Below are 83,147 nucleotides of genomic sequence, written 5' to 3'. Positions count from 1 at the left end.
TACTGCAGGGGGGACCCTGTGGGAGAGTAGGACGCCGCCGAACTATTATTGACGGGAAACCCCCGCACCCTCTGGGTGCGGGGGTTTTCTGCGTTTCGGGGGCCTTTCTCCCGGGAGCGTGCATTACTCCGGACTCACCAGTTTCGTGTCGTACGCCAGAATCACCGCCTGCACCCGGTCCCTCGCCCCCGTCTTCGCGAGAATGCGACCCACGTGCGTCTTCACCGTCGACTCCGCCAGATGCAGCCGGCCCGCGATCTCCGCGTTCGTCCAGCCCTGCCCGATCACCGTCAGGATTTCGCGCTCCCGGTCCGTCAGCGCCGCCAGGCGCGGGTCCCTGGACGGGTCGGCATCCGAACCCGCCCGCGTCGGCAGGTGATCGGCGTACGCGTCGAGGAGGCGGCGGGTCAGGCTCGGGGCCACCACCGCGTCGCCCGTGGCGACCGCGCGGATGCCGGAGAGCAGCTCCTCCGGCAGGGCGTCCTTGATGAGGAAGCCCGAGGCTCCCGCACGCAGGCCCGCGTACGCGTACTCGTCCAGGTCGAACGTGGTGAGGATCAGTACGCGGGTGCGGTCGCCCGATGCCACGATGCGGCGTGTGGCCTCGATGCCGTCGAGGCCCGGCATGCGGATGTCCATCAGGGCGACATCCGGGTGGAGTTCGGCCGTCATGCGGACCGCTTCGCTGCCGTTGCCGGCTTCTCCCACCACCTTCATGTCGTCCTGGCTCTCCAGGAGCATGCGGAAGCCGAAGCGTTGCATCGGCTGGTCGTCGACGATGAGCACGGTCGTCACTGGGCGGATTCCTTGGGGAGATGGAGTTCGACGTGCCAGCCACCCGGTGGGTGCGGCAGCGGGCCTGCCTCAAGTGTCCCGTCGTAGAGCGCCGTTCGCTCGCGCATTCCTGTGAGACCGCGGCCGGAAGATCCGCGAGGGCTGCTGCCTCCCACTCCCGTGTCCGTCACCGTCGCCCGCACCCCTTCTTCGTCGTACGCGACCTCTACGTGGGCCGTGGCTGCCGGTCCTCCGTGCTTGAGGGTGTTCGTGAGGGCCTCCTGCACCACGCGGTAGACCGTGAGTTGTCCGCCTGCCGGGAGTGCGTCCGGGTGGCCGCGCACGGAGCTGCGTACCGGAAGTCCCGCGGCCCGTACCCCGTCGATGAGTTGGTCGAGGTCGGTGAGCGCGGGCTGGGGCGCGAGCGCGGGCGCGCCAGGGGCTTCCTCGCGCAGGACGTCCAGGAGCCGGCGCAGCTCGGTCAGGGCCTGTCGGCTTGTGGTGCCGATGGCCGTGAGGGCCTGGGCGGCGCGCTCGGGGGACTTGGCGGCGGCGTACGAACCGCCGTCCGCGAGGGTCGTGATGACCGAGAGGTTGTGGCCGATGATGTCGTGCATCTCCCGGGCTATGCGCGTGCGTTCGGCGTTGGTGGCGAGCTGTGCCTGCTGGTCGCGTTCGACTTCGAGTTGCCCGGCGCGTTCGACGAGGGCCTGCGTGTAGTCCTGACGGGAGCGCACCGCGATCCCGGCGAGTGCGACGACGGCGAAGGACCAGATCTGCGGGACGATCAGCTCGTCCCAGCTGTCCCGGGGGTAGGAGAAGACGCAGACCGTCATGGGCAGTGCGGTCATCGCGGCCGCACGGCCCAGGGTCTTCAAGGGCAGCCGCAGGGCGATGTTGAAGACGACGATGAACTGGATCAGGGCGGCCTGCAGCCAGGCGCCCGTCCAGTTGCTGGCCACGGTCACCGCCGCCATCACCGCGAGGGCGACCAGCGGGTGGCGGCGGCGCCACAGGAGCGGGGCGGTGAGGCACACACTCATCAGGTAGATCTGCCCCTGGGGCACCTGGGTGTTGGCCGCGGTGCTGCGCCAGCCGCCGGTGGCGTCGGTGAGGGCGGCGATCACGAAGAACGTGGTCACCAGCACGTCCCAGACCAGCGGGCGGCGCCGGTCGAAGGCGCGCACCCGCTGGGAGGAGCGCTGGAGCAGCTGGGTGAGGGGGTGTGGCTCGGTCACGGCCTCATCCTCGTACAGGAGTTGGGCGAGCGCCCGGGAGTTCACGGCGCATGGTCAGACGTCGCGCCGCTTGAGCAGGACCGACGCCGCGGCGATGATCACGGCTGCCCAGAGCGCGAGCGTGAACAGGGCCGTAGCCGGGGCGATGGTGTTCTCCACCCGGGTGAGCGAGCCGAGCGAGGTCGCCGCCTGGGCGGGGAAGTGCCGGATGACGGTGTCCACGGCCGCGAACGGCAGCATCGTCAGGACCTCCGGCAGGATCAGCACGGCGCCCACGAACGCGCCGATGGCGCCGGGCACCGAACGGAACAGGGCGCCGAGGCCCAGCGCGATGAGGCTCAGGAGGGTGATGGCCGCGGCGCTGCTCGCGAGGGCGCCCAGGACGCCGGAGTCCGTCAGGGACAGCTCCTTGTCGGAGCCGGAGAGCCAGATCTGGGCAGTGAGGAACGTGACGACGTTGGTGGCGAAACACATCGTGAAGGCGACGGCCGCGAAGATCCCCGCCTTGGACCACAGGACCGGCAACCGCTTCGGGACGGCGGTGAGGGACGCCCGGATCATGCCCGTCGAGTACTCGCCCGCGGTGACGAGGATGCCGAGGACCGCGAGGCAGATCTGGGAGAGCTGCGTGCCGAAGAGGGTGAAGACGACCGTGTCGATCTCGGCGTCGTCCCCGTCATAGGTGACGCCCATCGTGATGCCGACGGCCAGGACGAGGGCGGCGGCGGTGAGCAGGATGATCCAGGTCGAGCGGAGCGTCCACAGCTTGTGCCATTCGGAGCGCAGAACGCCCTTGGTGCTCAGGCGGTACGCCGACGAGGGCCCGGGGGCCGTCCTGGTGGGGGTGAGAGTGCCGGTGCTCATGCTGCGGCTCCTTCCGGCTGCGGGGTGAGCGATGGGGTGACGTACTCGACCGAGTCCCGCGTCAGGTCCATGAACGCCTGCTCCAACGACGCGGTGTGCGGGGTCAGTTCGAAGAGGGGGATGCCGTTCTGCGCCGCCGTGCGGCCGATGTGTTCGCCGTCCGCGCCGCGTACGTCGAGTACGCCCGGCGCGTCACTGGTGATCTGTACGCCGGGTGCGGCGAGCAGCTCGCCGAGCAGGCCGGCCTCGGGGGTGACGACCTTGACGGAGCCGGTGCCCGACTCTCGTACGAAGGCTTCGACTGTCGTGTCCGCGAGGAGCCTGCCGCGGCCGATGATGATCAGGTGCTCGGCGGTCAACGCCATCTCGCTCATGAGGTGCGAGGAGACCAGGACCGTACGGCCCTCCGCGGCAAGCGACTTGAGGAGGTTGCGGATCCACAGGACGCCCTCGGGGTCGAGGCCGTTGACCGGCTCGTCGAGGATGATCACGGCCGGGTCGCCGAGGAGCGCCGCCGCGATACCGAGGCGCTGGCCCATGCCCAGCGAGAAGCCCTTCACGCGCTTGCGGGCCACCTCGTGGATGCCCACGAGGTCGAGGACCGCCTCGACGCGGCGGCGCGGGATGCCGTGCGTGTGGGCCAGGGCCATCAGGTGGTGGAAGGCGGTGCGGCCCGGATGGACGGACCGTGCCTCGAGCAGCGCGCCCACCTCGTGCAGGGGTGCGGTGTGCGTCGCGTACGTCCGGTCGCCGACGGTGGAGCGGCCGCGGGTCGGGGCGTCGAGGCCGAGGAGCATCCGCATGGTGGTGGACTTGCCCGCGCCGTTGGGGCCGAGGAAGCCGGTGACGGTGCCGGGGTGGACGGTGAAGGACAGGTCCTCCACGACGGTCTTGTCGCCGTAGCGCTTGGTGAGTTCGTATGCCCGAATCATGCTTCTGATGCTCGCGCCCGCGGGGGCGGGGGGCGTCGGACCAGGGGCGGGAGAGGGCGCGTACGGGTAGTACCGGGGTAGGACGGGGACCCTGAGGGGGCCGCCCGGTTCAGCCGGGGAGTTCCGCGTGCGGCCAGCGGGTGCGGGCCTGTTCGCGGGAGCGGAGGAGCGCCAGGGTGGGCAGGCCGCGGTCGGCTCCGGTGGACAGGAGCTCCGGGAGCTGGGGGAGCGGGGCCACGGCGGCCACGTCGTCCAGGACCAGCGTCATTGGTGGGTCGAGCCGACCGGCAGAGGACCGTTCGGCCATGCGCCGGCCGTGCTCGACCACGCTTGAGGCGAGCGCCGTGAGGAGGGGCATCGCTCCCGGCCCCTGGGGCGATTTGGGGTCCTCGATGGCTTCACCCACCACAAAAAGCGTGCCCCCTTCATCGATGAAGGAATCCAAGGTGAGGGCATCAGTTCGGTTCGGGGTGCACGATTCGCGTACGTTCAGGGTGAAGAGGGCGGAGAGTGCGCGTGCGGTCAACTCCTGGGCCATGTCGCGGCGTTCCGGATAGGCGGTGAGCGCGGCTTCCAACTCGCCTGCGGCGCCGGAGCCAGCCTTCTGGTGGGTGCGGAGGATCCTTACGGCGTCCTGGACACCGCTCCCCTGGGCCCAGCGGTGTACGTGCTTGACCGGGCGGCCGTCCACCGCTGCCGCGTGGAGGAAGCTGCGCAGGAGCGTTTCCGCCGTGTCGGCGACCGTGCTGTCCAGTTTGGCGCTCGGCCTTATGGCGGCCAGCAGGGCGGTGGCTCTCTGTGCGGCCACTGCCTTGTCCTCGCAGGCGGTGGTGGGGGACCAGTGCATTCTTGCGGGGGTGTCGCAGAGGTGGTTCGGGTCGTAGACCAGGACGGGGCCGAGCTTCGCTCTGGCGTCCTTGGTCTCCTCCCACAGGGTGGGGTCGGAGGTGAGGACTAGGGCTGCGCCCTCTGCCTCGCGGATTGCCTCCGCTGCGAGGGGTCTGCGGGTTTCCTGGGGGCCCAGTACCAGGGGGGTACGGGGGGTGGGGACCGGCAGCTTCTCCATGCTCGGGGTTTCGGTGCGGGGCTCCTCAGTGGCCCTGGCGCCCTGTTCATCGGTACTCGGCGGTGTGGGCTGTGCCCACCCGTCCCGCCCTGCGGGACGATTGCCCACAGCAGCGGCGACGGGAGCTGTTTCGATCGCCTCCTCGACGGGCTCGGGGACGATCTCCTGTGGGGTCTCGCGCCTTGCCCTTCTTACCGCTCGCCAGCGTGTGACCGTTCCCAGCACGAAGATCGTGAGTACCACCAGCACCATCAGCTGGCCGATCAGCAGGCCCCAGAACAGGCCGTAGCCCGTGAGTTGGGACGCCGGGGTCGCCGGCCACGCGCCCGCGATGTCGTGCGGCTGCTGCACCAGGTGCCGCATCGCCACCGGCGTATTGCCGAAGGTGACGCTCTTGGGCCAGGAGCCGTGCGAGAAGAAGCCCGCGAGGCCCGTCGCCGACCAGACGAGCACCGTCAGGCCGAGCACGAAGGCGAGGCCGCCCACCAGCAGGCCGTCCGGGATGCCCCGCTCGCGTGACTCGCGCCGCCCGCCCCGGTACTCGGAGGGCTCAGACTGCCGGTAGGCCATCCCTCACGCCACCCCGGAACGCGACGACGACGGGCCGTTCATCTGCTGCTCCATGTACGCGGCACGCTCCTCCGCCTCCAGGTCCGCCGCCCGCAGCGCGTCGTCGCCGAGCAGCTGGTCCGCCGACGATTCGGTCATGGCGCGGTCGGTGAAGACCAGGGGGCGTTCGGTCTCGGTGATCAGGTGTTTGACGACCTGGACGTTGCCGTTGACGTCCCATACGGCGATGCCGGGCGTGAGGGTGGGGATGATCTCCACCGCCCAGCGCGGCAGGCCCAGCACCCGGCCCGTCGCTCTCGCCTCGTCCGCCTTCTGGGCGTAGATCGTCCTCGTGGACGCCATCTTCAGGATCGCCGCCGCCTCCTTGGCCGCCGCTCCGTCCACCACGTCGCTCAAGTGGTGGACCACCGCCACGAAGGAAAGGCCGAGGCGGCGGCCGAACTTGAGCAGACGCTGGAAGAGCTGCGCCACGAAGGGCGAGTTGATGATGTGCCAGGCCTCTTCCACCAGGAAGATGCGCTTCTTGCGGTCCGGGCGGATCCAGGTGTGTTCGAGCCAGACGCCCACGATCGCCATCAGGATCGGCATCGCGATCGAGTTGCGGTCGATGTGCGAGAGGTCGAAGACGATCAGCGGGGCGTCCAGGTCGATGCCGACCGTCGTCGGGCCGTCGAACATGCCCCGCAGGTCACCGTCGACCAGGCGGTCCAGGACGAGCGCGACGTCCAGACCCCATGCCCGTACGTCGTCTATGGCGACGTTCATGGCCTCGGCCGACTCCGGCTCCGGGTGGCGCAGTTGTTCCACGATGTCCGTCAGGACCGGCTGGCGCTCCACGATCGTCTCGTTCACGTACGCGTGGGCGACCTTGAGCGCGAAGCCCGAGCGCTCGTCGAGGCCGTGCCCCATCGCGACCTCGATGATGGTGCGGAGCAGCGCGAGCTGCCCGGTGGTCGTGATCGCCGGATCGAGGGGGTTGAGGCGGATGCCCATGTCCAGGGCGGCCGTCGGGTCCAGGCGGATGGGAGTTATTCCCAGCTCCTGGGCGATGAGGTTCCATTCGCCGACGCCGTCCTCGCCCTGCGCGTCGAGCACCACGACCTGCCGGTCCTTGAACCTCAACTGCCGCAGGACGTACGTCTTCTCCAGCGCCGACTTGCCGTTGCCCGACTCGCCGAGCACCAGCCAGTGCGGGGCGGGGAGCTGCTGGCCGTACAGCTGGAACGGGTCGTAGATGTACCCCTTGCCGGAGTACACCTCGCGCCCGATGATCACGCCCGAGTCGCCGAGGCCGGGGGCGGCCGTCGGCAGATACACCGCCTGGGCCTGCCCCGTCGACGTACGCACGGGGAGTCTGGTCGTCTCCACCTTCCCGAACAGGAAGGACGTGAAGGCGTCCGTGAGGATGGTCAGCGGATCCCGCATCTTGGCAGCCCTCAGCTCTAGCGTCGGATGCCGGTCGCGAACGGCAGCGTATTGACGAAGGCCCTGTGGTGCTCGCGGTCGCACCACTCCAGCTTCAGATACGACTTCCCGGCCGAGGCCCGGATGGTGCGCTTGTCGCGCGCGAGGGCTTCGGGGGAACGGGACGAGACGGTGATGTAGCCGACCAGATTGACGCCGGCCGCGCCGCTCGCGAGGTCCTCGCCGCGCTGGTCGAGGCGGGAGTTCGACGCGATGTCGCGCGGGTCGACCGTGCGGTTCAGCTTGGCCTGGCGGCTGGCTTCCGCCTCGTCGTTCGTCTTCTCCGTCAGCATGCGCTCGATGGCGACCTCGGTGGGTTCGAGGTCCATGGTCACCGCGACCGTGCGGATCACGTCCGGGGTGTGGACGAGCAGCGGGGCGAGGAAGTTGACGCCGACGGGCGTCATCGGCCACTCCTTCACCCAGGCCGTGGCGTGGCACCAAGGCGCGCGGGTGGAGGACTCACGGGTCTTGGCCTGGAGGTAGGTGGGCTCCATGGCGTCGAGCTCGGCGGGCCAGGCGTTGCGCTTGGTCATCGCCTGGATGTGGTCGATGGGGTGGTCCGGGTCGTACATGGAGTGCACGAGCGAGGAGAGGCGCCCCTGCCCGAGCGGCTGGCGCACCCGGATGTCGGCTTCCTGGAGCCGTGAGCAGATGTCGGTCAGTTCGCGCGCCATGACGACCGCGAGACCGGCGTCCTTGTCGAGCTTCCTGCCGCCGTGCGGGCGGGTGGCGCGGGCCATCGCCTGGGCCTCGGCGGCCAGGTCGCGGGAGTAGTGCATGCAGGCCACGAGATACGCGCGGTGCTGCTCGCTGCTGGTGGAGACCATCGACTGGAGCTGCTCGTACGACTGCTGCAGCCAGGGCAGCGCCCGGTCGTCGCCTCGTACGCTGACGTCCTTGGCGTGGGCGTCCGGGTCGGCGGGCAGGGTGCGCGCGAGCATTTGCAGCCGCGTCACGAACCCATCGCCATTGGCGACGTGCTTGAGCAGCGTCCCGAAGCGGTCCACGAGGGCCTCCTGGTCCTCGGAGTCCCTCAGCCCCACACCCGGGCCCTCGATCTCGATGGCGGCGGTGACGGTCCGCCGGTCGGCGTGCAGCAGTACGGCGATCTCGTCCGGCCCGAAGGGCGCGGCCAGCCAGTTGATGCGCCCGATGCCGGGCGGCGGGCCCACCTCGACCTCCCGGCCGTCGAAGCGGACGCCCGCCTCGGGAGTGGCGGAGCGGTAGGCGGTGCCGCGCTTCAGGGAGCGCTTGTAGCTGCGGTTGATCTCGAACCACTTGAAGAACGTGCGGCCCTTGTAGGGGACGTAGACCGCGGCGATCGCCAGCATCGGGAAGCCCATGAGCAGCACGATGCGCAGGGAGAGGACGGGGACGAGGAGCCCGCACATCATTCCGACGAAGGCGCCGGCGATGATCAGCGCGATCTCACCGGTCTCCCGGTTCTTGCCGACGATCGCGTTCGGCCGGGCACGGCCGATCAGATATGTGCGGCGGGGCGCGACCGGATGGGACACGTGGGACTGGGTGGTCATGAACGCCCTTCACCTCCCGTGCGGTTGGTACTGCCAGTGGAACCCGTGGAGCCGTTTCCCGAGCCGCGGTTGCGCGCGTGCGGCGTGCTGGTCGCGCTGCTGCGGGGCGGGGGTGCGGCGGAGGGGACAGATCCGCCGCCGTTCGATGAGCCGCCCGAGCCGCCGCCTGCGCTGGGGCGGCTGCTGTGCGCGGCGACGCCGCCGCTCGCCGGGTTCGACGGCCGCGACTGGTTGTTGCCGCCTCCTCCGCCGCCACGGGAGCTGTGGGTCTTGATGCCCTGGGAGACGAGGGACGCGGGGGAGGTGATGACGGCCGCGGCACGGTTCTCGGCGCCCTGGGAGATGCGGTTGTTCCGGGAGCCCGCGATCTCGTCGCCGAAGCCGGGGACGAAGCGGTAGATCATGGCGCTCGCGAAGATGGCGAGCAGGATGATCGAGAGCCCGGAGACGACCGCCGAGAAGGCGTCGGGCCCGTCGTCGGCGGAGAGCGCGCCGGCGAGACCGAGCACGATGACGATGATCGGCTTGACGAGGATCACCGCGATCATGATTCCCGCCCAGCGGCGGACGTGCGTCCACAGGTTCTTGTCGACGAGGCCCGCGTACACGACGGTGCCGAGCAGGGCGCCCACGTAGAGCAGGGCGGCCCGGATGACGAGCTCCAGCCACAGGACACCGGCCGCGAGGATCGACACGAGCGAGACGACGATCAGCATGATCGGGCCGCCACCGATGTCCTCGCCCTTCTTCAGGGCTTCGGAGAACGTCCCGAAGAAGGTGTCCGTCTGGCCGCCGGTGGCCTTCGCGATGACGTCCGTGACGCCGTCGGCCGCGGAGACGACCGTGTAGAGGATCAGCGGCGTGAAGGCGGAGGCGAGGACCGTCAGCCACAGGAAGCCGATGGCTTCGGAGAGCGCGGTGGTGAGGGGGACGCCTCTCACTGCGCGTTTGGCGACGGCGAGGAGCCAGAGGAGGAGGGTGAGGATGGTGGACGCGGCGAAGACGACCGCGTACTGCTTGAGGAAGCTGGGGTTCGTGAAGTCGACCTCGGCGGTCTCCTTCACGGCCTCGGAGAGCTTGTCGACGGTCCAGGACGCGGCGTCGGCGCAGCCCTTTGCCAGGGAGGAGAGGGGGTCGAGGTTGGAGCTCAGGGGGTCGTCGGTGGGGTATTTGCCGTCGCCGCCGGAGCTTTCGCCGTTTTGGCCTTTTTCGCAGTACTTCTTGGCGGGGCCCGCGATCAGCTCACAGGGGTCGTCCTTCGGCTCAGGGGCCGCGAAGGCTCGCGTGGCCAGTAGCACCGTGGCGGTCTGTGCGGCCGCCACGACCCCAGTGATCGTGAGCGCGCGGCGTGGGCTACCGGGCATACGTGAACCCTCCGAACTCCTTGACCGCCTTGCCGATCTCATCGGCTCCGGAGATGGGGTTGTCGCCGTTCACCGGGGTCGGGCCGGACTTCTGGCTGGATGCCAGAACCTTCCAGTCGCCGTCGCTCCACTTCAACTTCATCGTCACGGTGAACCAGCTGCCGGTGACGGGGTTGGTGGTCTTCTCGCCGGTGAGCCCGAACAGCCCGCTGCACCAGACCTCGACGGTGGCGCTGGTGCTTCCGAAGCTCGTGACCTTGGTGCCGACGGGCAGTGTCCGGTTCACGAACGTGCTGCCCGCAGGGGCGGCCCCGTCTTTGTCCAGGCCGATCCTCTTCAGAAAGGCCTGGGAGTAGTCGGAGTCGAACCCGGCCTGGAGCTTCTTCACCGAGTTGGGATCAGCGACGGCCTGCACGATCTGGTGCCGATGAGCCTGATTGAACATCCCGTCAGAACCGAGAGCGGACGCATAGTTCGCGGCAGCGGACTGCGCACCCTGCTCGCTTTTCGCGAACCCGGAAGGGATGCCCGACGTCTTGCCGTTGACGGGCTTCTTTCCAGAGGCGGCGGTGGGGCCCGCCCCAGCGGTCCTCTCGCCCTCCCCGGAGGTGGACTCGTCACCCCCGTCACCACGGTTCGCGAAGGCGATAGCCGCAATCAGCAGCACCACCACACCCACCACCGTCACAAGGCTCCGTGACGAAGAACGGCTGGATCTGCGCGGTCCGCCGTACCCGCCCTGGCCGCCCCCCTCCCCCTCGGGAAGCCGCGTCCGGGTTTCGCCCGAGCCGCCGTAGAGGCCGTCGTTTCGCTCGCCGTCGAGACTCATGCCGCGCACGCCCCCTCAACCTCTCGGTGTACCGCCACGTACGACGGTAGCCGTGCTGGTTCCCGCGCGGGCGCGGTGTGGTGACTCGACATCAGGGAGTTGCAACCTCAGCCGGTGGGCACGACGGATAGGTGGGTCGGAGGGGGACAGGGGGAGGGGAGGGGACAGGAGGGGAACGTGGGACAGGGGACGGGAACGGGGACGTAAGTGGTGGCGGGCTAGACCGCCATGCCGTACACGATGGTGAAGACCGTGCCGAGCGACCCGATGATGAAGACGCCGGTCAGGCCCGCGATGATCAGGCCCTTGCCCTGCTCCGCGCTGAACGTGTCGCGCAGCGCCGTCGCGCCGATGCGCTGTTTCGCCGCGCCCCAGATCGCAATGCCGAGACAGAGGAGGATGGCGATCGCCATCACGACCTCGATCATCACCCGCGCCTCGTTGCCCAGGCTCCCGAAGGGACCCCAGTCGGGGGCGATCCCGCCGATGATGGTGGTGATGTCGCCCTTTTCGGCTGCCATAAGCATGTGTAACTCACCGCCCCTAGTGGGTTGTTCTGTCACCTCTGCCTACCGCAGTACAGAGGACAGCTCATTCTCGCCGACAAATGGGCCAGTGCATGTCGACTTGGCGTCATTCGTTGGCTGAAACGTATGGTCACTCTGTGTATCACGCTGAGTGACGCCGGGCAATGACGGCCCGGCGTGCCCTCTGACCAGGTCTCATTCTGACCGGCTCCGGTGACGGCCACTCACATCATGGGTCATGCAACCCCGTCGAGGCCATCGAGCCCGTCCACGCCGTCCAGACCGTCCAGACCGTCCAGACCGTCCAAGCCGTCGAGGTCGCCGAGGCCGCCGCCGGTCACGACGTACGAGCAGTCGGTGTAGCGGTAGCCGGGCTGGACCTTGCTGCCCTCGGTGTTGTTGCGGACGCTGCCCACGCTGCTCGCGTCGCGCTTGTAGAGGAAGTGGTAGTCGCCGGGGGGCAGGTGGAGCGTCTTCTGCGGGTACCCCTTGCCCGCGAGGCAGGCCTTCTTGCCCTGGGCCTTGCTGGTGTACGTCTTGCAGTTGCCGCACGAGGTGAGCTTGATGCTGCCGGTGGTGGGGCCGGTGTAGAGGACTTCGAGCGGTCCCGGGCCACCGTTCTCGACGACGTACGTGAGTTTCGCGCCGCCAGGTGACTTCGTCGGCGGCAGGCTGCGGCCGGCCGCCGGGCGGGCGGCGGCGATCTCCGCGGCGATGGCGATGTCCTTGGCGCGGTCGCGCTTGCCGTTGCTCTTGTAGGTTCCGGCGAAGTCGTCGAGCGTCTTGGCCGCCTGGGAGAACTTTCCGTCCTTGAACTCGTCCACCCCGCACGCGTACACCCCGGACTCCACGGCGCTCGCGGCGTCGCCGGAGAGGCTGCCACCCGCGTCGCCGGGGAGGGCCTTGGCGGTGGATCCGATGCCGCGCAGCTCCTCGGTGGCCTTGCAGGGGTCGGAGCCCTTCAGGGCCGATGAGCGGGTGTCGATGGCGGCGCGGATGGCGGGCTCGACCTTTCCGGCCTGGTCGGAGTCGGGGAACGTACGCAGCAGCTCACTGAGCTCGCCGCCGCCGCTTCCGGCCGTGGTGGTGTTCCCGAGTCCCTGGCTGCCGCACTCGTACAAGGAGGTGGCCAGGCGGTCGTCGGGCCAGGTGGCGAGGGTGCCGACGCGGTCCTTGCCGAGGGTGTCGGGGAGGGTGCGGAGGTACTTCAGGGGTTGGAGGGCGTCGCAGTACTTGCGCTCGTCGTAAGGGGCGGCGACGGACTTGTAGTACGCGGAGAGGCTGTCCGGGACGCGATCGGCGGCCTTTGATCCCGGGTGGTCGTCGCCCAGGTCGCGGTAGATGGCGAGGGCGGAGCGGTAGTCGTCCTCAGCCGCGTCGAAGGTGCGGCCCTCGGCGGCCGTGACGATCTTGTCCGCCTTGTCGAGCCGGTCGAGCAGCATCTGCTCGACGGCTTCGTCGCGCGCGGCGTCGTACGCGATGACGCCGCCGGCGGGTACGGCGAGGAGGACGAGCCCGAGCCCGACGGCGAGCGGCGCGCGCAGCGGCCACTTCTGGTGCGTACGGAGGGCGCGGCGGGCCCCGTCGGCCGCCGCGAGCAGCAGGAAGGCCACGAATCCGATGAGTACGACGCCGGGGACGCCGTCGACCTCCGCGGGGAGCGCGACGAGGAGCAGCGCCGCGGTCGCGGCCCAGCACAGGGCGGCCAGGAGCCAGCGCTTCAGGAGGACGTAACCGAGGCCGAGGCCGGTGAGATTGAGCAGCCCGGCGGAGAGGGCACGCAGGGCGTCGGGTGCGGGTGCGGGTGCGGGCGGGCCCGCGGGTGGGGCGTAGGTGGGCGGGGTGCCGGGAGGCGGGGGCGAGGGGGGCATGGCGGGCGGGGGCGGTGCCATCGGGGGCGGCGGTCCGAAGTGGCCGCCGGGCGGGGCCTCCGGCGAGGTGCGGGGCGCTTGACCCGGACCGGGGTCCCGGCTTTCGTCCGGCCCACGCCCGGAGGGTGCAGGCGGCGGCGCCGCGCCGGGCTCCGGGCGAAGCTCCCCACCCGGCACCGCGTCGCTGGGCTCCCGCCCGGATCCGGCGCCGTTGGGCCCTTGCCCTTGCCCTTGCCCTTGCCCGTGCCCAGGCCCGTGCTCGTCCCCAGGTTGCATGTTCGGCTCCCCCCAGCCGTCACAACACGACGCTTTGATTTGCGCCCAATTCCCCAACGATCGGCGAAAGTTGGACACCCGTCAACAGCCCGCGCGCCCCCCATCCGCATCGCTCAGCCGCGACGGCCGAGGGCCTTGGCACGGGAGTGGGACCAGCCGGTCAGGAGTACGCGGCCCCGGAGAGCGGCCAGACGGCCCCCGGTCTGGACGCGGGGTTCGAGGCCGACCTGCTGGTGGCCGCCGCGGTCGGCCTGGGTGGCGACGTACTCCACGGCCGCCGCACCTTGAACGACGTACGCGCCACGCTGGACTACCACTTGGCCAAGCTCTTCGGACTCGGTGGCTCGCCTGAGCAGGTGGCGGGGTGAGGGGCGTGCTGTTCAGCCGACCTTGCCCACCGGGCTGATCTCCAGCTTGACCGCGCTCTCGCCGTCGGAGACCGGGAGCGTGCCCGCGGGCCAGTCGAGGGTGACGTGCTTGGTCTCGTTCGGGGGCGTGACCACGAGGCTGGTGATACGGACGCCGGAGCCGCCCGAGTTGTTGTACGGGAACGTGATGTTGAATGCGGCCGACTCGCCGTCCTTCAGGACCCCCGGAACCGCCTGCTCGCCGCTGCGGTTCACCGAGAGGGTGTCGCCCGTGGACGCCGTCAGGTCGACTCCGGCGTAACCCTTGATGGAGCAGTCGCGTCCGCCGCCGTTCGTGAAGACGACGGTGACGACGCCTTCCGTCTTGTCGGTGGTGTTGTCGGTGGCGTTCACCTCGAGCTCGTCGGTACGGCAGATGCCGACCTCGCCGTCGCCGTCGTCGCTGTTGTTACCGGAGCCGGCGGCCGAGTCCTTGTCGCCTCCGCCGCCGGAAGCCCCGTTGGTGCTGCTGCCGGTACCAGTGTCGGCACCGGCGTTCGCGTTGTCGCCGTCCTTGTCCGCTGACGCGGTGGGCTTGGTCGTCGCCTCCGGAGATGCGTTGTCGTCTCCGTTGCAGGCGGTGAGCGAGAGGGCGGCGACGAGGCTGATGACTGCTGCGACGGCCTTGCGGGTGTGCTTCATGGGAGTCCCCCGAGTAGTGCTGATGGGCTGTGGTGACCACAGCTAAGGGGGCGGGTTCCGGCGGGGACAAGGAGCGGCGGATCATCCGGGACGCTGGAATGGTTTCAGGGGTCTGACCTGCGTGAACGCTTCCTGCCTGGAACGGTGGGGTGGGATGCGTTGAGGGGAATTTGGGAACAAGGACTTCACCGTGATCGCGCTCGGTGTCAGGTGGTCCTCCTCGCTCTCGGCGACGAGCTCGGTGGTGGTCCCCCTCCGGCACAGGTGGCGCCTCTACACTGAGCGCGGCGGACTCCCGCGGGGTGAGGGGTGGTTGACGGTGCGTAAGGCGTGGCTGGTCGCGGCCGTCGGGATCGGTGGGGCGATGAGCTTCATCGCCCTGCTCGTCGTGGGGACGTACATGGCCGCCGGGAGCATCGCCGGCGGTGCCGGTCAGGGCAACGTCGGGCTCGCGAAAGGCGCCGTGCCCGCGACCTATCAGCCCCTCGTGCAGAAGTGGGGCAACCTCTGCAAGGCCATCAACCCCGCACTCCTCGCCGCGCAGCTGTACCAGGAGAGCGGATTCAATCCGAAGGCGAAGAGCCCGGCCGCGGCCCAAGGAATAGCGCAATTCATCCCGGGGACCTGGGCCACGCACGGGGTCGACGGTGACGGTGACGGCGATCGCGACGTGTGGGACCCGAAGGACGCCATCCCGTCCGCCGCTTCGTACGACTGCAAACTCGCCAGTTATGTGAAGGACGCCCCGGGAAGCCCCACGGAGAACATGCTCGCCGCGTACAACGCGGGCGCCTACGCCGTCATCAAGTACGGCGGTGTGCCGCCTTACCGCGAGACCCAGAATTACGTGAAGACCATCACGGACCTGGAGAAGAGCTTCGCCCGGCCCACCGGCAGGGTGCAGCCCTCGCAGCAGGCGGCGGGCGCCATCTACTACGCACAGAAGAAGCTCGGCACGCTCTATCTCTGGGGCGGTAATGGCACCGCCGAGCAGAACGGCCGGTTCGACTGTTCCGGTCTGACACTCGCCGCCTATCGAAGTGTCGATATCGATCTGCCGCGTGTCGCCAACGACCAGTACAACGTGGGACCTCACCCGAAACGGGACGAACTGCTCCCGGGTGACCTGGTGTTCTTCTCGGACGACCTCACCAATTCCCGGGCCATCCGGCACGTCGGGATCTATGTGGGCGGGGGCTACATGATCAACGCCCCGCGGCCCGGCGCCGTGATCCGTTTCGACCCGATCGACACCCCGGACTATTTTGGCGCGACTCGTGTCACCGAGGACGGGGCGAAGGCCGTGCCCGACAAGTCAGCGGCCTGACGGGACGCTCGCGCCTTCGGAACGGACCCGTTGTGGAGGCGTGAGCGGCGCGTGATGTGGCTTGAACTCTCCGTCAGTACACTTCTCTGAGCTGCGGTGATGTGTCTCTCTTCGATAACGTCTGCGTGATCATTCAGTGGAGAGTGGAACGTAGTGAAGGGGACCGCGCGTTCCCTTCAGTAGCGAGCGGCATTGACCGGGGGTTGATGGAAGGGCGCACGGCAAGGTGCGTCCGAGGCGAGGAGACAAGGGGCCGCAGCACCATGGCTGGACTCGACACAACAGGGTCGAACCCCGACGTCAGCCTGCTCTACGACATCAACGGCCTGGCTGAGGATTCGCCGGCCTGGCTGACGAGGTCGATCGCATTCGTCGGCGAGTACGGGCTGCTGCTCGCGCTTGTTCTGCTGGTCGTCTGGTGCTGGTGGGGACAGCGAAAGCGTGGAACGCTCGATGACGCCGCTTCCTCTGTCGCCGCTGTTGTCTGGGCGCCCTTGGCGGCCGGGATCGCCGTCCTGGTGAATGTGCCGATCCGTGGTTTTGTGGAGCGGCGTCGGCCTTTCAAGGACCATGACGGCCTTGAGCTCCTTGTGGACGGAAAGACCGACTTCTCCTTCGTGAGCGATCACGCGACGCTCGCGATGGCTCTTGGCGTCGGGCTTTTCGTGGCCAACCGGAAGTTCGGCCTTGTCGGTATCGCTCTTGCCCTGCTCGAAGGCTTCTGCCGGGTCTTTATGGGCGTCCACTATCCGACGGACGTGGTGGGCGGATTCGCGCTCGGAACGGCTGTCGCGCTGCTGCTCTCGCCGCTGGCGATGGCCCTGCTCACCCCTGTGGCCAAGGCTGTTGGGCGGACGGGGCGGGGTTGTTGGCTGGTGTGGGCGAAGCGGGGGTCGGTGCCGGGAGAGGCTGAGGGTGAGGGTGTGGCGGAGCTGGCTCCGCCTGCGACCTCCGGTCCTGATGAGCGGGACCTTGCGGCCTAGCGTCTGCCTTGCGGCGCTTCAGCAGCCACCAGCCTGTGGCGGCCGCCGCGGCGGTGACTCCTGCGGAGGCTGCTGTGAGGGGGCCTGCGGCCGGGTGCTGCTCGTCTGCCGCGGCGTGGGCGGTGGGGGCTGCCAGGGCCAGTAGGGCGGCGGTGGAGGCTGCTGCTGTGGCTATTCGCGGGTTCATACCCCCAGAGCAACCGGGTCCTTGGCAGTGGGCCACCTGAGGGCGTGTCGGGTGGGCTGTTCGGGTTGCGGGGGCGGCCGTCCGGGGTAACGGCCTCCTCGAACGCCGGACGGGCTGAATATCGCCCGGCCGGGCTCGGGGATTCAGAGAGCCTGGGGGAAGTCGAAGAAGCGCTTGGGGTCGTACTGCTTCTTCAGGCGCTTCAAGCGGGACGCCGCCGAACCGTAGTAAGCCTCACGCCAGTTGGTCAGCGTGGGGTCCGCGTAGTTCTGGTACGCCGCCCCGGACGCGTACCGGACCATCGCCCCATGCGCGCTTTTCAGCCAGGCCTGGGCCGGCTTGCCGGATGTGCCGGGGCGCCAGGACGCGATGTACTGCGCCAACATCCGGCTCCGGCGGTGGACGAAGGCCGTGGCCGTCGGGTCGACCCGGTTGATCGCGCCGCCCAGGGCGGTGAGAGCGATGCTGCCCCCGCTCGCGCCCGTCACGTTCTCCACCTGGCCGAGGAGCGTGCGGATCCCGGCCGCCGACAGCGAGCGGTCGAAGAAGTCCGAACTTGCCGCGTACGTCTCGCGGTTGAGGGCGCCCTGCGTGCTCCGGCCCGGTGTCGCGCCCGGCAGGTGGCACTGGGCGTCCGAGGTGAACGACGAGCAGCCCGCGTACACCTCCATCGACTCCTTGTACGAGCGCCGCTTCAGGGACACGCTGCGGGCCGGAGCGCCGATCTTGTCCGCCAGGCGGTCCACCGCGTTCTGGAGTTCGCCGTACGTGCCCAGGGAGAAGCACGCGACCGACACCGTGGGCGTGCCGCCCGGCGTGTTCGCCAGGTGCGCCGAAGACCAGATCTCGTCCGGCTGGTCGGGGCCCCACTCCTGCCACGCCTTGATGACCGCGGCCGCCTTCGACCAGGACCAGGTCATGTATGCCGAGACGCCCTGCGGGGCCGCGTGCGTGCGGAAGCTCAGCTCCGTCACCACGCCGAAGTTTCCGCTCCCCGCGCCCCGCAGCGCCCAGAACAGGTCCTTGTTCTCGCTCCTGCTCGCCGTCAGCTGCTTGCCGTCCGCCGTGATCAGCGTCGCCGACGTCAGGCTGTCGCAGGTCAGGCCGTACGCCCGGGAGACCACTCCGTGGCCGCCGCCCAGCGTCAGGCCGGAGATGCCGACTGTCGGGCAGGACCCCGCCGGGATCGTCACGCCCTTCGCCGCGAGCGAGCGGTAGACGTCGATCAGCTTCGCGCCCGCGCCGACCGTGGCCGTCGAGCCACTGGCGCGGGTCTTGTTCAGCTTCGACACGTCGACGATGAGGCGGCCCGTGCCGGAGGACCAACCGCCGTAGGAATGGCCGCCGTTGCGTATGGAGACCGGGACGTCGTGGGCGCGGGCGTAGGTCAGGGTCGTCCGGATGTCGTCCTGGTTCGCCACGTACGCGACCGCCGTCGGCTTCAGGCTGTCGTAGCGCGTGTTGTAGAGCTGCCGTGCCGCCGCCCACTTCGCCTCGCCCGGCTTGACCAGGGTGCCGTCCAGGTCCTTGGCGAGGGCGGTGAGGTTCGCCGCGGCGGACGCGGCGGCGCTCGACGTGCGGATGGGAGTGCCGGAGCGGGGGCTTCCCGTGCTGCGCGATGCCGGGCCCCCGGCGCCGCCTCCGCCTCCGCCACCGCCCGAGCCGCTGCAGCCCGCCGCCGCGAAGGCCGCCGTGGTCGCCGCCGCCGTGCCGATGAACGTACGTCGTTCCATGACGCCCCTCCCGTTGCTTCCCGGACTACGAGACGGCGTACGGGGCCCATGGGTTCCGCCGAGCGGAAAGGGGAGTTGTGCGTGGTGCGGCGGTCTACCCGTGGGGCGGGGACGTGTGGGACTCCGCGTCCGTCCGGGCCTTGCTGCGCGCTCTGCGGGCGGGGCCGCGCCAGCCGCAACTGCACGTGGCCGCGCAGAAGCGGCCCTGCTCGACCGTTGTCGTGCGGTGGGGTTCGTCCTGTTGCTCCTCGGCCACGGGACCACCGTACCCACGCCGGGTGAACGCTCTTCCGCGTGACCGGGTCAACGTACCGGTCGTTACACGTCACGACAGGGGGCTACAGCACCTCGCGGGAAGGCTTGGGGGTAGTCGGGCGATGGGTCAGCAGCACAGGCGCACAGGCGGGGCGGTCGCCACGGCCGCGGCGGTGGGTCTCATGGCCGTCGCCACGGGCTGTTCGGGAGGCGGAGCCGCGGCGGACGACGGGCGCAGCGCCTCCCAGGACGCCGTCGACGTGGTGCGGGGCTCCGCCGAGGCCCTTGTCCGCGCGGGGAGTTCCAAGGCGCGTACGTCCATGGAGATGGCGAGCGGCGGGACCCGCGTGACCATCCGTGGGAAGGGCGCGTACGACTTCAGGCGGCAGGTGGGGCGGTTCGTGGTGGTGCTGCCGAAGGACCCCGCCGGGAGCGAGGAGCACCGTCCCATCACCGAGCTGATGGCGAGCGGCGCGCTGTACATGAAGAACCGTGGGGCCGGGGTGCCCGCCGACAAGTGGGTGCGGATCGACACGGCGTCGCTCTCGGACGGCAACCTCGTCACGGGCGGCGCGACCGATCCGCTGGCCGCGGCGGAGCTGCTGCGGGGCGTGAGCAAGGCGTCGTACGTGGGGGAGACGGCGGTGGCCGGGGTGAAGGTGCGGCACTACCGGGGGACGGCGGACCTTCCGAGCGCCGCGAAGTCCGCTTCCGAGGGGCAGCGGGAGGCTCTGGAGGCGGCGGCGAAAGGGTTCAGCAAGGGGCGGGTGCCGTTCGACGCGTACGTCGACGAGCAGGGGCGGCTGCGGAAGCTGCGCCAGCACTTCAGTGTCGCGAACGCCGAGGTGGCATCGACCACGCTGCTGTTCGACTTCGGGGTGCGGGTGGATGTGCGGTTGCCGGCGAGCGAGGACATCTTCGCGGGGAAGATCGCCGAGAAGTAGGGTGCACGGCTAGTCGCGCCCGGGGGTGTGGAAATGGTCCGTCCGTGCCATGCGCGGTGTGTAGGCCGCTCCCTACTCTAGGAAGTCGGTACCGGCAGGAAGCAAGGTCAGGAAGAGGTGATGGACGTGGCTCTGGTGCGCGGTACGACTGTTCAGGACCACGTTGCCCTTGCCGAGATCGAGCTCTGCGGCGAACTCATCATCGCGGCGTCCGCCGCGGAGGAGCCGTTGAGTGCCGACCGGATCGACGAGGTCCTGAACGTCTCCACTGACGTGGAGCGACGCCGAACCGAGGACCGCGACTAGATCCCGGGGCCCTGGGGCCCCGGAGCTCCTGAGCGTGGCATGGCCCGGACCCTGCCTCCGCCTGCCCCCGGTAGCTGCCGCGGCTCCGCCACAAACACCGAGCCCGCCGCTTCGCGACGGATGTCTCCCACCCACCCACCCGAGTACCCCGCGGCGCTATCGGGGGGTGGGCGGGGGTGGTCCGGCGTGAGCACCCTGCGGGGCGGTCGGGGTGGGGGGAGGTGATCCGGCGCGAGCACCCTGCGGGGCGGTCGGGGTGGGTGGAGGTGGTCCGGCGTGAGCACCCTGCGGGGCGGTCGGGGTGGGCGGAGGCAGTCCGGCGTGAGCACCCCGCGGGTCGATCGGGGAGGCTGAGGCGGTCCGGCGCGAGCCCCCCCCCGCGGGGGACTCGGGGTGGGCCGAGGCGGTCCGGCGCGCGCGCCCCGCGGGGCGGAAGTGGTCCGGCGTGGAGCGGCGGGCTGGGGGCTGGGGACCCGGCGGGAGCCTACGTTCGCATCATGCGGGCGATTGCCTTTGTGGCCTCTTCGACCTTTGCGTCGATCTCGTCGCCGCCCTTGACCGCCGCGTCCGCCACGCAGTGGCGCAGGTGCTCCTCCAGGAGCTGGAGGGCGAAGGACTGCAGGGCCTTCGTGCCGGCCGATACCTGCGTGAGTATGTCGATGCAGTAGACGTCTTCCTCGACCATGCGCTGGAGGCCGCGGATCTGGCCCTCGATGCGGCGCAGCCGCTTGAGGTGCTCGTCCTTCTGCTTGTGGTAGCCGTGGACTCCCTGGTCGTGGCCGCCGGGCTCGGAGGGCGCTTCGGTGTTCATGGCCACACCTGCGGGCTCGGTGGTCGTCATCGCGTCCTCCTGCTTGGACAGTCACTCTGCTGGGCAGTGATAGGAAAGCCACTGGCTCAACTGGCTTCCTATACCCCTAGTGGGTATAGGATACTCGATTGCTCGGGGGGTGTGCTGATCACTGTGCCTGATGGGCGACACTGGGGTCTGGCCGGTTAGCCGTGGCCGGATGATGCGCCTAGCATCAGCCTGACCGAATCCAAAGCACCCCGAGGACCCCACGTGCGCTTTCGTCTGACCCCCAGGGAGACGAGCTTCTACGACATGTTCGCCGCATCCGCGGACAACATTGTCACGGGCTCGAAGCTCCTGATGGAACTGCTCGGGGCTGACGCCTCCGCCCGAGCCGAGATCGCAGAGCGTATGCGGGCCGCGGAGCACGCTGGAGATGACGCGACACACGCGATCTTCCACCAGCTGAACTCCTCCTTCATCACGCCTTTCGACCGCGAGGACATCTACAACCTGGCGTCCTGCCTGGACGACATCATGGACTTCATGGAGGAGGCCGTCGACCTGGTCGTCCTTTACCAGGTCGAGGAACTCCCCAAGGGCGTCGAGCAGCAGATCGAGGTCCTGTCGCGAGCCGCCGAGCTCACGGCCGAGGCCATGCCGAATCTGCGGACGATGGACAACCTCACGGAGTACTGGATCGAGGTCAACCGTCTGGAGAACCAGGCCGACCAGATTCACCGCAAGCTTCTCGCTCAGCTCTTCAACGGCAAGTACGACGCCATGGAAGTGCTGAAGCTCAAGCAGATCGTCGACGTGCTTGAAGAGGCGGCCGACGCGTTCGAGCACGTCGCCAACACGGTGGAGACCATTGCGGTCAAGGAGTCCTGAGGCCTCTCCATGGACACCTTTGCTTTGATCGTGACCATTGGCGTCGCGCTCGGATTTACGTATACGAATGGCTTTCACGACTCCGCGAACGCCATCGCCACTTCCGTCTCCACCCGTGCGCTGACACCCCGCGCGGCACTCGCGATGGCCGCCGTCATGAACCTCGCCGGTGCCTTTCTGGGTAGCGGCGTCGCCAAGACGGTCAGTAAGGGGCTCATCGAGACGCCGCACGGCAACAAGGGAATGTGGATCCTCTTTGCCGCCCTGGTGGGCGCCATTGTCTGGAACCTCGTCACCTGGTATTTCGGGCTTCCCTCCTCCTCCTCCCACGCGCTCTTCGGCGGAATGGTCGGAGCCGCGCTCGCCGGTGGGATCGGGGTGATCTGGTCGGGCGTGCTCGACAAGGTCGTCATTCCGATGTTCATCTCGCCCGTCGTCGGCCTCGTCGCCGGCTATCTGGTGATGTGCGCGATCATGTGGATGTTCCGCAAGTCCAACCCGCACAAGGCCAAGCGCGGATTCCGCATCGCGCAGACGGTCTCCGCGGCCGGTATGGCGCTCGGACACGGCCTGCAGGACGCGCAGAAGACCATGGGCATCGTGGTGATGGCCCTGGTCATCTCCGATGTGCAGGACGCCGACGCGCCCATTCCGATCTGGGTCAAGATCGCCTGTGCGCTGATGCTGTCGCTCGGTACGTATGCCGGTGGCTGGCGCATCATGCGTACGCTCGGCCGCAAGATCATCGAGCTGGATCCGCCGCAGGGATTCGCCGCCGAGACCACCGGCGCGGGCATCATGTTCACCACCGCGTTCATGTTCCACGCGCCGATCTCCACCACGCACGTGATCACTTCCGCGATCATGGGTGTGGGTGCCACGAAGCGTGTGAATGCCGTGCGCTGGGGCGTCGCCAAGAACATCATCCTGGGCTGGTTCATCACGATGCCCGCGGCCGCCATTGTGGCCGCCGCCAGTTTCTGGCTCGTGAACCTGGCTTTCCTGTAGCGGTACGGGAAAGCGAAGAAAAGCGAAGAAAAGCGAAGAGAACGACGGAAAGGCCCGCCCCCCGGGAGCCAGGGGGCGGGCCTTTCTTGTTGCCCCTGCGGTGGCACCGCCATGCAGCACCGCGGGGAGTCTGTGCTCTACAGGGTTTATCCGAAGCGGCCCGAGATGTAATCCTCGGTCGCCTGCACGGACGGGTTGGAGAAGATCCGCTCCGTCTCGTCGATCTCGACGAGCTTGCCGGGCTGGCCGACCGCCGCGAGGTTGAAGAAGGCCGTACGGTCCGAGACGCGCGCCGCCTGCTGCATGTTGTGCGTCACGATGACGATCGTGAAGCGCTCCTTCAGCTCGCCGATCAGGTCCTCGATGGCGAGCGTCGAGATCGGGTCCAGGGCCGAGCAGGGCTCGTCCATCAGGAGCACCTGGGGCTCCACCGCGATGGCCCGCGCGATGCACAGACGCTGCTGCTGGCCGCCGGAGAGGCCGGAGCCGGGCTTGTTCAGGCGGTCCTTGACCTCGTTCCAGAGGTTGGCGCCCTTGAGGGACTTCTCGACGATGGCGTTCAGCTCGCTCTTCTTGTACGAGCCGTTGAGCCGCAGGCCCGCCGCCACGTTGTCGAAGATCGACATCGTCGGGAACGGGTTGGGGCGCTGGAACACCATGCCGATGGTGCGGCGCACGGCGACCGGGTCGACACCGGGACCGTAGAGGTCCTCGTCGTCCAGGAGCACCTTGCCCTCGACGCGGCCACCGGTGGTGACCTCGTGCATGCGGTTGAGGGTGCGCAGGAAGGTGGACTTGCCGCAGCCGGAGGGGCCGATGAAGGCCGTCACGGAGCGGGGCTCCACGGTCATCGAGATGTCCTCGATGGCCTTGTGGGCACTGTAGTAAGCGGTCAGGCCCGATACGTCGATTCGCTTGGCCATGGGGATCACTGCCTTAAGGGGGTTACGAGAGGGTCGCTGAGTGGCCGCGTCAGCGGCCCGTCTTGGGGGCCTTCCAGCGGGCTACGCCGCGGGCCGCCAGGTTGAGGATCATGATGAAGCCGATGAGGGCGAGCGCCGCTGCCCAGGCGCGGTCGTAACCCGCCTGGTTGCCGGCCCCGTACTGCTGGTAGATGTACAGCGGCAGCGAGGCCTGCGAGCCTTCGAACGGGTTCATGTTGATCATGGGGTTCACCCAGACCAGGAGCAGCACCGGTGCGGTCTCGCCCGCGATACGGGCGACCGCGAGCATGACGCCCGTGGTGATGCCGCCGATCGCGGTGGGCAGGACCACCTTGAGGATGGTCCGCCACTTCGGGATGCCGAGGGCGAGTGACGCCTCCCGCAGCTCGTTCGGGACGAGCTTGAGCATCTCCTCGGTGGAGCGCACGATCACCGGCATCATCAGGATGGCGAGCGCCATGGCGCCTGCCCAGCCGGAGAAGTCGAAGCCCAGGATCAGGATCCAGAAGCTGAGGACGAACAGACCCGCGACGATCGACGGGATGCCGGTCATGACGTCCACGAAGAACGTGACGACCTTGGAGAGCTTCCCGCGCCCGTACTCGACGAGGTAGATCGCGGTGAGCAGGCCGATCGGCACGGCGATCACGGAGGCCAGGAGCACCTGCTCCAGGGTGCCGATGATCGCGTGGTAGATGCCGCCGCCGGGCTCGTCGTCCGCTACGACGCCCATGGAGTGGGTCAGGAAGTAGCCGTTGAAGACGTTCGAGCCGCGCTCGACGGTCTCGTAGATCAGCGAGGCGAGCGGCACGACGGCCAGCAGGAACATGACCCACACCAGCGAGGTGGCGAGGCGGTCCTTGGCCTGGCGTCCGCCCTCGACGGTGACCGCGAGGAGGTACGAGGCGACGAGGAAGAGGATGGCCGCGATCAGGCCCCACTGGATACGGCTGTCGAGGCCGGCCCCCATGCCGATGCCGACGGCGACGGCGACGGATCCGAGGGCGACGACGACCGGCGTCCAGCGCGGGAGGCGGGCGCCCTGCAGGCTCGTGGGCTTGACGATGGTGGCGCTCATGCGTTGGCCCCCGAGTACTCCTTGCGGCGCGCGATGATCAGGCGGGCCGCGCCGTTGACCAGCAGGGTGATGACGAAGAGGACCAGGCCGGATGCGATGAGCGCGTCACGACCGTACTCGGTGGCTTCGTTGAACTTGCTGGCGATGTTCTGCGCGAAGGTGCCGCCGCCGGGGTCGAGCACGGACGCGCTGATGAGGAAGGTCGGGGAGAGCACGGTGGCGACGGCGATCGTCTCGCCGAGCGCACGGCCCAGGCCCAGCATCGAGGCGGAGATGACGCCCGAGCGTGCGAAGGGGAGCACCGACATGCGGATGGTCTCCCAGCGCGTGGCGCCGAGCGCGAGCGCGGCCTCCTCGTGCATCTTCGGGACCTGCAGGAAGACCTCACGGCTGACGTTCGTGATGATCGGCAGGATCATGATGGCGAGCAGGATGCCGACCGTCATCAGGGAGCGCGGGGCGCCGCCCTGGTACTCGAAGATGCCGGTCCAGCCGAAGTAGTCGTCGAGCCAGCTGTAGAGGCCGGTCAGGTTGGGCGCGACCACGAGGGCGCCCCAGAGGCCGTAGACGATCGACGGCACGGCGGCCAGGAGGTCGATCACGAAGGCGATCGGGGTGGCCAGCTTGCGCGGCGCGTAGTGCGAGATGAACAGCGCGATGCCGATGGCCACGGGGACGGCGATCGCCAGGGCGATCACCGAGCTCACCACGGTGCCGAAGACCAGGACCGCGATGCCGAAGAACGGCTTGCCCGCGGTGGTCGTACCGGCCGGGTCCCACTCGAAGGTGGTGAGGAAGTTGCCCGTGTTGTCCGAGAGCGCGAGGGCCGCACGGTAGGTCAGGAAGGCCGCGATGGCGGCCATGATCACGAGCAGCGTGATGCCGGAGCCGCGCGAGAGGCCGAGGAAGATCCGGTCGCCGGGGCGGGTCGCGCTGCGGCGGGGACGCTTCGGGGTGATGGCCGAGGGCTGCACGTCATTGAGGGGTGGAGGTGCGGTCGTACTGCTTGGTATATCCATGGGATTCTCCGGTCTGCGGAGCCGGTCACCGCTTCTTCAGCGGCCGTTGCTCCTGGCGGCGGTGCACCGGACGGTGCGGCCGGCCCTGGATCGCCGGGCCGGCCGCACTCGGTTCAGCTAGCTCAGGCCCGCGACGGCCGTGCGGACCTTGGCGATGATCTCGGCCGGGATCGGCGCGTAGTCGTTCTCCTTGAGGACGTTCTGGCCGTCCTCGCCGGCGATGTAGGTCAGGAAGGACTTGGTCGCCGCGAGGGTCTCCGCCTTGTTGCCCTTCTCGCAGAGGACCTCGTACGTCACGAGGGTGATCGGGTACGCGCCCTCGGCGGTGGGCTTGTAGTTGAGCTCCAGGGCGAGGTCGTTGCCCTTGCCGACGACCTTGGCCTCGGAGATGGCCTTGGAGGCGTTGTCGACGGTGGCCTTCACCGGCTCCTTGGCGTCGGTCTTCAGGTCGACCGTCTTGATGCCGTCGGCGGCGTAGGAGAGCTCGAAGTACGAGATGGCGCCGGCGGTCTGCTTGACCTGGCCCGCGACACCGGAGGAGCCGTTGGCGGACTGGCCGCCCTTGGCCTCCCAGGACTTGCCGGGCTCGTGCGACCAGGCGGAGGGGGCCGCGCCCTTGAGGTACTTGGTGAAGTTGTCCGTGGTGCCGGACTCGTCCGAGCGGTGGAACGCCTGGATCTTGGTGCCGGGGAGCTTGGCGTCCGGGTTCAGCTTCTTGATCGCCTCGTCGTCCCAGGTCTTGATCTTGTCGTCGAAGATCTTGGCGAGGGTCTCGGCGTCCAGGACGAGGTTGTCCACGCCGGGCACGTTGTAGCCGACGGCGATCGGGCCGCCGACCATCGGCAGGTCGATGGCCTGGCTGTTCTTGCAGACCTTCTTCGACGCCGCGATCTCCTCGGGCTTCAGCGCGGAGTCGGAGCCCGCGAAGGCGGTCTGGCCCTGCATGAACGCGGTGATGCCGGCGCCGGAACCCGTCGGGTTGTAGTTCAGCTGAACGTCCTTGCAGGCGGTCGAGTAGACCTTGCGCCAGGCGTCGATCGCGTTCTTCTGCGCGGACGAACCGGAGGCCGCGAGCTGACCCTTGGCGTCATCGCACTTGATGTTGGCGTTGGCGGTGGACTCCTTGCCGGTGCCCCCGCTGCCACCACTCGTGTCGTCGGAGCCGCACGCCGTGAGGGCCAGGGCGCCGGAGACGGCGATGGCGCCGAGGGAGAGGGCGCGGAGCCGGTTCTTGCGCTGAAGCTTCACTTTCGGGTTTTCCTTCCGGGAGCCGCCGGCCCTTTGCTGGCGGCGTGCGAGGTCTTCGTCTTCGTTGCGGTCTTACGGTCCTACGTCGTCTTGTAAGGCTGAAATTAGGCAGGGCAGGTGAAGCGGCCGATGGGCATGAGTGAACGGAGGGTGAACCTCGGAGGGCGGCCTGGTTAGGCGGCGCGCTACGGAAAGTAGCGGATCAGTCACGCGGGGTTCAGTACCCCGAGCAGAGCGTCGACAAGCTGCTGGTCGCGGGGTTGTGTGAGGCGGTTGCGGGCCGCTGTCGGCGAGAGCCAGAGGATGCGGTCGACCTCGTTGTTGGGCGTGAAGTGGCCGTCCGCCACCTCCGCCGCCCAGTAGCTGACCTCTTTGGGGCGCCCCTGGGCGAGGTAGCGGACCGTGGGGAGCCGGGCGCCGGGGGTGCAGCGGTGGCCGGTCTCCTCCTCGACCTCCCGCAGGGCGCCCGCGAGGGGCGTCTCGGACCGCTTCAGCTTGCCCTTGGGGTGCGACCAGTCGTCGTACTTCGGACGGTGGACCAGGCATATCTCCAGGCGGCCGTCGTGCGGGGAGTGGCGCCACAGGACGCAGCCCGCGGCCCGGACGACCTCGTCCCCTTCGAGTGTCATGGGGTGCTCACCGCCTCCGTCTCGCGGAGCCAGGCCTGATGGAACGCGAAGCGGGCCGCCTCCACCTCGTGGCGCTGGTCGGCGTGCAGAACGCCCAGTGCGTACGCCGTCGCCGGGGCGATGCGGGGGGTACGGGCGGCCGAGGCCGCGGCCGACGCGGCGTCCGCGGCCTCGCGGTGGCGGTCCAGGGCCTGGCCTGCTTCCGCGAGGCGCAGGTCACCGCCGGGGCCCGGGGTGAGGACTTCCTGGGCGTACCTGTGCAGGCGCAGGAGGGCGCGGGTCTTCAGCCAGGGGGCGTCCTGGGCCTCGGGGGCCTCGGCCGCCGCGAGGCCGTGCGTCAGGGCTTCCGCGTTGTACGGGTGGCCTGCCTGGCCGAGGGGGAGGGCGGCGACGGCTTCGGCGAGGTTCTCCTCGGCTTTGGCCGCCAGCGGCTTCAGATCCTCCGTCGCCTTGGTCAGCGGGACCTCGCTCGCCAGTACGGCGACGTTGTCCGCCACGGCGTGGAAGCGGGAGGAGCCGAAGGCTTGGAGGGCTGTGGAGTGGGCCCGCGTGCGGGCGAGGGTCAATTGGCGCTCCAGCAGTGCTGCGGCCTTGGCTGCGCCTACGGTCAGGCCCCTTGGAGTCCCGCTCTGTTGCTCCGCACCCGGCGGTGTGGGCTGTGCCCACCCTCCCCCACTCTCGGCTCCGCTCGAGCGGGGGGACCCCCATCGCCTTGCGGAACGCCTGCCCACAGCAGGGACGGCTGCATGATCCGTGGGCATTGGCACCCCCGGCGCCCCCGACAAGCGATGCAGTGCGTCCAGCAGGCGTTCCAAGCGGGTCGCGTACGCGTGTTCGCGGGCCAGAGTGCCGGAGAGCCACGCCAGTTCGGGGCGCAGGCCCGAGGCCCACTCCTGGTCCAGGAGCGGACGGAAGGTGTGCAGGGTGCCGCCGATGCGGCGGGCCGCGCGGCGCAGGGCGCGGGCCGCCTCCAGGGACTCCTCGGCGCCCTGCGCGTCCGTCGACGACTCGCGGTGCAGCCGAAGCGAGCGCAGGAACTCCGTGGCCTGGCCCTGCAGATAGGCCGACAGGACATCGCCTGTCGTCGTCTCATGGTTTAGCTGTGCCACGCCGGCGCCTCCGGGCGTCTATGAGCATCTCCTGTACGTTCCGCAGGGGCTGGCCCTCCGGATCCAGCGCGTGCCGGGTCCAGTTGCCGTCAGCGCCCAGGTGCCAGGAGGCGGTGGTGTCAGACATACCGGTCTCCAGGAGCCGGTTGAGCGTCGCCCGGTGTGCCGGGTCGGTGACCCTGACCAGCGCCTCGATGCGGCGGTCGAGATTGCGGTGCATCATGTCGGCGCTGCCTATCCACACCTCGGGCTCGCCCGCGTTGCCGAAGGCGAAGACGCGGGAGTGCTCCAGGAAGCGGCCGAGCACGGAGCGGACCCGGATCGTCTCCGAGAGCCCGGCGACGCCGGGCCGCACGGCACAGATCCCGCGCACCCACACGTCCACCGGCACACCCGCCTGCGACGCGCGGTAGAGCGAGTCCACGACCGCCTCGTCGACCATCGAGTTGACCTTGATGCGTACGTAGGCGGGGCGGCCCGCGCGGTGGTGCTGGATCTCCTTCTCGATGCGTGAAATGAGCCCGTCACGCAGGGACTTGGGGGCGACCAGGAGACGGCGGTAGGTCTCGCGGCGCGAGTATCCCGAGAGCCTGTTGAAGAGGTCGGACAGGTCGGCGCCCACCTCCTGCTTGGCGGTGAGCAGCCCCAGGTCCTCGTAGAGACGGGCGGTCTTGGGGTGGTAGTTGCCGGTGCCGACGTGGGAGTAGCGGACCAGCGTCTCGCCCTCCTGGCGGACGACGAGCGACAGCTTGCAGTGCGTCTTCAGGCCGACCAGGCCGTAGACGACATGGCAGCCCGCCTCCTCCAGCTTCCGCGCCCACTTGATGTTCGCCTGCTCGTCGAAGCGCGCCTTGATCTCGACCAGGACGAGCACCTGCTTGCCCGACTCGGCGGCGTCGATCAAAGCGTCGACTATCGGGGAGTCGCCCGAGGTGCGGTACAGCGTCTGCTTGATCGCGAGGACGTCCGGGTCGGCTGCCGCCTGCTCCAGGAAGGCCTGCACGGACGTGGAGAACGAGTCGTACGGGTGGTGAAGCAGTACGTCGCGTTCGCGAAGGGCGGCGAAGATGTCCGGCGCGGACGCGGACTCCACCTCGGCGAGGTCGCGGTGCGTGCCCGCGATGAACTTCGGGTACTTCAGCTCGGGCCGGTCCAGGGACGAGATGCCGAAGAGCCCGGTCAGGTCGAGCGGACCCGGCAGCGGATAGACCTCCGCCTCGCTGATCTTCAGCTCGCGTACGAGGAGGTCGAGGACGTTCCTGTCGATGGACTCCTCGACCTCCAGGCGCACCGGCGGCCCGAAGCGGCGCCGCATGAGCTCCTTCTCCAGGGCCTGGAGGAGGTTCTCGGCGTCGTCCTCCTCCACCTCCAGGTCCTCGTTCCGGGTGAGCCGGAACATGTGGTGCTCCTGGATCTCCATGCCCGGGAAGAGCTCCGCGAGGTGCGCGGGTGCGGCGATGACGTCCTCGATGGGGACGTACCGCTGGGGGGAGGCCTCAAGGAAGCGGGAGAGTAGCGGCGGGACCTTCACGCGTGCAAAGTGGGTGTGTCCCGACACCGGGTTGCGCACGACCACGGCGAGGTTGAGCGAGAGCCCCGAGATGTACGGGAAGGGGTGCGCGGGGTCCACGGCCAGCGGGGTCAGGACGGGGAAGATCTGCTGCCGGAAGAGCGTGAAGAGGCGGGACTGCTCCTTCTCGGTCAGCTCGTTCCAGCGGACCAGGTGGATGCCCTCGTCGGCGAGGCCGGGGGCGACGTCCTCCTGGTAGCAGGCGGCGTGCCGGGCCATGAGTTCGCGGGAGCGGTTCCAGATCAGCTCCAGGACCTCGCGGGGCTGCAGGCCCGAGGCCGAACGGGTGGCGACGCCGGTCGCGATGCGCCGCTTCAGGCCTGCCACCCGGACCATGAAGAACTCGTCCAGGTTCGAGGCGAAGATCGCCAGGAAATTGGCCCGTTCGAGGAGCGGGGTGTTCGGGTCCTCGGCGAGTTCGAGCACCCGCTCGTTGAAGGCGAGCCAGCTGCGCTCCCGGTCCAGGAACCGGCCCTGCGGAAGCTCCTGGCCGTCGTGTCCTACCTGGCCGTCCTCGTCGTAGGCGTCGAGATCCGCGTCGATGTCGGGGTCGAGGTCGGAGACCGCGGCGGACAGCGTGTGGGGGCGATGCGCGGCGATGGAGCCTACGGAAGGCTGGGCGTGCTGGACCTGACCTTGGGTGCTGGGCTGGCTCATGGACCCATTCTTCCGCGCGGGGGGCACGATAGGCGCGTCGGAGAGTGCCGGGGTGAGGACGAGCTTCCCGTTCATGGGGGGAGGGTCGGGCACGGCGGGCTGCATTGAGCGAGGGTCGCAAGCCAGTCTGAATCACTGGTTACGGCGACATGACGTGCGGGACATGTGCCGGAGTCCCCCGGACGTCCACACGTCCGGGGGAGGTGCGCAACTCAGGCGGCGCGGCGTCGGAGCACGCGGAACGCGGCGTACGTCGCCGCTGCGGCGAGCGCGAGGAGGATCCCCGTCTCCACGAGCTGGAGCGGCCAGAAGTGGGACGAGGGGTGGAAGTCGTTGTACCAGCCGGTGACTTGGTGCTTGTCGAGGCACTGACTGAATTGGCCTGCGTAGTTCGAGCACACGGACTCCGGCAGCCGTCGGCCGTCGGCGGTGAGCATGCCCTGCTCCACGCCGAAGCCGTTGCCGGGAGGGCCCTGCGCGTACTCGCCCGACGAGGTGACCGTCTCCGTCGCCCACAGGCGGCCCCGGAGCAGCGGCATCGCGATGACCGCGCCCGCGGTGACGGCCAGTGCTGCGGCCATCGCGGGCAGCGTGCGCCGCAGCACCACCGCCGCGAGCGTGCCCACGGCGAGACCGAGGAGGGCGTACGCGACAGCTACCGGGCCCACGGATCCGTAGATCCCGCGCTCGAACCAGGAAGTCCGCGGACCGTTCAGATCCGGCATCGAGCTCCACGCCAGGCGCTGTCCTGCGGCGAGCAGCGTGCCGCAGCCGACCACCACGGTGGCGCACAGGGTGAGCCGGACGGTGAGCCAGCGCACCGGGGATACGGACTGCGTCCAGGCCAGCTTGTACGTGCCGGTCTCCATGTCCCGCCCGATCATCGGGCCGGCGACGAACAGGCCGATCAGGCAGGGCAGGGCGAGGATGGCCACGCCCGAGTAGTCGATGTACCGGCGGAACGAGAAGTCCGCGTCGAAGTACTCGCGGACCGTGGTGTAGCAGTCGGGGGCGATGTCCATCCCGATGGTGCAGCCGGTCGCCCTGAAGGCATCCGCCTCGTGGGAGATGACCAGCATGTTGATGACCAGGAACGCGATGGCGAGCACCAGCAGACCGAGTGTGATCCACAGGGCGGTGCGGTGCTGGCGCAGTGCGGCGCGGTACGGGCCGGGCAGGGTGAGGGTGGTGCTGCGGCTCTGTGCCCGGGGTGCGGGCGCCGTCGTCGACGCGGTCACGTGGTCACCGCCGGTTCGGTCGCGGTCGTGCCCGGTGTCAGGAGTGCGGGCGCCTCGGGGGAGCGCAGATGGGCCAGCAACAGTTCCTCCAGGGAGGGTTCTTCGAGCTCCCAGCCTTCGCCGACCGGGCCTTCGGGCCTTATCAGCGCGGTCAGGCCGCGCCCGGTGGCGCGGGATTCGACGACGGTGTGCGGGGCGAGGTCCTCGACGGGCCGGCGCCCGGTGACCAGGGCGTGCGCGCCGACGAGGTCGTCGATGCCGCCGCCGAGCCGCACCCGGCCCCCGGACACGAGCAGCAAGTGGTCGCAGGCGTCGGCCAGTTCGGCGACGATGTGCGAGGACATCACCACGGTGGTGCCGTGCTCGGCGGCCTCCGCCATCAGCGTCCCCATCAGCTGGTGCCGGGCGAGCGGGTCGAGGTCGGCCATCGGCTCGTCCAGGAGCAGGAGTTCGGCGCGCTTGCCGAGCGCGAGGGCGAGCGCGACGCGGGTGCGCTGACCACCGGAGAGTGTGCGCACGCGCAGCTTGGGGTCCAAGTCCCCTTCGCGTACGACACGTTCGGCGATCTCGGTGTCCCAGCGCCCCGGGTTCAGGTCGGCGCCGAGCCGCAGCGTGTCGGCGATGCTGAGCTGCGGATAGAGCGGCTTGTCCTGGGCGACGTACGCGACGTGCTCGCGCGCGGTGGCCGGGTCGGTGCCGAGGACGGAGAGCGTGCCCTCGGAGGGCCGCATCAGCCCGGCCGCGAGGGCGAGCAGTGTCGACTTGCCCGCGCCGTTGGGTCCCACTACCGCGCAGATCCGTCCGGCGGGCAGCCGGAAGGAGCAGTCGCGCAGGGCGTGGCCCCGCCGCCCGTATCTCTTGGCGAGCGAGGCCGCCTCGATGGCGGTGTCGGTCATGCGTGGTCCCCCTTGGTTGTGCGTTCGGTGCGCTCGGTGTGCCCGGAGCGCGTGAACTGCTCTTCGAGTACGGCGCTGAACAGTGCCGCGACGTCGTCCCTCTCCAGACCGGATGCACGGGCGCGGGCGGCCCACTGGCTCAGCTCGCCGCGCAGCGGGGAGTCGGTGGGCGTGGAGCCCAGTGACTTCCGCACGAAGGTGCCGAGCCCGCGGCGTGCCTCGACCAGGCCCTCGCGTTCCAGCTCGCGGTAGGCCTTCAGGACCGTGTTCGGGTTGATGGCCGTCGCCTCGACGACCTCGCGGGCCGTGGGCAGCTTGTCGCCCGGCTCCAACAGGCCAAGGCGCAGTGCCTGTTGGGTCTGCTGGACGATCTGGAGATAGGTGGCGACGCCGCTGCGCCGGTCGATACGGAACTCGACCATGCCCTTGCACCACCCTTTCACTAATTGAGTAGTGAAAGGGTGGTGCAAGAAAGGGGCGGCGTCAAGTGACGCCGCCCCTCGAGAAGTTGGTTCAGGACTCCGTGCGGTACATCAGGTCCGTCTCGTGCGTGCTGAACCCGAGCCGCTCGTAGACGCTCACCGCGGCCTTGTTGTCCGCGTCCACGTACAGCATCGCGATCGGCAGGCCCGCCGCCGCCAGGTGGTTCAGGCCGATGGTCGTCAGCGCCTTGCCGAGGCCGCCGCCCTGCGCGCCGGAGCGCACCCCGAGGACGTACACCTCGCCGAGGCCCTCGTCCGCGTGCACCTTGGTCCAGTGGAAGCCGACGAGCTCGCCGTCCTTCTCCGCGAGGAAGAAGCCCTCCGGGTCGAACCACGGCTCGGCCTTGCGGTCGTCCAGGTCACGCTGGGTGAGGGAGCCCTGCTCGGGGTGGTGGGCGAAGGCGTCGGCGTTCACCGCGAGCCAGGCCGCGTCGTCCTGGCCGGGGACGAAGGCGCGTACGGAGACGCCCTCGGGGAGGACCGGCTCGGGCAGGTTCAGGTCGCCCAACGACCTGCGCATCTGCCGCAGTTCGCGGAAGAGGGTGAGCCCGAGCACCTGGGCCAGATGGCGCGCGGCCGAGTGTCCGCCGTGCGCCCAGATCCGCAGCCGTCGGCCGGACTCGGCGAGCAGTGCGGTGCCGAGCGCCCTGCCGTGCCCGCGTCCGCGGTGCGCGGGGTGCACGACGAGCTCGGCGGCCGGCGCCTCGATGGGGTCGGTGTCCTCCAGCTGCGCGTACCCGACGAGCTCGTCGCCCAGGCTGAGCAGCAGATGCCGCACTCCCTCCCGCGCTCCGCCCCGCAGTTGCAGCCGCCCCTGCTCGGACACGGCCTGCTGGCCGTCCGAGCGGGCAGCTTCCGCGAGGAGTCCGAGCACGGCGTCGGCCTGGTCGGATGTGAGGGCGGCGACGGTGTCGATCTGCCGCAGGGCGGGAGGCTGCTGCTCGTCAGTCATGGAGTCGAGGGTACGGCGGCGGCCGGTCGAGGAGCAGATCACGGACGTACTCGGCAGCCGCGGGGGAGTGCACGACGGCGCGCGCGCCCATGTCACCGCACCCCGGCCGGCTTCACATCCGTACGCCGTCACGCTTGTCCCAAGTGTCCGCAACGCCCCCCGCACGGCCCCCGGCGGCAACCACCTCGTAACCCGTAACCCCCTGTCGCGCTACGCGCGTTGACTTTAGGCTGCGCACAGCCTCACACCCTCAGTCGTCTCTTACCTCTCCCAGGGGGACACGTGCCAGCTACTCCTCAGTTGCGTCGGCCAAGACGCCGCGCCACCCGTGTGCTCGCCGCCGCGGCCTCTCTCGCCACGCTCGGTGCGCTGGCCGCCGCGCTGCCCGCGAGCGCCGGGCAGGACCACACCGGCGCGGCGGGCAAGAAGCGCACCGTCGACGTGCAGCTGCTGTCCTTCAACGACTTCCACGGCAATCTCCAGCCGCCGGCCGGGTCGTCGGGCCAGGTGAGCGAGAAGCAGCCCGACGGGACCGAGAAGAAGATCGACGCGGGCGGCGCCGAGTACCTCGCCACGTCGCTCCGTACGGCCCGCAAGGGCAACCCCTACAGCGTCACGGCCGCGGCCGGTGACCTGATAGGCGCGAGCCCGCTCCTGTCGGGCCTGTTCCACGACGAGCCGACGGTCGAGGCGATGAACAAGCTCGACCTCGACGTCACCAGCGTCGGGAACCACGAGTTCGACGAGGGGGCCAAGGAGCTGGCCCGTATGCAGAACGGCGGCTGTCACCCCAAGGACGGCTGCTTCGAGAAGGGCAAGAAGTTCAAGGGGGCCGACTACCCCTACCTCGCGGCCAACGTGACCGACGAGAAGACCGGCAAGCCCATCCTCAAGCCGTACTGGGTGTGGAAGAACAAGGGCGTCAAGGTCGGCTTCATCGGTGTGACACTGGAGGGCACGCCCGACATCGTCTCCGCCGAGGGCATCAAGGGCCTGAAGTTCCACGACGAGATCGAGACGGTCAACAAGTACGCCAAGATCCTCGACAAGCAGGGCGTGAAGTCGATCGTCACGCTCCTCCACGAGGGCGGCTCCCCCGCGTCGCAGAGCTACAACTACGACTGTGACTCCCCGGGCGCGGGCGACGGCATCTCGGGCCCGATCACCACCATCGCCAAGGGCATCACGCCGAAGGTCGACGCGCTGGTCACCGGGCACACGCACTCCGCGTACGTCTGCACCATCCCGGACCCGTCGGGCAAGCCCCGCATGGTCACGTCCGCCTCCTCCTACGGGAAGCTCTACACGGACACGACGCTCACGTACGACCGGAAGACCAAGGACATCGTCCGTACGTCGGTGAAGTCCGCGAACCACGTCGTCAGCCGTGAGCAGGCCAAGGCCAAGGACATGACCTCCCTCATCGGGCGCTGGAACAAGCTGGCCGAGCCCGTCGCCAACAAGCCCGTCGGTTTCATCTCCGGCGACATCCCGGGCCGTGGCGCGACCACCCCCGAGGCGCCGCTCGGCGACCTGATCGCGGACGCGCAGCTCGCGCACGGCACGTCGCTCGACCCCGAGACGGATCTGGCGCTGATGAACCCCGGCGGCATCCGCTCCGACCTCGTCCACAAGGCGAGCGGCAGTGAGGGTGACGGCGTCGTGACGTACGGCGAGGGCTTCACCGTGCAGCCGTTCAGCAACACGGTCAATCTCGTCGACCTGACCGGCGCGCAGCTGATCACCGGGCTCAAGCAGCAGGTGAGCGGGGCGAACGAGGCATCTCCGAAGATTCTGCAGATCTCGGACGGCCTGACCTACACGCTGGACATGACGAAGTCCGGTGCCGATCGTGTCGTGACGGATTCGATCAAGCTGGGCGGCAAGGCGATCGATCCCGCCGCCACGTACCGTGTGGCGATGAACTCCTTCCTCGCGGGCGGCGGCGACGGCTTCGCCGAGCTCGGCAAGGGCGCGAAGCCGCTGGTCGGCAGCGACGACCTGAAGGCGTTCAACGACTACCTGACCGCCAACTCCTCGGCGGACAAGCCGATCGCACCGCCCAAGGCGGACCGGATCACCATCGTGAAGTGAATGACGCGTTAACAGACGCGCTCAGAAGGCGGTCTAAATCGGTCGTTACTGGGCGTAAGGCTTGGGGTGGGGTGTGAACGTATGGTGAAATCAGCTGATGCGTTCCCCCCACCGCATAGCCACGCTTCCGCCCGATCACAACCAGGCTAATCCGTCTGATGGTTGGCACGCCGCATCGGTTCCCCCAGAAGCATCAGCAGCACCCGAGACGCGCGCGGAGACCACCGCCCCGCTCAATCCGTACGACGAGCTCGGCGCCCTCGCCGGACCCGGCCCGCTGGAGGACTTCCTCCGCGAGACCGACGACGAGGACGAGGCCGAGGCCGGAGCCCGCAGGGCAGACGCCCCCTGGCAGCCTCCGAACCACCGCCGCGGCAACCGTCGCCGCCGCAACCGCTTCGCCGGGCTCCCGCTCGCCGCGAAAGCCGTCGTCGCCCTCGTGGTCCTCGCCGCCTTCCTCGCGCTCGGTGACCGCTGGGCCCTGCTCTACGCCGAGCACGAGGCCGCGGAGAAGCTCAAGGACTCCATGCACCTGAGCGCCGCGCCCGAGGTCGACATCGAGGGCTTCCCCTTCCTGACCCAGGTCCTCGACAAGCGCGTGGACAAGGTCAAGGTCACCGTCCCGGACGTCGCGGCCGACCGGATCTCGCTCGCCCAGGTCTCCGCCACCGCCGAGGACGTGACGATCACGGGCGACGGACCCACCGACATCAAGGGCGCCCTCATCCGTGAGATGAAGGGCGAGGTGCTGCTCTCCTTCGACGACCTGAACCGTGAACTGGGCGCCTCCCAGGTCACGTTCACCGGCCACGGCAACGACCAGGTCCTCGCGCGCGGCACCCTGCCCGTCGCAGGCCACGACCTGAAGCTGCGCGCCGACGCCCGCATCCAGCGCAACGGCGAGCGCGGCATCTCCACCGACATCGGCAGGATGAGCCTCCAGATCGGCGACCTGGCGACCTACCGGCCCGGCACCCGCGAGTCCGAGGGCCTGCACCTCAGCAAGGACTCCGCGGACCGCCTCGCCAAGGAGACCGCCAAGGCGAAGGCCCTGCTCTCCGTGCCGTCGATCGTCAAGCGGCTCGGGGTGTCCGACTCGATGGTCAGCGGCGCCCTGAAGAGCGACACCAAGCTCCACGACCTCGTCGGATCGCCGCGCTTCATCAACGACGTGATGGGCCTGAACCTCATCGACGTCGCGATGGGCCACCCCGAGCTCCTGAAGAAGCTGGGCCTGGACCCCGCGCTCCTCAAGGGCCTCTCCCAGCTCACCCGCCCCGTACTCGCCGACCGCCTCACGCTCGCCTTCCAGCTGCCGAAGCTGCCGGGCGAGGGGAACGTCTGGCTCCAGGACGTGAGCGTGCAGAAGGACGGCATCCGGGTGCGCCTCAGCGGGACGGGGCTCGGCATCGGCAAGTAGGTCACGCCGTGGCGGGGGGCGGCGTGGGCGCTCCCGGCAGGCTGACCGTCGCCACCGTCCCGCCGCCTTCGGCGGGCCGCAGCGCGACCCGGCCGCCGGACTGGTGCACGGTGCGGGCCACGATGGACAGGCCGAGGCCCGATCCGGGGAGGCTGCGGGCCGACGGCGAACGCCAGAACCGGTCGAAGACGTGCGGGAGCTCGTCGGTGGGGATGCCGGGGCCGTGATCGCGTACGGTCAGCGCGCCGCCCTGCAGGGCCACCTCGACGGTGGAGCCGGGGGGCCCGAACTTCACCGCGTTGTCCAGGATGTTCACGATGGCCCGCTCCAGCGCCGGGGGTTCCGCGCGTACGTACCAGGGGGCGAGGTCCGCGGTGAACGTCAGCTCGGGCCCGCGCAGCCGCGCGCGCTCCAGGGCGGTCTCCACGACCTCGTGCAGGGCGATGACCTGCACCTTGCCGTCCTGCCCGCTGTCCGTGCGCGAAAGCTCCTGCAAGTCCCCGATCAGCGCGGCCAGTTCGGTCATCTGCGCCGTGACGGAGGCGAGCAGGGCCTTGCGGTCGTCGGGCGGGATGGCCCGGCCGGTCTCCTCGCTGCGGGCGAGCAACTCGATGTTCGTACGGAGCGAGGTGAGGGGGGTGCGGAGCTCGTGCCCGGCGTCGGCGATGAGCTGCTGCTGGAGGTCGCGGGACGAGGCGAGCGAGGCGGTCATGGAGTTGAAGGAGCGGGAGAGGCGGGCGATCTCGTCGTCGCCGTCCGCGGGAATCCGCAGATCCAGGTCCTCGGTGCGGGCCACGTGCTCGACGGCCTCGGTGAGCTGATCGACCGGGCGCAGCCCGGTCCGGGCCACCCACAGGCCGGCGGCGCCCGCTCCGATGACGCCGATTCCGGCGACGACGGCGAGGACCAGGACCAGGTTGTTGAGGGTGTCGTCGACTTCGCTCAGGGGCCGGGCGACGGTGACGGCCAGGGGCTGCCTGTCCAGGGGATAGGTGAGCACCCGGTACTTCGCGCCGTTCGCCGCGGTGGCGGTGTGGACCGCTTGGGGGGACTCGTGCTTGGCGACCGAGATGTCCGCCGGCGAGACCTCGACGGACTGCTGCCCGGAGATGACGCAGCTGTTGCCCTTGCGGTCGACGACCTGGACGGTCGACTTGAACGGGTTCGGGTTGTTCTCCCGATTGGTGACGATCGAGGCATGGCGGCACTGGCCGTCCTGGTCGATCAGGCTGAGGACCAGATCCTCCGGCACACGGCTGGAACCCAGCGCGTCGTCCAGCGAGTTGATCAGTGCGTTCCGCACCACGAACCAGCACACGACCGCTGCCGCCGCGACCGCGACCGCGACGGCGGTGGCCACCAGCAACGCCAAGCGCGAGCGCAACGGCATCGCGCGGTACCTGCGGACAAGGCCCTTCACTCCACGCCCCCGCCGGAACCGGGCCGCAGCACATACCCCACACCCCGCACCGTATGAACAAGCCGAGGCTCGCCCCCGGCCTCCGTCTTGCGGCGCAGGTACATGACGTACACGTCCAGGGAGTTGGAGGAGGGCTCGAAGTCGAAGCCCCAGACCGCCTTCAGGATCTGCTCCCGCGTGAGCACCTGCCGCGGATGCGCGAGGAACATCTCAAGGAGGGTGAACTCCGTGCGGGTCAGCTCCACCGTGCGCGCCCCGCGGGTGACCTCCCGCGTCGCGAGGTCCATCCGCAGGTCGGCGAAGGCGAGCGTGTCGCCCTCCTCGGCCTGGCCCGCTGCGGCGGCGTACGAGCTGCGGCGCAGGAGTGCCCGGATGCGGGCGAAGAGTTCGTCGAGCTCGAACGGCTTGACCAGGTAGTCGTCCGCGCCCGCGTCGAGCCCCGTGACACGGTCGCCCACGGTGTCGCGCGCGGTGAGCATCAGGATGGGCGTCACCGAGCCCGTCGCGCGGAGCCGGCGCGCGGCGGTGAGGCCGTCCATGCGGGGCATCTGGATGTCGAGGACGACGAGGTCGGGGCGGTAGGCCGCCGCCTTCTCCAGCGCGTCGGCGCCGTCGACGGCGACCTCCGTGCCGTACCCCTCGAAGGCGAGGCTGCGCTGGAGCGCCTCCCGCACGGCGGGCTCGTCGTCGACGATCAGGATGCGCAGCTGTTCGCGGTCGCCTTCGGCGGGGCTCATCGGCTTGGTACTTCCTCGGGTACGGGGTGGTGGACGGGGCCGCTATCAGCCTCGCACGCGCGCGCGGGGCTTGCGGCGTGCGGCGGGCCGGGGCGGAGCCTTGGCCGCGGCCACCTCCGGGGCGCGGGCGGTCGCGGTGGCGCCGTGCAGTTCCCCGGCCACGGCGAGGGGGAGGCCGAGTCCCGCCGGGTCGGTGTCGGGTGTGCTGCCCCAACCGATGCCGGCGGCCAGGGCGTGCCGGGCGCGGTTGACGGTGATCAGGGGTCCGGGCATGGCGGCCTCCAGGTGCTCCGGGGGAGTGGTCGGGGTCAGTCGGTCGAGCCGGACCGCAGCGTGTCGAGGTCGGCCTTGACCGTGTTGATCGGGATGGCGAAGCCGAGGCCGACGCTGCCGGAACCCGACTGGGCCCCGGCCTGCGCCGAACTGGGCGAGTACATCGCGGAGTTGATGCCGATGATGTTGCCGTTCATGTCGATGAGGGCGCCGCCGGAGTTCCCCGGGTTGAGCGAGGCGTCGGTCTGCAGCGCCTTGTACGTGGTCTTCGACGAGCCGGTGTCGCCGTTGAACTGCTCGCCGCCGTACTCGAAGGGCCAGTTGCCGCCGCCGCCCTGCTGTTGCTGCTGCCCCTGCCCCTGCCCCTGGTCCTGGTCGGCCGAGACGGTGACGTCACGGTCGAGGGCGGAGATGATGCCGCTGGTCACGGTGCCGGTCAGCCCCTCGGGGGAGCCGATCGCCACGACGTCGTCGCCGATCTTGACGTTGTCGGAGTTGCCGAGGCTCGCGGGCTTGAGCCCGGAGGCGCCCTTGAGCTTGATCAGCGCCAGGTCCTTCTTGCTGTCGGTGCCGACGACCTCGGCGTCGTACGTCTTGCCGTCGTTCGTCGTCACCTTGACCGATGAGGCGCCGGAGATCACGTGGTTGTTGGTGATGATCTCGCCGTCCTCCGAGATGATCACGCCGGAACCGGTGGCCTCGCCCGAGCCGGACTGCGCGCTGATCTCCACGATGCTGGGGCTCACCGCCTCGGCGACGCCGGAGACGGTGCCCTTCTGGCTCGTGGGCACGACGTTCGTGTTGGTCGCGCTGCTCGACGAGCCGTCCTTGCCGGTCAGCTCCTGGAAGGCGTAGGCGGTGCCGCCGCCGACCGCCGCCGCCGCGATGGCCACGGCGGCGAGGAGGGCCATCGGGCCCTTGGCGCGGCGCCGGTGCCTCGGCGGCTCTTCCGGTGCCTGCGCCTCCGGCGCGAAAGCGGGCGGGGGCGGGTACGCACCCTGCGTACCGCCATGGTGAACAGGCGCTGACGACTGCTGCTGCTGGAGGTACTCGCCGCTGTTTGTCATGGGATCCAGGCTGCGGGGTTTTCATGAGAGGCGGCTGAGTGCGCCCTGAGAACACCGGTAGAACCTCGTATGCCCCATATAAAGCGGCCCGGGACGGGCGCGGCTCTGCGGGACGTGCGTCAGTTGCAGCCGCAGGACTGCCGGACCACAAGGCGGGACGGGAACAGCTTCAGCCGCTCCCGGCGCGAACCGGCGACCCGGAGCCCGTCGTCCAGGACCAGGTCGACCGCCGCCCGCGCCATCGCGGGACGGTCCGACGCCACCGTCGTCAGCGGCGGGTCCGTCAGGCCCGCTTCCTTCACGTCGTCGAACCCGGCGACGGCAAGCTCACCCGGCACGTCGATCCGGAGCTCCCGCGCGGCCCGGAGGATGCCGATCGCCTGGTCGTCCGTGGAGCAGAAGACCGCCGTCGGCCGGTCCGGCCGGGCCAGCAGCTCCAGCGCCATCTGATACGCGTCGTACCGGTTGTACGGGGCTTCGAAGAGCCGCCCCTCCACCGAGCGCCCGGCCTCCCGCATGGCCCGCCGCCAGCCCTCGACGTGGTCGGAGACGGGGTCACCGACGGTCGGGGTCTCGGCCGTGCCGCCGACACAGGCGACGTACTCGTGCCCGTGCTCCAGCAGATGCCGCGTGGCCAGCTGCGCGCCGCCCAGGTCGTCCGTGACGACGGCGACGTCGTCGATCGCCTCGGGCCGCTCGTGCAGCAGCACGACCCGCGCGTCCCACGCGTCGATCTCGGCGGCGGCCGAATCCGTCAGACCGTGGCTGACGAGGATGAGCCCGGAGACCCGCATGCCGAGGAAGGCCCGCAGATAGTGGGCCTCGCGCTCGTCCACGTAGTCCGTGTTGCCGACGAGCACCATTTTTCCGCGCTCGGACGCCGCCTGCTCCACGGCGTGCGTCATCTCCGCGAAGAACGGCTGCCGCGCGTCCGGCACGATCATGCCTATGAGGTCGGTACGCCGCGACGCCATGGCCTGGGCGACCCGGTCGGGCCGGTACCCCAGCTCTTTGATCGCGGCGAGTACACGCTCGCGCGTGGCCGGGGCAACCGGCCTAGGTCCGTTGTTGATGACATAGCTGACGACGGCGGTGGAAGTACCCGCAAGTCGCGCCACGTCATCCCTAGTCACCTTGGCCACGCGCGGAGTCTACGCGGATGGAACTACCGCTGGGCAGGTCGTACGGCAGCTTCCTTCGGCGCGGGGACGGCGGGTGCCGCGTCCCGCTTCGGGATACCCCTGTGCTCACCCTCGGCCGGCGGCGGCGTCGCCGCCTTCGCCTTCTTCTCGTCGGCCGCCCGCTCCACCTTCTCCGGCGTCACGAAGCGATAGCCGACATTCCGGACGGTGCCGATCAGCGACTCGTGCTCGACACCGAGCTTCGCGCGCAGGCGACGTACGTGGACGTCGACCGTGCGCGTACCGCCGAAGTAGTCGTAGCCCCAGACCTCCTGGAGCAGCTGGGCCCGCGTGAACACACGGCCCGGGTGCTGCGCCAGGTACTTGATCAGCTCGAACTCCTTGAAGGTCAGGTCCAGGACCCGGCCCTTCAGCTTCGCGCTGTACGTCGCCTCGTCCACGGAGAGATCGCCGTTGCGGATCTCCATGGGGGAGTCGTCCGACGTGATCTGCTGGCGGCCCATCGCGAGCCGCAGCCGCGCCTCGACCTCGGCCGGGCCCGCGGTGTCCAGGAGTACGTCGTCGATGCCCCAGTCGGCGGTGACGGCCGCGAGGCCGCCCTCCGTGACGACGAGGACGAGCGGACAGCCTGGCCCGGTGGAGCGCAGGAGCTGGCAGAGGCTGCGGACCTGCGGGAGGTCACGGCGGCCGTCGATCAGGATGACGTCGGCACCAGGGGTGTCGACGAGGGCCGGGCCTTCGGCGGGGGCGACCCGCACGTTGTGCAGCAGCAGGCCGAGGGCGGGAAGCACCTCCGTCGACGGCTGAAGGGCATTCGTGAGGAGCAGCAGAGAACTCATCGCCGCCCACCTGCCTGGGTCGTCATACGGTTGTGCACGTTTCGCTCGCCCATAACGTCGGTTCCTCCTCGGTCCCTGCGAGGACGTTTACGGCACTGCTTCGTACTGTTACTACGTGGTACTGCCGTGATTCCGGGGGCCGCGCCCTGGGCCCCGGCGCGCTGTCGATCACAACGCGTCTGAAAGCACGAAAGGACCCGGGGGCTTCGCTGCCCGGATCCTCTGCCAAGGAGAATAGCCCACATGAGTTCCCCTCCGGCAGGTCAAGTCGCGCGATCTTCTGTGCGGCCGATCACTCGCGTTCAGCGGAGCGTAACGCTCTGTACACGGGACGGAGTCGTGATCGACGCTCGGTACGAGCCCGGCCCCGACCCGGGTACGGACCTGGCGATCGTGATCGCGCACGGCTTCACCGGAGATCTGGACCGGCCGCACGTGCGGCGGGCCGCCGGTGTCTTCGCCAAGGCCGCGGCCGTGATCACGTTCTCCTTCCGGGGCCACGGGGCGTCCGGCGGGCTCTCCACGGTCGGCGACCGCGAGGTGCTCGACCTGGCTGCCGCGGTGGAGTGGGCGCGGTCCCTCGGCCACGCACGAGTGGTGACCGTGGGCTTCTCGATGGGCGGTTCCGTGGTGCTGCGGCACGCGGCCATCGCGGGCGCCGCGCATGGGGGGCGCACGGAAGCGCGGGTTGACGCGGTGGTCGCTGTGAGTGCCCCGGCCCGTTGGTTCTACCGGGGGACGGCGCCGATGCGGCGGCTGCACTGGGTGGTGACGCGGCCCGCGGGGCGCGTGGTGGGCCGGTGGGGTCTGCGCACGCGAATCCACCCGCACGAGTGGGACCCCGTACCGCTCTCTCCCGTGGAATCGGTCCCGCTCATCGCGCCGACGCCGCTGCTGATCGTGCACGGCGACCGGGACCCGTACTTCCCCGTGGACCACCCCCGGATGCTGGCCGCCGCCGCGAAGGGCGGGGCGGAGCTCTGGCTGGAGGCGGGCATGGGGCACGCGGAGAACGCGGCGGACGACGCCCTGCTCGGTCGGATCGCCGATTGGGTCACGGCATCATGGACGTCGGCAACCGCCGAAGGAAGACCGGTATCCGCCGAAGGAGAGGAGCTGTGATGGTGAACGGCACCATTCGTTACTGGGCCGCGGCCAAAGCAGCCGCAGGTGTCGCGGAGGAGCCGTACACCGCGACCACGCTGGCCGAGGCGCTGGACGCGGCACGCGAGCGACACCCCGGCGAGCTGGTCCGTGTACTGCGGCGATGCTCGTTCCTCATCGACGGCGACCCCGTGGGTACCCGCGGGCATGAGACGGTACGGCTGGCCGAGGGCGGCACGGTCGAGGTGCTCCCGCCGTTCGCAGGAGGGTGAGCAGCGCTATGAGCGATCCGCGGTATGAGGGGTACGGGGACTACGACCCCTACCGGGGGGACTACCCGCCTGCCGAGCCGCAGGCGTACCCGCCGGAGCAGCAGGCCTACCCCGCTGACCAGCAGTACGCCCAGCAGCAGTACCAGTATCCGCAGCAGCCGTATGCCCAGGACGCCTCGTACACCCAGCAGTGGGAGGGGCAGACCTGGGACACGACGATCCAGCCCTCACCTGTGGTGGACGTGACGGATACGGCGTATCTGCCCTCGCAGTCGTACGGGGAGCCGCAGCAACCGCAGCCGCCGGCCGCCGCAGTGGCAGCGGACGAAGAGCCCTCCGCCACCTACGGCCCCGCCACCACCACCGGCAACCCCCGCGTCACCGACGCCCAGCGGGCCCGCGCCGAGGGGCGGTCGCCGGTCATAGAGCCGGGGATCCAGCCCGCCGCGCTGACCGCCGTCCTCGGACTGCTGCTCGCCGGTACGGCCGCCATCGGGCAGTACGCACTCCTCGTACCGCTGATCCTGCTGCAGGCCGTCACCGCCGCCGGATGGTTCCGGCTCAACGGCATGTGGCCCGCCCGGCAGGGCATCGCGCTCGCCTTCATGGGCGGAGTCGTCGCCGACATCGCCCTGCTCGCCACCGGCAAGGAGAACGCGCCCGCCGCGATCCTCGGCACCCTCGGCGTCTGGGTGCTGCTCGTCCTCGTGCTCCAGCTGCGCAGCCGCGCCTCCGCCGACGAGCGGATGGCCGGTCTGATGGCGACCGTCGCGTCCGCCGCGCTCGCGATCATCGCGACCGGGCACCTCGCGGCCTCGGAGGAAGCCGTGACGGTGGGCGGTATCGCCGTGGCGGTCGCCGTGATCGCCCGCGCGCTGCCGCTGCCGACTCCCGCCTCGGTCGTCGTCGCGCTGCTCGCCGCCGCGGGGGCCGGTGTCGCCGTCGGCGGCGCGACGGACGTCGGCAGCAAGGGGGCGCTGCTCGGCCTCGGGGCCGGCGTCTGCGCGCTGATCGGCCACCGGGTCGCCAGCTACGACTACCCGTCCCGCTTCGTGCACATGACGGCGGGTGTCGCCCTGCCGCTCGCCGCCGCGGCCCCGGCCGTCTACCTCCTGGGCAGGGCCATCGGCTGATCGTCACAGCTGATCGACAGGTCCCCGGCCGGGCACTCCGGCCGGGGACCTGTCCTTTAGGCTCGCGGCAACGACAGCCAAGCGGGGGTACAAGGTGGGGGAACACCGGACATGAAGCGCTCCGTACGAATACTTCTGATCGTCCTCGTGATCCTGGGGGGTCTCTTCGTGGGCGCCGACCGCCTCGCGGTGGGCTTCGCCGAGGACGAGGCGGCGGAGAAGCTGCGTACCAGCGAGGGGCTCAGCGAGACGCCCGACGTCTCCATCAAGGGCTTTCCCTTCCTGACCCAGGTCGCGGGCGGCACGCTCGACGACGTCGAGATCGGCATCGAGAACTACGACGCCACCTCCGGCTCCGACAAGATCCGCATCGCCGATCTGAACGCCCGGATGAAGGGCGTCGAGTTCTCCGGCGACTACAGCTCCGCCACCGCCGCCGAGGCCACGGGCACCGCCCGGATCACGTACGACGAGCTGCTCAAGGAAGCGCAGGGCGAGCCGCCCGTCGAGCTGCCGCTGGGCGCCACCGGCAAGGTGGTCGGCCTCTCCGACGGCGGCGACGGCAAGATCAAGGTCGAGGTCGAGGTGAGCAAGGGCGGCGCGAAGCTGCCCAAGCCGGTGCACGTGCTGAGCTCGATCAAGGTCGAGGGCGACACGATCAAGGTCAACGCCGACGAGATCCCGAAGAAGTTCGAGGTCATGGGCGTCTCGATCCCCCTCCCCGAGGGCATGGTCCGCGACGTGACCGACTTCGAGGAGAAGATCACCGGCCTGCCGGGCGGCATCAAGATCGACCAGGTGGAGCCGGCGCAGGACGGCGTGGACATCTCGGTCAAGGGCACGAACGTGAGGCTGGCGGGCTGAGGCGCGCGGGCCGAGGCCCGCAGCGGCCTCCCGGGGCCGCCGTTCCGCAGTACGAGACGAAGCCGTCCGCGCGATGGATGCGACGGGAGCGAACCCCGCTCCCCGCCCCCGCGCGGGCGGCTTCTCCATTCGGGGTGTGACCGAGATACGCGTCAAAGGGGCAACGGGATGATCTTGAAGCCCTGATCCGCTCGGATTTACGTGCGGCGGCGTGCAGCGGGGTCGCGTTCGGCGACGTGCCGGGCGACCGAGTCGACGCCGGGGCGGGCGTACCGCTCCAGGGAGCGGACGGAGGCGTGGCGGGAGCGGGCCAGCAGCATCGGGGTCGAGGTGCCGTCTTCGGCGTCGTGCGTCAGGGCACTGTGCCGGAGCCGGTGCAGGGTCCAGCCGTCCAGGTCCTCGATGTCCTCGGGCGAGGCGAGCGGGTTGGCCAGGAGCCGCGTGTTCTCCTCGAAGATCTCCTCAGCCCGGCGGTAGGAGAGCCGGGCCCGGCCGGTCTCCGGGCACACGTCGAGCGTCGGTGTTCCGACCGGGGCTTTGCGGTCGGTGAGGAACAGCGGGCCGCGGGTCCGGCGGGCGATGAGGCGGGGCAGGAGCTGGGCGGTGCCGGACTGCCAGTGAATCCACTCGGTCGCCCCGCCCTTGGTGGTGATCTTCCCGCGTTTGTCCTGCTGGTAAAGGTCTTCCACGTTCAGGCACAGCACCTCATCGGCCCGCGCGGCGGACTCGTAGAGCATCTTCCACTGCGTCTTCTCCCGCAGCGCGACATCCAGGCGCCACAGCGCGGCGATCTGGTTCTCTGCCAGGGCCTTGGTGCGGTCCGGCGGTGCCGGCCGCCGCTCGATGCCGATCGTGGGATCGCCTTCGATCCAACCCTGGCGCTGCCACCAGCCGATCGCCTTGCGTGCGATGGACAGCTCCCGGTTGACGGTGTCGGCGTCCATCTCGTCCGCCCGCGCCGCCGCCAGTTCGGCCAGCACCTCCGGCAGCGCCGGGCCGTCAATCGCGGTGACGGGGAAGACGGGCGGCTTCGCGCCCCGGCGGGCGGGCCCGGTCGGCGCCGGTTCACCGGCGAGCATCCACCCCCACGTCGTCAGCGAGATTCGGTAGATCCGCGCGGAGGACTTCGCGATGCCCGCGCCGGTGAGGTACCGCTCGACCGCCGCGGTGTACGACGCGGGAGGGGCGGACATGGGCACGACGCGGGCGCGCGGCAACCGCAACGCGCCCCCGCCTCCAAGTTCGGTCACCGGTTCGATCGTCACGCCCGTCCCCGCCCTTCCGGCACTGCCGCAGTAAATGCGTACACCTCACTCCGGCGGCCGGAACACCCCGCCGCAGGTCGCGATGATCACGGCAGGGGCTCTGCCGCAGTAAATCCGGCATTTACTGCGGATGCTGCACTGCGCCGCCGGGGGCTTTGCGGCGGGGCCCAGCGAATCGGCTCACGTTTCGGAAGGTTGGCGCTGGTGCGGGTCGGCAGCCTCGGCTCGATCGAGTTGCTCCAGGGCCCAATGGCCCCACTGCTGTTGCGCCTGGTACTGGTGGACGCCGTACTCGATGGCCAGCCGGCCGAACCGCAAACGACCACGAGGGTGGGGCTCGGTATCGGCGGCGTCGGCGAGAGCGCGTAGTTCGGCCGCCACCTGGTCGGCTTCTTCGAGGTGGCGGAGCACCAATCCGCGCGCCTGCGGGATGTCCAGTACGGACAGCAGGGACATGCGCAGTACGTGTTCGTCGCGGACGGCCCGGGGCCTGGGTGGGGACAGCAGCCAGTCGCGCAGCTCCGTGCGGCCCGCGTCGGTGATCGCGTAGGTACGGCGTCCGCGCGCGCCTTCCTCGGTGACGGCGATCAAGTCGCTGTCGGCGAGGCGCTTCAGCTCTGGATAGATGTGGCTCTGCCGGGCGGTCCATGCGTATTTCTGCAGCGAGCGTTCGAAGCGCGCGGTCAGGTCGTAGCCGCTGGCAGGCCCATCTTCCAGCAGGCCGAGAAGGGCGTGGCGCAGGGACATCGTGTCCATCCTCCGAAGACAGGTACCGATTGACAGGTCCGATTGTAGGTATCAGAGTGAGTGAGGGCCAGAGGTCGACTGGACATGGCCCGCGCTGCCGGGAGAGGGACGGGGCAATGAACGACGTTGATGTACTGATTACGGGGGCCGGGCCGACCGGATTGACTCTGGCATGTGACCTGGCCCGCAGGGGAATCGGATGCCGAGTGATCGAACAGGCCCCCGGTCCCACGGAGGGTTCGCGGGGGTTCACCCTGAAGCCGCGCAGCCTGGAGATCCTTGACGACCTCGGCATCGCCGACCGCATCGTCGCGGCTGCTGACATCCAGTCAAGAACCCGCTTTCACCTCGGCACTCCGTTGCTGTTTGACATGCGAGTGCCGCCCGCGCCGCCCACTGCCTCGCGCCCCTACCCGAACTCTGTGGCGCTGCCCCAGTGGCGAACCGAGTCGATCCTGCGCGATCGGCTGGCCGAGCTGGGCGGAAAGGTGGAGTTCGGCCGCCGTCTGACCGGTTTCACGGCCGACGGCAACGGCGTGACCGCCACCGTCGAAAACACGGATGGGGCCAGGACGGAGACCGTCCGGGCCGGTTACCTGGTCGGGGCCGACGGCGGCCGCAGTCAGGTGCGCCGCACACTTGCTCTGCCGTTCTCCGGGTCCACCGACGAGGACACCAGAGCACTCATCGCCGACGTGCGCATCGACGGGCTGCCCGACCGCGACGCCGTACATTTGTGGATGGCGACCAGCGGCCACATCCTTGTCGCCCGCCCCACCCCGCACGCCGAAACCTGGCAAGTCGTGGCCTCGCTCCAGCAGGACCCCAGCGGCCAGTGGCCGCAGCCGTCGCTCGATACGCTCCAGCGCGCGGTTATCGAGCGGACCGGGCGCCGCGACATACGCCTGGCGGACCCGGCCTGGTTGTCGGTGTGGCGCTACAACCTGCGCATGGTCGACACCTACCGGGCCGGACGCGTGCTGCTGGCCGGTGATGCCGCCCACGTGCACAGCCCGTTCGGTGCGCACGGCATGAACACCGGCATCCAGGATGCCTACAACCTCGCGTGGAAACTAGCTCTGGTCCTTCAAGGTGTCTGCGCTGAAAGCTTGCTGGACACCTATGAGGACGAACGGTTGCCGGTTGCCCGCGCGGTGCTGGCCGACAGCGACCGGCGATTCTCAGCGGTCACCCCACCCCGGGCCGTCCGTCCGGTGGTGCGGTTCGCCATCAAGTCGTTCCTCGCCCGGCAGCAACGCCGCGACCGCAACGACCACCCCACCTACCGAACCGGTCCGCTGACCACCCACCTCGCCGGTCGGCGCAGCTCTCTGCGCGCTGGTGATGTCGCCCCCGACGGCCCTGTGCAGACCGTCGACGCTGCGGCACGGCTATTCGACATCCTCCGCGGCCCCCAGTTCACCCTCCTCGCCTTCGGCGCCAGGCCCGCCCCAGAGATCTACCGGGCAATCAGCGGACTCGAAGACCACCTGCACGCCTACAGCGTTGTCCCGGCGCTGGACTACGGCACGGCTGCCGGTCCGACGGTGCTGATCGACCGGACGCGCCGTCTCTTCCGTGTCTACGGTGCACGCGAAGGCACGCTTGTGGTCATCCGTCCTGACGGCTATATCGGGCTGATCGCCCATCGCCCGACCGCCTCCACACTTCGCGCCTACCTTCATCGGATGGGCATCCAGCTCCCGCAGGCGGAAGGTGATGCCGCTCCTTGAAAACGGCGCACGAGCAGGACCTCACCGGCGTCACCGCCAGGACCGTCCTCGGCGGCTCCCACCTTGTCGGCCTCGCTCTGGCCTTCGGTCTCATGGTCGCGGCCCGGCGCTACTCGCCCCCACCCGCGCCTGACACCGCAGCACGAGACAAGCGGCGCCCGAAGCCATAAGAGGTGGCTTCGGGCGCCGCTTCGACTGTACGGCCCGTGCGTACGCAAGAAGGCTCGCGGTTCGGTCAAGCGGCCTGGCCGAGGCCGGCGGTGGTCAGGTCCTGCTCGCGCAGCGGGGCGAAGTCGACGTCGAGTTTCGGGTCGTACGCGGCGGGCTGGATGCCGAGTTCGTGGGTGCTGTACTCGCCGAACCGGTTGATGTGTTCGGTCAGGTACGGCGAGATATGCGCCAGGTCTTCCGGGTCGATCTCCCATCCCTCCTCCAGCAGCTGCCGCACGATCTCCGCGATGTCCAGGGCATTGTGGAAGATCACCGCGTTCGTGAGCAGCGCGTTGAACTTCATCGCCTTCTCCTGCTCGATGGGGTCGTTGTCGGCGATGACGCCGCGGTTGCCGAAGCCGATCCACTGGGAGAACCGGTTGAACGACTCCACCTTGTTGGTCGCCGCCGTCACCCGCCGGCGAAGCGGCGCGTCCGACAGGTAGCGCAGGAGCTGGACGGTGCGGATCACGCGGCCGACCTCGCGAAAGGCCGCGTAAGTGGCGTTCTTCCGCGACCCCGACCGCAGCCGCTTGAGCAGCGTGGAAGAGGAGATGGTGCCCTCGCGTACGGAGACGGCCACCCGCATCAGGTGGCGGAACTGGGACTCGATCAGGTCGAAGTCGATGACGTTCTTGCCCGGCTCGCCGAACAGGGCGTCGATGTGCACGTACTCGCTCTGCTTGGAGGGCCGGTAGAAGGTCAGTTCCTTCCAGTTCCTGATCCTGGGCATCAGATCGAAGCCCAGGAGGTGGGCGAGCGCAAAGACAGGGAAGCTCTGGCCCTGCGTATCCGCGTGCACGGTGGTCGGCTGCACCTCGGAGGTGTTCTTCAGCAGACCCTCGATAATGTAGACGGCCTCCCACACCCCGCACGGGATGAAGTGCGTGAACAGCGCAATGTAGGTGTCCGAAACGTGGTGGTAGGCGATGCCGCCCGGCTTGCCGTACCGCACGGACGTCTCGGAGAGCAGGTTGTCGAGGTAGGTGTCCATGTGGGTGCCGTCCGCCGCCACCGCGGTCCCGTCGCCCCACGCCTGCGAGATGTCGAGGCGGGCGTGCGCATTGACCAGGTCGGCGACCGCCTCGTTCAGCAGCACGATCGAGAAGTGCTTGTTGGCCACGTACGACAGCTCGTGCCCGCTCACGCCGGGAATGTGCCGGGCGGCCTCGTACGGGCCCATGTTGGTGCCCTTGACGAACGTGACGATCACATAGCGGCCCAAGGGGTCGGTGAGCTTGGGCTCGTTGCCCGACGGGGGGCCGAAACGGCGCCACCACTCCACCCAGTACGCAGTCCGGGCCACGATCCCCATCAGGGAACGCTCCGGCATCCTCGCCTTGATCTCCTGCTCCAGCCGCTTCGCTGAGGGCCGCTGACCGTCCGCCCTAAACGCCTTCAGCGACGGGATGCCCGTCTCCAGGTCGATGACCAGGCCCTCGTTCTCCGGGTACCCGGCATCGGCCGCTGCGGCGGCGCCTCGCAGCTTGTCCTCCAGCTGCCGGCGGAAGAACTTCGCGTCGAACTCGGCGCTCTCGCCCGCCTCGGCGAGGCCGACCTCCACCAGGTAGGACCCCAGCTTCTCCTGGACGGCCTCCCAGGCCAGCAGCTGCTCGGACCAGTCGGCGTACTCCTCGGAGCCGACTACCGCGATGTCGCCGGTGCGCAGTTCTTCTGCGAGCGCGGTGAAGACCATCGCCTCGAAGTGCTTGCGGACGAACTGCCCGGTTCGGGTCTTGTCGACCACGGCCCTGCGCCAGTTCTGGGTGGCGAAGGAGAGGTCGACCTCCTTGCCCTCCTCGTTGAAAGCGGTGATGTACTCGCCGCGGGCGCTCTGGTGCCGCTGGGCGTGTGCGAGTGCGTCCAGTACCCGGCTGTCCTCGCTGGTCGCGGTGAACTTCAGCTTGTCGTTGTCGGCCAGGTCGAACATCACCGCCCGGTCCCGGCCGATCTGCCCGTACAGCAGTACTTCCCAGAAGTTGCCGTGGTGGGCGGAGACCTTCTCGATCTGCTCGTACTGCTTCGCGAACCCGCCGAAGTCCTCCACCGCCTTCGTGACCGCGCCGAACCCGCCGGCCTGCACCAACTGGGCCTTCACCAGGGCGATCACAGCCGGAGAGACCTTGCCCTCCAGCCGCGTCGCGACCTCGTCCACCGACGCCTCCTCGTCCAGGCCCTCAAGGGCCTGGCGGGTCTCGGCGGTCATGGCGGCGGCCTTCGTGAGCGCCTCCTGCGCGGGGCCGCCCTCGTCGATGTGCTTGAGCACCGTGCGGTAGTTCCCGATCAGGGCCTCGACGATCTCCCGCTCGGCGAGCCGGATCTCCTCCAGCTCCGCCTTCGCCTTCTTGATCTTCGTCGCCACGCGTTTGCAGAACATCGTCGCCAGGTCGTCCCGCACCCGCATCCGCGCCTTGTGCGTCAGGGCCGCGACCAGCGCGATGCGTTTGACGGGGACGAAGTCCCGCAGCTCCGAGGCATCCGCCGCATCCGCCTCCCCGGCGAAGTCGGTGATCTTCCCCGCGGCGACGCCGTCCATCCACATATCGGTGTCGCCAAGATCGTCCAGCCATTCCAGACGTTTGGTCAGGTTCTTGAAGTGCGACCAGGTCGGGCCCTTGGCGGGCTTCTTCAGCCGGTTGAACAGCGTCGTCCCGTCGCTGTCGCGCTCCTCCAGCAGCCGCATGAGCCCCGCCCGCTGAACGCCGCTCATGCGGTCGTGGATGCCCGCGCAGATCGAGGCGTTCACCTCGGTGCGGATCTTCGAGGCCATCTTGTCGAAGGTGGAGAACCCCGGCAGCTCCAGCCCGGCCTCCACCACCTTCTCCAGCGCGATGTTGATCAGATCCGCCGGGCGGTTCTTCGCCGCGGCCTCCTTGCGGATCGACTGCTCGACGATCCCCCGGGCCGTGGCTTGGTCGTACGTCACGCCGGCCTGCTTGCGGACCAGGCCCCGGTGATGCTTGGCAGTCCGCTCCGCCCGGTACACCGGCAGCGTGCCCTCCGGCAGCTCCACCGCCCGCCGGACGAAGTCCACCACCATCTCCGGGACGTCCTCCAGCGCGGGGAAACACCCCATGCGCCGGTACGACTTCAACATCAGCAGCAGCGCCAGCAGATGCTCATCGCAGTCCGTGGCATCGGCCGCCCACTCCAGCTCATCGCGGCTCGGGGAGAAGAACAGGTGCAGCTCATGCGCGGTGATCAGCCGCTTGAACCGCGGATACGCGGTCCGTTCAATCGATGTCACAACCCACCCCAGGCCCCAGACGACGCTCAACATCACCACCAACGACACTGAGCCGAATGGGTGACGGGCGACGGGCGCTCAGGGCTTCAAGATCATCCCGTTGCCCCTTTGACGCGTATCTCGGTCACACCCCCATTCGATCCAACCCATACGCATCCCACATCATGGATGATCCTGTCTCACCATCCGACACCCCGGTGACACGGCCGCCCTCGCGTCCTTACGATCGGACCCATGCAGCGACAGGCGGACCTCACGAAGCGGCGGGCAGTAGACCTGTGCCGCGTCGCCGCCATGCTCTGTCGCACCTTCTGAGCGGGAGCTCCGACTCCCGTATCCCCCGGCCCGTTGACACCGTCAGGGCCACCCCGTGCCGCGTACGCCGCGCTATTGCGCAGTCACCACCCGTACCCGCCACGAACCCCTCGTACAGCACCGCAGCCCCGCCGCAACTGCCCCGGAGGAGAAGAAGTATGAGCCGCAGCGACGTCCTGGTAGACGCCGACTGGGTCGAGGCCCACATCGACGACCCGAAGGTCGCCATCGTCGAGGTCGACGAAGACACCTCCGCGTACGACAAGAACCACATCAAGAACGCGATCCGCATCGACTGGACCGACGACCTCCAGGACCCGGTCCGCCGCGACTTCGTCGACCAGGAGGGCTTCGAGAAGCTCCTGTCGGCCAAGGGCATCGCGAACGACACCACCGTCGTCCTGTACGGCGGCAACAACAACTGGTTCGCGTCCTACGCCTTCTGGTACTTCAAGCTCTACGGCCACCAGGACGTGAAGCTCCTCGACGGCGGCCGCAAGAAGTGGGAGCTTGACTCCCGCGATCTGGTCGACGGCTCCGAGGTCCCGAGCCGCCCCGCCACGTCCTACAAGGCCAAGCCCCAGGACACCTCGATCCGCGCCTTCCGCGACGACGTCGTCAACGCGATCGGCGCGCAGAACCTGGTCGACGTGCGCTCGCCCGACGAGTTCAGCGGCAAGCTGCTCGCCCCCGCGCACCTCCCGCAGGAGCAGTCGCAGCGTCCGGGCCACGTCCCGTCCGCGCGCAACATCCCGTGGTCGAAGAACGCCAACGACGACGGCACCTTCAAGTCGGACGACGAGCTCAAGGCCCTCTACGAGGACGAGCAGGTCGACCTGGCCAAGGACACCATCGCGTACTGCCGCATCGGCGAGCGTTCGGCCCTGACCTGGTTCGTCCTGCACGAGCTGCTCGGCCAGACCAACGTCAAGAACTACGACGGCTCCTGGACCGAGTACGGCTCCCTCGTCGGCGTGCCGATCGAGCTCGGCGCCAACAAGTAACCCTCAAGGCCTGAAGGACGGAATCGACATATGTGTGGAGCGAAGGCCGGCGGCCCCGACGCCTCGACCATCAAGCCTGGTGAGACCACCATCCAGGGCCAGGTGACCCGCGGCGGCGAGCCCGTCAGCGGCTACGTGCGCCTGCTCGACTCGACCGGCGAGTTCACCGCCGAGGTCCCCACCTCGGCCACCGGCCAGTTCCGCTTCTACGCGGCCGAGGGCACGTGGACGCTGCGCGCCCTCATCCCGGGCGGCACGGCCGACCGCACGGTGGTGGCCCAGACGGGCGGCCTGGCGGAGGTCGCGATCGCGGTCTGACGAAGCGGATCACTGACGGCTGAAGGGCCGCACCCCCGGGGGTTGGACGCCATCGATCGGGGTGTGGTCCTTCGGCTTACGCTGGATGTATGTATGCGCGAAGGCGGCACGCCTACTTCGCCATGATGGGGGTCTGCGTGGCTCTCTTCGTCCTGGCGTGGGGCGTCGTACGGCTCTGGTCGATTCCTGTGGCCGTCGGGATGTGTGTCGTGGCGATGGTGATTCCGCCCGTCGCCGCCATGGTCGCCAACCGGCGCGGTCCCGATGACCGCTGGTGGGACGATCCCTCGGGGGACTCGAAGTCCGACGAGTGGTGGGACGAGCTGGACGGCAAGCGGCGGCCTCGGCAGTAGGTGGGGCGGAGCGGGGTGCTCGCGGGCTTTAGTAGACGAGTGCCTGGACGCCGTCCGTCGTGGCTTCCTGCACGAACACCTGCGCGCCCGCGATCCGTACTCCGTCGAGCACGTCCTTCTCGGTGATGTCGCGGCGCGCCGCGCACTGCGTGCAGAGGGTGATCCGGCCCCCGGCCAGGATCGAGTCGATCAGGCCGGGCAGCGGCGCGGCGTGCGGCAGTTCGAACTCCGCCGCGCGGCCCGGCAGTGCGAACCACGACGACTCGCCGGTCAGCCAGAGCGAGACCTCCACCCCGCTGGCCACGGCCACGGCCGCCACCGTGAACGCCTGGGAGCAGCGCTCGGGGGCGTCGGCCCCGGCGGTCACCTTGATCACGAGTTTCTTCGCCATGGCGGCATCGTATGGCCATCCGCGCGGTCACCCGTAAGGCCACCTCGCAGAGAGCGGCGGGGTGCGCACGACTACAGTGGGAGCGGCTCTGATACCTGCCCCACTAGCTCACCCCATAGCTCACCGAGGAGCACCCCGTGCTTGAGGCCTTCTTCTCCGCCCTGCTGGTTCTGGTCTGCGTCGGCGTTCTCGCGTTCGCCGGACTGGCCGTGAAGAAGCTGTACCAGGGTCAGCGCTGAGCCCCGTACGTCCGTACGCCACCTAGAGATCGTCTGAGCTTCCCATGATCGAGATTCCGTCCGACCTGCACCCCGACCTCGTGCCCCTCGTTTGGCTCCTCGGCAACTGGGCCGGCGCGGGTGTCACCGACTTCCCCGGCGCCGAGAAGGCGAACTTCGGCCAGGAAGTGTCCTTCACCCATGACGGGCGGGACTTCATCGAGTACCACTCGCACACGTGGGTGCTCGACGCCGAGGGCAACAAGGTCAAGCCGCTGGAGTCCGAGTCGGGCTTCTGGCGCATCGACAAGGACCGCAAGGTCGAGACCGTGATGGTGCGCGACGACGGCGTCGTCGAGGTCTGGTACGGCGAGCTCGCCGACCAGAAGCCGCAGATCGACCTGGTCACGGACGCGGTCGCCCGTACGGCGGCCTCCGGCCCGTACACCGGCGGCAAGCGTCTCTACGGGTATGTGAAGGGCGACCTCATGTGGGTCGGCGAGAAGCAGACCCCCGAGGTGCCGCTGCGGCCGTACATGTCGGCGCAGCTGAAGAAGGTCGTCTCGCCCGAGGACGTCGCCGAGATGGCCAGGGGCCTCGGCGATCTCCCGGACGACGGCATCGCTTTCTTCAAGTAGGCCTACACTCCGAGGTGTGGTGAGCACCGACTGGAAAAGCGACCTGCGGCAGCGCGGATACCGGCTGACGCCGCAGCGCCAGCTTGTCCTCGAAGCCGTCGACACCCTTGAGCACGCGACCCCCGACGACATCCTCTCCGAAGTGCGGAAGACGGCGTCGGGGGTCAATATCTCCACCGTCTACCGGACCCTGGAGCTCCTGGAGGAGCTCGGTCTGGTCAGTCACGCGCACCTGGGGCACGGCGCGCCGACGTACCACCTGGCGGACCGCCACCACCACATCCACCTGGTGTGCAGGGACTGCACGAACGTCATCGAGGCGGATGTCTCCGTGGCCGCCGAGTTCACCGCGAAGCTGCGGGACACGTTCGGTTTCGACACGGATCTGAAGCACTTCGCGATCTTCGGTCGCTGCGAGAACTGCTCCGGCCACAAGCCCAAGCGCTCCGGCAAGGAATAACCGCGCGTACCGGCAGGTCGTAGTGTGGGTGAACATGAAGAGCCCCCTCCTGTCCCTGCCCGGCGCCGTCCCCGCCGAGGGCGTGGACGAAGGCGTCGCGGCCCACTACGGCGATCTGTTCCGTGAGCAGCGCGCCCTCGCCGACGGCACCGGTTTCGTCGACCTCTCGCACCGCGGCGTCGTCACCGTCTCCGGACCCGACCGGCTGAGCTGGCTGCATCTGCTGCTCACCCAGCATGTGACGGAGCTGCCGGTCGGGCGGGCCACCGAGGCGCTGATCCTCTCCGCGAACGGCCACATCGAGCACGCCCTGTATCTCGTCGACGACGGCGAGACGGTGTGGGCGCATGTCGAGCCCGGCACGCAGGAGGCGCTGGTCGCGTACCTGGAGAGCATGAAGTTCTTCAACCGGGTCGAAGTCGCCGACCGTACGGACGAGTTCGCGGTCGTGTACTTGCCGGCCGGTTCGATCGCGCCGGTCCCGGAAGGTGTCGTCGTGCGGGAGACGGCGCACGGCCGGGACCTGTTCCTGCCGCGTGCGTCCCTTGAGTCGTACGCCGAGGAGAGCGGCCCCGCGATCGGCATCCTCGCCTACGAGGCGTTGCGCGTGGAGGCGCACAGGCCGCGGCTCGGCTTCGAGACGGACCACCGCACGATCCCGCACGAGCTGGGCTGGATCGGTACGGCGGTGCATCTGCAGAAGGGCTGTTACCGCGGGCAGGAGACGGTCGCCCGCGTCCAGAACCTGGGCAAGCCGCCGCGCCGCCTGGTCTTCCTGCACCTGGACGGCAGCGAGGTGCACCTGCCGCTGGCCGGTACGGAGCTGCGCCTGGCCTCGGAGGGTGAGGAGGGCCGGAAGCTGGGCTTCATCACCACAGCGGTACGCCACCACGAGCTGGGCCCGATCGCCCTGGCCCTGGTGAAGCGGAACGTTCCGCTGGACGCGGGGCTGCTGGCGGGGGCGGTGGCGGCTTCGCAGGAGGTCGTGGTCGAGCCGTAGCCTGGGCGGCCGGCCTTGGGCGGTGGTCCTGCACGCCGCTTCGCGGCGAATCTTTCCCGCCCGCCCACCCGATTGCCCGCCCGCCCGTTGCTGTCACATGTCCAGGAGCACCGTGAACGGGCCGTCGTTCGTCAGAGACACCCGCATCTGTGCGCCGAAGCGGCCCGTCGCCACCGTCGCGCCCAGGGACCGCAGTTGGGCGACGACCTCGTCGACCAGGGGCTCGGCGACGTCGCCGGGTGCGGCGGCGTTCCAGGTGGGCCTGCGGCCCTTGCGCGCGTCGCCGTAGAGCGTGAACTGGCTGATGACCAACAGCGGGGCGTCGATGTCGGAGCAGGACCTCTCGTCGGCCAGCATCCGAACGGACCAGAGTTTTCGAGCCAGTTGTGCCGCCTTCTCCTTGGTGTCCTCGTGGGTCACGCCCACCAGGACGCACAGCCCCTCGCCGTTGATCTCGCCGACCGTCTCGGGCCCGTTCCCGCCGTCGACGACGACGCTCGCCCCGTCCACCCTCTGCACCACAGCACGCATACGGCCCATCATGCCTGCTCGGCCGCCTGCCCGGCCGCCCGCTCCGTGCCGTCCCCGCGCCTGCTCCGTACGGCCGTGGGGCGCCGCCGTATGCGCCGCCCAGGGGTGTCCTGAAACCCCCATCTGGGGCCGATTAGGGGCACTCGCTCACATAGCGGCCACCGGGGGTGGCACGATGCTCACACGCGGTGTACCGCGCCGGTCGAGGGGACGGTAGAGCCACATGAGCACACCAAGTACGGGGCAGCCGCCCGGATCTGTGTCGCTGACCCGCCTGAGCGCGGCGCGACGTACGAACGTGCCGCGCCCGCCCAAGCAGCGCACGGCAAGTGCGGTGCTGTCCGAGCAGCCCGAGCACGACATCGCCGCGCTGCTCCTGCGCGAGCTGCGTGAGCTGCGCAGGGACGCACAGCAGAACGAGGCCGACCTGAGCTACGTGCGGCGTCTGCTCCAGGGGCGGATCGACATCCTGCGGGCCGAGGTCGCGCGCCGCAGGGACCCGGCGGCGCCGGGACCGGAGGGCGGCCCGGCTCCGGAGGGGCCGCTCGTGGACCGGCTCTCGGAGATCCTCACGGACGCCCCCGCGCGGCACCGGTCGTCGGCCAGGCATGTGACGCTGGGCACGCCGCACAGCGCGGAGTACGGCCTCCTGGCGACGGAGATGCTCGCCGAGGTCGAGCTCTCCGACCTGGACGCCCGCACGGACGACGAGCTGCACACGGCCATGGGCCGGCTCACGCGCTACGAGCAGCAGGTTTCCCGGCGCCGCCAGCAGCTGCAGCGCACGGCGGACGATTGCAGCGCGGAGATCGCCCGCAGGTACCGTGAAGGCGAAGCACAAGTGGACGACCTGCTCGCGTGACCCGGTGACCCCGGCTTCCGCGGGCGGCCGCCACGCCACCCCCGCCCCGGAAGGCCGAAGATGACCTCGACGTCCGCCGAGTCCGTCGCCACCCCTGTCATAGCCCCGGTCCTCGCCGAGGTCGTACGTTCAGGCTTCGTCGAGGGCCGTCACAGGGGCAGCCTGGTGCTGCTCGCGGCGGACGGCAGCGTGGAGCTGTCGATGGGCGACGTGACCGCCCCCGTCTTCCCCAGGTCCGCGAACAAGCCGATGCAGGCGGCGGCCGTGCTGCGGGCGGGGCTGGACCTGGCGGGCGAGCGTCTTGCGCTGGCGGCGGCGAGCCACTCCGGAGAGGTGTTCCACCGGGACCTCGTCCAGAAGATGCTGGCGGAATACCGTCTGACGGCGGCCGACCTGCAGTGCCCGCCCGATCTCCCGCTGGACGCGGTCGAGGCGGAGACCTATCTGGCGGCGGGCGCGGTTCGTGACCGGGTCACGATGAACTGCTCCGGCAAGCACGCGGCGATGCTGGCGGTGTGCGACCTGAACGGCTGGCCCACGGATTCCTACCTGGACCCGGGCCACCCCCTCCAGCAGCTGATCCTCCAGGTCGTCGAGGAGGCCGCGGGGGAGCGGGTGGCCGCCGTCGGTACGGACGGCTGCGGCGCCCCCCTGATGGCGATCTCCCTGACCGGCCTCGCCCGCGCCTTCCGGCACTTCGTCCTCGCCCCCGAGGGGACGGCGGAGCGCAGGGTCGCGGACGCGATGCGGGCCCACCCCGAGTACGTGGCCGGCACGCGCCGCCCCGACACCTGGCTCATGCGGGAGATTCCCGGCGCCCTCTCCAAGATGGGCGCCGAGGCGGTCCAGGCGTTCGCACTTCCTGACGGCCGCGCGCTCGCCTTCAAGGTGGACGACGGGGGGATACGGGCCCTGGGCCCCGTCCTGGCCCGCGCGCTGCGCCTGGCGGGCGTGGAGGACGACGTGCTCACCCGAATCGGCCACGCACCACTGCTGGGCGGCGCGACCGAGGTGGGGGAGATCCGGGCGGCGTTCTAGGAGCTGGCGGGGGGGGGGCCTGCGCCGGGTCCGTCCTGCGCGGGCGGCTTTCTCCGCGTGCTTCGGGTCCGACCGCTGCCTAGCGGCTATCTCCGACCTGTTGCGGTGCGGCTGCTGTGGGGTGGCTATCACCGACCCGCTTCGGTTCCGCCGCTGCGTGAGGGCTTTCTCCCGCCTGCTTCGGCGCGGCCGGTGCGCGGCGGTTATCTCCCACCCGCTTCGGCCCCGCCCTGCACGGCGGCTCTCCCACCCGCTTCGGCCCCGCCCTGCACGGCGGCTCTCCCACCTGCTTCGGCCCCGCCCTGCGTGGCGGCCATCTCCCACCCGCCTCGTCCCGCCTTGCGCAGCCGATATCCCGGACCCGCCCCCCCCGGATCACTCCGGGGCAATCGGGTGGGTGGGCGGGAAAGATCCGCCGCGGAGCGGCGGGCCGGGGCAGAGACGTCCCGCAGACGAAGGGCGGCCACCCGGGCCCCGGGGTCTCCGCGCCCCCGGGAAACCAGATGCACCCCCCGCCCCCGCGGACCTAGCCTGGCCGTATGAGCGATCTTGACGTCAGGGCCATCACCGAGGACGAACTCCCGGAGTGGATCCGGGCCGTCAACGCCGGGTTCCTGCGGCCGTTGGCGAAGGTCTCGGACGAGGTGGTCGCCCTGCGCAGGGAGGGCCTCGACGTCCGCCGCAACCAGGCCGCCTTCGACGGCGACCGCGCCGTCGCGACCTTCAGGTCATTCCCGCAGCAGCTCACCGCCGTGGGCGGCGCCCCCGTCCCCGCCAACGCCATATCGGGCGTCACCGTCTCCCCCACGCACCGCCGCCGCGGCCTCCTCAGCCGCATGATGTCCGCCGACCTCACCGCGGCCAAGGAGCGCGGCGACGTCGTGGCCACCCTGATCGCCGCCGAGCACCCGATCTACGGCCGCTACGGCTTCGGGCCCGCCACCACCGTCACCGAGTGGACCATCGACGTACCGCGGGCCGGCCTCGACCCCCGCTGGGCGGGCCCGGACGACGGCGCCCGTATCGACCTCGTGGGCGGCGGCGACGTACGCAAGGAGGGCCCGCTCCTGCACGACCGGCTGCGCGCCCAGCGGCACGGCGTCATCAGCCGCGACGAGCGCTGGTGGCTGGAGAACACCGGGCAGCTCGTGACCCCGGAGAACCCGTGGACCGAGCCCTTCTACGCGCTCTACCGCTCCCCGTCCGGCGAGGTCGAGGGCCTGGTCACGTACGCGACGGAGGACAGCTGGAGCGACAGCAGCCAGCCGCGGAACACCGCGACCGTGCAGGGGCTGATCGCCACCACGCCCGCTGCCGAACGCGCCCTGTGGCACTACGTCTGCTCGATCGACTGGGTCAGCGTCGTCAAGACGGGCAACCGCGCCCCCGACGACCTGCTCCCGCTCTTCCTGCCCGACCCGCGCGCCGCCGGCCTCAGCAGGCAGACGGACTGGCTCTGGGTGCGGATCCTGGATGTCGTACGGGCCCTGGAAGCGCGTACGTACGCGGCGTCGGCGTCCCTCGTCCTGGAGATCGGCGACCGCGCGGGCCTCGCGGGTGGCCGCTACCGCCTCGACGCGTCGCCCGGCGGAGCGGTGTGCGCGCCGACCGCGGACCCGGCCGAACTGTCCCTTGGCGTGGGTGAGTTGGGGACGCTGTGGCTCGGTGACGAGTCCGCGGTGCGGCTCGCGGCGGCGGGGCGGGTCACGGAGGAGCGGGCGGGCGCCGCAGCTGTCGCCGACGCCCTGTTCCGTACGTCCCGACGCCCGTGGTGCCCGGACATCTTCTGACCGGTGTACCTGGTGTCGCTGCACCTGTCGTGGTGATGGCTGACCGGACTCCCGGCTCCCCTCCGGATGGGAGCCCGGTCAGCCAGCTCTGTCAGCCCGACTGGGCGAGCAGCAGGACGAGGAGCGCAGCCCCGACGCCGCTGATTTTGGTGCTCTTGGCCTTGATGCCCACGGTCAGCAGGACGAAGGCGACGATGCCCATCGGTCCGTACTTCCACTGGATGAGCTGCTCGAATCCGATGGCGAGGGCGGCGATGACGATGGCGATGAGCGGCATGACGTTCCCCCTTTCGGGACGGGGCAAGCGGTCCCCGTCCCATCCGGTCGGCAGCCTTCCGAAGGCCCACCCCTGGTGGCCAACCCCTTGAGGTTCCTGCCAGGTTGCCTAAGTTGGCTACCAACTCCATCTGAGTTATCTCCGCGATGGCTCGATTCATAACCACCTTCCGAGCAACTCCCCAAAGATGGCGCGAAGTTGTACTGTTTGGTTGTGAGCCCGGAACCTGCCCCAGTCAATGGGATGAAGAGGCTGCCAAGATCGCACCACGAGGTGGCCGACGAACTGCGCGACCGGATCAGGTCCGGTGCGCTGCGGCCGGGCCAACGCATGCCGACCCAGGCCGAGTTGGCCGAGGAGTTCGGCGTCGAGCGCGGCGCGATACGCGAGGCGCTGCGCACGCTGCGGGGCGAGAACCTGCTGGCGAACGTGTCCAAGGGGAGCCCCGCGACGGTCGCCATGACCTCGAAGCAGGTGCTGTCCGGACCCGGCGGGGTGAAGCCGCAGCCCACCATGGTCGGTCTCGCCCCGCGCATCGCCGCGGCGTTCGAGGCCCCGCACGTGGAGATCGACGCGCTCTGTCTGACCTCCATCTCGCTCACGATGGCGATCGGCGAACCGCTCCGTCAGATTCACGCCGGACAGCGGAAACCGGCCAAGGTCGACGTCCGGGTGCTGCTGCCGAGCCGCAGCATCGATCTCGCCTTTCCGGCGCCGGTGGACAGCGGGGACGACGAGGGCGGCCAGGTGCACAGGCGCTGGCTCGACCAGCGGAACGCGCAGGGGCAGGTGCTGCGCCACAACCTCCTCGCGCTGCGGGCCTCGCACGGCATCGACGTGCAGGTCTCGTTCCGCGCGCTGCCGTTCACGCCGCCGGTGAAGCTGTATCTCCTCAACGGCTCCGAGGCGCTCTTCGCGTATTACACGCTGACCAGGCAGAGCGAAGAGATCGACCACGAGAACCTGGAGATGTACGACGCCCAGGGCGCGCAGTCGATGCTCTTCCCCTTCCACCAGGGCGATGGCCTGCGGGACACGACGTTCGTGGAGCAGTCCCATCTGTGGTTCAACGCGCTGTGGGGCACGATCAGCCAGGACCTGGAACTCGCCCGCCGTTAGCGGGGAGCTCGGCCGGCCCTTGGCTAGAGCGCGGGCCCGGTCATCATCAGTGCGAGTACGACGGCGCCGATGGAGCTGCAGGTGGGACTCTTCGCCTTGATTCCGATGGTCAGGAGCAGTAGCCCGATGATGCCCACGGGCCCGTACCGCCACTGGACGAACTGCTCGAAGATGACGGCGAAGGCTGCTGCGAGGAGGGCGAGGACGGCCATGATGGTTCCCCCTTCTGCCATCTCGGGTGAGTTGGCAACCAACTTCACTTAGGTTGTCCCCACTTGGTCCCAGGGCATAAACAACTTCAAGACAACTGCCCTGAGATGGCGGCGAGTTGTATCGTCTGGTCGTGACCCAGGAGAACGTTGCAGTGAACGGCAGCAGGAAACTCACCCCCCAGGACATCGCAGACACCCTCCGCGACCGCATCCGCTCCGGCGACCTCAAACCGGGCGACCGCCTCCCCACGCAGGCGGTACTCGCGGAGGAGTTCGGCGTGGAACGGGGGACGGTGCGGCAGGCGCTGAAGACACTGCAGAGTGACGGACTGCTCGCCAACGTCAGCAAGGGCAGCCCGCCCCGCATCGCGGCGGAGCCGCCGGTGTCGACATCGGCGGGCGTGGAACCCCAGGCCTCGATGGTGAGCCTGGCACCGCGCCTGGCCGACGCGTTCTCGGAGCCGCAGGTGCGGATAGATGTGGTGTCGTACACGGCGGAGACGCTGATGATCGCGCTGGGCGAGCCGCTGCGCCTCATCCACGGGGGCGACATACGCCCCGAGTCCATCCACCTGCGCATCCTGCTCCCCAGCAGCGACATCACGCTGGCCTTTCCCCGGCCGACCCAGGGTCAGGACGACGACGGCAGGGTCCACGAGCGCTGGCTCGCGCTGCGCAACACGCAGGGGCAGGTGCTGCGCCACAACCTGCGCGCCCTGCGGTCCTCGCACGGCATCGACGTGGACGTGTCGTTCCGCGCGCTGCCGTTCACACCGCCGGTGAAGCTGTACCTCCTCAACGGCTCGGAGGCGCTCCTCGGCTACTACACGGTCGAGCGCAGCGTGCTGGACCTCGGCAGTGCGGAGATGGAGGCGTTCGACGTGGCCGGGCTCAGATCGCTGCTGTTCTCCTTCGAGAAGGGCACGGCCCCCCGGGACACCGCGTTCGTGGAGGAGTCGCAGAAATGGTTCGACGCGCTCTGGGAAACCATCGCGACGGAGCTGACACTCTCTTAGTGACTCCTGATATGGCGCAGGCCGAGTCGATGGCAGAAGAGACCGAGATGCTGCGGGAATTGGTGAAACGTGCCCGCTTTGTGCTCTTCGACTTCGACGGACCCATCTGCAGGCTGTTCGCCGGCCACTCGGCCGCGCGGATCGCGAGTGAGCAGGTCCAGTGGCTCGAGGAGCGGGGGCTGCGAGGTCTGCTGACCAAGGAGGAGCGGGGGCAGCTCGACCCTCATGTCCTCTTGCGGGCGGTGGACCGCAGGCGCCCGGGCAGTGACCTGGTGACTGAGCTCGAGGAGCGGCTCACGCAGCAGGAGGTCACGGCGGTGGCCTCGGCGTGGCCCACACAATATGCGGACCCTCTCATCATGACGTGGCACGCCATGGGCTCCCGGCTTGCCGTCACGACGAACAACTCGCCACTGGCGGTCACCAACTATCTGGAAGCCCGCGGCCTGCGCCACTGCTTCGCCCCCCACATCTACGGCCGAACGCAGGATCTGCATCTCCTCAAGCCCCACCCGCACTGCCTCAATCGCGCCCTCAACGCGATGGGCGCGGAACCCTCCACCGCGCTGATGATCGGAGATGCCCCTACGGACTGCGAAGCGGCCCTGCGGGCCAGGGTGGCCTTCTTGGGATACGCGCGTGACGAGAGGCAGGCGAAACTCCTGAAGGAGTCGGGGGCGGAGTGTGTGGTGAGCTCGCTGGAGCCATTGCTGAAGGTGCTGCGGGGACAATCCTGATTCAACTCCTGCCGGGAACTGCTCACCATTGCCCACTGAGGGATATCCATCCCGCTCCGACAGGGTCCAGAATGTGGCGTGTGGTAAGGGCGAGGTGCTGTAGGCGATAACCTCTGCGCTCATGTCGTCACCTCTGCCTCGCAGAGCCCATCAGGCGCTGGTTCGCCGTCTCGCCGATTCCTATCGGGATCGACCTGATGGTCGAGTTACGAACGGGCATCACAATGTCAACTACGTCGTCCCGCTCGGTTGGTCGCTGGCCCTCCTCCTGTTGATGCCCTTCCGGACGCAGGTCAAGTGCCGGACACCGCTTGCCGGAGTGGAGGTGGTGCCACGTATTTGGCGCAGCGAAGCGCAGTTGCTGTCGGTGGTGACCCGCTATCTCCGTGAAGTGCCGCGGTGTGTGGCGGACTTCGGTGACTGGTCGATACACGCCTATCGCGCGGGGCAGGCGTTGTCCGAGGTGAATCCCGATGGGCCTGTTGATGACGATCTCATGCAGTCCTTCGCACAGTTCTTCGCCCGGACGGCAGGCGTCCCGAAGGAGGAGCTGCCGCCACGACCTGATGGCTGGCCGAACTCCGGGGAGAGCCAGAGCTTCCTCGATTGGCTCATCGATTTCACCGAGGAGCAGGTGCACCGCCCCAACCGGGGACGATTCGGGACGCTCTTCGAGGCCGTGGGTATCCGGTCCGATGTCATGAAGAAGTTCAAGGGCGATCCCGACCGCCCTCCCCTCATGTCCCGCCCGTTCTGCTTGCTGCATACCGATGTCCACCGAGCCAATGTCGTCATCGATGAGGGCGAACTCGTCGTCATCGACTGGGAATCGGCGATATACGGGGATCCTCTCCACGACCTTGCCACCCACCTCGTACGAATGGACTACGACAAGGACGAGCAGCGGCGCATGACGAGCCTGTGGTCCGAGGCCATGGTGCGCGCGGGCCACAAGGGCATGACGGCGGGCCTGGGCACCGACCTTGGCGTCTATCTGGACTTCGAGTACGCCCAGTCGGTGTTCCCGGACGTCATGAGGGCAGCTCTGGACCTGCCCGCGGACGCGGACGATGACGACTTCAAAGCCGCGGCCCTGAAGGTCTGCAGAGCCTTGCGGCGCGCTGCTGAGCCCTTGAAGCTGACAGACGTACCGGACGAGCGGCAGGTTTCGCGAGCGCTGCGAGACTGGCATGCCGGAGCCCGGAGCGGGCCGGAGCACGCGGCAGCGGGAGCCACCGACGAATGGGGCACTGTGGAAGACGATCAGGTGCGCGAGCCGATCGGAGCCGATGAGTTCACTGAACTCGCGGAATGGCTCACACGTACGGACGGCCGCTGTGTGCTCTTCGACTTCGACGGCCCCATCTGTCGCCTTTTCCCGCACGGATCCTCGGAGAGCGTTGCCCAGAACCTCAGGGACCTGGTCCTCGAGCACGGTCTGGGGGACCGGCTCACGGAGGAGGTAAGGAGGACCATCGACCCGCACGACGTACTGAGGGCCATGGATCAAGACCCTCAGGGCAAGAGCCTGGTCGCCGCGCTCGAAGTCCTGCTCACGGAAGGCGAGGTGGCGGCGGCGCGTACGGCCCTGCCCACCCCTGGGGCGGGCGAGCTCATCCGCGCCCTGAAGGCGAGGGGGCGCCCGATCGCCGTGGTCACGAACAACTCACCGAAGGCCGTGGCCGCCTATCTGGGCAGGGTGGGGCTGCTGGACGCGTTCGGGCCCCACGTCTACGGGCGGACTGACCAGCCCAGCCTGCTGAAGCCGGACCCGGACTCGTTGAGCCGGGCCCTGGACGCCCTGGGCTTCGCGGCCGACGGCGCGCTGATGATCGGTGACACGGCGACTGACCTGGAGGCCGCCGAGAAGGCAGGGGTCCGCTTCGTCGGCTACGCACGCGACGAGCGCAAGGCAGTGCCTCTGCGTGCCGCCGGAGCCGAGGTGGTCATCACCACGCTTCAGCCCCTGATCGACCTGGTGGAGACGGGCCCTTCCTGACGGGCCACGAACCGGGCACCATGAGCCCCTGCGGATCAACGCGTGGGAATCAAGGGGGGCTTGGTGGCACGGAGACGGTCTGTTCGTGAGCGCGCCGTGGAGGGGTGGGCACAGTCGGAGAGCATCGTGACCAGGGTGTTGCTCCTCTCCATCTTCGGCCTCGGGCTGGTCGCCCAGTTCGTGCAGCCGGTCGGTGACGCACTGGAGGGCAAGGCGTATCTCGGTGGTGCTGTTCTGAGCCTGATGGGTTATGTGCTGTACAGCGAGGTGCAGAGGCTGAACGCCGCGCTGCGTCCCGCCGTCAGGGAGACGGTGCTGACGCGTGACCTCCGCCAGCATTTCGACGAGGCGCTGCGGTTGCGCGAAGCTCGCATAGATGCCATCGGATTCACGGGCGAGACCGTCGTCTACCAGGTCAGCAGGAGTCTGGAGGACCTCCACGACGGCGCGCGGCCGCGTGTGACGATGCGCATTCTCGTGCCGGACTTCACCAAGCCGATGGAAATACCCGGCATGCTCAACGGCGAGGGGAAGGCGGAGGACGACGAGGTGTTCCGGGCGGAGCTGCTCGCGAAGGTGCGCGAGTACGAACGCAATATGACGGCCCTGGCCAGACGGCTGGATATTGACCGCAAAGCGGAACTCGACCCGCAGTTCCGCGTCCTGCACATCTCCCCTTTTCTGAGGTTCTGCCTGATCAATGATGAGCAGCTGTTCGACGGAATCTACGACAAGGTGGAGAAGCGTCCCGCGAATGAGTCACCGGACCGACAAGTGCTCGATCTCATGGGCTACCACACGTCTTTGACGCGCTGGCACATCGATGCGGGGGCCGCCGCCAGGGAGAAGTGCACGCAGCGCAAGGAGCTCTTCGAGACGCTCTGGGGCGTAGCGCGTCCCCTCACGCCGTCCGCCTCCTGAACAGTGCGCTCGACGCCGCCGTCGAAGCGGTCAGGATTCCGGTGCACCAGGCCAGGGCGATCCAAGGCGTCGCGCCCACCGGCTGGTTGAGGAGTAGGCCTCGTAGGGATTCGATCACCTGTGTCACCGGTTGGTGGTCGGCGAAGGGCTGGAGCCAGTTGGGCATGGTGGAGGTGGGGACGAAGGCGCTGCTCGGGTAGGGGAGGAAGCTCACGAAGAAGGTGAAGCCGCCTGCCGCTTCGGGAGATTTGGCCAGGAGGCCCACCGCTGCCGAGAGCCAGGACAAGGCCAGGATGAAGGCCAGGAGGATGGCGGTCGCCGCGAGCCAGCCGGGCAGGGTCGCCGTCGGGCGGAAGCCGATCGCGAAGGCCAGGGCCAGGACCAGGGACGTGGCGAGCAGATTGCGGGCCACCGAGGCGAAGACGTGGCCCGCCAGGATCTGGGTGCCGCCGATGTCCAAGGAACGGAAGCGGTCGATGATGCCGCCCTTCAAGTCCTCCGTCACCGCGATCGCCGTGTTCGACGAGCCGAAGCCGGCGCAGAGGAGGAGGACTCCGGGGACCACGTACGTGACGTAGGACCGGGTGTCCGTCCTGATCGCGCCGCCGAAGAAGTACACGAAGATCAGCAGGAGCATCACCGGGAGCGCCATCGAGGTGATCAGGGCATCCACGTTGCGGCGGCTGATGCGGATCGCCCGGCCGGTCATGATCAGGGCTTCAGACATGGGTCAGTCCCTTCGGCGGGTGGCTGGAGGACGGGCTGGTCGCCGGGCTGCCTGGCGAGCTGTGTGGCGAGCTGTTCGACGGGGTGGTGAGCGTCAGGAAGACGTCGTCCAGCGTTGCCGCGTGGAGCTTGAAGGTCGCGACATCCGTGCGGGCCGGGTCCAGGTCGTCCAGCAGCGCTCGTACGGCTCCTGCCGTGCCGTCCGTCGCGAAGCCGAGCGTCAGGGTTTCGGGGGAGTGGTGCGTGGCCCGATCGGTGAGGCGCAGGTAGGCGTCCTGGGTGGTGAGCGTCGCGTCCAGGCGGTGGCCCGGCAGGAGGGACTTGAGGTCCGCGGGGGAGCCCTCTGCTGCGATCGCGCCCTCGTGCAACACGGCTACGCGGTCCGCGAGTTGGTCCGCTTCCTCCAGGTACTGGGTCGTCAGGAAGACCGTCGTGCCCTGTGCCGTGAGCTCGCGCACCACCTCCCACATCCCCTGACGGCTCCGCGGGTCGAGTCCCGTCGTCGGCTCGTCCAGAAAGATGACCTCGGGGTCGCCCACCAGTCCCGCCGCCAGGTCGACGCGGCGGCGCATGCCTCCCGAGTACGTGCGGACCAGGCGGTCGGCCGCTTCCGTGAGGTCGAAGCGGGCCAGTAGTTCGGCGGCTCGTGCGCGGGCCGCGGGGCGGGGCAGGCCCGCGAGCCTCGCCATCATGCGGAGGTTCTCCGCGCCGGTCTGCGTCTCGTCGACCGCCGCGAACTGGCCGGTGAGGCTGATCGCGCGGCGGACCTCGCGTCGCCCCGTACGGATGTCGTGGCCCGCGACCCGCGCCGTGCCCGCGTCGGGTGCGGTGAGCGTGGTGAGGATGCGGACGGCGGTCGTCTTGCCGGCGCCGTTCGGGCCGAGGAGGGCGAAGACGGTGCCGGGTGGGACGTGGAGGTCGATGCCGCGGAGTACGGGGAGGGTGCGGTCGCCGCCGGTTCCGGCTCCGGCTCCTGTGCGCGTTCGGTAGCTCTTGGTGAGGGCTGTGGCCTCGATGGCTGGGGGTGGCATGGGTTTCTCCTTCTACTGCGTAACCCTTACGCATTACTGAGTAAGGGTTACGCAGAACTACGATGTGCGTCAAGCACGGCAGCTCAGGAGGAGGCGGAGGCGGTCATGACGGTGGACGGTGCAAGCGCCGGCGAGGAGGGCTCGGGGCTTTCCGTGACCCTCGAAACCGCCTGGGGGCTGCGCGAGCGGCCGTCGAAAGGGCCCAAGCCCGGCCTGAGTCTTGACCGCATCGTCGACGCGGGGATCGCCATCGCGGCCTCGGAGGGGATCGGCGCGGTCACCATGGGGCGGGTCTCCAAGACGCTCGGCGTCTCGCCGATGTCCCTCTACCGGTACGTCTCCGCCAGGGACGAGTTGTACGTCCTCATGCAGGACGCGGCGACCGGGGCTCCGCCCGAGATGCCCGCCGGGATCACGGGGTGGCGGGCGCGCCTGGAGTGGTGGGCGCGGGCGCAGCGCGATGTCTTCCGGCGCAACCTGTGGCTCCTGCGCATCCCCATCACGTCACCGCCCGCGTCGCCCCACTCCCTGGAGTGGATGGAGCAGGGGCTCGCGGCGCTCGACGGCAGCGGGCTCGAGGAGGGCGGGAAGCTGTCCGTCCTGATGCTGGTGGGCGGCTTCGTGCGGAACGAGGTCACGCTCATGGCCGATCTGGACGCGGCCATGAGGGCGGGGGGCCGGGAGCCCGACGAGGTGATGCGGCGTTACGCACGCACCATCGACGCCCTGACCTCGACCGCCCCCGAACGCTTCCCTGCCCTGCGACGAACGCTCGCGTCGGGGGTACTCGACGTGGCGGACGAGGAGGACACGGAGTTCGAGTTCGGGCTGGGGCGGGTGCTGGATGGGGTGGCGGTGTTGGTGGGGGAGTAGGGGGAGCGGGGGGCTCTTGAGGGGCGGGTGGCCGCGGGGTTCCCCCGTCACTGCGGGGTAATCGGGCGGGTGGGCGGGAGAGGCTTGTTCGGGGCGGCACCCGTGCCAGGACGGGTTACTCGGGGCCCGCGTACTGGGCGAGGCCCCTCCGTAGCTGGCCGAAGGCATCCCTCGCCGCAGCTACCGCCTCCGGCCGCAAGGCCCCCGCGTCGGCGCCCGCGTCGATCCGGCGCCAGTTCTCCAGGGCCAGGATGCGTTGCACGGCGATGATCTGGCCCGCGGCCAACCGCGCGGGCAGGGTGTCGCCGGCCCGCGGGCCTGCCGTCGCCTCGCTCAGTGCCTCGCCCAGCGCCCTCTCCGACCGCTCCTGATACGCGTACAGCCGTGCGACCAGCGACGGCGTGCCGTACAGCAGTCGGTGGAAGGCGAGTACGTGGACGTTGTCGCACAGGCCGGTCACCGGGTCCTGGCGCTCCAGGCCGTCGAGGAAGTGCCGCTCCAGCGCGTCCAGTGGGGAGTGCCCGGCGGGGCGCCCCGCCACCACCCTCGCCGCCTCGTCCACGTGGTCGGCGAACCGGTGGAGTACGAGGTCCTCCTTGGCCGGGAAGTACCGGAACAGGGTCGGCTTCGAGATGTCCGCGGCCTCCGCCACCTCCGCCACCGGCACCTTCTCGAAGCCCTTCTCCAGGAAGAGCGCGATCGCCACGTCGGAGACCGCCTGGTACATCCGCTGCCGCTTGCGCTCGCGCAGCCCGGGGCCGCCGCCCTCGGAATCGGCGGTGGTGCCCGCGGCCGCAGCCGCTGCTTCTTCTTCCGTCATGGCGGGAGTTTAGCGCAGTTATGAGTCTTAGTAAGAAATGTTACTCGGTTACATTATTCTTGGGCGCATGCGACCTCCCGACACGTCTTCGCGACCTCCCGGCACCTCTCCGCGGCCCTCCGACACGTCTTCGTCGTCACTCCACGACGCCCTCGCCCACGAACGTCGCTACCACGACACCTGCCGCACCGCCCTCACCGGCATGGTCGACGGCGCCGAGGAGCAGGTCGTCAGTGGAGCCGACGTCTCCGCGTCCGGCGCCGACGCCGAAGTCCTCGGTTACCAGTTCCGCAGCCACGCCAAAGCGATGCGCGAACTCCCCGAAGCCCCCCTCTTCTTCGGCCGTCTCGACTTCGCCGCCGAGGGGCCCGACGCCGCCGAAGCCGGTGATCACCGCGGGCAGAGCTACCACATCGGCCGCCTCCGCATCACCGAGCACCCCTCCGCCCCGCCCCTCGTCGTCGACTGGCGCGCCCCCGTCTCCCGCGCCTTCTACCAGGCGGGGACCCGTGACCCCCAAGGCGTCGCCGTCCGGCGCCGCTTCGGCTGGGCCCCCGGCAGCAAGGGCGACTCCGCCGACCTCACGGGACTCGAGGACGAGCCACTGGCCGGTACCGCGGCCGACACCCCGCCCGCGCAGGGCAGCCGCATCCTCGCCGGTGAGATCGAGCGGCCCCGCGTCGGCCCGATGCGTGACATCGCCGCCACCATCCAGCCCGAGCAGGACGACCTCGTGCGCGGTGAACTCGCCTCGTCCGTCTGCGTCCAGGGCGCGCCCGGCACCGGCAAGACCGCAGTCGGCCTGCACCGCGCCGCGTACCTCCTCTACACCCACCCCCAGCGCGTGCAGCGCGCGGGACTCCTCATCCTCGGCCCCAACCGCACCTTCCTGCGCTACATCGCCGAGGTGCTCCCCTCCCTCGGTGAGACAGGCGTGCGCCAGTCCACCGTCGCGGACGAGATCGCCAGGCCCACGGCCCCGGTGCGGGCCCGGGACGGTGAGGCCGCCGCGAGCGTCAAGCACGACGCCCGGATGGCCGCCGTCCTGCGCCGCGCGCTCTACTCGCGTGTCACCCCGCCCGCCAACTCCCTGGCTGTGCGCGACGGTTCGTACACCTGGCGGGTCACGCTCGACGAGTTGGAGCGGATCATCTCGGACGTGCGCGCCGAGGAACCCCCCTACGCCGTCGGCCGCGAGCGCGTGCGCACCCGCGCCGTCCGGCGCATCCAGGAGCAGGCCGAGCGCCGCGCGGGCGCCGTGCACAGCGCCTGGCTGCAGAAGATCTCCCGTGCCCGCTCCGTCTCGGCCTTCGTCGACGAGGCCTGGCCCAGGGTCAGGCCCGAGGAGGTGCTCGCCGCCCTGCTCGCGGACCCGGCCGCGCTCGCCGCCGCCGCGGACGGCATCCTCGACGCCGACGAGCAGCGGGCGATCCGCTGGGCCAAGCCCCCGCGCTCGTACAAGTCGGCGAAGTGGTCCGCCGCCGATCTGGTGCTGCTCGACGAGATCGGCGGACTGCTCGAACGGCCCGACGGTTACGGCCACATCGTCGTCGACGAGGCCCAGGACCTCTCCCCGATGGAGGCCCGCGTGATCGCCCGCCGCGCCGGTTTCGGCTCGCTCACCGTCCTCGGCGACCTCGCCCAGGGCACCACCCCGTGGGCCGCCCGCGGCTGGCCCGAACTCCTCGCCCACCTCGGCAAACCCGACGCCTCGGTCACGCCTCTGACCGTCGGTTTCCGCGTACCGAAGGCGGTCGTGGGCCTCGCCAACCGCGTCCTCGCCACGCTCGGCGTCGACGTACCGCCCGCTCGATCGCTGCGTACGGACGGTGAGTTGAGGATTCGTGAGGTACGGGATGTGGGCGCCGCCGTCGTCGAGTCGGTGCGTGCCGCGCTGGCCCGCGAGGGCTCGGTCGGCGTCATCGCCGCCGACGCCGATGTCCCACGCCTGCGCGCCGCCCTCACCGAGGCCGGCGTCGAGAGCGCGGGCCCCGACGACCTGGGCGCACGCGTGACGGTACTGCCCGCGTCCGTGGCGAAGGGCCTTGAGTACGACCATGTCGTGGCCGTCGAGCCCGCCGCCATCGCGGAGGCGGAACAACGCGGGCCCAGCCGCCTGTACGTGGTCCTGACCAGGGCGGTCTCCCGGCTCGACGTGCTGCACAGCAGGCCGCTGCCCTGGGAGGCGTGAGGCGCCCCCGGGCCCGTCGGCGGCAGTACATGCTGTTGCGGTTATATAGCCCTGGAGTTATGTTCGGAGTATGCCCATACCGTTCGACGTACTCGCCGAGCCGAGCCGCCGCAAGATCCTCGATCTGCTGCTCGAACGCCCCCACCTGGTCGGTGAGCTCACCGAGCGGCTCGGCCTGAGCCAGCCCGGCACGTCCAAGCATCTGCGGGTCCTGCGCGACGCGGGCCTGGTGCGGGTGCGGCAGGACGCGCAGCGGCGCTGGTACGAGCTGCGGCCCGAGCCCCTCGCCGAGCTCGACGCCTGGCTCGCGCACTACCGGCATCTCTGGACGGACCGGCTCGACGCACTCGAACGGCACCTCGACGTCATGGACGGCGGTGGGGTGGGTCCCGATGAAACCTGACGAGCATGGACGGTGACTCCTCATGAACCCGCACTCCGACACCCTCACCCCCGCCGACGACGACGGCGACGGCGGCGGCCGGAACGTCCTGCGGATGGAGCGCCGCCTCGCGCACCCGCCCGCCACCGTCTGGGCCGCGATCACCCGGCCCGAGCACCTCGCCCAGTGGTTCCCCTCCGAGGTGACGCTGGAGCTGCGCCCCGGCGGTGCGATGGGCTTCCACTTCCCCGGTGACGAGGGCCCCGGCATGACCGGCGAGGTCACCGACGCCGACGAGCCCCGCCTCTTCGCCTTCAGCTGGGGCGATGACCACCTGCGCTGGGAGATCACGCCGGAGGGCCCCGACGGCCGTGGCTCGCTCCTCACCCTCGTCCACACCTTCGGCGACCGTTTCGGCGCCCCGAGCTTCGCCGCGGGCTGGCAGCTGTGCATCTCGGCGCTCGGTCAGTTCCTCGACGGCGGGCAGGCCGAGGTGAGCCGGGACGTGGGCGAGCTGCACGAGGCGTATCTGGAGCAGTTCGACCTCGGCCATGGGCAGGTCACCGGCGACGGCATCCGTTTCGAGCGGCAGTTGGTGCGGTCCGCCGACGCGGTGTGGGCCGAACTCTGCGCGGACGAGATCCCGTTGGAGGGCGACACGGCCCCGGACGGGTTCCTGGCCGACGGCGTCTCCGCGGGCCCGGTCACCGCGCTGCGGGCACCGGAGTTCCTCACGTACGCCGTGCATCCCAAGGGTGAGGTGCGCTGGGAGTTCGGTGAGGGCACGGGGTACGGCACCCGGCTCGTCCTCACGCAGACCGGACCGTTCGACAGCGGGACGGCTACGGATGAGGCGCTCGCTGCCTGGCACGCCCGCATCGAGCGTCTTGCGGGACGGCTTCTGGAGGGCCGGGGAGCCGAGGACTGAGACGCTCAGTCGTCCAGCACCGCCTCCATCACCGCCTTCGCGATCGGCGCACCGAGCTTGCCGCCGGCGATCTCCGAGCGCGGGATGTTCATGTCCTTCGGGTCGACGAAGACGGCGACCGCGACCGGCGACGAGCCGTCCTCGTTCTTGGCGTAGGAGACGAACCAGGCGTACGGCCGCTCGTCGTTGACGTTCGAGCCGTGCTGGGCGGTGCCGGTCTTGCCGCCGACCGTGACACCGTCGATCTGCGCCTTGTTCGCCGTGCCCTCCTCGACGGTGTGCTCCATCATCTCCTGCACCTTGCCCGCGGTGTCCTCGGAGACGGCCTGGTTCAGTTCCTGCGGCTTGCCCTTCTCGATCGTGGAGAGGTCGGGGCCGCGCAGCTCCTCGACCATGTACGGCTTCATCACCTTGCCGTCGTTGGCGAGGCCCGCCGCGACCATCGCCATCTGCAGCGGCGTACTGGTCAGGCTGCCCTGGCCCATGCCGGTCAGGGCGGTCTGCGGCTTGTCGAGGCCGTCGGGGTAGCTGCTCGCGGAGGCGCGCACGGGGATGAACTGCTGCTTGTTGAAGCCGAACTTCTCGGCCGTCTCGCGCATGTCGTCGTCACCGACCTTGAGCGCGGTGTCGAGGAAGACGTTGTTGCACGACCACTGCATGCCGACCTTCAGGGAGGCCTTGTCGCAGGGGGCGCCGGGCACGTCGTTGCCGATCGTGGTGGAGCTGAGCGGCAGCTTGTAGGGGGCCTTGGCGTCGGTGCGCTCGTCGATGTCGTCGATCACGCCGTGGTCCAGGGCCGCGGCGGCGGTGAGGATCTTGAAGGTGGATCCGGGCGGATAGATCTCGCGGAGCGCACGGTTGGAGAGCGGCTTGTCCTTGTTCTTGCCGAGCCGCGAGAACTCCTTGCCCTCCTTCTGCGAGATCCCGGCGAAGACGGAGGGGTCGTACGAGGGGGTGCTCGCCAGTGCGAGCACCTTCCCGGAGCGCGGGTCGAGCGCGACGACCGCGCCCCGGGCGTCGAGGTCCACCAGGCCTTGGTAGGCGGCCTTCTGGGCCTTGGGGTCGATGGTCGTGATGACGTCGCCGCCCTGGCGCTTCTCGCCGGTCAGCATGTCCAGGGTGCGGCGGATGAAGAGGCGGTCGTCGTCGCCGCTGAGCACGTCGTTCTCGACGCCCTCCAGGAAGGTCGCACCCTGGGCCTGCGAGAAGTAGCCGGTGACCGGCGCGTACATGGGGCCTTCCTTGAAGACCCGCTGGTACTTGAAGTCGGTGCCGCTGACTTCCTTCGAGCCGGTGATCGGCTTGCCGCCGACGATGATGTCGCCGCGGGGGTGCGAGAAGGCCTCGATCTGGACCCGCCGGTTCTTCTCGTCCTTCGCCAGCGACTCGCCCTGGGCGAACTGCACCCACGTGGCGCGCAGGAGCAGGGCGAGCGTGAGCACCCCGCAGAAGACGGCTATGTGGCGCAGCGGCTTGTTCATCCGGTCCCCCCAAGACCTGTGACACCAGGGCGCGATGAAGCTTCGACACGCTTCGACACACCAGGACGTGGCGAAGCTTCATCATGCGGCAGAGTGCACGCTTCTCCGCCTCTTTGTTGCCGAACGGTCACACTCCGGCCGAGGGGCGTAGGTCCAGCGGCCCATGGAAGGAACCCCGGGCGCGCCTCTACTTCTTGCCCGGCTGGTTGATCCGCAGCATGTTGCCCGCCGGGTCGCGGAAGGCGCAGTCGCGGACGCCGTACGGCTGGTCCATCGGCTCCTGGAGAACCTCGCCCCCGGCGGCGCGGACCCGCTCGAACGTGGCGTCGACGTCGTCGGTCCGGAAGATGACGCCGCGCAGCAGGCCCTTGGCCATCAGCTCGGCCACGGCCTGCCGGTCGGCGTCGGTGGCGTTCGGGTCGGCGAGCGGCGGCTCGATGACGATCTCGACGTCCGGCTGCGAAGGCGAGCCGAGCGTCACCCAGCGCATCCCCTCGAAGCCGACGTCATTGCGCACTTCGAGGCCGAGCGCGTCGCGGTAGAAGGCGAGCGCCTTGTCGTGGTCGTCGACGGCGATGAAGCACTGCGCGAGTTTGATGTCCATGCGTACGACGCTACGGACCGGCGTCGGGTTTCGCTTCTCCGTTCCTGACCGGCCTGGTGCGGATCTTGGCGATGCAGGCGGGGATGCCGGCGCTCTCACTGTGGTCGCGGGCCCGGTACGCGCTCGGGCTCTCGCCGACCAGCTCGGTGAACCGTGAGCTGAAGGAGCCGAGCGACGTACAGCCGACCTCCATGCAGACCTCCGTCACCGACAGGTCCCCGCGCCGCAGCAGCGCCTTGGCCCGCTCGATGCGGCGGGTCATGAGATAGCTGTACGGCGTCTCGCCGTAGGCGGCGCGGAAGCTGCGCGAGAAGTGCCCCGGCGACATGAGGGCGGCTCTGGCCAGCGCCGGGACGTCCAGGGGCTCCGCGTAGTCGCGGTCCATGCGGTCGCGGGCCTGGCGCAGCCGGACGAGGTCGGAGAGAGAGGCGGGCACCTGGGGAACGTTACCGACCGCCGGTGAGCGCGGCGCGGGGGTCAGGCCGCGGGGCAGAGCTCGGCGGGGGCCACGGCCGCGTGCACGGGGTGCACGGGCCGGGCGGTGCGAGCGGGGTGGGCGGTGCGGGCGGTGGCCGTGGTGGTGGCCTGCGAGCGGGTGCGGGTGAAGACGACCAGGCGCAGCACGGCGAACCGTGCGACACCGGCCAGCGCGGAGGCCGACAGGTAGACGACCTGTTCGAGCACCGCACCGGGTGACGCCACCAGCTGCTGAAGGAGCAGCATCGCCAGGCAGGTCACCGCGTACGCGGCTGCCGCTGACCCGGCCGACTGCGCGTGCTGCCGTCCGGTCGCCCGGCCGCCGGCGCCGAAGGTGAAGCGGGCGTGCAACTCGGTGGCCAGGAGCGTGGAGACCACCGTGATCAGGGCGTTGGCCAGGGCCCAGGGGAGCCAGGAGGCCAGGGCCGCCACGGCGAAGCTGGAGGCGACTCCGACCCCGCCGCCACAGAGCACGAAGCGGGCGAAGGCGGTGAAGGCGCCGGGTGCCGTCGACTGCCGATTCTCTGCTGTCGCCATGATCCGACCCCTCCCTGGTTGCTGCGGCTCCTTGCGATGGCACCATCGTGGCACACGAGTGGCGCCATGTCGAGTCATTATTGACATCACGACGGCGCAAGGGGTCTGGCCTGCGTAAAGCGTGGGGAGGGGTGGGGGTGGGCGCGAGGCCGCGCACTCGCGGGATGCGGTTTGGCGTCGCTGGTGCCATGTGTGGCACCAAGCGGCGTCAGTCCAAGTCACACCCCGATCGAGTGGCGTGGCGCACTTTTGCAAGCAGACGCTTGCAATAGTTAGCAAGGTGCGTGCAGTATCGACGCATGGCATCACTCAACGTCGGCAATCTCGGTGAATACCTGCGTGAGCAGCGGCGCAACGCGCAGCTCTCGCTCAGGCAGCTCGCCGACGCCGCCGGAGTGTCCAATCCGTATCTGAGCCAGATCGAGCGCGGCCTGCGCAAGCCGAGCGCCGACGTGCTGCAACAGGTGGCCAAGGCGCTGCGGATCTCCGCCGAGACGCTCTATGTCCGGGCCGGGATCCTCGACGAGAAGGAGCGGGACGAGCTGGAGACGCGCGCCGTCATCCTCGCCGACCCCTCCATCAACGAGCGGCAGAAGCAGGTCCTGTTGCAGATCTACGAGTCGTTCAGAAAAGAGAACGGCTTCGAGGTCTCGGAGTACGCGGACGACGTGGACGTCGCGGACATCGCGGATGACCCGCACGTCGCGCATGACGCGGATGCCGCCCCCAAGGACGACCCCTCAAGCTGACCGAGCTGTACGAGCTCACCGACCTGTACGACGAGCTGACGCGAACCCGGGAGGACCATCGCCATGGCCATCAAGGACGACCTGCGCAACACCCTCACCGACACCACCCCCGCCTACTTCGTCGTCGGCACCGCCGACCTCGCGTTCCAGCAGGCGAAGAAGGTGCCGGGCGCCATCGAGCAGCTGATCGCCGAGGCGCCGGCCCGTATCGACGCCGTGCGCAACACCGACACCAAGGCCGTCCAGGACAAGGCCGTCGCCCGCGCCAAGGAGGCCCAGGTGACCCTGCAGACTCGGGTCACCGAGCTGCTCGGCTCGCTCGACACCGACCTGAAGAAGCTGGGCGAGAGCGCGCAGGGCCTCGCCCTCAGCTCGGTCGGCGTGGCCGCCGAGTACGCCGTCAAGGCGCGCGAGAAGTACGAAGAGGTCGCCGAGCACGGCGAGCAGGCCGTGCGCACCTGGCGCGGCGAGGCCGCCGATGAGATCACCGAGCTGGCCGTGGCTGTCGAGCCGGACGCCCCCGAGAAGCCGGCCTCCGCCGAGTCGGGCACCTCGGCCTCCACCGAGCCGCAGGCCGCTGCCGCCCCGGCGAAGAAGCCGGCCGCCAAGAAGGCCCCGGCCGCCCGTAAGCCGGTGGCGAAGAAGACCACGCCGCCCGCCAAGTAGGCGCGCGGCAGGCGGTTGTCATGTGAAGGGCCGGGCACTCTCGAAGTGCCCGGCCCGTTCACCGGGTAGCGGGTACGGTGTCCGCGTACTCAAGAGCTTTGTATGGCTTCAAGAGCCGAGACTGGTGGTGGACGTAGTGCTGATGCAGGGGTTCGCGAACTTCATGTGGCTGCTGTCGTTGGCGCTGATCGTCTTCAGCGGCTTCGCGCTCGTCGACGCGGCCATCCGGCGTGAGGACGCCTATCGCGCGGCGGACAAGAAGACCAAGCCGTTCTGGCTGATCATCCTCGGGCTCGCCTTCATCGTGAACCTGATCTTCAACATCCTGTCGTTCCTGCCGATCATCGGCCTCATCGCGACCATCGTCTACATGGTCGACGTGCGGCCCGCGGTGCGGCAGATCACCGGCGGAGGCGGCGGCGGACGCCGCGGCTCCAGCAGCGACGGTCCGTACGGGCCGTACAACGGCGGCCGATAGTCCCCCGAGGCCGGCGCTAGCGGTCCAGGTCGCGGTCGAGCAGCAGCACGGCCACGTCGTCGGTCAGATCCCCGCCGTTCAGCTCGCGCACCTCGTTCACCGCGGCCTCCAGGAGCTCGTCGCCCCGCAGGCCCGCGGCGATCTGGCGGCGCAGCATCTCCACCATGCCGTCCTGGCCGAGGCGCTGGTTGCCCTGGCCGATGCGCCCCTCGATCAGGCCGTCCGTGTAGAGCATCAGGCTCCACTTGCCGCCGAGCTCCACCTGGCGGCGCGGCCAGCGGGCGTTCGGCAGGAGTCCGAGCGCGGGGCCGTTGTTCTCGTACGGCAGGAGCTCGGCGAGGTGGCCGTCGCGCGCGATCAGCGGCGACGGGTGGCCCGCGAGGCAGAGCCCGGCGCGGCGGCCGTCGGGGGCGATGTCGACCGTGCAGAGCGTCGCGAAGATCTCGTCGTCGGCGCGCTCGTGCTCCAGGACCTTCTGCAGCGTGCTGAGCAGCTCGTCGCCGCACAGGCCCGCGAAGGTCAGCGTCCGCCAGGCGATGCGCAGCTCGACGCCGAGCGCCGCCTCGTCGGGGCCGTGGCCGCAGACGTCGCCGATCATGACGTGCACGGAGCCGTCGGGGGTGCGCACCGTGTCGTAGAAGTCGCCGCCGAGCAGTGCTCGGGAACGTCCGGGGCGGTAGCGCGCGGCGAACCGCAGCGGTGAGCCGTCCAGGAGCGGCGTCGGCAGCAGGCCGCGCTCCAGACGGGCGTTCTCCTGGGCCCGCAGGCGCGACTCCGTCAGCTGGCGCTGGGCGGCGTCCGCGCGCTTGCGCTCCACGGCGTACCGGATGGCGCGGCTCAGGAGCCGCCCGTCCAGCTCGTCACGGAAGAGATAGTCCTGGGCGCCGACCCGCACGGCCTCCGCGCCGCCCTCGGTGTCGCCGCTCGCGGTGAGCGCGAGGACGGCGTGCCGGGGCGCGAGGCGCAGGACGTGCTTGAGCGTGGCGAGCTCGTCCTCCTCCTCTTCCGGGGTGGCGGCCGGGACGGCCAGGGCCAGGTCGAGCAGGATGCAGTGCACGTCGTCGGTGAGCAGCCGCTCGGCCTCGGTGAGGTTGCGGGCGGTGCGGACCCTGATGGGCTTGCCGGCGGAGTCGAGCATCTGGGGGACGCTCAGGGAGCCCACCGGGTCGTCCTCGATCACCAGGAGGCTGAGGCCGGGGCCGCTCGCCTGCTGGTCGGTGTCCCTGGGCGCCGGTACGGGGTCCAGCGCTTCCAGGGGTACGGGTATGGGTTCGGGCGCCCGCACGGGAGCGGGCGTCGGCGTCGGCAGAGTGTGAGCCTGACCGCCTTCCGCGGCCGGGATCGCCCTCTGCCGCGGTATGGGTACGGGCATGGCTTCGGTTTCCTTCCCTCCCCCCGAGGGCATGGTGGATCGACGGTCGAACGCTCCACCGACAGGGGACCATAGCGTTAGCCGAGGCCCGATTGGAATGGCGCGCGAAAAACAGCCACCGTCATATGCCGCAACAAGGACCGCAATTGGGCACTACGGCCTCCGGCAGGGATGACGAACATCACGCCCGGAGGGTTGAGAGGCGGGCCGAGGGTGCGGTGGGTCACATGACGTACGGCACAGAGCGGGCGCCGGGCCCCAAACGGCTGCTTCGGGAGGCTGAAACCCCTACTTGTCGGGCCCTGAAGCTTCTACTTGCCGGGCCCTGAAGCCCCTACTTGTCCGGCCGCACGACCCCGAGGATCTTCATCGATCCCGCGCCCGCGACGGTGACATCGCGCCCCGGCCGCGGGGCGTGCACGATCGCTCCGTCGCCCACGTACATCCCGACGTGG

At 69.6% G+C, this 83,147-nt stretch carries 85 protein-coding genes (1 of these 85 only partly in view); 37 read left to right on the top strand and 48 right to left on the bottom strand.

Translation table 11 applies throughout. The features are described 5' to 3' along the window. Nucleotides 1–123: 123 nt before the first annotated feature. The 11 genes from ACIBCK_RS16310 to ACIBCK_RS16260 form a co-directional block, all read right to left on the bottom strand. Nucleotides 124–795, bottom strand: coding sequence for a response regulator (locus ACIBCK_RS16310; RefSeq protein WP_399390660.1), 672 nt, complete (start codon nt 793–795; stop codon nt 124–126). Next, nucleotides 792–2,012 (bottom strand): sensor histidine kinase, encoded by a 1,221-nt coding sequence (locus ACIBCK_RS16305; RefSeq protein WP_399390658.1) that lies wholly within the window; start codon nt 2,010–2,012, stop codon nt 792–794. The genes ACIBCK_RS16310 and ACIBCK_RS16305 overlap by 4 nt, the downstream gene beginning before the upstream one ends. Nucleotides 2,013–2,066: 54 nt before the next feature. Further along, entirely contained in the window at nt 2,067–2,876 is an 810-nt protein-coding gene (locus ACIBCK_RS16300) for an ABC transporter permease (protein ID WP_399390656.1), read from the bottom strand. Next, complete coding sequence (locus ACIBCK_RS16295; RefSeq protein ID WP_399390654.1) at nt 2,873–3,808, bottom strand: ATP-binding cassette domain-containing protein; 936 nt, start codon at nt 3,806–3,808, stop codon at nt 2,873–2,875. The genes ACIBCK_RS16300 and ACIBCK_RS16295 overlap by 4 nt, the downstream gene beginning before the upstream one ends. Before the next feature lie 109 nt (nt 3,809–3,917). Further along, nucleotides 3,918–5,444 (bottom strand): type VI secretion protein, encoded by a 1,527-nt coding sequence (locus ACIBCK_RS16290; RefSeq protein ID WP_399390652.1) that lies wholly within the window; start codon nt 5,442–5,444, stop codon nt 3,918–3,920. Between the two features lie 3 nt (nt 5,445–5,447). Next, entirely contained in the window at nt 5,448–6,869 is a 1,422-nt protein-coding gene (locus ACIBCK_RS16285; RefSeq protein ID WP_249589079.1) for an ATP-binding protein, read from the bottom strand. 17 nt (nt 6,870–6,886) lie between these two features. After that, nucleotides 6,887–8,446, bottom strand: coding sequence for an SCO6880 family protein (locus ACIBCK_RS16280; RefSeq protein WP_399390651.1), 1,560 nt, complete (start codon nt 8,444–8,446; stop codon nt 6,887–6,889). Beyond that, nucleotides 8,443–9,810, bottom strand: a complete 1,368-nt coding sequence (locus tag ACIBCK_RS16275) for a hypothetical protein (protein WP_399390650.1) — start codon at nt 9,808–9,810, stop codon at nt 8,443–8,445. Before ACIBCK_RS16275 ends, ACIBCK_RS16280 begins: the two co-directional genes overlap by 4 nt. Beyond that, on the bottom strand, nt 9,800–10,639 hold the full coding sequence (locus ACIBCK_RS16270; protein WP_399390649.1) for a hypothetical protein: 840 nt from the start codon (nt 10,637–10,639) through the stop codon (nt 9,800–9,802). Before ACIBCK_RS16270 ends, ACIBCK_RS16275 begins: the two co-directional genes overlap by 11 nt. Before the next feature lie 218 nt (nt 10,640–10,857). Continuing rightward, nucleotides 10,858–11,166: a hypothetical protein gene (locus tag ACIBCK_RS16265; RefSeq protein ID WP_160505898.1), complete on the bottom strand. Its 309-nt coding sequence runs from the start codon at nt 11,164–11,166 to the stop codon at nt 10,858–10,860. A 236-nt stretch (nt 11,167–11,402) separates the two neighbouring features. Then, nucleotides 11,403–13,037, bottom strand: coding sequence for a hypothetical protein (locus tag ACIBCK_RS16260; protein WP_399390647.1), 1,635 nt, complete (start codon nt 13,035–13,037; stop codon nt 11,403–11,405). A gap of 422 nt (nt 13,038–13,459) precedes the next feature. Here ACIBCK_RS16260 and ACIBCK_RS16255 point away from each other — a divergent pair, with 422 nt between their 5' ends. Continuing rightward, nucleotides 13,460–13,681 (top strand): hypothetical protein, encoded by a 222-nt coding sequence (locus ACIBCK_RS16255; protein ID WP_399390645.1) that lies wholly within the window; start codon nt 13,460–13,462, stop codon nt 13,679–13,681. 12 nt (nt 13,682–13,693) lie between these two features. Here the strand turns inward: ACIBCK_RS16255 and ACIBCK_RS16250 are convergent, their stop codons facing one another. Continuing rightward, nucleotides 13,694–14,362 (bottom strand): DUF4232 domain-containing protein, encoded by a 669-nt coding sequence (locus tag ACIBCK_RS16250; RefSeq protein WP_399390644.1) that lies wholly within the window; start codon nt 14,360–14,362, stop codon nt 13,694–13,696. Nucleotides 14,363–14,681: 319 nt separating this feature from the next. Here ACIBCK_RS16250 and ACIBCK_RS16245 point away from each other — a divergent pair, with 319 nt between their 5' ends. Both ACIBCK_RS16245 and ACIBCK_RS16240 read left to right on the top strand, forming a co-directional pair. After that, nucleotides 14,682–15,689 carry an NlpC/P60 family protein gene (locus tag ACIBCK_RS16245; RefSeq protein WP_399390642.1) on the top strand — a complete coding sequence of 336 codons (1,008 nt, stop codon included), beginning with the start codon at nt 14,682–14,684 and terminating at the stop codon, nt 15,687–15,689. 263 nt (nt 15,690–15,952) lie between these two features. Next, complete coding sequence (locus tag ACIBCK_RS16240) at nt 15,953–16,672, top strand: phosphatase PAP2 family protein (RefSeq protein ID WP_399390640.1); 720 nt, start codon at nt 15,953–15,955, stop codon at nt 16,670–16,672. Nucleotides 16,673–17,002: 330 nt separating this feature from the next. Here the strand turns inward: ACIBCK_RS16240 and ACIBCK_RS16235 are convergent, their stop codons facing one another. Both ACIBCK_RS16235 and ACIBCK_RS16230 read right to left on the bottom strand, forming a co-directional pair. Continuing rightward, the gene (locus ACIBCK_RS16235; protein ID WP_399390638.1) at nt 17,003–18,592 is read right to left on the bottom strand and encodes an FAD-binding oxidoreductase; all 1,590 of its coding nucleotides are present in this window, start codon (nt 18,590–18,592) and stop codon (nt 17,003–17,005) included. A gap of 94 nt (nt 18,593–18,686) precedes the next feature. Then, nucleotides 18,687–18,848 (bottom strand): hypothetical protein, encoded by a 162-nt coding sequence (locus tag ACIBCK_RS16230; RefSeq protein ID WP_399390636.1) that lies wholly within the window; start codon nt 18,846–18,848, stop codon nt 18,687–18,689. A gap of 121 nt (nt 18,849–18,969) precedes the next feature. Here ACIBCK_RS16230 and ACIBCK_RS16225 point away from each other — a divergent pair, with 121 nt between their 5' ends. After that, the gene (locus ACIBCK_RS16225; protein WP_399390634.1) at nt 18,970–19,791 is read left to right on the top strand and encodes a hypothetical protein; all 822 of its coding nucleotides are present in this window, start codon (nt 18,970–18,972) and stop codon (nt 19,789–19,791) included. A gap of 120 nt (nt 19,792–19,911) precedes the next feature. Further along, the gene (locus tag ACIBCK_RS16220) at nt 19,912–20,097 is read left to right on the top strand and encodes a hypothetical protein (RefSeq protein ID WP_399390632.1); all 186 of its coding nucleotides are present in this window, start codon (nt 19,912–19,914) and stop codon (nt 20,095–20,097) included. Nucleotides 20,098–20,581: 484 nt separating this feature from the next. Here the strand turns inward: ACIBCK_RS16220 and ACIBCK_RS16215 are convergent, their stop codons facing one another. Beyond that, nucleotides 20,582–20,938 (bottom strand): metal-sensitive transcriptional regulator, encoded by a 357-nt coding sequence (locus ACIBCK_RS16215; protein ID WP_160505880.1) that lies wholly within the window; start codon nt 20,936–20,938, stop codon nt 20,582–20,584. Between the two features lie 222 nt (nt 20,939–21,160). Here ACIBCK_RS16215 and ACIBCK_RS16210 point away from each other — a divergent pair, with 222 nt between their 5' ends. Together ACIBCK_RS16210 and ACIBCK_RS16205 are read left to right on the top strand one after the other, a co-directional pair. Next, nucleotides 21,161–21,781, top strand: coding sequence for a DUF47 domain-containing protein (locus tag ACIBCK_RS16210; RefSeq protein WP_393483503.1), 621 nt, complete (start codon nt 21,161–21,163; stop codon nt 21,779–21,781). A 9-nt stretch (nt 21,782–21,790) separates the two neighbouring features. Beyond that, complete coding sequence (locus tag ACIBCK_RS16205; RefSeq protein ID WP_399390630.1) at nt 21,791–22,789, top strand: anion permease; 999 nt, start codon at nt 21,791–21,793, stop codon at nt 22,787–22,789. Nucleotides 22,790–22,935: 146 nt separating this feature from the next. On the opposite strand, the gene pstB is transcribed toward ACIBCK_RS16205, so the two are convergent. The 11 genes from pstB to mshD all read right to left on the bottom strand — a co-directional run bounded on the left by pstB (nt 22,936) and on the right by mshD (nt 34,611). Continuing rightward, a complete protein-coding gene (gene pstB / locus ACIBCK_RS16200) occupies nt 22,936–23,712 on the bottom strand; it encodes a phosphate ABC transporter ATP-binding protein PstB (RefSeq protein ID WP_361048819.1) in 777 nt (258 codons plus the stop codon). 49 nt (nt 23,713–23,761) lie between these two features. Then, nucleotides 23,762–24,811, bottom strand: a complete 1,050-nt coding sequence (gene pstA, locus ACIBCK_RS16195) for a phosphate ABC transporter permease PstA (RefSeq protein WP_399390628.1) — start codon at nt 24,809–24,811, stop codon at nt 23,762–23,764. Beyond that, a complete protein-coding gene (pstC, locus tag ACIBCK_RS16190) occupies nt 24,808–25,830 on the bottom strand; it encodes a phosphate ABC transporter permease subunit PstC (RefSeq protein WP_399390626.1) in 1,023 nt (340 codons plus the stop codon). The genes pstA and pstC overlap by 4 nt, the downstream gene beginning before the upstream one ends. Before the next feature lie 117 nt (nt 25,831–25,947). Further along, complete coding sequence (gene pstS / locus ACIBCK_RS16185) at nt 25,948–27,078, bottom strand: phosphate ABC transporter substrate-binding protein PstS (RefSeq protein WP_399390624.1); 1,131 nt, start codon at nt 27,076–27,078, stop codon at nt 25,948–25,950. A 206-nt stretch (nt 27,079–27,284) separates the two neighbouring features. After that, nucleotides 27,285–27,707 (bottom strand): NUDIX hydrolase, encoded by a 423-nt coding sequence (locus ACIBCK_RS16180; protein WP_399390622.1) that lies wholly within the window; start codon nt 27,705–27,707, stop codon nt 27,285–27,287. After that, the gene (locus tag ACIBCK_RS16175; protein WP_399390620.1) at nt 27,704–28,816 is read right to left on the bottom strand and encodes a CHAD domain-containing protein; all 1,113 of its coding nucleotides are present in this window, start codon (nt 28,814–28,816) and stop codon (nt 27,704–27,706) included. Before ACIBCK_RS16175 ends, ACIBCK_RS16180 begins: the two co-directional genes overlap by 4 nt. Then, complete coding sequence (locus ACIBCK_RS16170) at nt 28,797–31,043, bottom strand: RNA degradosome polyphosphate kinase (protein WP_399390619.1); 2,247 nt, start codon at nt 31,041–31,043, stop codon at nt 28,797–28,799. The genes ACIBCK_RS16175 and ACIBCK_RS16170 overlap by 20 nt, the downstream gene beginning before the upstream one ends. Nucleotides 31,044–31,255: 212 nt before the next feature. Beyond that, the gene (locus ACIBCK_RS16165) at nt 31,256–32,281 is read right to left on the bottom strand and encodes a hypothetical protein (protein WP_399390618.1); all 1,026 of its coding nucleotides are present in this window, start codon (nt 32,279–32,281) and stop codon (nt 31,256–31,258) included. Continuing rightward, nucleotides 32,278–33,177, bottom strand: coding sequence for an ABC transporter ATP-binding protein (locus ACIBCK_RS16160; RefSeq protein ID WP_399390617.1), 900 nt, complete (start codon nt 33,175–33,177; stop codon nt 32,278–32,280). Before ACIBCK_RS16160 ends, ACIBCK_RS16165 begins: the two co-directional genes overlap by 4 nt. Beyond that, nucleotides 33,174–33,599, bottom strand: a complete 426-nt coding sequence (locus tag ACIBCK_RS16155) for a GntR family transcriptional regulator (protein WP_399390615.1) — start codon at nt 33,597–33,599, stop codon at nt 33,174–33,176. The genes ACIBCK_RS16160 and ACIBCK_RS16155 overlap by 4 nt, the downstream gene beginning before the upstream one ends. A 91-nt stretch (nt 33,600–33,690) precedes the next feature. Beyond that, a complete protein-coding gene (gene mshD, locus ACIBCK_RS16150) occupies nt 33,691–34,611 on the bottom strand; it encodes a mycothiol synthase (RefSeq protein ID WP_399390612.1) in 921 nt (306 codons plus the stop codon). Nucleotides 34,612–34,893: 282 nt separating this feature from the next. Between mshD and ACIBCK_RS16145 the strand changes: the two genes are divergently transcribed. Beyond that, complete coding sequence (locus ACIBCK_RS16145) at nt 34,894–36,705, top strand: bifunctional metallophosphatase/5'-nucleotidase (protein WP_399390609.1); 1,812 nt, start codon at nt 34,894–34,896, stop codon at nt 36,703–36,705. 97 nt (nt 36,706–36,802) lie between these two features. After that, nucleotides 36,803–38,125, top strand: a complete 1,323-nt coding sequence (locus ACIBCK_RS16140) for a DUF2993 domain-containing protein (RefSeq protein ID WP_399390606.1) — start codon at nt 36,803–36,805, stop codon at nt 38,123–38,125. A 1-nt stretch (nt 38,126) separates the two neighbouring features. Here ACIBCK_RS16140 and ACIBCK_RS16135 read toward each other — a convergent pair whose 3' ends face one another. The 6 genes from ACIBCK_RS16135 to ACIBCK_RS16110 form a co-directional block, all read right to left on the bottom strand. Beyond that, nucleotides 38,127–39,545 carry a sensor histidine kinase gene (locus ACIBCK_RS16135; protein WP_399390604.1) on the bottom strand — a complete coding sequence of 473 codons (1,419 nt, stop codon included), beginning with the start codon at nt 39,543–39,545 and terminating at the stop codon, nt 38,127–38,129. Next, on the bottom strand, nt 39,542–40,282 hold the full coding sequence (locus ACIBCK_RS16130) for a response regulator transcription factor (RefSeq protein WP_367043446.1): 741 nt from the start codon (nt 40,280–40,282) through the stop codon (nt 39,542–39,544). Before ACIBCK_RS16130 ends, ACIBCK_RS16135 begins: the two co-directional genes overlap by 4 nt. 45 nt (nt 40,283–40,327) lie before the next feature. Beyond that, nucleotides 40,328–40,555: a hypothetical protein gene (locus ACIBCK_RS16125; RefSeq protein ID WP_399390601.1), complete on the bottom strand. Its 228-nt coding sequence runs from the start codon at nt 40,553–40,555 to the stop codon at nt 40,328–40,330. Nucleotides 40,556–40,590: 35 nt separating this feature from the next. Continuing rightward, nucleotides 40,591–41,622: a S1C family serine protease gene (locus tag ACIBCK_RS16120; RefSeq protein WP_399390598.1), complete on the bottom strand. Its 1,032-nt coding sequence runs from the start codon at nt 41,620–41,622 to the stop codon at nt 40,591–40,593. Between the two features lie 119 nt (nt 41,623–41,741). Then, nucleotides 41,742–42,764, bottom strand: coding sequence for a LacI family DNA-binding transcriptional regulator (locus ACIBCK_RS16115; RefSeq protein WP_367043441.1), 1,023 nt, complete (start codon nt 42,762–42,764; stop codon nt 41,742–41,744). A gap of 23 nt (nt 42,765–42,787) precedes the next feature. Then, nucleotides 42,788–43,603 carry a winged helix-turn-helix domain-containing protein gene (locus ACIBCK_RS16110; RefSeq protein ID WP_399390595.1) on the bottom strand — a complete coding sequence of 272 codons (816 nt, stop codon included), beginning with the start codon at nt 43,601–43,603 and terminating at the stop codon, nt 42,788–42,790. A gap of 243 nt (nt 43,604–43,846) precedes the next feature. Between ACIBCK_RS16110 and ACIBCK_RS16105 the strand changes: the two genes are divergently transcribed. The 4 genes from ACIBCK_RS16105 to ACIBCK_RS16090 all read left to right on the top strand — a co-directional run bounded on the left by ACIBCK_RS16105 (nt 43,847) and on the right by ACIBCK_RS16090 (nt 46,976). Next, nucleotides 43,847–44,725: an alpha/beta hydrolase gene (locus ACIBCK_RS16105; RefSeq protein ID WP_399390592.1), complete on the top strand. Its 879-nt coding sequence runs from the start codon at nt 43,847–43,849 to the stop codon at nt 44,723–44,725. Then, nucleotides 44,725–44,979, top strand: coding sequence for a MoaD/ThiS family protein (locus tag ACIBCK_RS16100; protein WP_399390589.1), 255 nt, complete (start codon nt 44,725–44,727; stop codon nt 44,977–44,979). The genes ACIBCK_RS16105 and ACIBCK_RS16100 overlap by 1 nt, the downstream gene beginning before the upstream one ends. A gap of 8 nt (nt 44,980–44,987) precedes the next feature. Beyond that, on the top strand, nt 44,988–46,112 hold the full coding sequence (locus tag ACIBCK_RS16095; RefSeq protein WP_399390586.1) for a hypothetical protein: 1,125 nt from the start codon (nt 44,988–44,990) through the stop codon (nt 46,110–46,112). Nucleotides 46,113–46,223: 111 nt separating this feature from the next. Next, the gene (locus ACIBCK_RS16090) at nt 46,224–46,976 is read left to right on the top strand and encodes a DUF2993 domain-containing protein (RefSeq protein WP_399390584.1); all 753 of its coding nucleotides are present in this window, start codon (nt 46,224–46,226) and stop codon (nt 46,974–46,976) included. Nucleotides 46,977–47,173: 197 nt separating this feature from the next. Here ACIBCK_RS16090 and ACIBCK_RS16085 read toward each other — a convergent pair whose 3' ends face one another. Beyond that, nucleotides 47,174–48,226 (bottom strand): tyrosine-type recombinase/integrase, encoded by a 1,053-nt coding sequence (locus ACIBCK_RS16085; protein ID WP_399390582.1) that lies wholly within the window; start codon nt 48,224–48,226, stop codon nt 47,174–47,176. Nucleotides 48,227–48,421: 195 nt separating this feature from the next. Beyond that, a complete protein-coding gene (locus ACIBCK_RS16080; protein ID WP_399390579.1) occupies nt 48,422–48,997 on the bottom strand; it encodes a PadR family transcriptional regulator in 576 nt (191 codons plus the stop codon). 107 nt (nt 48,998–49,104) lie between these two features. On the opposite strand from ACIBCK_RS16080, the gene ACIBCK_RS16075 reads away from it, so the two are divergent. Both ACIBCK_RS16075 and ACIBCK_RS16070 read left to right on the top strand, forming a co-directional pair. Continuing rightward, nucleotides 49,105–50,721, top strand: a complete 1,617-nt coding sequence (locus ACIBCK_RS16075; RefSeq protein WP_399390576.1) for an FAD-dependent monooxygenase — start codon at nt 49,105–49,107, stop codon at nt 50,719–50,721. Next, complete coding sequence (locus ACIBCK_RS16070) at nt 50,718–50,891, top strand: hypothetical protein (protein WP_399390573.1); 174 nt, start codon at nt 50,718–50,720, stop codon at nt 50,889–50,891. The genes ACIBCK_RS16075 and ACIBCK_RS16070 overlap by 4 nt, the downstream gene beginning before the upstream one ends. A gap of 65 nt (nt 50,892–50,956) precedes the next feature. On the opposite strand, the gene ACIBCK_RS16065 is transcribed toward ACIBCK_RS16070, so the two are convergent. Further along, nucleotides 50,957–54,178, bottom strand: coding sequence for a Tn3 family transposase (locus ACIBCK_RS16065; RefSeq protein ID WP_399390571.1), 3,222 nt, complete (start codon nt 54,176–54,178; stop codon nt 50,957–50,959). Nucleotides 54,179–54,412: 234 nt separating this feature from the next. Here ACIBCK_RS16065 and ACIBCK_RS16060 point away from each other — a divergent pair, with 234 nt between their 5' ends. The 4 genes from ACIBCK_RS16060 (at nt 54,413) to ACIBCK_RS16045 (ending at nt 56,168) form a co-directional block, all read left to right on the top strand. Further along, nucleotides 54,413–54,493: a putative leader peptide gene (locus ACIBCK_RS16060; RefSeq protein ID WP_351007875.1), complete on the top strand. Its 81-nt coding sequence runs from the start codon at nt 54,413–54,415 to the stop codon at nt 54,491–54,493. Nucleotides 54,494–54,651: 158 nt separating this feature from the next. Continuing rightward, a complete protein-coding gene (locus ACIBCK_RS16055; RefSeq protein ID WP_367043434.1) occupies nt 54,652–55,497 on the top strand; it encodes a sulfurtransferase in 846 nt (281 codons plus the stop codon). A 30-nt stretch (nt 55,498–55,527) separates the two neighbouring features. Next, nucleotides 55,528–55,815, top strand: coding sequence for a DUF1416 domain-containing protein (locus ACIBCK_RS16050; protein WP_367043433.1), 288 nt, complete (start codon nt 55,528–55,530; stop codon nt 55,813–55,815). A gap of 89 nt (nt 55,816–55,904) precedes the next feature. Beyond that, complete coding sequence (locus ACIBCK_RS16045; protein WP_399390570.1) at nt 55,905–56,168, top strand: DUF3099 domain-containing protein; 264 nt, start codon at nt 55,905–55,907, stop codon at nt 56,166–56,168. A gap of 28 nt (nt 56,169–56,196) precedes the next feature. On the opposite strand, the gene ACIBCK_RS16040 is transcribed toward ACIBCK_RS16045, so the two are convergent. Further along, a complete protein-coding gene (locus ACIBCK_RS16040) occupies nt 56,197–56,559 on the bottom strand; it encodes a DsrE family protein (RefSeq protein WP_399390568.1) in 363 nt (120 codons plus the stop codon). A 283-nt stretch (nt 56,560–56,842) separates the two neighbouring features. On the opposite strand from ACIBCK_RS16040, the gene ACIBCK_RS16035 reads away from it, so the two are divergent. Genes ACIBCK_RS16035 through ACIBCK_RS16025 form a run of 3 tightly spaced genes read left to right on the top strand, consistent with a single transcriptional unit; the run spans nt 56,843 to nt 58,875 of the window. Next, entirely contained in the window at nt 56,843–57,415 is a 573-nt protein-coding gene (locus ACIBCK_RS16035; protein ID WP_344520961.1) for an FABP family protein, read from the top strand. 16 nt (nt 57,416–57,431) lie between these two features. Then, nucleotides 57,432–57,875, top strand: coding sequence for a Fur family transcriptional regulator (locus tag ACIBCK_RS16030; protein ID WP_399390565.1), 444 nt, complete (start codon nt 57,432–57,434; stop codon nt 57,873–57,875). Nucleotides 57,876–57,909: 34 nt separating this feature from the next. Beyond that, nucleotides 57,910–58,875, top strand: coding sequence for a YgfZ/GcvT domain-containing protein (locus ACIBCK_RS16025; protein ID WP_399390564.1), 966 nt, complete (start codon nt 57,910–57,912; stop codon nt 58,873–58,875). 93 nt (nt 58,876–58,968) lie between these two features. On the opposite strand, the gene dtd is transcribed toward ACIBCK_RS16025, so the two are convergent. Further along, a complete protein-coding gene (gene dtd / locus ACIBCK_RS16020) occupies nt 58,969–59,406 on the bottom strand; it encodes a D-aminoacyl-tRNA deacylase (protein ID WP_399390561.1) in 438 nt (145 codons plus the stop codon). A gap of 223 nt (nt 59,407–59,629) precedes the next feature. Between dtd and ACIBCK_RS16015 the strand changes: the two genes are divergently transcribed. The 3 genes from ACIBCK_RS16015 (at nt 59,630) to ACIBCK_RS16005 (ending at nt 63,096) form a co-directional block, all read left to right on the top strand. Then, complete coding sequence (locus ACIBCK_RS16015; RefSeq protein ID WP_399390558.1) at nt 59,630–60,268, top strand: ABC transporter substrate-binding protein; 639 nt, start codon at nt 59,630–59,632, stop codon at nt 60,266–60,268. Between the two features lie 60 nt (nt 60,269–60,328). Then, nucleotides 60,329–61,306, top strand: coding sequence for an asparaginase (locus tag ACIBCK_RS16010; RefSeq protein WP_399390556.1), 978 nt, complete (start codon nt 60,329–60,331; stop codon nt 61,304–61,306). Between the two features lie 539 nt (nt 61,307–61,845). Next, nucleotides 61,846–63,096 carry a GNAT family N-acetyltransferase gene (locus tag ACIBCK_RS16005; RefSeq protein ID WP_399390555.1) on the top strand — a complete coding sequence of 417 codons (1,251 nt, stop codon included), beginning with the start codon at nt 61,846–61,848 and terminating at the stop codon, nt 63,094–63,096. Nucleotides 63,097–63,187: 91 nt separating this feature from the next. Here the strand turns inward: ACIBCK_RS16005 and ACIBCK_RS16000 are convergent, their stop codons facing one another. Then, on the bottom strand, nt 63,188–63,373 hold the full coding sequence (locus ACIBCK_RS16000; protein WP_351168419.1) for a hypothetical protein: 186 nt from the start codon (nt 63,371–63,373) through the stop codon (nt 63,188–63,190). 243 nt (nt 63,374–63,616) lie between these two features. On the opposite strand from ACIBCK_RS16000, the gene ACIBCK_RS15995 reads away from it, so the two are divergent. Next, nucleotides 63,617–64,492 carry a winged helix-turn-helix domain-containing protein gene (locus ACIBCK_RS15995; protein ID WP_399390553.1) on the top strand — a complete coding sequence of 292 codons (876 nt, stop codon included), beginning with the start codon at nt 63,617–63,619 and terminating at the stop codon, nt 64,490–64,492. 23 nt (nt 64,493–64,515) lie between these two features. Here ACIBCK_RS15995 and ACIBCK_RS15990 read toward each other — a convergent pair whose 3' ends face one another. Further along, the gene (locus ACIBCK_RS15990) at nt 64,516–64,704 is read right to left on the bottom strand and encodes a hypothetical protein (protein WP_399390551.1); all 189 of its coding nucleotides are present in this window, start codon (nt 64,702–64,704) and stop codon (nt 64,516–64,518) included. Between the two features lie 125 nt (nt 64,705–64,829). Between ACIBCK_RS15990 and ACIBCK_RS15985 the strand changes: the two genes are divergently transcribed. From ACIBCK_RS15985 to ACIBCK_RS15970, 4 genes are all read left to right on the top strand, one after another. Then, the gene (locus ACIBCK_RS15985) at nt 64,830–65,720 is read left to right on the top strand and encodes a GntR family transcriptional regulator (RefSeq protein ID WP_399390711.1); all 891 of its coding nucleotides are present in this window, start codon (nt 64,830–64,832) and stop codon (nt 65,718–65,720) included. 29 nt (nt 65,721–65,749) lie between these two features. Continuing rightward, entirely contained in the window at nt 65,750–66,457 is a 708-nt protein-coding gene (locus ACIBCK_RS15980; RefSeq protein ID WP_399390549.1) for an HAD family hydrolase, read from the top strand. A gap of 325 nt (nt 66,458–66,782) precedes the next feature. Next, nucleotides 66,783–68,456 (top strand): HAD-IA family hydrolase, encoded by a 1,674-nt coding sequence (locus ACIBCK_RS15975; RefSeq protein ID WP_399390547.1) that lies wholly within the window; start codon nt 66,783–66,785, stop codon nt 68,454–68,456. A gap of 135 nt (nt 68,457–68,591) precedes the next feature. Continuing rightward, the gene (locus ACIBCK_RS15970; protein WP_399390545.1) at nt 68,592–69,377 is read left to right on the top strand and encodes a hypothetical protein; all 786 of its coding nucleotides are present in this window, start codon (nt 68,592–68,594) and stop codon (nt 69,375–69,377) included. Here ACIBCK_RS15970 and ACIBCK_RS15965 read toward each other — a convergent pair. Beyond that, a complete protein-coding gene (locus tag ACIBCK_RS15965) occupies nt 69,358–70,104 on the bottom strand; it encodes an ABC transporter permease (RefSeq protein WP_399390544.1) in 747 nt (248 codons plus the stop codon). The genes ACIBCK_RS15970 and ACIBCK_RS15965 overlap by 20 nt on opposite strands. Further along, nucleotides 70,097–71,134: an ABC transporter ATP-binding protein gene (locus tag ACIBCK_RS15960; RefSeq protein WP_399390543.1), complete on the bottom strand. Its 1,038-nt coding sequence runs from the start codon at nt 71,132–71,134 to the stop codon at nt 70,097–70,099. Before ACIBCK_RS15960 ends, ACIBCK_RS15965 begins: the two co-directional genes overlap by 8 nt. Before the next feature lie 105 nt (nt 71,135–71,239). Here ACIBCK_RS15960 and ACIBCK_RS15955 point away from each other — a divergent pair, with 105 nt between their 5' ends. Continuing rightward, complete coding sequence (locus ACIBCK_RS15955; protein ID WP_399390541.1) at nt 71,240–72,007, top strand: TetR/AcrR family transcriptional regulator; 768 nt, start codon at nt 71,240–71,242, stop codon at nt 72,005–72,007. 115 nt (nt 72,008–72,122) lie between these two features. Here ACIBCK_RS15955 and ACIBCK_RS15950 read toward each other — a convergent pair whose 3' ends face one another. Beyond that, nucleotides 72,123–72,827, bottom strand: coding sequence for a TetR/AcrR family transcriptional regulator (locus tag ACIBCK_RS15950; protein WP_399390539.1), 705 nt, complete (start codon nt 72,825–72,827; stop codon nt 72,123–72,125). Between the two features lie 67 nt (nt 72,828–72,894). Between ACIBCK_RS15950 and ACIBCK_RS15945 the strand changes: the two genes are divergently transcribed. From ACIBCK_RS15945 to ACIBCK_RS15935, 3 genes are all read left to right on the top strand, one after another. Then, complete coding sequence (locus ACIBCK_RS15945) at nt 72,895–75,018, top strand: HelD family protein (protein WP_399390537.1); 2,124 nt, start codon at nt 72,895–72,897, stop codon at nt 75,016–75,018. A 70-nt stretch (nt 75,019–75,088) separates the two neighbouring features. Next, nucleotides 75,089–75,421 (top strand): ArsR/SmtB family transcription factor, encoded by a 333-nt coding sequence (locus ACIBCK_RS15940; RefSeq protein WP_399390536.1) that lies wholly within the window; start codon nt 75,089–75,091, stop codon nt 75,419–75,421. Between the two features lie 22 nt (nt 75,422–75,443). Beyond that, nucleotides 75,444–76,328, top strand: coding sequence for an SRPBCC family protein (locus ACIBCK_RS15935; protein WP_399390534.1), 885 nt, complete (start codon nt 75,444–75,446; stop codon nt 76,326–76,328). 5 nt (nt 76,329–76,333) lie between these two features. Here the strand turns inward: ACIBCK_RS15935 and ACIBCK_RS15930 are convergent, their stop codons facing one another. From ACIBCK_RS15930 to ACIBCK_RS15915, 4 genes are all read right to left on the bottom strand, one after another. Then, nucleotides 76,334–77,809, bottom strand: a complete 1,476-nt coding sequence (locus ACIBCK_RS15930; RefSeq protein ID WP_399390533.1) for a peptidoglycan D,D-transpeptidase FtsI family protein — start codon at nt 77,807–77,809, stop codon at nt 76,334–76,336. A 187-nt stretch (nt 77,810–77,996) separates the two neighbouring features. Beyond that, a complete protein-coding gene (locus tag ACIBCK_RS15925; RefSeq protein ID WP_399390531.1) occupies nt 77,997–78,413 on the bottom strand; it encodes a VOC family protein in 417 nt (138 codons plus the stop codon). 10 nt (nt 78,414–78,423) lie between these two features. After that, on the bottom strand, nt 78,424–78,798 hold the full coding sequence (locus ACIBCK_RS15920; RefSeq protein ID WP_367049101.1) for a helix-turn-helix transcriptional regulator: 375 nt from the start codon (nt 78,796–78,798) through the stop codon (nt 78,424–78,426). A gap of 92 nt (nt 78,799–78,890) precedes the next feature. Continuing rightward, nucleotides 78,891–79,427 carry a hypothetical protein gene (locus tag ACIBCK_RS15915; RefSeq protein WP_399390529.1) on the bottom strand — a complete coding sequence of 179 codons (537 nt, stop codon included), beginning with the start codon at nt 79,425–79,427 and terminating at the stop codon, nt 78,891–78,893. A 299-nt stretch (nt 79,428–79,726) separates the two neighbouring features. Between ACIBCK_RS15915 and ACIBCK_RS15910 the strand changes: the two genes are divergently transcribed. The 3 genes from ACIBCK_RS15910 (at nt 79,727) to ACIBCK_RS15900 (ending at nt 81,320) form a co-directional block, all read left to right on the top strand. Next, complete coding sequence (locus ACIBCK_RS15910; RefSeq protein ID WP_399390527.1) at nt 79,727–80,176, top strand: helix-turn-helix domain-containing protein; 450 nt, start codon at nt 79,727–79,729, stop codon at nt 80,174–80,176. A 63-nt stretch (nt 80,177–80,239) separates the two neighbouring features. Next, nucleotides 80,240–80,842: a hypothetical protein gene (locus ACIBCK_RS15905; RefSeq protein ID WP_399390525.1), complete on the top strand. Its 603-nt coding sequence runs from the start codon at nt 80,240–80,242 to the stop codon at nt 80,840–80,842. 124 nt (nt 80,843–80,966) lie between these two features. Next, nucleotides 80,967–81,320: a DUF2516 family protein gene (locus ACIBCK_RS15900; protein ID WP_367043374.1), complete on the top strand. Its 354-nt coding sequence runs from the start codon at nt 80,967–80,969 to the stop codon at nt 81,318–81,320. A gap of 16 nt (nt 81,321–81,336) precedes the next feature. Here the strand turns inward: ACIBCK_RS15900 and ACIBCK_RS15895 are convergent, their stop codons facing one another. Continuing rightward, nucleotides 81,337–82,725: a SpoIIE family protein phosphatase gene (locus tag ACIBCK_RS15895; RefSeq protein WP_399390523.1), complete on the bottom strand. Its 1,389-nt coding sequence runs from the start codon at nt 82,723–82,725 to the stop codon at nt 81,337–81,339. A 301-nt stretch (nt 82,726–83,026) separates the two neighbouring features. Beyond that, nucleotides 83,027–83,147, bottom strand: the final stretch of a protein-coding gene (locus ACIBCK_RS15890) for an NlpC/P60 family protein (RefSeq protein ID WP_399390521.1). The gene runs 929 nt beyond the window's last position; only the last 121 of its 1,050 coding nucleotides appear in the window; the start codon falls outside the window, past its right edge; it ends in the stop codon at nt 83,027–83,029.

Source organism: Streptomyces sp. NPDC051218, from assembly GCF_044455475.1.
Taxonomy (GTDB): domain Bacteria; phylum Actinomycetota; class Actinomycetes; order Streptomycetales; family Streptomycetaceae; genus Streptomyces.
The sequence above is the reverse complement of the archived record's forward strand: the minus strand, read 5'-3'. Positions and strand labels throughout refer to the sequence as shown.

Coding starts and splice junctions, on each gene's coding strand:
- mshD (WP_399390612.1), bottom strand. CDS start 34,611: ATGACTGACGAGCAGCAGCCTCCCGCCCTGCGGCAGATCGACACCGTC.
- ACIBCK_RS16060 (WP_351007875.1), top strand. CDS start 54,413: ATGCAGCGACAGGCGGACCTCACGAAGCGGCGGGCAGTAGACCTGTGC.
- ACIBCK_RS15965 (WP_399390544.1), bottom strand. CDS start 70,104: ATGTCTGAAGCCCTGATCATGACCGGCCGGGCGATCCGCATCAGCCGC.
- ACIBCK_RS16280 (WP_399390651.1), bottom strand. CDS start 8,446: ATGACCACCCAGTCCCACGTGTCCCATCCGGTCGCGCCCCGCCGCACA.
- ACIBCK_RS16250 (WP_399390644.1), bottom strand. CDS start 14,362: ATGAAGCACACCCGCAAGGCCGTCGCAGCAGTCATCAGCCTCGTCGCC.
- ACIBCK_RS16225 (WP_399390634.1), top strand. CDS start 18,970: ATGGGTCAGCAGCACAGGCGCACAGGCGGGGCGGTCGCCACGGCCGCG.
- ACIBCK_RS16235 (WP_399390638.1), bottom strand. CDS start 18,592: ATGGAACGACGTACGTTCATCGGCACGGCGGCGGCGACCACGGCGGCC.
- ACIBCK_RS16270 (WP_399390649.1), bottom strand. CDS start 10,639: ATGAGTCTCGACGGCGAGCGAAACGACGGCCTCTACGGCGGCTCGGGC.
- ACIBCK_RS16160 (WP_399390617.1), bottom strand. CDS start 33,177: ATGACCGACACCGCCATCGAGGCGGCCTCGCTCGCCAAGAGATACGGG.
- pstC (WP_399390626.1), bottom strand. CDS start 25,830: ATGGATATACCAAGCAGTACGACCGCACCTCCACCCCTCAATGACGTG.
- ACIBCK_RS16170 (WP_399390619.1), bottom strand. CDS start 31,043: ATGAGCCAGCCCAGCACCCAAGGTCAGGTCCAGCACGCCCAGCCTTCC.
- ACIBCK_RS16265 (WP_160505898.1), bottom strand. CDS start 11,166: ATGCTTATGGCAGCCGAAAAGGGCGACATCACCACCATCATCGGCGGG.
- ACIBCK_RS16290 (WP_399390652.1), bottom strand. CDS start 5,444: ATGGCCTACCGGCAGTCTGAGCCCTCCGAGTACCGGGGCGGGCGGCGC.
- ACIBCK_RS16040 (WP_399390568.1), bottom strand. CDS start 56,559: ATGGCGAAGAAACTCGTGATCAAGGTGACCGCCGGGGCCGACGCCCCC.
- dtd (WP_399390561.1), bottom strand. CDS start 59,406: ATGCGTGCTGTGGTGCAGAGGGTGGACGGGGCGAGCGTCGTCGTCGAC.
- ACIBCK_RS16110 (WP_399390595.1), bottom strand. CDS start 43,603: ATGAGTTCTCTGCTGCTCCTCACGAATGCCCTTCAGCCGTCGACGGAG.
- ACIBCK_RS15925 (WP_399390531.1), bottom strand. CDS start 78,413: ATGGACATCAAACTCGCGCAGTGCTTCATCGCCGTCGACGACCACGAC.
- ACIBCK_RS15910 (WP_399390527.1), top strand. CDS start 79,727: ATGGCATCACTCAACGTCGGCAATCTCGGTGAATACCTGCGTGAGCAG.
- ACIBCK_RS16080 (WP_399390579.1), bottom strand. CDS start 48,997: ATGGACACGATGTCCCTGCGCCACGCCCTTCTCGGCCTGCTGGAAGAT.
- ACIBCK_RS16300 (WP_399390656.1), bottom strand. CDS start 2,876: ATGAGCACCGGCACTCTCACCCCCACCAGGACGGCCCCCGGGCCCTCG.
- ACIBCK_RS16025 (WP_399390564.1), top strand. CDS start 57,910: ATGAAGAGCCCCCTCCTGTCCCTGCCCGGCGCCGTCCCCGCCGAGGGC.
- ACIBCK_RS15945 (WP_399390537.1), top strand. CDS start 72,895: ATGCGACCTCCCGACACGTCTTCGCGACCTCCCGGCACCTCTCCGCGG.
- ACIBCK_RS16125 (WP_399390601.1), bottom strand. CDS start 40,555: ATGCCCGGACCCCTGATCACCGTCAACCGCGCCCGGCACGCCCTGGCC.
- ACIBCK_RS16105 (WP_399390592.1), top strand. CDS start 43,847: ATGAGTTCCCCTCCGGCAGGTCAAGTCGCGCGATCTTCTGTGCGGCCG.
- ACIBCK_RS16205 (WP_399390630.1), top strand. CDS start 21,791: ATGGACACCTTTGCTTTGATCGTGACCATTGGCGTCGCGCTCGGATTT.
- ACIBCK_RS15935 (WP_399390534.1), top strand. CDS start 75,444: ATGAACCCGCACTCCGACACCCTCACCCCCGCCGACGACGACGGCGAC.
- ACIBCK_RS16215 (WP_160505880.1), bottom strand. CDS start 20,938: ATGACGACCACCGAGCCCGCAGGTGTGGCCATGAACACCGAAGCGCCC.
- ACIBCK_RS15930 (WP_399390533.1), bottom strand. CDS start 77,809: ATGAACAAGCCGCTGCGCCACATAGCCGTCTTCTGCGGGGTGCTCACG.
- ACIBCK_RS16090 (WP_399390584.1), top strand. CDS start 46,224: ATGAAGCGCTCCGTACGAATACTTCTGATCGTCCTCGTGATCCTGGGG.
- ACIBCK_RS15955 (WP_399390541.1), top strand. CDS start 71,240: ATGACGGTGGACGGTGCAAGCGCCGGCGAGGAGGGCTCGGGGCTTTCC.
- ACIBCK_RS16285 (WP_249589079.1), bottom strand. CDS start 6,869: ATGCGGGATCCGCTGACCATCCTCACGGACGCCTTCACGTCCTTCCTG.
- ACIBCK_RS15950 (WP_399390539.1), bottom strand. CDS start 72,827: ATGACGGAAGAAGAAGCAGCGGCTGCGGCCGCGGGCACCACCGCCGAT.
- ACIBCK_RS15995 (WP_399390553.1), top strand. CDS start 63,617: ATGAAGAGGCTGCCAAGATCGCACCACGAGGTGGCCGACGAACTGCGC.
- ACIBCK_RS16155 (WP_399390615.1), bottom strand. CDS start 33,599: ATGGTCGAGTTCCGTATCGACCGGCGCAGCGGCGTCGCCACCTATCTC.
- ACIBCK_RS15920 (WP_367049101.1), bottom strand. CDS start 78,798: ATGGACCGCGACTACGCGGAGCCCCTGGACGTCCCGGCGCTGGCCAGA.
- ACIBCK_RS16075 (WP_399390576.1), top strand. CDS start 49,105: ATGAACGACGTTGATGTACTGATTACGGGGGCCGGGCCGACCGGATTG.
- pstA (WP_399390628.1), bottom strand. CDS start 24,811: ATGAGCGCCACCATCGTCAAGCCCACGAGCCTGCAGGGCGCCCGCCTC.
- pstB (WP_361048819.1), bottom strand. CDS start 23,712: ATGGCCAAGCGAATCGACGTATCGGGCCTGACCGCTTACTACAGTGCC.
- ACIBCK_RS16140 (WP_399390606.1), top strand. CDS start 36,803: ATGCGTTCCCCCCACCGCATAGCCACGCTTCCGCCCGATCACAACCAG.
- ACIBCK_RS16275 (WP_399390650.1), bottom strand. CDS start 9,810: ATGCCCGGTAGCCCACGCCGCGCGCTCACGATCACTGGGGTCGTGGCG.
- ACIBCK_RS16180 (WP_399390622.1), bottom strand. CDS start 27,707: ATGACACTCGAAGGGGACGAGGTCGTCCGGGCCGCGGGCTGCGTCCTG.
- ACIBCK_RS15895 (WP_399390523.1), bottom strand. CDS start 82,725: ATGCCCTCGGGGGGAGGGAAGGAAACCGAAGCCATGCCCGTACCCATA.
- ACIBCK_RS16005 (WP_399390555.1), top strand. CDS start 61,846: ATGAGCGATCTTGACGTCAGGGCCATCACCGAGGACGAACTCCCGGAG.
- ACIBCK_RS16240 (WP_399390640.1), top strand. CDS start 15,953: ATGGCTGGACTCGACACAACAGGGTCGAACCCCGACGTCAGCCTGCTC.
- ACIBCK_RS16010 (WP_399390556.1), top strand. CDS start 60,329: ATGACCTCGACGTCCGCCGAGTCCGTCGCCACCCCTGTCATAGCCCCG.
- ACIBCK_RS15980 (WP_399390549.1), top strand. CDS start 65,750: ATGGCAGAAGAGACCGAGATGCTGCGGGAATTGGTGAAACGTGCCCGC.
- ACIBCK_RS15960 (WP_399390543.1), bottom strand. CDS start 71,134: ATGCCACCCCCAGCCATCGAGGCCACAGCCCTCACCAAGAGCTACCGA.
- ACIBCK_RS16130 (WP_367043446.1), bottom strand. CDS start 40,282: ATGAGCCCCGCCGAAGGCGACCGCGAACAGCTGCGCATCCTGATCGTC.
- ACIBCK_RS16295 (WP_399390654.1), bottom strand. CDS start 3,808: ATGATTCGGGCATACGAACTCACCAAGCGCTACGGCGACAAGACCGTC.
- ACIBCK_RS16055 (WP_367043434.1), top strand. CDS start 54,652: ATGAGCCGCAGCGACGTCCTGGTAGACGCCGACTGGGTCGAGGCCCAC.
- ACIBCK_RS16220 (WP_399390632.1), top strand. CDS start 19,912: ATGGACGTGGCTCTGGTGCGCGGTACGACTGTTCAGGACCACGTTGCC.
- ACIBCK_RS16050 (WP_367043433.1), top strand. CDS start 55,528: ATGTGTGGAGCGAAGGCCGGCGGCCCCGACGCCTCGACCATCAAGCCT.
- ACIBCK_RS15905 (WP_399390525.1), top strand. CDS start 80,240: ATGGCCATCAAGGACGACCTGCGCAACACCCTCACCGACACCACCCCC.
- ACIBCK_RS16035 (WP_344520961.1), top strand. CDS start 56,843: ATGATCGAGATTCCGTCCGACCTGCACCCCGACCTCGTGCCCCTCGTT.
- ACIBCK_RS15990 (WP_399390551.1), bottom strand. CDS start 64,704: ATGGCCGTCCTCGCCCTCCTCGCAGCAGCCTTCGCCGTCATCTTCGAG.
- ACIBCK_RS16095 (WP_399390586.1), top strand. CDS start 44,988: ATGAGCGATCCGCGGTATGAGGGGTACGGGGACTACGACCCCTACCGG.
- ACIBCK_RS15940 (WP_399390536.1), top strand. CDS start 75,089: ATGCCCATACCGTTCGACGTACTCGCCGAGCCGAGCCGCCGCAAGATC.
- ACIBCK_RS16015 (WP_399390558.1), top strand. CDS start 59,630: ATGAGCACACCAAGTACGGGGCAGCCGCCCGGATCTGTGTCGCTGACC.
- ACIBCK_RS16100 (WP_399390589.1), top strand. CDS start 44,725: ATGGTGAACGGCACCATTCGTTACTGGGCCGCGGCCAAAGCAGCCGCA.
- ACIBCK_RS16120 (WP_399390598.1), bottom strand. CDS start 41,622: ATGACAAACAGCGGCGAGTACCTCCAGCAGCAGCAGTCGTCAGCGCCT.
- ACIBCK_RS16000 (WP_351168419.1), bottom strand. CDS start 63,373: ATGCCGCTCATCGCCATCGTCATCGCCGCCCTCGCCATCGGATTCGAG.
- ACIBCK_RS16260 (WP_399390647.1), bottom strand. CDS start 13,037: ATGCCCCCCTCGCCCCCGCCTCCCGGCACCCCGCCCACCTACGCCCCA.
- ACIBCK_RS16045 (WP_399390570.1), top strand. CDS start 55,905: ATGTATGCGCGAAGGCGGCACGCCTACTTCGCCATGATGGGGGTCTGC.
- ACIBCK_RS15915 (WP_399390529.1), bottom strand. CDS start 79,427: ATGGCGACAGCAGAGAATCGGCAGTCGACGGCACCCGGCGCCTTCACC.